Annotated in this window: 87 protein-coding genes, 1 tRNA gene, 1 other RNA gene, 1 pseudogene and 1 other annotated feature (2 of these 91 only partly in view); of the genes and pseudogenes, 40 read left to right on the forward strand and 50 right to left on the reverse strand. The window is 54.4% G+C overall.

Translation table 11 applies throughout. The features are described from left to right. Positions 1-1,635, reverse strand: a sequence feature (most likely nonfunctional fraction of RNA operon) (it extends 2,224 nt beyond the left edge of the window). Positions 1,636-2,960: 1,325 nt separating this feature from the next. From C8275_RS13075 to mazG, 14 genes are all read right to left on the reverse strand, one after another. Continuing rightward, on the reverse strand, positions 2,961-4,244 hold the full coding sequence (locus tag C8275_RS13075) for a hypothetical protein (protein WP_157948276.1): 1,284 nt from the start codon (positions 4,242-4,244) through the stop codon (positions 2,961-2,963). 35 nt (positions 4,245-4,279) lie between these two features. Further along, positions 4,280-5,467: a BF2992 family fimbrillin-A clan protein gene (locus tag C8275_RS13080; RefSeq protein WP_157948277.1), complete on the reverse strand. Its 1,188-nt coding sequence runs from the start codon at positions 5,465-5,467 to the stop codon at positions 4,280-4,282. A 111-nt stretch (positions 5,468-5,578) separates the two neighbouring features. Then, positions 5,579-8,416, reverse strand: a complete 2,838-nt coding sequence (locus tag C8275_RS13085; RefSeq protein WP_106625484.1) for a fimbrillin family protein — start codon at positions 8,414-8,416, stop codon at positions 5,579-5,581. Between the two features lie 54 nt (positions 8,417-8,470). After that, on the reverse strand, positions 8,471-9,760 hold the full coding sequence (locus tag C8275_RS13090; protein ID WP_157948278.1) for a hypothetical protein: 1,290 nt from the start codon (positions 9,758-9,760) through the stop codon (positions 8,471-8,473). 6 nt (positions 9,761-9,766) lie between these two features. Further along, positions 9,767-11,863, reverse strand: coding sequence for a hypothetical protein (locus C8275_RS13095; RefSeq protein WP_157948279.1), 2,097 nt, complete (start codon positions 11,861-11,863; stop codon positions 9,767-9,769). 13 nt (positions 11,864-11,876) lie between these two features. Continuing rightward, on the reverse strand, positions 11,877-14,186 hold the full coding sequence (locus tag C8275_RS13100; protein WP_106625487.1) for an Mfa1 fimbrilin C-terminal domain-containing protein: 2,310 nt from the start codon (positions 14,184-14,186) through the stop codon (positions 11,877-11,879). A gap of 54 nt (positions 14,187-14,240) precedes the next feature. Continuing rightward, positions 14,241-14,840 carry a DUF3575 domain-containing protein gene (locus C8275_RS13105; protein ID WP_157948280.1) on the reverse strand — a complete coding sequence of 200 codons (600 nt, stop codon included), beginning with the start codon at positions 14,838-14,840 and terminating at the stop codon, positions 14,241-14,243. Further along, the gene (locus tag C8275_RS13110; protein ID WP_106625489.1) at positions 14,827-15,966 is read right to left on the reverse strand and encodes a FimB/Mfa2 family fimbrial subunit; all 1,140 of its coding nucleotides are present in this window, start codon (positions 15,964-15,966) and stop codon (positions 14,827-14,829) included. The genes C8275_RS13105 and C8275_RS13110 overlap by 14 nt, the downstream gene beginning before the upstream one ends. 163 nt (positions 15,967-16,129) lie before the next feature. Then, positions 16,130-18,052 carry an Mfa1 family fimbria major subunit gene (locus C8275_RS13115; protein ID WP_157948281.1) on the reverse strand — a complete coding sequence of 641 codons (1,923 nt, stop codon included), beginning with the start codon at positions 18,050-18,052 and terminating at the stop codon, positions 16,130-16,132. A gap of 38 nt (positions 18,053-18,090) precedes the next feature. Beyond that, on the reverse strand, positions 18,091-19,494 hold the full coding sequence (locus tag C8275_RS13120) for a DUF3868 domain-containing protein (RefSeq protein ID WP_157948282.1): 1,404 nt from the start codon (positions 19,492-19,494) through the stop codon (positions 18,091-18,093). Positions 19,495-19,513: 19 nt separating this feature from the next. After that, complete coding sequence (locus C8275_RS13125) at positions 19,514-20,110, reverse strand: DUF3575 domain-containing protein (protein WP_234395776.1); 597 nt, start codon at positions 20,108-20,110, stop codon at positions 19,514-19,516. A gap of 1,234 nt (positions 20,111-21,344) precedes the next feature. Next, entirely contained in the window at positions 21,345-23,000 is a 1,656-nt protein-coding gene (locus tag C8275_RS13130; RefSeq protein ID WP_106484780.1) for an IS1182 family transposase, read from the reverse strand. A gap of 685 nt (positions 23,001-23,685) precedes the next feature. Continuing rightward, the gene (locus C8275_RS13135) at positions 23,686-24,690 is read right to left on the reverse strand and encodes a class II fructose-bisphosphate aldolase (RefSeq protein WP_106625493.1); all 1,005 of its coding nucleotides are present in this window, start codon (positions 24,688-24,690) and stop codon (positions 23,686-23,688) included. Between the two features lie 230 nt (positions 24,691-24,920). After that, positions 24,921-25,706, reverse strand: coding sequence for a nucleoside triphosphate pyrophosphohydrolase (mazG, locus tag C8275_RS13140; protein ID WP_022383996.1), 786 nt, complete (start codon positions 25,704-25,706; stop codon positions 24,921-24,923). A gap of 394 nt (positions 25,707-26,100) precedes the next feature. On the opposite strand from mazG, the gene C8275_RS13145 reads away from it, so the two are divergent. From C8275_RS13145 to C8275_RS13155, 3 genes are all read left to right on the forward strand, one after another. Then, positions 26,101-26,757: a porin family protein gene (locus tag C8275_RS13145; protein WP_106625494.1), complete on the forward strand. Its 657-nt coding sequence runs from the start codon at positions 26,101-26,103 to the stop codon at positions 26,755-26,757. A gap of 77 nt (positions 26,758-26,834) precedes the next feature. Further along, positions 26,835-27,497, forward strand: coding sequence for a porin family protein (locus tag C8275_RS13150; protein ID WP_106625495.1), 663 nt, complete (start codon positions 26,835-26,837; stop codon positions 27,495-27,497). Positions 27,498-27,838: 341 nt separating this feature from the next. Further along, entirely contained in the window at positions 27,839-30,481 is a 2,643-nt protein-coding gene (locus C8275_RS13155; RefSeq protein WP_106625496.1) for a valine--tRNA ligase, read from the forward strand. Between the two features lie 117 nt (positions 30,482-30,598). On the opposite strand, the gene zupT is transcribed toward C8275_RS13155, so the two are convergent. Further along, entirely contained in the window at positions 30,599-31,387 is a 789-nt protein-coding gene (gene zupT / locus C8275_RS13160) for a zinc transporter ZupT (RefSeq protein ID WP_106625497.1), read from the reverse strand. Between the two features lie 131 nt (positions 31,388-31,518). Continuing rightward, on the reverse strand, positions 31,519-32,481 hold the full coding sequence (locus C8275_RS13165) for a bile acid:sodium symporter family protein (RefSeq protein WP_106625498.1): 963 nt from the start codon (positions 32,479-32,481) through the stop codon (positions 31,519-31,521). A gap of 294 nt (positions 32,482-32,775) precedes the next feature. Between C8275_RS13165 and C8275_RS13170 the strand changes: the two genes are divergently transcribed. Together C8275_RS13170 and C8275_RS13175 are read left to right on the forward strand one after the other, a co-directional pair. After that, on the forward strand, positions 32,776-33,477 hold the full coding sequence (locus C8275_RS13170; protein ID WP_022384002.1) for an iron-sulfur cluster assembly scaffold protein: 702 nt from the start codon (positions 32,776-32,778) through the stop codon (positions 33,475-33,477). 15 nt (positions 33,478-33,492) lie between these two features. Further along, entirely contained in the window at positions 33,493-34,503 is a 1,011-nt protein-coding gene (locus C8275_RS13175) for a GGGtGRT protein (RefSeq protein WP_022384003.1), read from the forward strand. A 176-nt stretch (positions 34,504-34,679) separates the two neighbouring features. Here C8275_RS13175 and C8275_RS13180 read toward each other — a convergent pair whose 3' ends face one another. From C8275_RS13180 to C8275_RS13195, 4 genes are all read right to left on the reverse strand, one after another. Then, positions 34,680-36,629 carry a RagB/SusD family nutrient uptake outer membrane protein gene (locus C8275_RS13180; protein WP_106625499.1) on the reverse strand — a complete coding sequence of 650 codons (1,950 nt, stop codon included), beginning with the start codon at positions 36,627-36,629 and terminating at the stop codon, positions 34,680-34,682. Positions 36,630-36,752: 123 nt separating this feature from the next. After that, positions 36,753-39,956 (reverse strand): TonB-dependent receptor, encoded by a 3,204-nt coding sequence (locus tag C8275_RS13185; protein ID WP_106625500.1) that lies wholly within the window; start codon positions 39,954-39,956, stop codon positions 36,753-36,755. Positions 39,957-40,237: 281 nt separating this feature from the next. After that, the gene (locus tag C8275_RS13190) at positions 40,238-43,327 is read right to left on the reverse strand and encodes a DUF6298 domain-containing protein (RefSeq protein ID WP_106625501.1); all 3,090 of its coding nucleotides are present in this window, start codon (positions 43,325-43,327) and stop codon (positions 40,238-40,240) included. A gap of 46 nt (positions 43,328-43,373) precedes the next feature. Next, the gene (locus tag C8275_RS13195; RefSeq protein WP_106625502.1) at positions 43,374-45,059 is read right to left on the reverse strand and encodes a polysaccharide lyase; all 1,686 of its coding nucleotides are present in this window, start codon (positions 45,057-45,059) and stop codon (positions 43,374-43,376) included. A 143-nt stretch (positions 45,060-45,202) separates the two neighbouring features. Between C8275_RS13195 and C8275_RS13200 the strand changes: the two genes are divergently transcribed. Then, entirely contained in the window at positions 45,203-45,829 is a 627-nt protein-coding gene (locus C8275_RS13200) for a DUF4923 family protein (protein WP_157948283.1), read from the forward strand. A gap of 190 nt (positions 45,830-46,019) precedes the next feature. Beyond that, positions 46,020-47,204 (forward strand): FecR family protein, encoded by a 1,185-nt coding sequence (locus tag C8275_RS13205; protein ID WP_106625504.1) that lies wholly within the window; start codon positions 46,020-46,022, stop codon positions 47,202-47,204. Between the two features lie 980 nt (positions 47,205-48,184). Here the strand turns inward: C8275_RS13205 and C8275_RS13210 are convergent. Genes C8275_RS13210 through C8275_RS13220 form a run of 3 tightly spaced genes read right to left on the reverse strand, consistent with a single transcriptional unit; the run spans position 48,185 to position 50,956 of the window. Continuing rightward, complete coding sequence (locus tag C8275_RS13210) at positions 48,185-49,063, reverse strand: AraC family transcriptional regulator (protein WP_022384010.1); 879 nt, start codon at positions 49,061-49,063, stop codon at positions 48,185-48,187. A 30-nt stretch (positions 49,064-49,093) separates the two neighbouring features. Beyond that, complete coding sequence (locus C8275_RS13215) at positions 49,094-50,095, reverse strand: DUF4435 domain-containing protein (RefSeq protein WP_106625505.1); 1,002 nt, start codon at positions 50,093-50,095, stop codon at positions 49,094-49,096. A gap of 33 nt (positions 50,096-50,128) precedes the next feature. After that, positions 50,129-50,956: an AAA family ATPase gene (locus tag C8275_RS13220; RefSeq protein ID WP_022384012.1), complete on the reverse strand. Its 828-nt coding sequence runs from the start codon at positions 50,954-50,956 to the stop codon at positions 50,129-50,131. A gap of 185 nt (positions 50,957-51,141) precedes the next feature. On the opposite strand from C8275_RS13220, the gene C8275_RS13225 reads away from it, so the two are divergent. The 5 genes from C8275_RS13225 (at position 51,142) to C8275_RS13245 (ending at position 57,836) form a co-directional block, all read left to right on the forward strand. After that, entirely contained in the window at positions 51,142-52,068 is a 927-nt protein-coding gene (locus C8275_RS13225; RefSeq protein ID WP_106625506.1) for a DMT family transporter, read from the forward strand. A 48-nt stretch (positions 52,069-52,116) separates the two neighbouring features. Then, the gene (locus tag C8275_RS13230; RefSeq protein ID WP_234395777.1) at positions 52,117-53,991 is read left to right on the forward strand and encodes an AAA domain-containing protein; all 1,875 of its coding nucleotides are present in this window, start codon (positions 52,117-52,119) and stop codon (positions 53,989-53,991) included. 194 nt (positions 53,992-54,185) lie between these two features. Further along, the gene (locus C8275_RS13235) at positions 54,186-55,064 is read left to right on the forward strand and encodes an electron transfer flavoprotein subunit beta/FixA family protein (protein WP_106625507.1); all 879 of its coding nucleotides are present in this window, start codon (positions 54,186-54,188) and stop codon (positions 55,062-55,064) included. Positions 55,065-55,075: 11 nt separating this feature from the next. After that, positions 55,076-56,095, forward strand: a complete 1,020-nt coding sequence (locus C8275_RS13240) for an electron transfer flavoprotein subunit alpha/FixB family protein (protein WP_022384016.1) — start codon at positions 55,076-55,078, stop codon at positions 56,093-56,095. Between the two features lie 34 nt (positions 56,096-56,129). Next, positions 56,130-57,836, forward strand: a complete 1,707-nt coding sequence (locus tag C8275_RS13245; RefSeq protein ID WP_106625508.1) for an acyl-CoA dehydrogenase family protein — start codon at positions 56,130-56,132, stop codon at positions 57,834-57,836. Between the two features lie 160 nt (positions 57,837-57,996). Here the strand turns inward: C8275_RS13245 and C8275_RS13250 are convergent, their stop codons facing one another. From C8275_RS13250 to C8275_RS13280, 7 genes are read right to left on the reverse strand one after another with little or no spacing between them, the layout of a single operon-like run. After that, positions 57,997-58,578 (reverse strand): Maf-like protein, encoded by a 582-nt coding sequence (locus tag C8275_RS13250; protein ID WP_106625509.1) that lies wholly within the window; start codon positions 58,576-58,578, stop codon positions 57,997-57,999. Between the two features lie 18 nt (positions 58,579-58,596). Beyond that, positions 58,597-59,115 (reverse strand): HAD family hydrolase, encoded by a 519-nt coding sequence (locus C8275_RS13255; RefSeq protein WP_022384019.1) that lies wholly within the window; start codon positions 59,113-59,115, stop codon positions 58,597-58,599. Continuing rightward, entirely contained in the window at positions 59,087-59,872 is a 786-nt protein-coding gene (locus tag C8275_RS13260) for a Rossmann-like and DUF2520 domain-containing protein (protein WP_106625510.1), read from the reverse strand. Before C8275_RS13260 ends, C8275_RS13255 begins: the two co-directional genes overlap by 29 nt. Beyond that, positions 59,869-60,201 (reverse strand): hypothetical protein, encoded by a 333-nt coding sequence (locus tag C8275_RS13265; protein ID WP_199881966.1) that lies wholly within the window; start codon positions 60,199-60,201, stop codon positions 59,869-59,871. The genes C8275_RS13260 and C8275_RS13265 overlap by 4 nt, the downstream gene beginning before the upstream one ends. Beyond that, positions 60,198-60,734, reverse strand: coding sequence for a nitroreductase family protein (locus C8275_RS13270; RefSeq protein ID WP_022384022.1), 537 nt, complete (start codon positions 60,732-60,734; stop codon positions 60,198-60,200). Before C8275_RS13270 ends, C8275_RS13265 begins: the two co-directional genes overlap by 4 nt. Before the next feature lie 14 nt (positions 60,735-60,748). Continuing rightward, positions 60,749-61,063, reverse strand: a complete 315-nt coding sequence (locus C8275_RS13275; RefSeq protein WP_022384023.1) for a nucleotidyltransferase domain-containing protein — start codon at positions 61,061-61,063, stop codon at positions 60,749-60,751. A gap of 3 nt (positions 61,064-61,066) precedes the next feature. Beyond that, entirely contained in the window at positions 61,067-61,504 is a 438-nt protein-coding gene (locus tag C8275_RS13280; protein WP_022384024.1) for an HI0074 family nucleotidyltransferase substrate-binding subunit, read from the reverse strand. Between the two features lie 237 nt (positions 61,505-61,741). Between C8275_RS13280 and C8275_RS13285 the strand changes: the two genes are divergently transcribed. The 7 genes from C8275_RS13285 to C8275_RS13315 all read left to right on the forward strand — a co-directional run bounded on the left by C8275_RS13285 (position 61,742) and on the right by C8275_RS13315 (position 69,194). Continuing rightward, the gene (locus C8275_RS13285) at positions 61,742-62,461 is read left to right on the forward strand and encodes a hypothetical protein (protein ID WP_106625511.1); all 720 of its coding nucleotides are present in this window, start codon (positions 61,742-61,744) and stop codon (positions 62,459-62,461) included. 79 nt (positions 62,462-62,540) lie between these two features. Beyond that, entirely contained in the window at positions 62,541-63,521 is a 981-nt protein-coding gene (locus C8275_RS13290) for a GNAT family N-acetyltransferase (protein WP_106625512.1), read from the forward strand. A 984-nt stretch (positions 63,522-64,505) separates the two neighbouring features. Then, the gene (gene mce / locus C8275_RS13295; RefSeq protein WP_022384027.1) at positions 64,506-64,910 is read left to right on the forward strand and encodes a methylmalonyl-CoA epimerase; all 405 of its coding nucleotides are present in this window, start codon (positions 64,506-64,508) and stop codon (positions 64,908-64,910) included. A gap of 118 nt (positions 64,911-65,028) precedes the next feature. Continuing rightward, a complete protein-coding gene (locus tag C8275_RS13300) occupies positions 65,029-66,582 on the forward strand; it encodes an acyl-CoA carboxylase subunit beta (RefSeq protein ID WP_106625513.1) in 1,554 nt (517 codons plus the stop codon). Positions 66,583-66,620: 38 nt separating this feature from the next. After that, the gene (locus tag C8275_RS13305) at positions 66,621-67,523 is read left to right on the forward strand and encodes an OadG family transporter subunit (protein ID WP_106625514.1); all 903 of its coding nucleotides are present in this window, start codon (positions 66,621-66,623) and stop codon (positions 67,521-67,523) included. Positions 67,524-67,567: 44 nt separating this feature from the next. Next, the gene (locus C8275_RS13310; protein WP_022384030.1) at positions 67,568-68,011 is read left to right on the forward strand and encodes a biotin/lipoyl-containing protein; all 444 of its coding nucleotides are present in this window, start codon (positions 67,568-67,570) and stop codon (positions 68,009-68,011) included. Positions 68,012-68,030: 19 nt separating this feature from the next. Beyond that, complete coding sequence (locus tag C8275_RS13315; RefSeq protein WP_106625515.1) at positions 68,031-69,194, forward strand: sodium ion-translocating decarboxylase subunit beta; 1,164 nt, start codon at positions 68,031-68,033, stop codon at positions 69,192-69,194. Positions 69,195-69,334: 140 nt separating this feature from the next. Here the strand turns inward: C8275_RS13315 and panD are convergent, their stop codons facing one another. Both panD and panC read right to left on the reverse strand, forming a co-directional pair. Next, a complete protein-coding gene (gene panD, locus C8275_RS13320) occupies positions 69,335-69,685 on the reverse strand; it encodes an aspartate 1-decarboxylase (protein ID WP_106625516.1) in 351 nt (116 codons plus the stop codon). A 5-nt stretch (positions 69,686-69,690) separates the two neighbouring features. Then, complete coding sequence (gene panC / locus C8275_RS13325; RefSeq protein ID WP_106625517.1) at positions 69,691-70,545, reverse strand: pantoate--beta-alanine ligase; 855 nt, start codon at positions 70,543-70,545, stop codon at positions 69,691-69,693. A gap of 409 nt (positions 70,546-70,954) precedes the next feature. Here panC and C8275_RS13330 point away from each other — a divergent pair, with 409 nt between their 5' ends. From C8275_RS13330 to C8275_RS13340, 3 genes are all read left to right on the forward strand, one after another. Further along, positions 70,955-71,779, forward strand: coding sequence for a glycogen/starch synthase (locus tag C8275_RS13330; protein WP_106625518.1), 825 nt, complete (start codon positions 70,955-70,957; stop codon positions 71,777-71,779). 40 nt (positions 71,780-71,819) lie between these two features. Further along, the gene (locus C8275_RS13335; protein WP_157948284.1) at positions 71,820-73,211 is read left to right on the forward strand and encodes a DUF4270 domain-containing protein; all 1,392 of its coding nucleotides are present in this window, start codon (positions 71,820-71,822) and stop codon (positions 73,209-73,211) included. Between the two features lie 160 nt (positions 73,212-73,371). Continuing rightward, positions 73,372-75,492, forward strand: a complete 2,121-nt coding sequence (locus C8275_RS13340; RefSeq protein ID WP_106625520.1) for a S9 family peptidase — start codon at positions 73,372-73,374, stop codon at positions 75,490-75,492. A 140-nt stretch (positions 75,493-75,632) separates the two neighbouring features. On the opposite strand, the gene C8275_RS13345 is transcribed toward C8275_RS13340, so the two are convergent. Continuing rightward, on the reverse strand, positions 75,633-76,016 hold the full coding sequence (locus C8275_RS13345; protein WP_022384039.1) for a DUF3127 domain-containing protein: 384 nt from the start codon (positions 76,014-76,016) through the stop codon (positions 75,633-75,635). A 144-nt stretch (positions 76,017-76,160) separates the two neighbouring features. Between C8275_RS13345 and dnaN the strand changes: the two genes are divergently transcribed. The 7 genes from dnaN (at position 76,161) to C8275_RS13380 (ending at position 84,215) form a co-directional block, all read left to right on the forward strand. Continuing rightward, positions 76,161-77,285, forward strand: coding sequence for a DNA polymerase III subunit beta (dnaN, locus tag C8275_RS13350; RefSeq protein WP_022384040.1), 1,125 nt, complete (start codon positions 76,161-76,163; stop codon positions 77,283-77,285). Between the two features lie 174 nt (positions 77,286-77,459). After that, a complete protein-coding gene (locus C8275_RS13355; RefSeq protein ID WP_022384041.1) occupies positions 77,460-78,230 on the forward strand; it encodes a 3'-5' exonuclease in 771 nt (256 codons plus the stop codon). An 8-nt stretch (positions 78,231-78,238) separates the two neighbouring features. Next, positions 78,239-79,438 (forward strand): bifunctional phosphopantothenoylcysteine decarboxylase/phosphopantothenate--cysteine ligase CoaBC, encoded by a 1,200-nt coding sequence (gene coaBC, locus C8275_RS13360; RefSeq protein ID WP_106625521.1) that lies wholly within the window; start codon positions 78,239-78,241, stop codon positions 79,436-79,438. Positions 79,439-79,449: 11 nt separating this feature from the next. Further along, on the forward strand, positions 79,450-81,108 hold the full coding sequence (recN, locus tag C8275_RS13365; RefSeq protein WP_106625522.1) for a DNA repair protein RecN: 1,659 nt from the start codon (positions 79,450-79,452) through the stop codon (positions 81,106-81,108). A gap of 44 nt (positions 81,109-81,152) precedes the next feature. Continuing rightward, complete coding sequence (gene rlmB / locus C8275_RS13370; RefSeq protein ID WP_106625523.1) at positions 81,153-81,905, forward strand: 23S rRNA (guanosine(2251)-2'-O)-methyltransferase RlmB; 753 nt, start codon at positions 81,153-81,155, stop codon at positions 81,903-81,905. Positions 81,906-81,930: 25 nt separating this feature from the next. Then, positions 81,931-83,613, forward strand: coding sequence for a serine protease (locus C8275_RS13375; protein ID WP_106625524.1), 1,683 nt, complete (start codon positions 81,931-81,933; stop codon positions 83,611-83,613). A 98-nt stretch (positions 83,614-83,711) separates the two neighbouring features. Next, positions 83,712-84,215 carry a GAF domain-containing protein gene (locus C8275_RS13380; protein ID WP_106625525.1) on the forward strand — a complete coding sequence of 168 codons (504 nt, stop codon included), beginning with the start codon at positions 83,712-83,714 and terminating at the stop codon, positions 84,213-84,215. 876 nt (positions 84,216-85,091) lie between these two features. Here the strand turns inward: C8275_RS13380 and ltrA are convergent. Beyond that, positions 85,092-86,486 (reverse strand): annotated as a pseudogene (gene ltrA, locus C8275_RS13390) (group II intron reverse transcriptase/maturase). A gap of 484 nt (positions 86,487-86,970) precedes the next feature. Beyond that, a tRNA-Gln gene (locus C8275_RS13395) sits at positions 86,971-87,041 on the reverse strand. Positions 87,042-87,339: 298 nt separating this feature from the next. On the opposite strand from C8275_RS13395, the gene rsfS reads away from it, so the two are divergent. From rsfS to C8275_RS13420, 5 genes are all read left to right on the forward strand, one after another. After that, complete coding sequence (rsfS, locus tag C8275_RS13400; RefSeq protein WP_022384367.1) at positions 87,340-87,690, forward strand: ribosome silencing factor; 351 nt, start codon at positions 87,340-87,342, stop codon at positions 87,688-87,690. Between the two features lie 7 nt (positions 87,691-87,697). Next, positions 87,698-89,755: an ATP-dependent zinc metalloprotease FtsH gene (gene ftsH, locus C8275_RS13405; RefSeq protein WP_022384366.1), complete on the forward strand. Its 2,058-nt coding sequence runs from the start codon at positions 87,698-87,700 to the stop codon at positions 89,753-89,755. Between the two features lie 16 nt (positions 89,756-89,771). Further along, entirely contained in the window at positions 89,772-90,617 is an 846-nt protein-coding gene (locus C8275_RS13410; RefSeq protein ID WP_106625528.1) for a phosphatidate cytidylyltransferase, read from the forward strand. A gap of 251 nt (positions 90,618-90,868) precedes the next feature. Continuing rightward, entirely contained in the window at positions 90,869-91,936 is a 1,068-nt protein-coding gene (locus C8275_RS13415) for a hypothetical protein (protein ID WP_106625529.1), read from the forward strand. Beyond that, a complete protein-coding gene (locus tag C8275_RS13420) occupies positions 91,936-93,078 on the forward strand; it encodes a uroporphyrinogen decarboxylase family protein (RefSeq protein WP_106625530.1) in 1,143 nt (380 codons plus the stop codon). Before C8275_RS13415 ends, C8275_RS13420 begins: the two co-directional genes overlap by 1 nt. Before the next feature lie 110 nt (positions 93,079-93,188). Here the strand turns inward: C8275_RS13420 and uxuA are convergent, their stop codons facing one another. After that, positions 93,189-94,379 (reverse strand): mannonate dehydratase, encoded by a 1,191-nt coding sequence (gene uxuA / locus C8275_RS13425; RefSeq protein ID WP_199881938.1) that lies wholly within the window; start codon positions 94,377-94,379, stop codon positions 93,189-93,191. 220 nt (positions 94,380-94,599) lie between these two features. After that, positions 94,600-95,088, reverse strand: a complete 489-nt coding sequence (locus C8275_RS13430) for a DUF4890 domain-containing protein (RefSeq protein WP_106625531.1) — start codon at positions 95,086-95,088, stop codon at positions 94,600-94,602. A gap of 217 nt (positions 95,089-95,305) precedes the next feature. Between C8275_RS13430 and C8275_RS13435 the strand changes: the two genes are divergently transcribed. The 5 genes from C8275_RS13435 (at position 95,306) to ssrA (ending at position 98,762) form a co-directional block, all read left to right on the forward strand. Further along, a complete protein-coding gene (locus tag C8275_RS13435) occupies positions 95,306-95,929 on the forward strand; it encodes a hypothetical protein (protein WP_106625843.1) in 624 nt (207 codons plus the stop codon). 83 nt (positions 95,930-96,012) lie between these two features. After that, positions 96,013-96,306 (forward strand): hypothetical protein, encoded by a 294-nt coding sequence (locus tag C8275_RS13440; protein ID WP_106625532.1) that lies wholly within the window; start codon positions 96,013-96,015, stop codon positions 96,304-96,306. Positions 96,307-96,335: 29 nt separating this feature from the next. Continuing rightward, complete coding sequence (locus C8275_RS13445; protein WP_157948285.1) at positions 96,336-96,635, forward strand: cell division protein ZapA; 300 nt, start codon at positions 96,336-96,338, stop codon at positions 96,633-96,635. 106 nt (positions 96,636-96,741) lie between these two features. Further along, on the forward strand, positions 96,742-98,277 hold the full coding sequence (gene rny, locus C8275_RS13450) for a ribonuclease Y (protein ID WP_022384357.1): 1,536 nt from the start codon (positions 96,742-96,744) through the stop codon (positions 98,275-98,277). Between the two features lie 86 nt (positions 98,278-98,363). Further along, positions 98,364-98,762, forward strand: a transfer-messenger RNA (tmRNA) gene (gene ssrA, locus C8275_RS13455). A 101-nt stretch (positions 98,763-98,863) separates the two neighbouring features. Here the strand turns inward: ssrA and C8275_RS13460 are convergent. From C8275_RS13460 to C8275_RS13510, 11 genes are all read right to left on the reverse strand, one after another. Next, entirely contained in the window at positions 98,864-100,042 is a 1,179-nt protein-coding gene (locus C8275_RS13460) for a TolC family protein (protein ID WP_106625534.1), read from the reverse strand. Beyond that, positions 100,039-103,149: an efflux RND transporter permease subunit gene (locus tag C8275_RS13465; RefSeq protein ID WP_022384355.1), complete on the reverse strand. Its 3,111-nt coding sequence runs from the start codon at positions 103,147-103,149 to the stop codon at positions 100,039-100,041. The genes C8275_RS13460 and C8275_RS13465 overlap by 4 nt, the downstream gene beginning before the upstream one ends. A 15-nt stretch (positions 103,150-103,164) precedes the next feature. After that, entirely contained in the window at positions 103,165-104,409 is a 1,245-nt protein-coding gene (locus C8275_RS13470; protein WP_106625535.1) for an efflux RND transporter periplasmic adaptor subunit, read from the reverse strand. A 135-nt stretch (positions 104,410-104,544) separates the two neighbouring features. Beyond that, on the reverse strand, positions 104,545-104,946 hold the full coding sequence (locus tag C8275_RS14675; RefSeq protein WP_157948286.1) for a DUF6769 family protein: 402 nt from the start codon (positions 104,944-104,946) through the stop codon (positions 104,545-104,547). 49 nt (positions 104,947-104,995) lie between these two features. Beyond that, positions 104,996-106,384 carry a phosphoglucosamine mutase gene (gene glmM, locus C8275_RS13480; protein ID WP_106625537.1) on the reverse strand — a complete coding sequence of 463 codons (1,389 nt, stop codon included), beginning with the start codon at positions 106,382-106,384 and terminating at the stop codon, positions 104,996-104,998. Continuing rightward, a complete protein-coding gene (locus C8275_RS13485; RefSeq protein WP_106625538.1) occupies positions 106,381-107,007 on the reverse strand; it encodes a DUF4827 domain-containing protein in 627 nt (208 codons plus the stop codon). The genes glmM and C8275_RS13485 overlap by 4 nt, the downstream gene beginning before the upstream one ends. Positions 107,008-107,094: 87 nt before the next feature. Continuing rightward, positions 107,095-108,132, reverse strand: coding sequence for a bifunctional oligoribonuclease/PAP phosphatase NrnA (locus tag C8275_RS13490; RefSeq protein ID WP_106625539.1), 1,038 nt, complete (start codon positions 108,130-108,132; stop codon positions 107,095-107,097). An 81-nt stretch (positions 108,133-108,213) separates the two neighbouring features. Further along, entirely contained in the window at positions 108,214-109,779 is a 1,566-nt protein-coding gene (locus C8275_RS13495; protein ID WP_106625540.1) for a ComEC/Rec2 family competence protein, read from the reverse strand. 1 nt (position 109,780) lies between these two features. Next, complete coding sequence (rpe, locus tag C8275_RS13500) at positions 109,781-110,434, reverse strand: ribulose-phosphate 3-epimerase (RefSeq protein ID WP_106625541.1); 654 nt, start codon at positions 110,432-110,434, stop codon at positions 109,781-109,783. A gap of 440 nt (positions 110,435-110,874) precedes the next feature. Then, on the reverse strand, positions 110,875-112,122 hold the full coding sequence (locus tag C8275_RS13505; protein WP_106625542.1) for a porin family protein: 1,248 nt from the start codon (positions 112,120-112,122) through the stop codon (positions 110,875-110,877). After that, a complete protein-coding gene (locus C8275_RS13510) occupies positions 112,119-112,646 on the reverse strand; it encodes an RNA polymerase sigma factor (RefSeq protein ID WP_106625844.1) in 528 nt (175 codons plus the stop codon). Before C8275_RS13510 ends, C8275_RS13505 begins: the two co-directional genes overlap by 4 nt. A gap of 209 nt (positions 112,647-112,855) precedes the next feature. Between C8275_RS13510 and C8275_RS13515 the strand changes: the two genes are divergently transcribed. Beyond that, complete coding sequence (locus tag C8275_RS13515; protein ID WP_106625543.1) at positions 112,856-113,620, forward strand: NigD-like protein; 765 nt, start codon at positions 112,856-112,858, stop codon at positions 113,618-113,620. Between the two features lie 126 nt (positions 113,621-113,746). Here the strand turns inward: C8275_RS13515 and fmt are convergent, their stop codons facing one another. Together fmt and C8275_RS13525 are read right to left on the reverse strand one after the other, a co-directional pair. Further along, positions 113,747-114,721: a methionyl-tRNA formyltransferase gene (gene fmt / locus C8275_RS13520; protein WP_106625544.1), complete on the reverse strand. Its 975-nt coding sequence runs from the start codon at positions 114,719-114,721 to the stop codon at positions 113,747-113,749. Positions 114,722-114,801: 80 nt separating this feature from the next. After that, positions 114,802-115,343, reverse strand: the 3' portion of a protein-coding gene (locus C8275_RS13525; RefSeq protein ID WP_106625545.1) for a chloride channel protein. The gene runs 1,255 nt beyond the window's last position; the window shows 542 of its 1,797 coding nt (coding positions 1,256-1,797); its start codon lies off the right edge, out of view; the stop codon is at positions 114,802-114,804.

Genomic DNA, 115,343 nt, shown 5'->3' on the forward strand with positions numbered 1-115,343 from the left:
GCCCGGCTTCTCTGGTTCTCCTTCATATCTTTACAAACAAACATCAGCAGTACAAGACCGGATAGAAAAGCCTACATCCTATCGGAATCTCAAAGCTCCAGAAAGGAGGTGTTCCAGCCGCACCTTCCGGTACGGCTACCTTGTTACGACTTAGCCCCAGTCACCGGTTTTACCCTAGGACGACCCTCGCGGTTACGTACTTCAGGTACCCCCGGCTCCCATGGCTTGACGGGCGGTGTGTACAAGGCCCGGGAACGTATTCACCGCGCCATGGCTGATGCGCGATTACTAGCGAATCCAGCTTCGTGGAGCCGGGTTGCAGGCTCCAGTCCGAACTGGGAGGGGTTTTCGGGATTGGCATCCTGTCGCCAGGTAGCGGCCTTCTGTACCCCCCATTGTAACACGTGTGTAGCCCCGGACGTAAGGGCCGTGCTGATTTGACGTCATCCCCACCTTCCTCGCATCTTACGATGGCAGTCCCGGCAGAGTCCCCAGCATTACCTGATGGCAACTGCCGGCAAGGGTTGCGCTCGTTATGGCACTTAAGCCGACACCTCACGGCACGAGCTGACGACAACCATGCAGCACCTCCACAACCGCTATTGCTAGCTGTCGCGTTTCCGCGACATTCGGTTGCAGTTCAAGCCCGGGTAAGGTTCCTCGCGTATCATCGAATTAAACCACATGTTCCTCCGCTTGTGCGGGCCCCCGTCAATTCCTTTGAGTTTCACCGTTGCCGGCGTACTCCCCAGGTGGAATACTTAATGCTTTCGCTTGGCCGCTGACATTGTATCGCCAACAGCGAGTATTCATCGTTTACCGTGTGGACTACCAGGGTATCTAATCCTGTTTGATACCCACACTTTCGAGCATCAATGTCAGTTACAGCTTGGTGCACTGCCTTCGCAATCGGAGTTCTTCGTGATATCTAAGCATTTCACCGCTACACCACGAATTCCATGCACCTCAACTGCACTCAAGGCTCCCAGTTTCAACTGCAGTCCTACGGTTGAGCCGCAGAATTTCACAACTGACTTAAAAGCCCATCTACGCTCCCTTTAAACCCAATAAATCCGGATAACGCTCGCATCCTCCGTATTACCGCGGCTGCTGGCACGGAGTTAGCCGATGCTTATTCATAAGGTACATACAAACGCCTACACGTAAGCGACTTTCTTCCCTCATAAATGAAGTTTACAACCCATAGGGCAGTCATCCTTCACGCTACTTGGCTGGTTCAGGCTCGCGCCCATTGACCAATATTCCTCACTGCTGCCTCCCGTAGGAGTTTGGACCGTGTCTCAGTTCCAATGTGGGGGACCTTCCTCTCAGAACCCCTATCCATCGTCGGTTAGGTGGGCCGTTACCCCGCCTACTGCCTAATGGAACGCATCCCCATCCTTTACCGGTTCGCACCTTTAATTGAATCCCCATGCGGAAATCCAATGCCATCGGGTATTAATCTTACTTTCGCAAGGCTATCCCCGAGTAAAGGGCAGGTTGGATACGTGTTACTCACCCGTGCGCCGGTCGCCATCCGAATTTCATTGCTGAAACCCTATGCTGCCCCGCGACTTGCATGTGTTAAGCCTGTAGCTAGCGTTCATCCTGAGCCAGGATCAAACTCTTCATTGTAATGAATTTCTTTAATCTCTTTTGCCCGGATTTCCGATTTCCTTTTGACTTATTGTCCAGGTTTTGACGTTGACCTTTCATACCCATTCCGCTGATTACCAATCATCAGCAGAGCTCTTGTACTACTTGTCTGTTTGTTGCATTCTTTTCAAGTATCTAACGCTTTTCAGCGGCTTTCCTTATCGAAAGCGGATGCAAAGGTAGAGCTTTTGCATATACACTCCAAACATTCTTCGCACTTTTTTTGAATATTTTTTGAGGCTTTCTCCTAAGGGTTTCATTCACAGATATGTTTTACAACATGTTTTTCAGGGATTGTTTCGTGGATGTGACGGGGAAACGGGTGAGAAATGGCGGATTGGTATGGAGAGAATAGGGTGCTTATTTGCGTTTGTTTACATTTTAAAAGGGAATTACAGAAATGACGGGTCTGGGAGATACATATAATAATGTAGGGGCGACCGGTCTGGTCGCCCGGTCCAATCATCATTGCCCCGTTATTATGGGCGACCAGACCGGTCGCCCCTACATTCGTGGGGTGGACGTTCCGGAATTACGTTTTGACAAAATGTCAAACGAAGGGGGCTATAATGTCTTTCCTCGCACCAAAATACGATTTGGTGGGTTCGGAGGGCCTTCTCGGGCGATTTGCAAAATACAGATTGATGCAGGCAGGGGTGCTGGAACAACATTCCGGAGGGTGTTGGGAACGGATGGGTGTCCTTTTTCTGTTTTCGGTTCCTAATGGTTCCCTTTTTATTACCTTCCGATTTGTTGACACGGCACACCTTCTGGAGAAGGAAACCCGGTGTTTTTGTGTTTCAATTTCCAAAGATTTGACTTCCGGGCGCGAAACAATTGTGTTTGGCAGGTGAAACTATATTGTTTGACGCGGCAAACTATATTGTTTGGCGCGCGAAACAATATTGTTCCGGGCACGTTTTGTCTGTTTTTCNGTTTCAATTTCCAAAGATTTGACTTCCGGGCGCGAAACAATTGTGTTTGGCAGGTGAAACTATATTGTTTGACGCGGCAAACTATATTGTTTGGCGCGCGAAACAATATTGTTCCGGGCACGTTTTGTCTGTTTTTCGAAAACAGAATGTATAGTTTTCTAAAATGAAGGGCTTTTTCCCAGCATTCCGTTTGCAGTCATTCACCTTTCGTCTCCAGATTATCGGATATTCGAAAAGAACGGGTTAGCAGAAAAGGATGTTTCAGGCAAATCTGTCAAGGGAAAACAAATAAATGATTGCAGAATGAAAATGTAGGGGCGACCGGTCGGGTCGCCCGATACACATGCCGCAGGGGACAATTGTCAATTATCAATTGGAACGATGATCCATTGAAGAAATTCCCACATCATACACCAACGTACCGTCGGGGGTTACGGCGTCAGGTTCTCCCAACGCGAGGGTACGTGTAGGGAGGACGGCACGGGTCGTCGATCCGTCTTCAAAGATGATGGGGGGCACGTCGCGGTCTTTCAGTTCCGAAGGGTTGTCCGTCAGCGTCAGGTTCAGACGGATGCGGTAGATGGTGTTCGCATCGAGCTGGTACGGGTTGTCGATACCCGGAGTGCTCAGGAGGTTGGCAGTCAGGAAGACACGGGCATTGGGGATGACATACTGGTCGCGAGGAACAGCCTGCACGGGCGGGTTCGCCAATGGATTGCCGAAACGTTGCTCGCATGCCTTGCCGTAGAACAGGTCGGCATAGACGGCTGTCTTCCAGTCGGTGGCTGCCGTGGCAGGAATGTAGAGATACCGTTGTACGGACTCTCCGGGCTTATAGCTCTCCCGGGGACCCCAATAGGCATTGCCTTCGCGAGGCAGGATGTCGACAATCTGGAAACGGGGCGGCCAGTTGCGGTCGACCTCCACCCGTTCACCGGGGAAGAGGTGAATCTGCGACGCGACGTTGTAGAACTCCGTACCGAAGGGCTTGTTCAGCTCGCTCTTGAAGTACAGGGTGAAGTTGAGCAACGTCAGCAGACGGCCCATGTAGAAGGTGATGCCCCTGTTCTGGAAGTCACTGGGGACGCCCTCGAAGACGGCAGACATCGGCATGGAGACGGGCAATCCCTCGTAGACGCTGGAGTAGAAGGCCTTCTCATAGGCGGTCTCGGCATCGTACTGCTGATATTCCACGTCAATCATCCACTTCTTGAAGTCAGCGAGCGTGATGTGCCCCTCCTCCTGTTCGGTTCCTTCACCGGAATAGGTGTTGTAGAGGTCCTCCACGTTGCGCGGCGTGACGTTTGCCACACAGACGATGGTCCGCGAAAGCTCATGAAACTGGATGGTGATGTTCGGGTACGAGGTATGCCCCTGCGAGAGCAGGATTTCGTGGTAGTCCTCGTCGCGGTTGTGGAACCCTTCCTGGTCGAACTCAAAGAAGCGCAGGGAGTTCATGTAGTTCTCCGTAGCCGGGTCCAGCGGATTCTCTGCCCGGGTAGTGACGGCATTGACCATCGGACGCAACCCGATGTGGACGGGCACTTCCACCAGCCCGTCGCCTTCCTTCTTCGGCAGAACATCGTCCCGTCCGGAATCATCGCAAGCCGTAAACGCCAACAGGGCGAACAGCAGTATAAATAAATTCTTCATATCCAAAAAAATTGTCCATTGTCAATTGTCAATTGTCAATTATCCTCGTATTGTGATTCATTATAATTCAGGTCCACATCCGCCTCCCAGCTGTTGAACCCCCAGTCGACGACGACGACACCCTCCTTGATGTCAATCTTTCCCAGGTAGTGGTAGTAGTAGCCGGGGCGGAAGACCTTCTCGTTGAGGTTGTAGGAGAAGTTTGCGGGGACGCCGTTCACCACGCCGCTGAAGAGGATGTTCAGGGGGTGCGAGGTGGCATCCGTCGGCAGGATGTCCGCCATGACGTTGAAGGCGTGGTAGGTGACGATGCTGTCGCTGCCATCCTGTGCCTGATGACGGATTCTGACGGGGGTGATGTACTTGTTCAGCAGGATAAGGCTCTCGTCCTTCTTGCCCCAGGTGGTCTGCAGCGTGTCGGTGTAGTTCATGCTGTATTCATCGCTGTTGTAGTAGACCGGAGGCTGGAGTCCGTTGACCTGGATACCGGCGTTGAGCAGGTCGACCGAACTGATGAACTCGTTCTCGGAGTAGAGCGAGAGGACGAGCCGCGCATTCTGATGGATGACGGGGTTCAGGGTCATCTGCACCACGTCCTCATCCGTCGGTTCCAGGTGGAAATAGGTGGGATAGGTCTCCACGTAACGCCAGTCGCTGCTCATGTACTCCTGCCCGTTGGTGAGCTTCAGCCCCGCATTGTCGTCCAGCGGAAGGGCAGGCGACGCGGCATAGATAATCCAGTCGCCATCCCGCAGGATGAGGGGCGTACCCACCTCCTTGTCAAAGCTCCCGTCCGCCTTGACCGAGCAGGGACGGAGGTAGTAGAAGTGGGTGTCGGCATCACCACGCACCACGAAGGTGCAGTTCAGCGGAGCGGTATTCGGCCTGCGCTGCCACTTGTCGTCCGTCGAATTCTTTACGGCAGGCCAGACCAGCAGACGGACGGTGCTGCCGATTGCCATGTCGTCGAGGTAAGGGTTGAGTATCTGTTGCACTCTGCGCGGGTTCTCCAGTTCGGGATGGACCTTTTCCGGATTTCCCGTCACGTCCAGGGCACGTGTGCCGGTGCCGACAGTGCGTCCTGCAGCAGGGCTGCCCGAGAGAACAATGTCCACACGGTGTCCTTCCTCCTTGCCGGGTTGCGGCACCTCGTTGTCGGAGGAGCAGGCACCCAGAAGTGCCAGCACCAGACTGCCAAGGCAGACTGTCAATGTATGTTTCATGTAAGTCATTGCGTTTATTCGTTGTTTTCGGGTTTATTGGGTTAGCCGCCATCTATCCGCCACATAGACGGCATCCAGGTGGCGGATAGATGAGGTCAAAGTGGCACTTACTTACCGCTTGATAAGGCGGAGCTCGCCGGTGAAGTTGTTGATACCTGTGGGCGATGAAGCTGTGAACGGCAGGCGCGGAGAAAGTCCGAGGCGGACATTCAACTTGCCGGAGTTACCCCAAGGCGCCTTGAACCATACACAGAAATAACCGGCATCACTCATCGTACTGGTCAGGTAAACCGACTCGATGCCGTAATAATACATTCCAGCTCTATCTTCCTTCAGATTCGCCATTCCGGTAATGGGCAGGAACATGGTTGCCGAGGGATTGCTCCAGTCCACGAGGTGCTCGTAGTTCAGTGCATCCAGTGTGGCATTCACGGGGTCCGACAACTTGTAGCGGTCGATGCGCAGGTAGAAGACAGGTGCTTTCTTCCCGTTCAGCAGGGTCTGCACCTTCGGGCTGACTTCGAGTCTCCAGCGCATGGCATACGCCTCCGGCGTGTGGAGTGCCTTGATGGCGTATACGGTTCCCCACTTCGTGATGCTATTCAACTCCAGGTTCCCTGCCGGTCTTCTAGCAATCTCCTGCCGAAGCGCCTCCGGTTCGATGCAGGAACCGATGGCATCGTGTTTCCGCACGATGAGGTAGACCGATACCTGCCCCGGAGCCGGGTCATAAGCGGGACAAAAACGTCCCCCGTTTGTGGAATTCGTCTCATAGTCTCTATCCGGAGCATCCCATGTAGCCCTGGAGGGATAATTACCCGGCTCGCCGTACTGCTCATGAAACTTCTCCCAAAGCGCATATCCCTCCATAAAACTCTTGCCCTGTGTATCCTTCATGTCTGCGGTAGGCGCCTTCATGCCCGGTCGGTAAAAGGGAATGCAGACACGCAGGATAGAATCATTCCGCAGTTTGGTCTGATAACCTCCATCACTCCACTGACCGTTACCGCTTGAAGGACCGGGCATAAAGGCATAGTTTCCGGCAGCGGAACAGGAAGGATAGATTTGCAGGTATTCGTCCATGGTGGGAACCCGCCATCCGGGAGGCACAGGCTGCTCCGAGGGACCATCCTCCCAACGTTTCCGGGGATACTTGGTGGCACGCATGTAGGTCTGGCTATTGGCTCCTCCCGGCGTCCACCGGTCGTACACTTCCTTCTCCACAACCTCGTTAGCGGCATGCTGGTAATTGGCCAAGATATCACCCGCTCCCCATTGCCACATAGCCTCAGTGCCGGATTCAATGAGCTTATACCACTTGGTCCGTGCGGTCTCAACCATGTAATCAGGCAAGATGGGGAAAAAGCGCATCTGGCCATTACCATATCCGCTGCCCTCGCTGTTCACCAACGGCACTTTCCAGCGATCCCGCCACGTGGGCAGGGGGGTTGAAGAGTTGTAGTAATTCTTGTAGAACGGCCAGTAAGGAACATTCCGTCCCGGCTGGTAGTAATAGCCTTGCAGGCGGTCGGGGTCTGTCTCCGGGTCGGAGGCGTCCCACTCTTCCGCACCGAGGTTGCGGTCCATCCACATGGAGCCGCCGAAGTAAACCGGGTTACCGGTGGCAAGCTGCTGGTAGTCGAACACACCGTCCGAGCCGTCGCCCACGCCGTTCTCCTTGCCTTCGCCGTGAATCCAACGCACCTTCTGCGGGATTTGCGTCACGATGAACACGCCGTATTCGAGGAAGGAGATGCGCACGGTGTAGCTGTAACCTGCGCGGAGATAGAGCTTGGTCTCGCCCGGTTCATCCGCGCTCTGCACAGTGCGCGGCAACTCAAAAGGCGGCAGCACGAGGGTGGCGGTATCCTCGTTATTGGGAACGGGCACCACCTTGTCGATGTTTCCGTATGCCTTCATCGCAAAGCGGTTGAGCACAAATTTGTCACCTCTCAGCGTCACCTGCGCCTGAAGGGCATAAGTCTTGTCGTCGCCGGGGGCAGTGACACCGCTTGCCAGGTCGTAGGAATCCCCGTGTGTGGGGAAGACCAGCGAGGTGGAGAAGCGCGACGAGGTCACGGGGATGGGTTCCGTCAGCAGCTCCGGCACGTCGGGGTGTATCCGGGTCGTGCAGGGAGCACCTGTCACGGTGAGTCTGCCGGTCTTGAGGTTGACCTGTCCCTTGCTGTAGATATTCGTCAGGCTGATGTCGGCAATACTGATGTCATACAGTCCCTTCCCTTTCTTATCCGGATGCTCCTGCTGCATCACCTCGAAGGTGAGCTGCGAGAAGACGTGCTGGAAGGGGATGTGGCAGTGAGGCAGGGCGGTCTTGACATTCTGGTTGAGCAGACGTCCCCACATGAGGTCGCGCAGGCTGTCCTTCGGGAAGCCGTCGTCCTGCACACTCAGGTCCGGCGTCTCATAGTACCAGGTGTCAGGGTCGTCGCCGTACGCCGAGGCACCTGCCGTCCGCTTCAGGGGCACGAAGTTCTCCTTCGTATCCTTGGCGGGATAGTGGTTCTCCCCGTCGTAGGTGAAGCCGTAGAAGTCGATGGTGCGTTTGGCGGAAGGGTCGTCCGCCTTCTCCCGGTCATTGGACGGGTTGAAGCTGAAGTCGGTGTTGACGTTTGCCACCTTGATGTATTTGTGGTTCGCCTCTCCCGTCTCCTGTTCCGAGGCAAGCTGGTCAAAGCGGAGCATCGTGGCAGGTTCATAGGTATCCGGTGCCGCCTCGTCATACGTCTGTGTGAAGGCAAAGAGGCGGTAGAGCGAGCCGGTGGGGAAGAGCGAGTCGCCGTCATCCTCCACGGCACGTGTGGCGACAAGGTCGCCCACCCGGTCATCGGGGCGCATGCCGTCCAGCCCCTCCTCATGGAAGAGGTCGGAGCAGCCGGCTGCCAGCAGCAGACCGAGTGCTAAGAGTGGTAATCTGGTATATCTGTTCATACAATGGACTATTCAATTGACAATTGACAATGGACAATTGACAATTCTATTTTATTATGAGTCTCCTTCATTGGTTCCCGGACGGAAGACGTAGTCATGCACTCCGCCGTCCTTCCATTCCATGAGCACGGCATCGAGGTAGAGGTTGTGGCGTCCGAAGACGAGGGTTATCTTGTACCGCTTGCCGGTCTCGATGGACTTCACGGGATTGGTCGTGCCCACCTCATGCACGGGGACGATGACATCCTTCCACTGCATGGTGTGGGTCAGTCCGTTCTCTTCGTTCGTACGCTGCGTGTCCATGGGGAATTTGTCGAGGTGCGAGAGCAGGGCGCTGACGTCCATCTTCAGGAAGACCCCTTTCCCGGCAGGCGTGTTCAGGATGTCTGTCGCTGCAGTGCGGCTGGTGCGCACGTTGACGAAGAGGGAGTCCACAGCCACGTCGCGTCCCACGGTGAGCTGGGTGTGTCCCGTCGTGCGGATGGAGAAGTCATCGGGGAGGTCCTGCATCTCCGTCACCTTGTAGCCGTGGATGGAGGCTTGGTTCTGCGCCTGTGCCTGGTCCGGCAGCCAGTTGAGCTTCTGCGGAACACTGAAGGGCATCCAGCCGGCATCCGTGGCAGTCGGAGCAGCACCAGTCCCGTCGTAGTAGCACACCCGGATATTGCTCAGCACGACGTCGCGCACATACTGCATGTCGACCATCGACTGGTCGCGCTGTGCCACGAAGAGCACCTGCGCCGTCAGGTGGCGGAAGTAGAGGCGGTTCCTTTCCTGTCCGAACTTGTCCTCCTTGTTTCCCCAGTAAGCCGGGTCGGCATCGAGAGAGAGGAAGTCCATCCGTCCCAGGGGCAGCTTGCCTCCCGACACCGCCTCGCTGCTCAACGTCAGTTCGCGGTAGTCGAACGCACCACGGTCTGTCGCCTTGGGCGCAAGCACCACTGCCGGCGCATAGCCTCGCGCAACGTACGTTTCGCCGTTGGAGGCATACTCCACGCCGGTGTTGTAGGTCATCTTGTAGTAGTCGTTGATTTTGCCCAGCACCTCCACGAGGTGGGTGTAGGCGTCGTCCGTGCTCAGGTAGTCCGCAGGCGGATTGTCGAAGTTGTCAGCCTGCTGCTGCGTCATGAGCAGGATGTTCGGGGTCATGCGTACGCCGTCAATCTGTTGCAGTCCGGCGCGGCTCACCACGAAGTTCATCTGGATTTCGTTCGTCGGCGCATCCTTTCGCATCATCCGGTCTTCCTCCGAGACGACGCACGAGGCGAGCAGCCCCATCGCTCCTGCCAGAAGGGGGAGCAGCGGACGGAAGCGCCGGGTTGTCAAGTGGGAGTTTATCTTCATGTCTCGTCAGTCTAAAAAGGTTTTACCTTCACCGGCGTCCACCCAGGGGATGCTGAAGGTGTTCACTTCGATGTACGTACCTCCGTCGTCGCCGTTGCCGGGGACGGTGATGCGATGCAGCTGCGGCAGGTAGTAGGTGTTGCGCAGCAGCTGGGAGTTGACATAACCCATGTTCAGGTCTTTATAGTTGGTGATGTCCTCAGAGTTCTTCACGTTGTAGTCCTGGATGTAGGAGAAGAAGTAGCACCAGCCGCCCACGTGGGGAACAATCTTGTTGCGCACCCCGGTGAGTGTGCCGGGGGTACGTGCCATGCGTTCGGTGATGAAGTAGTATTTCGTCTCTTGCTTTCCCGTCACCGGGTCGGTGTACGGCAGGGGAACGGTCCAGTAGGTGCCGGGCGTGAAGAAGTTCGCCTGCCACTCCGTTCCGGGGTTGCGGTAGGCACCCTGCACCTTGAGGCAGAGGGCAAGGAAGCGCTCGATTTTCTGATACAGGTCTACCTCGGTATCGGTGGTGTTCGGCACCACGGTGGTCTCTCCCGCTACCTGAAAGCGTTGTCCGAAGTCGATGTGCACGCAGTCCAGCTCGAAGTTTGCCTTGGCACTGCCTGCCGCCAAACGCACCCCACGGTCGGACATGAAGACAGCCTCATAGAAGTAGCCGTCCTTCGTCGTCGACTGGCGGAAAAGCTCCTCCACGAAGTCACGCTCCTCGTCGGTCAGGTTGGTATTCTTGTGGTCTGTCACGGACGTCCACGTCGCGCGGTCCACATAGAGTTCGCGAGGCATGAGTCGGGCAGCCACCTGCAGGTGGGTGATGGAGCGGACGGGGTTAATGCGGTTGTTCGCCAGCAGGTTGTTGCCGTCTGTCTGGTCAGGCGTCGGCTTGGCATAGCCGTTGGGCAGGGCATAGACACCCTTCACGTAGCCGCCACCCTGACGGCTTTTCGTACGTTTGAGCTTGGCATCATCGAGCTTCTCCGCCCGTTCGAAATGCTGGTAGAACTGCGCATTGGTCAGCTTGCTGTAGTCCTGCGGCGGTGTATAGACGAACTCGGCATCAAGCTTGCCCTGGTCGTAACGGTAGGTCTTGGCGTCGACCTGCTGCATCACCGACGTGAGGTCCATGTTGGGGTCCTCGTACCACAGCTTGGAATACTTGCTCGGCTCCGCCTCCTTGGGGATGAGGTAAATCTCGCGGTTCAGGCTGTTGACGGTGTAGTAGACCGAGTCGGCACGGATGAAGCCGATGCCGCCGTTGATGTTGGTCACCCCGGTCTCGTCCGCCTTCTTGTACGTCTTGAGGAAGTCCACTCCCCCACTCGTCTCCGTGTCGGCGTAGAGCAGATGCACCTTCGCCACGCTGCGGGTCAGCTCGAAGTGGACGTCGAGCGGATTGTCCTTGGAATGCACTTCACTGAGGTCGAACGAGGAGGAGCTGGCGTTGTCCGTCCCGATTGCCTGCATCTGGATACATCCGTCGGGAGCTTCCTCCAGGAAGGTCTGCCGTCCGTAGGAATCGCGCGCAAAATAGTTGATAACGTCGTAGAAACGCGACATCCCCATAACCGACGGTCCGGAGCCTATGATCATCCACATGTACTTGTAGCTATCCAGCTCTTCGGGAGGAAGAGTGGAAAAGCCCTTTCCCATCGCCTTCACCTTCTCGTACTGTTCCGGTGTAAGGTTGGCAAACGCCACCATGTAGTGTGTACCGGACTTCAGGGTGAGGTTATCGGCAGAATACAGATACTCCGTGTTGTTCTCCACCTTTCCGGTGAGGTTGATGTCTGCCACATAGCCGTAGTTCCCGTCGAAGATGAAGACGTAGAACGAGCGGATGGCGTTCTCGTGGTCCGAACCGACGGACTCGCCCGTCTCCTCTGCACGGGTAGTGGGAGCACCCGGCTCCGCCAGCGAGATGTGGAAGCGGAAACAAGTCTGCCCCACCGCTACGGGTTGTGGCTCAGGCAGCGGACCGATGTCGTCCTTCATGTCGGAGCAGGCACCCAGCAGCACGGCAAAGAGCAGGAGGCACAGCGGCAACATCCGTCGGCTAAGCACCCCTGCGAGGCGGTCTGTCTGTATATTCAGTCTGTTCATGGTCAATGGCAGTTTAGTTGGCATCTATGTGTGTAAAGTCAATATTCTGGCCGCTCTTGACGCGCCACGGCAGGATTTCGATGTAGAAGCGCAGGTAGCTCACCATCGAGTCGTCCTCGCGGTCGGCATCAAAGGGTTGCGGCTCCGGTGTGCCGGGCTTGTCCACGCCGGTGATACGCAATTCATACCAGTTGTTGCGCACCACGCCGTAACGTCCCAGGTAGTTCTGTCCCTGTGTGGCGACGGTTGCTCCGGATGCGTCGGCGTTGGTCTTGGGATAAACCACCTGCGAAGGTGTCGGCGTCTCGCCGGCATGCCACGGTGTCTCGTTGTCGTCGAAGTGGCGGAGAGGCACGACGTAGTACATCTTCCCGCCCCGGTAGAAGCCGAAGCGCGAGGTGTAGTTGTCCGCCAGCCAGGAGAGCGCGGAAGTCAGGAAGTCATGCAGCACCTGTGCCACCTCGGTGTGGGTGGCATCCGTACCGTCCGGGTTATTGGTCCACGTCACGGGCGTTCCCTTCACGCGGACGAGTCCTTCCAGTCCGGTGACGGAGGTCAGCTCGGCATCGCTCTTGAAGTGGGAAGCTGCCGCAGCGAAGGCTGCACCGAAGTCGCCCGTCGCCGTCCCTGCCGGGTTGGCTTTGGGAGCCAGCAACGGCGTCGTGCCGTTCATGCCGTAGAGGTCGGCAAAGTGCACGGTCTGGTCCTCCGCCATAAACGAGGTCCGGAAGCGGTCGGTGTTGGCAGCATGGAACAGCTGTGCCGTCGGCTGGCTGAGCAGGCTGCGGAAGAGCGTCAGCCAGTTGGCACGCCACGCCGTCAGCTGCGCCTGGGTCACGGAGTAGCCTGCAGGATATTGGTAGGTCTCGTCCTTCGCAAAGAGGTCGGCGAGCAGTTTCAGGTTCTGGTCGGCAAGCAACTTCTGCGTCACCAGGTTGTTCAGCCCCTGCACGGTGAAGACCTTGTCGGGCAGTTCGCTGGAGGTCAGCACGCCGTAGTCCCGTATCTCCTGCCCGTTCTTCGACGAACCGAGGGTCACCTCCAGTTCGACAGCGGTCGTGGTGCGCTGACGCATGCGGTCCACGTCGGTGGTGTTCTCCATCGGGTAGTCGGCATCCGCCAGCGAGTTGTGCCATACGGCACGGTCGGGAACGGTCGTGTTGAGGTAGTTCGCAGTATTGTAGTCAGCTTTGTAATGGGGAGACACTGCCCAGTTGATGAGGTAGAGCGGCGTCCCCGTCCCCAACGGAGAAGCACCCAGGAAACGGTAATTGTCCGTTGCGCCGGAAGAGGCATAACGGGCATAGGTCGTGAAAGTCCCCTGCGGTGAACCGTCACCGGTGTTGATGTGCTTCGTCAGGTATGCCGTGCGGGCGGCATTGAGCAGGGTCCAGCCGGTAATATCATAGGTAAAGGCGGCGTTGCCGTCGTCCTTGCCGATTGCCGTTGCTCCCGTCTTGCTCACGTTCACCTTCGCCACGGCACGCTCCACGTAGATGGTCGCAGCAGGCTCTCCACTCGCCGCATCCGACGCCTTGCCGTAGAGACGGTCGAGGGCGATGGGCGCAAGGACCTGTGTCGAGGAGTTTGACACGGACGGAGCGGACTTCAAGCTTCCTCCCTGCACGGTGGAGAGGACGGCGTTGGTCATCAGCAGGTAGTTCACGCCGTAGAAGTCAGCAAAGGGATGGGACGTCTCTCCATTTCCGCCGGGCGTGAGCCGAGGCAACGTGTTCACCGACGAGTCAAAGCCAGCCTTGAGCCGGAGGAAGTCGGGGAAGCTGATGTTGCCGCTCCCCCCTGCATCGGTGTTGCCCACGATGTAGGTGTCCGGACCGAAGCGCAGTGTGTTGCCTGCCGCACCGGCACCCGCCGTGAAGTGGAACAGCTGCTCGGGAGCGTTGAGGAGGACAAAGGCATAGAGCTTGTCCGTGTCCCCGATGTTGTTGCGCACGATGGGCGTCACGAACGAAGACCCCGATGTGATGTTCGGGTCGCTCTCCTTCGTGAACGAGCGGTCGAGCCGGTAGACGGAGCGTGCCACGGCACTGTTCTCGTTCGCCCCGGAGAAGAGTATCAGGTAGGAATGGGAGAGATTGACGGCATATTCAGCCTCGGACCCGTCCTGCGGAGTGGCAGCACGGGTACGCCCCTCCGTCGGTACTTGCAGACGGAGCAACATGTAGGCTTCGCCGTCGGCGTTGAACACCTGCTCGATGCCGACAGGACGCGGCTCTTCGCGCAACGTCTCGTCGGAGCAGGCGGTCAGCATCCCCAGGCAGAGGAGCGCCATCTCTATCGTATGTATTGTTTTCAGTTTCATCTGCGTTGTCAGGTTGTTGTTGGGAGGATGGAGCGTCGTCCATCCATCGTCATCCTAGAACTCATACACCACGCTGAGTGCCGCCTTCTGCGGCCCGATGTAGTGTTTCGTCTTGTCGCGGGTCCGTTCGCCGCACGTGGGACAGGCATACTCCCGGTAGTCCACGTATTCATAGCCGAGTCCTACCGAAGCCTCCATGCCCCAGTGGTCACCAAGGGACCATACATAGCCGTAGGTCAGTCCGCCACCGGCGAACTTCGCCTCATAGCGTCGGTCGGCAAGGCTCTTCCAGATGCGGAAGGGCAGCTTGACCCCTCCCAGGTTGGCTTGCCCGGCATTGAGCGCGACGCCGAAGAAGTGTCCTTTGAACCACGGACGGAGGTAGTGGCGCACTTCGGGTGCGAGGCACCAGTTGCGCAACTTCTTCCCCTCTCCCAGGCTGAACGGGCTGAACCCGTATGCCGCCTGCACCGTGGTGTGCCATCCCAGCTCCATCTCGACCGTCGCGTTGGGTGTCAGCGTGGCATCCCACAGCAAGTTGTTCTTCAACCGCACGGTCTGTGCGGAGAGTGCTGCCGGGAGCACGGCGAGGAGGAACGGGAGGAGGAGGCGGGGCATGGGGAAGGTTTTTATCTGTTCATTAAATGTCTTCAAACTGAATGCGCTTCTGCCACTTCAGGATTCCGATGCGGATGGTGATGGCACGAAGGCGGTTTCCGGCAATGAGAAGGTCAATGTCATACTGGTTCTCACGGTCGAGGTATTCCTGGGGCGAATAGCGTCGTGCATAGGCATCCCGTCCGTAACTGAGGAACTCCGGCAGGTTGAGCACAGCCACCAGTCGCTTGTTGTCTTTCTTGTTCACGATGTAGAGCTTTGCCGCACGGTCGGCTTCCGCCTCGGGATAGACCATCAGACGGGAAACCGAGAAGTCGTAATGCAACGAGTTGGCATGCACGATGACCCCGTCATCGGGAGTCGTGACCGCCGACGAAGCCTCGTCGATAGTCCACTGGGCAAAGGGAGTATAGAGCAGGGGCTCTTCAGCCACCACCTCGTTCCTCTCATTCAGGTGGCCGTTGTCTGCCATGATGAAGACCCCATAATCGGTATCTTTCAGTTCGGCAGCATCCTCGGTCTGACGGATGGTGAGGTTGATAAGCTTGGTGTCGCGTATCAGGGGCACCGTGGCATACGTCGGCTTCATGAAGCGTACCTCACACGTCTGCACCTCCAGGGTGTGCCAGAGTGTGTCGAGTGCCACCCCTCCGTTGTCGACAGCACGGGCTGCCAGTGTTTTCCCGTCATACTCGCCGAGGGAGACCGTCCGCGGGTCTTTGCTGCGTTCCAGCTCAATCTGCAACTTGTCGAGCGCATCTCCGGTTTGCAGGCGGGGAATGACAAACTTCGCTCCCGGTCGCTTTTGGCGTTGAGCCTCTCCGGCTTGCATGGCCACAGCCATCAGGCGATAGTTCCCCGGTTCGAGTCCTTCGACGTGCATCCGGTAGCCGGGGTCAGCCAAGGGGGCGTTGTCAGCATAGTTTTCAGCAGTCTCCACGCGCACCACCTTGTTGTTGGTGTCGAGCACATAGAGCGTGACAGCTCCCACCTGGTCGTTGAAAAGGTCGCCGTGCATGTTGTAGTCGTAGCGGAAGCTTACGTAGAGGCCTTCCTCACAGTCGCTGCGGTCTTCGTCCATCAAAGTGCAGGAAGAAGGCAAGAGCAACATCAGCAGGCATGCCAGCAGGCCGATAGATGGATAGTTGATCATTCGTTTCATAAATAACTGTTAGGTGAAGGGTTCAGTGTGTCTGAAAAAAGGAGTAGGACACAGAGTCACAGAGACACAAAGGTCGTTCTGTCAACGGAAGTCGCTCTGCGCTATTTGTGTCTCTGCGTCCACTCTTAAGATTCCTTCCTCCTGCGAGGAAAAGTATTAATCATTACAGGTCCGTGTTCTGTGTACGTTTCTGCCACTTCACGGTGTGGATCTTCACGCTGAGGTAACGCTCAACGGAGTCATCCCAGTGTCCCTTATCGCCACCATTGGGAAGTTCAGGAATACCGGCAGTACCGATTTTGCTGATGCTGTTCACATTGATTTCATACCAAGTGTTACGAACAACGCCATAACGACCCAGGTAGTCTTTGGCTGCATCATGCGCTCCTTGTACATCATAAGGTTTGCCATTCAACGGTGCCCACTCGCTCTTCCAGGGAGTCTCGTTGTCGTTGAAGTGACGGATCATGACCGGATAGTAAGCCACACCACCCGTATACTTGCTTATCGTGATCTTGGCAAGACGGTTATTAATTTCTGTCTGCACAGCATCGCGGCCTTCTGCATTGACAGTACCCTGAGGAGCTTCCCAGCCGGTTTTTACCAATTCCAGTTCAGGAACGAGCTTGCCATTGACATAGCTAAATGCTTTGAACTTTGCAAAGTTTTCAGCGGTCAACGGAGTGGCTGCCTGGTTGTGCTTCTCCATCCAGTCTTTTACGAAATCCCAGCTGGTAACCTCAGCCAAGAGCTCTTTCTGTACAGTAGCTTCATCTGCATAGATGTTGTTACCCTTGTCGCTACGCAGATAGAAATCGGCAGGTGAATATGAACCATCTCCCTGTTTCTTCTGCAATTCTGCTTTCACGATGACACGGGTAGTCTGGTAATCCAACATGTGCGCTACATCAAATGTATTCTCGAAGCAGTAAGCCACATTTTCACTGCCTACATCATTCCAGTTGCCGACAGCTTCAGGATTAGCCAAACGATTGAAGTAATCCCCTGCTTTGCCGTCAGCAATAGCCAATGCATAAGTCGGAGCTTCTGCAAAGTTGATACGATACAAATCAGCTGCACCGTCCATCTTGCGGTTCTCAATGAAACGAGAGGTTTCAGGTACATTGTAACCCTGCTCTCCCTTACGTGTAGACACATAGTCGCGATAAGTTCCAAAGTTGCCTACATTGCGGGTAATGTATTCCTGCTTAGCCGTATTGTCAAGCGTCCAACCAAGAATTTTGTATTTGAACTCAGCATCACCAACCTTGAAAGACTCCTTACCAGACTGAAGGTTCGCAGTTACATCAACCTTTGCTACGGCACGCTCTACGTACACTTCGGTGCTTTTACTACCTTGCTCGGCAGCTTGGCGGGAAGGATAAATACTGTTGGCATCAATCTTTACCAAAGTGGTAGCTACAGCATCCGCCGCGTTAGCAGCAGCATCATCCTTGTTGCTCAACGGAGAGTTACCCATGAAGAAGCCATTGGAAGTGAAGATTTTCTCATCAGTCTGCGCAGCTGCAACCAACTTCACAAATTCCTCATAGGTCATTGCCTCGTTTGTAGCTGACACTTCGTTGCTTCCACTATTGTATTTCTGCACAGCATCTGTCAGCTTGATGGTGTTCTTGTCAAAAGTAATGGCTTCCGGCTTGTTCAGCATCACGTATGCCATCAAATTCATTTTCGTAGGATCGCTTGAATCCGCAATACCTGCACCGTTAATCTCCTGAATGATTTGGGCGGTAGAAGTGATTTCATCGTGATTCACCAGCGCAAAGTTTCCAGTCATGTCATAAGCAGCACTGAATGTTGCATTGGATTCAGAATCACCCGTAAAGAGCAACAGCCAAGCATTGTTCACCTTATATTCATCAAGCACACCGTTATCATTGGGTGTGGTTGCACGAGTTCCCGCCACAGGCACATCCAACGACAAACGGATGTAGCCCTTACCCTCTTCGTTGAAAAGATAGGTGTTGTCTCCACCTACCTCCGGCTTGAGGACCTCGTTGTCACTACATGCTGTAAACGCAGTCAGGCAAAGGGCTGCGGCAGCAACAAAAAATTTAGTTCTCATAAACATAGTTGGTTTGATTATTAATACTCGATTTCAATTCATTGTTTCAGCAAGTTCAGGTTGTCGGCAGCCAACTGCAATCCACCTTGTGCCGCACGGGCGAAGTGAACAATCGCGGCTTCCGTCTCTCCACGCAGCACGCACAGGATGCCCCGGGCATTCTCGGCTTCAGCGGAATCTCCTGCACGGGAGAGGAAACGCTCTGCAGCCTTGTCATCGCGGCTTCTCAACGACACATTTGCCGCATTGAGGTTGGCGATGGCATCGCCCGGATACATATAGGCTGCTGTCAGGAACACCTTATTATATTCCTCACTTCCGGCAGGATAAGTCTGTGCCAGGAGGTAAAGCTCTTCCAAAGACAGCTGGTTGGGTTTCGTCCGGAATATCTCCGCAGCCTCCTCCGGAGTGAACGGACGGACCACATACTGCACCGTGTAATCGGCATGACGCAGGAGCGGATAGATGGCGGTGAGCAACGTCCGGTAATCATCCGGGTAAGTAGCACGGATGCGGTGCTCCTTCTCGTCGGGAGTCCCTTCGCCGTCGATGAGTTCCAGAATCCCGTCGCGGTGTGCCAGCGATGATTCGGAAACCCGGCGACGGAAGCCTTCCCAGTCCTCCGGTGTAGAGGAAACATCGAAACGGACGCCGTCAAAGCGGTGCAACCCTTTCACATAATCCAAGAGTGACTGCATACGCTCACGCGCCAGACGTTCGTTGTTGGCATATGAACCTTCCGGCGAAGCATAACCGTGGATGGAAATGGCAGTGATGCTCACATTGGGGTCTTCCTTTACCTTATTAATCGTACCGCGGATCTTGTCCAGTTCCGCCGTATTCTCCATGTAGGATGCATCGATGGCAGTCGCATTGACCCGGTAATTGAGCAATGCACTTCCGCTGACCTCACGCAGCTTGCGAGGTTCGGCAGGCGGCGTCACAAACGCATACTGCACCTCGTCGAACGGGTCATAGTCGATGCGGACTGTCCGGGCAGTCGCCTGCTCCAGCTTGTCGCCGCAGGCACAGAGGTCCTGCATCACGGCGAGCGTGGCACCTTTCATCCAAGGCTGGTAGACAGCCACATCGGTGTAGGCATACGTCTGTGCCGTGCCGTTCCGCCGACGCATCTCGACCGCATCGGGATAGGCATCACTTCCTGCCCGTTCGTGGTAGATGTGGGCGCGGCGTCCCGTGACGAGGAAAGGCGTCAGGGGCATCTCCCGTCTTCCGTCGGCAGAGGTGATGACCGGCTGGAAAGCCATGAGCTGGTCAGCCTTCAAATCCAGTTCGTCCAGCACAAACTCCATCGACACGACCAGCTTTCCGGAGTTGGAGCGTGCGGTGAGCTTGCGTATATCCACACGAGGTGTGCCTGCCGCAAGGGGCAGGCATACCATCGCAAGGATGAAAGTGAGAAAAACATTCTTCGTTTTCATAATGGTTCAGGGTATGGGGTTAGAAAACATACACCAGGTTGATAGCGGCCTTCGTCGGGCCTACATAATTCTTGTGGTCGCGTCCGAGGAGTGCGCCACAACGTTCACACTCATACTTCTTGTACTGCGTATAGACATAGCCCACTCCGATGGCAGCCTCCACGTTCCAGTGCTTGCTCAGCGGAAACGCATAACCATAGGCGATGCCGCCTCCGGCATACCAGCCCACGTAGCGGTTGTCCTTCAGTGAAGGGAACATGCCGAAGGGGAGGTGGATGCCCTGCACACGGTATTCTCCGCCCAGTGCGTCGACACCGACGAAGTGTCCCATCATGGGACGGCAGAACCAGTAACGGAATTCGGGATTGACTACCCAGTGGCGCATCAGCCGTTCGCTATCGGTCGATTTCCAGGGGTTGAGTCCATAGATTACCTGCAACGAGGTGTGCCTCCCCGTCTGCAACTCCGCCCCGATGTTGGGAGTCGTCGTTGCATCATAGAGCAAGTTGGTCTTTACAGCCACTTTCTGTGCACGGATGGCGGGGGTCATACACAGCAACAGTATCATACACGCGAGTACGCGATAGATGAGAAGTGTTGAAGATCTCTTTATCATACGGTGCATTGTTATTTTATAAATGCTAGTTGTCTTACGTATCACTTTTAAATCCCGTCCCTGTTGCGTATATTTAGGGACGCACGAGTACGGAATTTGTTTTCGTTGCAAAATTAGAGAGAATAGCGCGTACCAGCGACGAATATCAATGTACATCTGAAAACTTCATTACACTGTTTACTAGTAAATTACGAAATACATCCATGTACAAATGCATCCAAACGCATGATTTTTCCTCCTTCCAGCACACGGACGGCTTCCTAGTGACATTCCCAAGCTGTTCCCACCACCGGGCATCCATGAGGAAGGGAGGATTCCGCCCCACGCCTGGGGGGTCTTGTCCATTATCCGTCGTCCATTGTCAAGAGAGACGGCTGCCATTGACCGCCGAAGAGGTGTTTTGACAAAATGTCAAACGAAGGTCTCCACAGTGCCCTTCCTCGCACCAAAATACGATTGGGTGGATTCCGAGGCCCTTCTCAGGCAATTCGCAAAATACACATTGACACAGATTCGTTCCAAGCGTTATCATCCCGACACAACCTAAGAGCAGCATCCTTCCCATGCGACAGCAGGATTCCCACACAGCACACATGATGATACCTTCTGATTTATTGACACGCCTCACCTTCCAGCGAACGAAACCCGGAGTTTTTGCCTTTCATTCTCCGAACATTTGACTTCCACGGATGAAACAATATTGTTTGGGAAGTGAAACTATATTGTTTGATTCGTCAAACACTTGTGTTTCGCACGTGAAACAATATTGTTTGAGCCTCAAAATGTAAGTATTTCGAAAATGAAATGTATAGTTTTCTAAAATAAGAGTCCTTTTCCGGCTTTTTCATTAACCTTCCTTTGCAATTGCACGCTATTTGTTCCGAAATTCATCAAATATGCGTTAGAAGAAAACGGCATTTCTCGTGCATTTGTAAAGGAAAAAACGGTGTTTTGATTGACAAATGATAATTTTCGGCGGTGTGATGTCCAATCATCCCTGAAATGTAGGGGCGACCGGTCGGATCGCCCGATACACATGCCGAAGGGCAGTTGTTCTTGATGGGTGGGAATATTGGAAGGGAGGAAATGGTGGAACGGACGAAATGAGAACGGGCGTGATTGGGAGGGATTTGGACGGGTGTGATTGGGATGGACGTAATTGGACCGAGGGTGTGTCGTAATAAGCGATGCACCTTCTTTCTTTCGTCAATTACAAAAGAAAAGTTCGCTATCTTCAAGCAGCGATATGTTGAAGATTTCTTTGATTTATGTGTTCCCTGCATCTGAAGAAAGCGGCTGTAAGCTCACAAAACAGTTTAATCAGCCAGTCTATGCCTTCTTTTCTCATCTTTGCACATAACTTTTTTATATTAAAGGCAATGGCAAGGAAGGAGAAGTCCATAAAGACCTTGTCCTTTCCAAAATGGCGGAAACGTTTGTAGTTCATGTTATATTTTATCTGCCCGAATACGGCTTCCGGTTCTATGCATCTTCGTCCCCTGTGTTTCAGCCCTTCCTCGGAGCAGAGCAACTCTTTGGCTTTTTGCTTGTATTTCCTGAGCCTGTGGTTCAGTTCTATTGTCCTGTCCCCTTTTGCTTTAAAACATAGACACCTTAGCGGGCAGCCTTCGCACCTGACAGCCCTGTATCTGGCACTTTCGCTCACATATCCGGATGCGGTTTTCACATGCCTGTTTCCTATCCTCCGCATCTTTTGTCCCATGGGGCATACGCAATAGTCATGTTCTTCATTGTAGTAGAAGTTTTCAGCCTTGAACGGGTCGGGTCTGAATCTCGGCCGTTGCTCCATGTGGAAGTAATTGTATTTGACGTAAGCTTCCATGCCGTTTTCTGCCATGAAGCGGTAATTTTCCTCGGAGCCGTAGCCCGAATCAGCCACTACTGTATGGGCCAGCCTGTCGTATCTGTTTGAGAAGGATTGCAGGAAAGGTATCATAGTCAGCGTGTCCGTAGGGTTGGGAAAAAGTGCAAAATCGGTAATGAACTGGTTCTCGGTGGCAATCTGAAGGTTGTAACCGGGTTTGGTCTGTCCGTTACGCATGGCATCCTCCTTCATCCTCATGAAAGTGGCATCCTTGTCCGTCTTGGAATAGGAGTTGCGCTCCTGCAGCGTGTCCAGATGATTGTCGTATTCCTGCAGCTTGTCCCTGTGCGCTTCCAGTTCTTTCAGCTGCCTGCGTTTCTTTCTTTGTGCGGCCTTCTCCTCTTTTGTGGAAGGCTCGGGAACCTGTTCAAGCGCATTGCGCAGTTCGCCCGCCATTTCGGTCAGCATGGCTGGGGTAAACTCAACTTCCTCATTGTTTTCCGGTGATTTCTCCTGGGCGATGGCATCGTCTATCTGACCCAACAGGACATGGATTTTCTTCATCAGGCGTTCACGGTTCCGCTCGACGGTCTTTTTCCACACGAAAGTATACTTGTTGGCCTTGGATTCAATCTTCGTTCCGTCAATATATTCCACGTTCAGGCTGATGAACCCTTTGGCGGAAAGCAGAAGGACGATTTGGGTGAATACTTCGTTGATTTCCTTCTTCACGCGGTTGCGGAAGCGGTTGATGGTAATGAAGTCCGGTTTCTCGTGCCCGGCCAGCCATATATAATGGATGTCGCGGTGGAGGAGTTTTTCTATCTTGCGGCAGGAGTAGATGTTGTTCATATAGGCGTACAGGATGACCTTGAGCATCATTCGGGGATGGTAAGGGCTACGGCCGCATTCCTTATATAACTTCCTGAAACCTTCCAGATTCAGGCTCTCAACAAGGGCGTCAACCATGCGTACCGGATCGTTCTTTGCAATATCCTCATCGATTCTTTGAGGAAACAGCACTGTTTGGTTGGGAATGTAAGGACGAAAATGTATCTTTGTCATAAGATTATTTTTGTTATAATGCTTAAAGATACAAAATCTTTAGGTAATAGCAAAGCCTCGGCTTGTGAAAGTCGGGGCTTTGTGCATAAAAAAAGAAGGTGCGCTTTTTGACACACCTTCCTACATTGTTTATTATTGGACGCTATGGCAGGATTCCTCCACAAATAACCGAACGGAATCGTCACAAATAACCGAACGGAATCGTCACAAATAACCGAACGGAATCGTCACAAATGACCGAACGGAATCGTCACAAATAACCGAACGGAATCGTCACAAACAACCGAATTTATAAATAAAACATTGGATATTAAAATCATAAGATATACCTTCGCAAAAAGGCATAAAAAAACCCGGATTCATCACCAGTAACTGAAAGCTGGGAGAGGAACGCCCGGGACTGCATTGCAAAAGTACATATAATATGGAACATAACAAAGATTTTTTAGTCTTCTCCACCAAACGTATGGAGCGGTATTAATGCATTCCGCCGACTAATCCAAAGACTGTCGTTTAACCCGAAATCATTCTCTTTTTTCGCATCCACTCCTTACCATTGGCAGAAGACAATAGAAAACAAAGGCGCGAACCGCGCAGACCGTTCACGGTTCTGCCTGATTCGCGCCCTTATTCTATCTATACACGTTCCTCCACAAGGGAGGAATCGGGAGAGGCTTGGAAATTGTTACTTCGCCAATTTGCCGTTAGAGCCCAGCACATTCACAATCTTGTGCATGTAGAGCTTCTTCATCTCGTCACGAGCCGGACCGAGGTACTTGCGCGGGTCAAACTCGGCAGGTTTCTCAGCCAATACCTTGCGGATGGCAGCAGTCATCGCCAGACGGCTGTCGGAGTCGATGTTGATCTTGCAAACTGCGGACTTGGCTGCCTTGCGGAGCTCGTCTTCGGGGATACCGATGGCTGCTTCGAGCTTGCCACCGAACTGGTTGATCATGTCAACATATTCCTGGGGAACGGAAGAAGAACCGTGGAGCACGATGGGGAAGCCCGGCAACTCCTTCATGACACCGTCGAGTACGTCAAATGCCAAGGGAGGAGGAACGAGACGTCCGGTAGCGGGGTCAACGTGGCACTGCTCGGGTTTGAACTTGTATGCACCGTGTGAGGTACCGATGGAGATAGCCAAGCTGTCGCAACCGGTCTTCGTGGTGAAGTCAACCACTTCTTCAGGACGGGTGTAAGTGTGATGCTCGGCAACCACCTCGTCTTCCACACCGGCAAGCACGCCCAGCTCACCTTCTACGGTGACATCATACTTGTGTGCATATTCTACCACGCGACGGGTCAGTTCCACATTCTCGTCATACGGCAGGTGTGAGCCGTCAATCATGACGGAAGAGAAGCCCAGGTCCACGCAGCTCTTGCAGAGTTCGAACGAATCTCCGTGGTCGAGGTGGAGCACGATTTCAGGATGTTCACATCCCAGTTCCTTGGCATATTGAACGGCACCTTCAGCCATGTAGCGGAGCAAGGTCTGGTTGGCGTAGTTACGTGCACCTTTTGACACTTGCAGGATGACCGGTGACTTGGTTTCTACTGAAGCTTGGATGATGGCCTGCATCTGCTCCATGTTGTTGAAGTTGAAAGCAGGGATTGCATAACCACCTTTGATGGCACGTGCAAACATGTCTCTTGTGTTCACAAGGCCCAATTCTTTATAACTTACCATAGTGTGATTGTTATTAAAATTGATGAATGATTGATTCTCGTTTGTTTATCGTCGGCACAAAAGTAGCAAAGAATGTGAAAGGAAGGACCACAAAAGTTGCAAATATTCCGTTCTTTTCTTGAAAATTCCTTCAGTTTGATGCCTCCTGCAACCTTTCTGACAAATGTTTGCTACCTTGAGTTTGCAAGCACAGAAGGGAAGGAAACGGCTGTCCCTCCCCTCTCCTGCCCTCACTTTTCGTTCTTTTTCGCCTCCTCCCAGATGGCATCCATCTCGGCAAGGGTCATGTCGGTGAGCTTCCGTCCTGCCTTCAGGGTATGTTCCTCCAGGTAGTTGAAACGGCGAATGAACTTCTGGTTCGTACGTTCCAGGGCGTTGTCCGGATTGATCTTGTACAGCCGCGCGGCATTAATAAGGCTGAAGAGGACGTCGCCGAACTCCGCTTCCGCCTTCTCCTTGTCCATGTCAGCCACTTCGGCTTCAAACTCGCTGATTTCCTCCTTCACCTTGCCCCACACCTGTTCGCGCTCTTCCCAGTCAAAGCCGACGTTGCGTGCCTTGTCCTGGATGCGGTAAGCCTTGATGAGCGAAGGCAGCGCGTCGGGCACTCCGCTGAGGACACTCTTGTTGCCGTCCTTCTCCTTCAGCTTGATCTGTTCCCAGTTCTCCGACACCTGTTCGGCCGTGTCCGCCTTCACCTCTCCGAACACGTGGGGATGGCGGAAGACCAGCTTGTCACTCAGACGGTCGCAAACATCCTTGATGTCAAACTGTCCCTTTTCAGAGCCTATCTTGGCATAGAATGCCACGTGCAGCAGGACATCGCCCAGCTCCTTGCAGATGTTCTTGGGGTCGTCCTTCATCAGGGCATCACAGAGTTCATAGACTTCTTCAATGGTATTGGGACGCAGACTTTCGTTGGTCTGTTTCTTGTCCCACGGACACTTCACACGCAGTTCGTCGAGTATGTCCAGGAAGCGTCCGAATGCTTCCAATTGTTCTTGTCGTGTATGCATCGTTGTTGTTTTTGTTGACGAGGGTTTAACTGAATCCTTGCAAAGGTAATGATATTACCGCTTTACCGGTTCCATCCGGAAGGGGAAAAGTCGTTTTGGGGATGAAGGGAATGTTCCTTTCCCCTTTTACGTTTTTTTAATACTTCATTTTACTGCCAAAGGAAACGAACGCCATACAGCGAAAAACTATTACTTTCACATCAGCCCACAGGCGGGACATTGGCGATATATCCATTTTACCCCCCCCCACCAGCTTTTTTACATAAGTTTTACATCACTGATTCAAAAAAGGATAACAGAAAACCGAAAGAGTCAGGAAGGCACCGTCAAGGAGTGTTGCAGTCTATTAAATAATTCATAGCTTTGCGAACTGACAAACCAAAACCTTTAAACAATGAAAAAGATCCTGGCCTTCACTTTATTTGTCCTTATGGGAGTGGTCACAAGCTTTTCCCAGGACATCAATTTTCACGCGAAAGCCGGTGTGGGCTTTGCCAATTTCACCGGAGATGCCAACGGCGACCCCCTCTTCTCTTACAAAGTCGGTGTGGGTATGAATATCGGTCTGGGAGGACACTGGGAACTGCATCCGGACCTCTTCTTCGTCCGCAAAGGAATGAGCAACAGCGCCGAGGTCCGTTCCGATGACATCGGTATGAAAGGTGACCTGACGCTCAATGCCTGTTATCTGGAACTGCCCGTCATGGCTGCTTACCGCATCCCCCTCGAACGGATGGATGTCGTGCTGTACGCCGGTCCCTATCTTGCCTACGGAGTAGGAGGCAAGGGCAAGTCAACCGTCACCGGCAGGGAGGACTCGGATGAACCTGTACGAACAATAACTGAAAGCCAGAGTGTCTTCGGCAACGGCGGACTCAAACGTTTCGATTCCGGTCTGGGACTGGGTATGGACCTTGAATTCGGACGTTTCATTGCCGGCATCAATGTCAACATCGGACTGGTCAACCTGGCTAGAACTAAAGATTTCGATGAGGATGACATCGCAGTCCGCAACCTGGCGGCACACATCTCCTTCGGCTACAAGTTTTAAAAGCGAATCAATAAAAAGGAGTCAACCGACATCCCGTTGGATCCACCATACTACTAACCCCAAAATAACAAGTAACAATGAAAAAGATTTTCTTTCTTGCCTTGTTTGCCATTCTGGGAATGACAGCAAGCTATGCACAAAGTGTAAGTTTTAACGTGAAAGCCGGTGCCGGTATTGCCAACATGAACAGCGATGCAGATAGTGACCCCCTCTTCTCCTACAAAGTCGGTGTCGGTGCTGAAATCGGCTTGGGAGGCAACTGGGCACTCCAACCGACCCTCTTCTTCGTCCGTAAAGGAACGACCAGCAGCGTCGGTGAGAATATAGAAGGAACGCTATTCACATTAAAGTCGACCATAAATGCCAACTACCTGGAGTTGCCCATCATGGCTGCCTATCGCATCTCACTGCCTTCAACCAACGTGGTACTCAATGCCGGTCCTTACCTCGCCTACGGGTTAAACGGAAAATACAAGTTTGAAGCAGGTGAAGAAGAGATGAAAACAAACATCTTCGGTAAAGACGCTTTCAAACGCTTCGACTGCGGTCTGGGCGTAGGCGTTGCCTTCGAATTTGGCAAGTTCATTGCAGGCATCGACGCCAACTTCGGTTTGGCCAACATTGCTCCCTCTGGTAAGAACAACGACCAGCCTAACATGGAAGTTGCTGACATGGAATTTGATAAGGATACCAAAATCCACAACATGGCTGCCCACATCACTATCGGCTACAAGTTCTAAAAAAACATCTTACATCGTTTCGTAACTATGGGAGGCTGGCTCTTTGCCTGATGGCAAGGGTCAGCCTCCTCTTTTTGAGTGTCCGGTAATTCTGCCCCGGTCGGACGGTCCACTAAGAAGAGCATCACAAGTAAAACGTACCGATTTTGCCTTTCCGGTGGATTTTCGACCTAATGATTAACACGATACGTGGCTTTTTTGCTACTTTTGCACCCATTAAAGACAAAATCCGATTCAATTCAATTTCCGCAAGCTCCGATTTCCGGTCTGACTTCGCTGTCCAGTGCCCGGTCGGGCAGCTGCGGAACTTCAATTATTAAAAAACTACGAACATAACAACAATGGAATTAGCAAGTAAGTACAATCCCGCTGACGTGGAAGGGAAATGGTACCAGTATTGGCTGGACAACAAGCTTTTCAGTTCGAAACCTGACGGTCGTGAGCCTTACACCGTCGTCATCCCGCCGCCCAACGTCACCGGCGTGCTCCACATGGGACACATGCTTAACAATACCATTCAAGATATTCTGGTTCGCCGTGCCCGCATGATGGGCAAGAATGCCTGCTGGGTGCCGGGAACGGACCACGCCTCCATCGCTACCGAAGCCAAGGTGGTGAACAAACTTGCCCAGGAGGGTATCAAGAAGACGGACCTCACCCGCGAAGAGTTCCTCAAACATGCCTGGGCATGGACCGAGGAGCACGGAGGCATCATCCTGAAACAGCTCCGCAAGCTGGGTGCGTCCTGCGACTGGGACCGCACCGCCTTCACCATGGATGAAGAGCGCAGCCGGAGTGTCATCAAGGTCTTTGTCGACCTCTACAACAAGGGACTTATCTACCGAGGCGTCCGCATGGTCAACTGGGACCCGAAAGCCCTCACGGCCCTGAGCGATGAAGAGGTGGTCTACAAGGAAGAACACAGCAAGCTGTACTACCTCCGCTACAAAGTGGACGGGGACGCAGAAGGACGCTATGCCATCGTTGCCACCACCCGCCCCGAGACTATCATGGGCGACACCGCCATGTGTATCAACCCGAACGACCCGAAGAATGCCTGGCTGAAGGGCAAGAAGGTGATTGTACCCCTCGTGGGACGTGTCATCCCGGTGATTGAGGATGAATACGTGGACATCGAATTCGGTACGGGCTGTCTGAAGGTGACTCCGGCGCACGATGTGAACGACTACATGCTCGGCGAGAAACACAACCTGCCCAGCATCGACATCTTCAATGACAATGGTACGCTGAGCGAGGCTGCAGGACTCTACGTCGGCATGGACCGCTTCGACGTACGCAAGCAGATTGAAAAGGACCTCGCCGACGCCGGTCTGCTGGAGAAGGTGGAAGCCTACACCAACAAGGTAGGCTGCTCTGAACGCACCGGTGTGCCCATCGAACCGAAGCTCTCCATGCAGTGGTTCCTGAAGATGGAACATCTCGCCAAGCCGGCTCTCGAAGCGGTGATGAACGACGACATCAAGTTCTATCCTGCCAAATACAAGAATACCTATAAATACTGGATGGAGAACATCAAGGACTGGTGCATCAGCCGCCAGCTGTGGTGGGGACACCGCATCCCTGCCTATTTCCTGCCTCAGGGAGGCTTCGTCGTGGCTGAGACTGCCGAAGAGGCACTTGCCCTCGCCAAGGAGAAGACCGGCAATGCCGGACTGACCCTTGCCGACCTCCGTCAGGATGAAGACTGCCTCGACACCTGGTTCTCCTCTTGGCTGTGGCCCATCTCGCTGTTCGATGGCATCAACCATCCGGGCAATGAGGAAATCAACTACTACTACCCCACTTCGGACCTGGTGACGGGACCGGACATCATCTTCTTCTGGGTGGCACGCATGATTATGGCGGGCTATGAGTACGAAGGCAAGATGCCGTTCAAGAATGTCTACTTCACCGGTATCGTGCGCGACAAGCTGGGACGCAAGATGTCCAAGTCGCTCGGCAACTCGCCCGACCCGTTGGAACTCATCGAACGTTACGGTGCCGACGGTGTACGTATGGGTATGATGCTCTCGGCTCCTGCGGGCAACGATATCCTCTTCGATGACTCGCTCTGCGAACAGGGACGCAACTTCAACAACAAGATATGGAATGCCTTCCGCCTCGTGAAAGGCTGGCAGGTAGCCGACAAGGAACAGCCTGAATCTGCCGCCATCGCGACCCGCTGGTTTGACAGTCTGCTGGCAAAGACGGGTGCCGAGGTGGATGACCTGTTCGGCAAATACCGCCTGAGCGAAGCACTGATGGCTGTCTACAAGCTGTTCTGGGACGAATTCTCCAGCTGGTACCTGGAGCTGGTGAAGCCTGCCTACGGAGAACCCATTGACCGCCGGACCTACGAGCAGACCCTCGCCTTCTTCGAGGAGTTGCTGACGTTGCTCCACCCCTTCATGCCGTTCATCACCGAGGAGCTGTGGCAACACCTGGCTGAACGCAAACCGGGAGAAAGCATCATGACGGCACAAATCAACCGCCACGAACAAACCGACCGGGCAGAAGCCCAATCCATCATCGACGGCATGGAACACATGAAAGAGGTGGTGACGAATGTACGCAACGTCCGTGCGCAAAAGAACATCTCCCCCAAGCAGCAGCTCGGTCTGCTCGTCATGGGTGAAGACAACCTCGTGGACCAATTCAAGGCTGCGCTCATCAAGCTGGGCAACCTGACCGGAATCAGCGTCCCCAACGAGAAACCGGACAATGCCGCTTCCTTCCTCGTGGGAACCACGGAATACTTTGTCCCGTTGCTTGGCATGATTGATGTGGAAGAAGAGCTGAAGAAGCTGGAGGCAGACCTGACCTATCAGGAGGGCTTCCTGCAGAGTGTCCTCAAAAAGCTGGGCAACGAGAAGTTCGTCAACAATGCCCCGGCAAAGGTCATCGAGATGGAACGCAAGAAACAGGCTGACGCTGAAAGCAAGATTGCCGCACTCAAGGAAAGCATCGAAAAGCTGAAGGGATAACAACCACCGTTCCCTGAAGAACCGCAATAAGACTGAGGCGCAGAGATACCGGGAGTCCTCATCCTCCCGCATCTCTGCGCCTCTTTTGTATTCCAATGGCGGTCATCAACCGCAAGTTCAGAGCAGCAATAAGCTCATCGCCATGATGGCCATGCCTGCTACGATGCCGCCGACACCCAGATGGTGGTGACCGTATTTCTCGGTACCGGGCAAGAGCTCGTCAAACGAGATATAGACCATGATGCCCGAGACGAAGGACAGCAGCAACGCATTGAGCGTCGGAGTCCAGAACGGTTGCAGGAACAGGAAGCCGACCAGGGCGCCAATAGGCTCTGCCATGCCGGAAAGGAACGAGTACCAGAATGCCTTCTTCCGACTTCCGGTGGAATGAAAGATGGGGACTGACACGGCAATGCCCTCCGGGATGTTGTGGATGGCAATGGCAAACACGATGGGCAGGGCGATGTCAATGTTCGTCAGTGCCGACGCAAAGGTCGCCAGTCCCTCCGGAAAGTTATGGATGCCGATGGCAAGCGCCATCAGGATACCCGTACGTTTCAACCGGCGGGTCTGTCCGTAATCGGAGTCCGTGTGTATCTCGTGGGGGTTCTCGTCGGCAGGTACCAGACGGTCGATGAGGGCAATCAGCCCGATGCCGGCAAAGAAAGCCAGCAACATGTAGACTTGCGGCAGCTTCCCGGGATAGATGCCGCTCAATGCGAGCACCGACTGCGGCATCAGCTCCATGAAGGAAACATAAATCATCACACCGGCAGAAAGTCCCAGTGCGGCTGAAAGAAATCGGGTATTGGTCCGTTTGGCAAAGAAGGCTATCAGGCTGCCTATGCCGGTGGAAAGGCCCGCAATCAGGGTCATTCCCAGTGCGAGTGCAACATTATCGTTCATTTTGTCAGTATTTTCGGTCAGGTTATTACTCGGTGAATATCATGGGCGCAAAAGTACAGAAAGGTGACATACGAACCAATACCCACATCCATATATTTGCAGCAGGCGTCCGCCGGCAGCTTTTCTCCCGACTAACGGAGCCGGGCAGCCTCATCGCGCCGGCGCTTCTTCCACAACTGCCAGGAGTTGATGATGTTCTGCCACAGTACATATCCGCCGGGGGCAACCGAAGAGAGCGGATTCAGGTAGGTATATGCCATCCAGATGGCAAGCACGGTGTTCTTCTGCCCGAGTGCCTGACCGCCACTGATGCGTTCGCCGTAACAGGCTCCGATACGCTTGCCCAGGAAGAACTGCAGGCAGCAGGCGACCAACGCAGCCAGAGCCACCAGCCACTCGACAAAGACCGGTGCGTCGCTGTTGACCAGTGAGCGTGCGGTCTGTCCACAGACGATGGCCAACGAGATGCCCCAGATATAGAAAGCCGCATTGCTGACCGTGGCAAGCCAGTGATGTACCCTCGGCAGCCACCAGCGAAGCAGCACCGCCAGGATGAACGGACAAAGCAACAAGGGGAACACCTTGCTCAGAATCTTCAGGAAAGCCACAAAGAACGACAACCCCTCGTGGGGTTCCACTAACGGAAAGACCAACGGGACCACAATGGCGGCAAGCAGATTGGACAGCAGTGTATAGGTCGTCAGACTCGCCGCATTACCACCCAGCTTGCCGGTGATGACAGCCGCTGCCGTAGCCGTCGGACAAATGAAGCACACCATGGCTCCCTCGAACACCTCCCGATAGGTCTCACTCATGGAACAGAACAACAGGATGGCAGCAAGCCCCAGACAGGCAAACAGCTGGAACAGCAACAGCCACAGGTGCCACTTCACAGGCATCAGGTCGCGCAGGTCAATCTTACAGAACGTCAGCAACAGCTGGGCGAAAATAAGCAGCGGCGTAAGCACGTCGACCGAGACCAGAATGAAAGGCTTGAGCGGAGCTACCAGGGGGACATTCGCAAAAAAGAAATAACACAGGACACCTGCCAGCATAGCCACAGGCAAAGTCCAGTTCTTGAGAAATTGAAGCATAGTCCTATCGTTTTTCAGCCTGCAAAGATAGGCTGTTTCTTCCAAACACGGCTCCATTCCGAAGCGATAAGTTCGGTCGTGACACCCTCCTGCCCCAACCGGGAATCAACTTGTTCTCAGATTGCCCCTTCCGCCGGACAAATCCTAATAAAATTCGTGAAAACAACGACGTTCCTTATTGCAGGAGATGAATATAAACCGTAATTTTGCAGACGGAAAAAATGGGAGGTTAAGCAGCCTTTCGACAAAGAATTGTGGTTACAACTATTTTCTATTCTATAAAACGTAATTGATATGACTTATTCACACGAAGTAGAACACATGTGTGTTGTAAAGAAAGGTCCCAACCACGGACCGGCTCCTATTCCTGAAGAAGGAAAATGGGTAAAAGCGAAAGAAATCGTTGATATTTCCGGTTTGACACACGGTGTGGGTTGGTGCGCTCCCCAGCAAGGTGCATGTAAACTGACTCTGAATGTTAAGAACGGCGTTATCGAAGAGTGTCTGGTAGAGACCATCGGCTGCTCCGGTATGACCCACTCGGCTGCCATGGCTTCTGAAATCCTGCCGGGCAAAACCATCCTCGAAGCCTTGAACACCGACCTCGTATGCGATGCCATCAATACAGCTATGCGTGAATTGTTCCTCCAAATCGTTTATGGACGTACCCAGTCAGCTTTCTCTGAAGGCGGTCTGATGATTGGTGCCGGTCTGGAAGACCTCGGTAAAGGTCTCCGCAGCCAGGTAGGTACGCTCTATGGTACGAAAGTGAAAGGAACCCGTTACCTGGAACTGACCGAAGGCTATATCACCCGTATGGCACTCGACAAGGACGACCAGGTGATCGGCTATGAATTTGTACACATGGGCAAATTCATGGAACAAGTGAAGAAAGGCGTTGACGCCAACGAAGCACTGAAAGCTGTGACAGGCACTTACGGACGCTTCAAGCCCGAACAAGGCGCAGTTAAATATATTGACCCACGTAAAGAATAAAGGAGGACACAGATTATGATTAGACCAGTACAATTTGAAAGCCAAGATCGCCGTATGAAGCAAATTCTGGCTGCTTTGAACGAAAACGGCATCAAAGACATCGAAGAAGCTAACGCAATCTGTGACGCTGCCGGTCTCGACCCGTACCTGACTTGCCAAGAGACACAAGGTATCTGCTTCGAAAACGCAAAATGGGCTTACGTGGTAGGTTGTGCCATCGCCCTGAAGAAAGGCTGCAAGAACGCTGCCGACGCTGCTGAAGCCATCGGTATCGGTTTGCAGGCATTCTGCATCCCCGGTTCTGTTGCCGACGACCGTAAGGTGGGTCTGGGTCACGGAAACCTGGCTGCCCGTCTGCTCCGCGAAGAGACCCAATGCTTTGCGTTCCTCGCAGGCCACGAGTCATTCGCCGCTGCCGAAGGTGCCATCAAGATTGCCGAAATGGCAAACAAGGTTCGCAAGAACCCCTTGCGCTGCATCTTGAACGGTTTGGGTAAGGATGCTGCCATGATTATCTCACGCATCAACGGCTTCACCTATGTTCAGACTCAATTCGACTATTATACCGGCGAACTGAAGGTGGTAAACGAAATCGCTTACTCCGACGGTCCGCGTGCCAAGGTGAAATGCTATGGCGCTGACGACGTGCGCGAAGGTGTTGCCATCATGTGGAAGGAGAACGTAGACGTTTCCATCACCGGTAACTCTACCAACCCGACCCGCTTCCAGCACCCGGTTGCCGGTACCTACAAGAAAGAGCGTGTCCTCGCCGGCAAACCCTACTTCTCTGTAGCTTCCGGTGGTGGTACGGGACGTACCTTGCACCCGGACAACATGGCTGCCGGTCCTGCTTCTTACGGTATGACTGATACACTCGGCCGTATGCACTCCGACGCTCAGTTCGCAGGTTCTTCATCCGTTCCTGCTCACGTAGAAATGATGGGCTTCCTCGGCATCGGCAACAACCCGATGGTAGGATGTACTGTAGCTTGTGCCGTAAACGTGGCTCTGGCTTTGAACAAGTAATCCCTGCACACATTCACCATATCCGGACGCTCCTGTTTCCGCAAAGGACAGGGGCGTCCTTTTTTATGCCTCTTCGGGACAGATACAACTGAAAAGGTCAGGACCGCATCATACAGTCCTGACCTTTTCATGTATCTGTAGCAGCTAACCGGAAAGCGGATAGCCGGTCAGTTCAATCAATAGCCGTTGTTGCCATACTCGGCAGAGTTCTCAATCTGGTTCAAGAAGTCGTAAGAGATGGGACGCAGGTAGTTCTTCTCGGTGAACGAACGGGCGGCACGGGGATTGCCTTTGGCAAGCTGGGACTCGAAGGCGTGGTGACGCTTGAGCAATGCCCAACGGTTGAACTCACCGCACAACTCACGGGCATACTCGTCGAGCACATCCTGCTCGGTTGCGGTCGTCAGACGCATGTGTGCCTCGAAGTCTTCGGCATTGCGGCAGGCACGCTGACGGAGCGGATTCAGGTACTGGGCTGCACGGGCACCGTCACCCAACATGGCATTTGCCTCGGCGGCAATGAGGTAAACCTCAGCCAGACGCATGATGAAGGTGTCACCCACCTTACGTTGCAGGTTGCTCGTGTAGGCACCGTCAAAGCACCAGTTGAGCTTGTTGAAACCCGGATAGAGCTGGTATGTATTGGTCCCATCAAACGCAACCTCCACGTATTTGCCTTCCTCATCGAACAGGTCGTCGATATTCACACAGACGTAGGCACGTTCAGCCTTCTCTTCGGCTGTCAACGGGTCTTTCGACAGGTAAATCACGAAGCGGTCTTCGTCCACATCCAACGGATAGGGCGTATAGTACACGTTGTCTACATCCTGCAGCACGGTGATGTCACCGGAGTGGTCGCCACGCGGCCAGATCTTGTGCGGCCATTGGTTCCAGGTGCCGGTAGTCATGTTACCGTCGGCATACGGGTAAATCTTCTTGCCCACATGACGTTGGTCGATGCCGTACTTCTCGCACAATCCCTCGTCCAGGGTTACGGTCTTGTCCTCATAATCGGACGGGTACCAGGTAGTCTGCTTCAGTGTCGGGTTACCGTAGGCAGTCATGAAGGTCACCTCCCAACGCTTGTCATAGTCGGCGTCGAACAGGTCGATAAGATACTTGGACGGAGCGAGGATGTTGTTGTTCACACGGCCCAGGTAGTAGTTCGCATTGTCCTTCACCAGGTAGATATCGTTGAGGTTGTTGGGCTTGGGATACATGTAGGAGAAGATGTTCGACTGCGCATAGTTGGCAGAAGTAGCCACCTTCGTACTCGGAGCGGAAGCGATGAAGAGTGCCTCATCGTTGGACTTGTTGTTGGCTGCTGCCCAAACCTCGGCTACATCGTCATAGAGACGGGCACCATAAGTGGAGGCGTTGGCAATCAGGTCTTCCGCTACCTCCTTGGCACGTTGCCAGTAGGACACGCCGTCTTCGCTCAACCCCTCGCCTGCTCCCTGTGCATAGACACGGGCCAGAAGACCGAGAGCCGTTTTCTTGGTGCAACGGGCATAGTCACCGTTCAGCGGTTCCACGTCAAGGTATTCGGCTGCCAGCTTCAGGTCTGCGACCATCTGTCCGTACAGTTCCTCATAGGTGTTGCGCTGCGGACGCATCTCGGCACCGTCCTGCGAGCTGTTCAGCTTCAGCGTCACATTGCCGTAGTTGGAGACGAGGATATAATAGTAGTAGGCACGCAGACAGCGGGCTTCGCCTTCGAGCACCCGGATGGCATGTTCGTCACCGCCCACCACTTCGGGAGCCACCTCGATGGCAGTGTTACAGGTATTGATGAGCGAATAAGCCTGGTTGAACAGCTTGTTCGTGTAGTTGGTATTCGTGGTCAGACCCTCGTAGTAGAACACCTGCTGTCCCCACGTACGATTGTTGGAAGTCAGCCAGAGGTCCGTTCCGCCCTCGGCAACGGCAAAGTAGTCGAAGGCCGAGAAGAGCTGTCCATAGAGAGGTTCGTAGCAATAGGTCACCATGCCCTGCCACTTTGTGAAGTTGCGGGTCTCGTCACCGCCGCTTCCGGCACCGGGATTGTATTCATCCAGACTGCAAGCGCCGAGTGCAAAGGCTGCGAACGCCACAGTCAATGCGTTGGAAAATATGTTTCGTTTCATTGTTTTAGATGTTAGTGTATTCAACTTCCGCAAGCCCAAGTGGACAAATTGAACTTATCCCCTTGTCAACGTCACCCCTTGAGCATACACGGAACTTAAGTTAGTGATGTTTATGGATGGGGGTTAGAAGGAGAGGTTCACACCGAAGACCATCTGCTTGGTCAGCGGGTAGTTCAATCCTCCGTTCATTTCCGGGTCATAGTCTTCAAGCAAGTGGCTCTTGGCTACCACCAGCGGGTTGGTGATGGTGGCGTAGAAACGGCACTTGCCGATGCCTGCCTTCTTCAAGAGATTCTCGGGAAGGGTATAACCCAGGGTGATGTTGCGGATCTTGAAGAACGAACCGTCGACATACTCCAGTGCTGAATAGCCTACGTAGGAAACACGCTCCCTGTTGGCGTTGATTGCCGGGAAGTCGTTCGAGGGATTGTCCTCCGTCCAGTAGTTGAAGTAGGTCGGGAAGTTCTCGATACCTCTCGGGTCGTAGGAGCTGAGCATGCCGTACTTGATCATCTGTCCCCAGCGCATGTACATGAAGATACTCAGGTCGAAATTCTTGTATTTGAAGGTGTTCTGGAAGCCCAGTGTCCAGTCGGGCGAGTTGTGTCCCAGCACCTGGTAGTCGGCGTCACTGTAGGCGTACTTGTTCTCGGAGTTGTAGTAGATGCGGTCACCGGTCTCTTCGTCGATTTTGTAGAACACACCATCGGACTCCTTGTACAGGCCGGGCACGTTGATCTTGATGTCACCGGGAGCGCAGTTGAAGACAGCGGCGTCCGCCTCTTCACCCTTCTGCCACATGCCGTCGATCTTGTAGTTATAGAACGAGTTTACCGGCTCGCCGATGGTGAGGGAGTAGTCGCCGTTGGTGATGTTGTTGGCAGCGCCGTCAATGAGTGCCTTGATTTCCTCCTTGTTGTAGTTGAAAGTCACGGTGGAGTTCCATGAGAAGTCCTTCGTCTCGATGTTTCGGGTGTTCAATGCCATCTCGAAACCGCGGTTCTCGGTCTCACAGATGTTCATGTTCATCTTGTAACGGGTAGACGAGTTGTAACCACCGTTGGTGATGGGCAGCTGACGTTCCCAGATGACGCCCTTGGTCTTGGTGAAATAGTAATCCATCGACACGTCGATGCGGTTGTTCAGGAAGGCAGCATCAAGACCGATGTTGGTGTTGTAGGACTTCTCCCAGCCCAGTGCACGGTTGGTGTACATCTCCGAGAAGCGGTAGATGGTATGGTTGGCGCCACTGAAGCTCAGGGTAGACTCTTCCAGGTTGGAAGCCGACGAATAGGGGTCGATGGAGGCAGTACCGGTAATACCCCAGCCGACACGCCACTTCAGGTTGTCGAGCCAGCTGCGTGTGCCCTCCATGAATTTCTCGTCAGACATACGCCATCCGGCAGATACGGCGGGGAAGGTATCCCAGCGGTTACCCGGAGCCAGGCGTGAAGAACCGTCGTGACGGACGGAAGCCGAGAAGAGGTACTTGCCCTTGTAAGAGTAGTTGATACGTCCCACCAGACCGAAGCCCTTCGACATGGTGTAGTCCGAGGCGGCTGTAACGTAGTCGTTGTTGAGACCCATGTTGTGCCACAGGTAGGCGTTGTCGGAGATGTTGGTCTCCTGCTGCCACGTCTCATCCTGCTGGTTGTGGTTCCAGGAGGTTACGGCAGTCAGCGTGAAGTCGTGGTCGTTCTTGATCTGGAAGTTGTAGGTGATGACGTTCTCCCACTTGTAGTCGTAGTCGCGCGACTGCGTGATGCGGGCGTAGACGTTGGCATTCGTGCCCACGGCATCGGCACCGCTCGTATTATAATATTGGTAAGAACCGATGCCCTGGAAGTAGTTCGTGCGCGAATAGTTCAGGTTGGCACCGATACGCGAGAGGATGGTCAGTCCCTTGACCGGACGCAGCTCGATGTAGGGGTTGAAATAGAGCTTGTAGTTCTGGTTCTGGTTGCGGTAGTTGCTCTTGTTGTTCAGCAACAGGTTGGTCAGTGTTCCAGCGGACGGGTTGACTTTGTAGCTGCCGTCCTCGTTATACAGCTCACCGAGCGGCTCACTTCTCAACGCACGGTCGAGGCTGGCGTATGCCCGGTTGCGGTGTACGTAGGACATCTGTGCGTTCACACCGACGCTCATCCACTCCCTCACCTTGTGGTCGATACGCATGTTGGAGGAGTACACCTTATATTCATCGTCGCTGTACTGGCCGTTCTCGTTGGAGAAGTTCAGGGAGAAGTAAGCCTTGGTCTTCTCCGTTCCGCCCGACACGGCGACACTGTAGTTCTGTGTGATACCGGTCTTGAGCAGTTCGTCCGCCCAGTCGATATACTTGCCCTGCTGGTGCAGCGCGTAGGAGCCTGTACCGAGCACGGCGTCCAGCACACGTTCGTCATCGGCGGTACTGGTCCAGTTGCCGGTTGCGCGGTTGGCATCGCGGATGCCCTGGAGGTAGCTCTCTCCCGTACGCATCTCAGGCACCTGGGACCATCCGTTCACACCGACGTAAGCATTGAAGTCTACATTGATTTTACCTTCCTTGCCGCTCTTGGTCGTAATCAATACCACACCGTTGGCACCGCTCGCACCATAAACGGCTGTCGAGGAAGCATCCTTCAGGACTTCGATGGATTCGATGTCGTTCGGGTTCAACGTAGCGTAGTCACCGGGCATGCCGTCGATGATGAACGTCGGGTTACCGCTCGCAGTGAACGAACGCGTACCACGCAACTGCATGTTGACGCCTTCACCGGCCTGACCCGACGTACGGGTGATGTCCAGACCTGCCACCTTTCCCTGCAAGGCCTCCATCGGGTTCGAACCCGGATTGAGGGTAATGTCTTCGCTCTTGACAGAGACGATGGAACCGGTCAGGTCGCGTTTCTTCATCGTACCGTAACCGATGACCACCACTTCGTCAAGCAGTTGGTTGTCAGGCTCCATCGTCACACGCATCGGTCCGGAAGTAATCTTCACGGTCTGTGACTTGTAGCCCATGTAAGTCAGTTGGAGTTCGGTGGCTCCGGCAGGAGCGCTGATTTTGAAATTGCCATCGAAGTCGGTGATGGCACCCGCCTGCGTACCTTTTACCAGTACGGAAACACCAATCATCGGCTCGCCATTCTCGTCAATGACTTGACCGGTGACGGTCTTTGTTTGCAAAACTTCCTGAGGATTAGCGCCTTCTACCCCCCCCCACGACGCTTTTGCGGACAAAGGCAGAGAGAACAATGCTGCGGACAATCCCCACACAAAAAGTGAACGGCCACAAAAGGCCTGTGTGGCACCCGACGGATGCACAGATCTTTTCTTGTTTTCCATTTTTACAAGGTTAACGGATGAATAATTGGTTAGTTTTTCCAAACGGCAAAGATAATGTTTCTCCCTGATATCGCATGCTATCTGAAAGAAATTTATTTACTTCCGAGAGCGTTTTTAACATACTAGGGCACAGCGGACGTATGTTCTTTTCAACGAGCTGCCGTCCGCCCTGCCGGCAGGCAACAAAAAAGACGAGTGAACAGGAGCCTGCACAACAAAGAGAATGATTCTCCTTGCGCTCCTGTTCACTCGTCCCTTGTGGACGGACCGTGGTCCGCCCTTTACTTTCTCTGCAACCAGTAGACGCCCTCCTTCTTGACAGTGAGACGGAAGGAATCCTTCACCTTCACGTTGTCCACGAGGACGGATACTTCGCACGTCTGCGGGTCAATGTACTTCACGGCGTATTTGCCGGATGAGAGGGGGACGGTGATGTCCGTCAGACGGTGCACATTGAGCACGGCACCCTGCTTCTTCCCGGCAATCATCTCATAGTCTTCCGTGTCAACCGGCACCACGTCCATCAGGGGGACGGCAGCCAGGAAGGCCTCATCGGCTACCTGAAGCACGGGACACGAGCCGCCGCCCATCAGCACTGCCCAACCGTGGTCGGGATAGTTCTGGGCATAGAGCACGACAGCCTTGTCGGGATACTTCGTACGGTATTCGCTCACCGCCTTGTATGCCTCGCGGTATCCCATCTTGCCGATCTTCATCTTGCGGGCATGCTGACGGGGTGCAAGGTTCTTGCCACCCTCGGGAGCATAGACCGTGCCGTCAGTGCGGTAGTGCCAGTAGCGGATGTCGATGATGTCGACCACGGCAGCACGTTTGGGGTCGCTCAGGATGGCATCCTGCACATCCTTGGTCGCACTCAGGGCGACAGTGGCGTGCTTGCCCGTCTCCTGCTCCCACTCGGCAATGCAGTCGAGCCAGAACTCCATGAAGTGGAGCGGTCCGGTGTACTCGGCACTGATCAGCTGCACGACATTCCGGTTGTCCGCGAAGTTGTCGAGGCACTGACGGATGTACTGCCGGTGAAGCTCGCGGCGCACGGGGTGAGTCGTGTCATAGAACTTGTCGGCGACGAAGATGCGCTTGTCTCCGGCAAAGTTGACCGGTTCGCCCATGTCGGTGTGGTTGATGTTGTTGGCATCGCGCCAGGGGCAGTCCACCCAGTGGGCGCCGGCTTCAAGGATATTGTGCTGGAAGTAGTTCTGGTGGAAGAGCAACATGCCCGCCGCTTCCGCCTTGTCGGCAAACGACTTCAGGCGGAACCAGTACCAAGCGTTGGGACGCGTCAGGTCGTACTTCGTCAGTCCGTCCCAAGCCTTTCCCTCGCCCGAACGGCCGAAAGGTTGTTCATAGAGGGGCGCCCACACATCGCCGTCGCGACGGCGGATGCGTTCGTGGTCGGTGCGGCGCAGGTCGTACCAGAGTCCGTAGTTATGGTCGAACACCACGTTGCCACGACGTTTCATCATGACCAGTGCGGAGTCAATGCGGTCGGTCAGTCCCAGTCCTTCCTGGTCGGGGACGAAACGGGTGACGTGAGGCTTGGCGGTCTTGATGAAGTTGTACTTCGTCCGTCCGTTCCACCACACGACCTCCTGACGGTTGCCTTCGAGCAGCTTGCCGTCAGCCACGAGGTGTCCGTTGAGCAGGGCGAACTGCATCTTGGCAGGCGCCTTCCGCGGGGTTGCCTTGAGGTCATCGACCGACTTCAGCCCCGTGGGGTCCACGGACGCGGCAAAGGTGCCCTGGCTGATCCAGTCTTCCAGGGTCAGGCGGGGCTCCAGGCTCTGCTTCGCCATCTCGGCAGCCTGTTCAACGGTAGGGCTGCTCGTGGCGTCGGTCCATCGCGGCAGGAGGCGGGCACGTGCACTCACGTCCGTCTTCAGGCGGTCAGCAAGCTGGGCATAGAAACAGCTGCGCGGATTGACATGGTTGTTCGACTGTGCCCATTCGCCGTCGCCGGAGAAAGAGCCCCAGCACCCGAAGGCACGGTTGGGAGCGTCCTTCACGGGAGTATAGCAGAAGAGTTCGTTGGCGGTACATTGCCAGAAGAGGCTGTTGCCGGTGTTCCAGCCGGCACCGACCTTGTCCTGTCCCAGGTTCTCGAACTTCAGGTCGTGCCCGTCGATGTTGACCACATCGAAGAGCAAGCCTGCCGCCCACGAACCGATGGAGCCGCTGAAGCTGTTCGACTCCCAGGAGTCACACTGCACGAAGGCGTTCGGACCGGCAGCGCTGTAACCGGCGACAAAGTCGTTCATGGCATGCTCGGAGTAGCAGCGTTGGAAGAGCACCTGCTGTCCGAGGGTGAAGAAGGCACGGCGACGCATGCCTGCCAGTTCGGACACGGGCTCGAGCGAGCGGCAGTCCTCCACGGTGACACGTGCCCCGGTGCGCTGCACGACGACGGCACTGCCTGCAAAATGCTTGAAGTCCACCCGACGCACCCAGCAGTTCTCGGCGTTCTCGATGGAGATGCCGCTCCAGCAGTGGTCTTCGTCCAAGGGGTACTTGCGGTTGTAGTCGGACATCAGCGTGAGGTTCTCCACACCGGAGTCTGCCACACGTTGCGTCCATGCGTAGGTCATCAGGCGGCACTGTCCGTAGCTCTTGTCAAGTGCCATCGACACAGGTGCATCGATGGTGACGCGGTTTCCTTCAACGGAAGTGACCGTACGGTCCCAGTAGAGGTCCACGTCACCGGGTTTCCAGCCCAGTGCACTGATGCCTCCGCCGAAGATGCTGCACCCGAGCGAGGCAATCCACTCCTGGGTACACGGACGGTAGAGCATCACGCGGTCTCCCGCCTTCAGCCCGTCCGCCGAAGCTACTTCAAAGGTGAGGGCATTCACCGGGACGTAGTCGGACGTAATGTCGGTCGAGGAGGTCTCGCGGTAGTCGTTCTGCCCCTCGATGTAGAGCAGGGCACAGCGGTCCACGCCTTTCTTGAGGAGAACGGTCTCCTCTTTCGACTGTCCTCTCAGCACGACTCCGGAAGCGGAGATACGCAAGGGCTCGGACAGTTCGAAGGTGCCCTTGCCGAGCAGGACGGCACCACGCAGTCCGTTGGCACCGGGAGTCAGCGTAGCCACATGGTCCAGTGCACGCTGGATGCGCTCGCTGTTGTCGCCGGGCTGACAGGAAACAAACACGACATTGTCCGCATTGGGAATGTCAACATTGGAATTGCGGTAGCCGCAGGTGGAATAGTCCAGCAGGCGGTTGCCCCGTGCGTCCGCCACATACGTCAGGTGTGTGCCGTCAGTCTGCACGGTGAAGTCCTGTGCCTGCATCGGAGCCGTTATCCCCGCAGCGAGCAGTCCCAAGGCTAGAATCTTTAAATGAATGGCATGCATAGTTGTTCTGATTGAGTTGACTGATGGAGGCATCTGCCTTCACTTCTTAGAGCAGGCTCTTGCGTCCTGCCAGGGTATCATGATTGTTCTTTACATCGGTCCAGTCGACCTTCTTTGTCGGGTCGATGCCGTTGATGTATTTCTCGATGTTGGTGTAGCCGTCACCGTTGCAGTCTTTCACGGCGTCGGTCGGGTCGTTCGGGTCCAGTCCGTACTTGATTTCCCAGGCATCGGGCATACCGTCGTTGTCGCTGTCGACCACGGGCGTACCTTTATATTCAGGCAGACCACCGACCTGGCTCGGATGGGTGATGATGCCCTGCTTGTAGGAGTCGGCAGGCAGACGGCGTTTGACGTAGGGACTTGTGAACTCCTTGGCATCGGGGGCATAGATGGCCTTGCCGGTCTTCACGCTCTCCACGACACGGGCGTCGACGGCATCGCGCTTGGGGAAGGTAGCTCCCACGTTGGAGAGTACGAAGTCATACGCCTCCCTGGCAGGCATAATGGTCACGTGGGGCATGGGGAAAGGCTTGTCCACGCGCACCTCGGGGATGCGTTCCGCCGGCACGGGACCATTGCCTATCTGTACGCCTCCTGCCCAGTTGTCCTTGGTGACCTGCTCGTTGCCCCACACGACATTGCCGCTCACGTAGGCTTTGCCGAAGGTGTTCTTGGATTCAGGGGAACGTCCGGAGTCCAGCTTCACGATGCGGTAGCTGATGGGCTTGCCTTCGGGAGTGATGGGACCCGGCTTGAAGTTGTTGTTGATGAGATTCAGTCGGCTGGTGTGGTCGCCTCCATCGACGGAGCGGTTCCACCAGTTGAAGGTGACGTTGTTGACAAAGTTGAAGTCCTCGTTCATGCCGATGGAGCAGTTGCGGCTGATGTTCGAGGCGAAGAGGTTGCGGGCGAACATGCAGTTATGTCCCCCGATGGTAGCACCGAAGGCGTGGTTGTACATGTCAAGAGCCTCCGAGAAGATGGAGTTCTGGATGGTGATGTTCACCGTGGGCAGTTTCTCACCCTTCTTGGTCTTCGGGTCGCGGTTGTACACGTGGCGGTACATGGACATGTTCTCGTCGAGCCCCCACGATGCCGACACATGGTCGATCATGATGTTGCCCACACCGTTGCCGCCCACTGCGTCGTCACGGAAGCCGACGTCGGTTGCCCCGCGACGGAAGCGCATGTGGCGGATGACCACGTCGTGCGTATCAATCAGGAAGGAAGCTCCGGTGACGCAGATGCCGTCGCCCGGTGCGGTCTGTCCGGCAATGGTCACATAGGGAGCGCGTACGTTGATGGGGCTCTTCAGCTCGATGACGCCGGAGACATTGAACACGATGATGCGTGCACCTCCCGTCTCGCAGGCTTCACGGAAGGAGCCGGGACCGCGGTCGTTGAGGTTGGTCACCACCAGCACCTTGCCGCCACGTCCGCCGGGCGTATAGGCTCCTCCCCCTTCAGCTCCCGGGAAGGCGGGAATCTCTGCCTTGAGCAGGTCTCCGGGACGGGAAGCCCAGGGTTTATAGGGACGGCCGTTGATGGCCTCTTGTTCGACAATGGGTAATGCCTTGTTCCAAGCCGCGTCGGACAGCCGGTCGATTTCTGCCTGCTGACGCTCGATGCGTGCCTGAATGGAGTCGGGGATAGTGGGATACTGTGCTGCCGCAGGCAGTACGCATGCCGACAGGAGGAGTGCCGACATGAGTTTCTCGAAGTTTTTCATAGACTCTTGTACTTTACAGATTGGTTTGTAACTTTAGACGGCAAATATACAGAAAGTTTAATAGGAGAAGTGTTAAATTACATTGCCTCCTACCGCTCTGTGTCGTATCTTTGCGGCGATAAACCATAAAACAGCAAATGACTATGAAAAGAAGTAACTTATGGAAGTGCGTATGCCTGCTGCTCCTGTTCAGCCTCACGCTTCCGACGCAAGCACAGAGCTTGAAAGACCTGTTCGGCAGCCTCAAGGAAGGAGTGAAGGAAGGGGTGGACAAGGTGGTCAACAAGGTGACGGTCAACGACAGCACCATCGTCGGCACATGGCACTACGTGAAACCTTCCTGCAAATTCAAGAGTGACAACCTGCTGGCACAGGCAGGCGGAGCGGTTGCCTCGACCAAGGTGGAGAGCGAACTGGCAAGCGCCTGCAAGAAGCTGAAGATAACCAACAGCAATACCACGTTCACCTTCAAGAGCGACAAGACGTACACCCAGACCATCGCCGGCAAGTCGACCAGCGGCACCTACACGTTCGACCGCGACAAGATGACCGTCGTCATGACGGGCACGCTGGGATTCAGCACCACGGCACACGTCAAGTTCCAGAAAGACAAGATGACCCTGGTCTATGATGCCGACCGTGTGTGGGAACTGGGCAAGAGCCTTGCCAACGTCGCCGGAAAGTTCATGAACAGCAACATGCTGACCATCTTCAACTCGGTGTCTGACAGCTATGAGGGCATGCAGCTGGGCTTCGAGCTGCAGAAGTAAGTACGGACGGGACTGACCCTCCACGCAACGACACGACGCGGATGGACGGTTTTCTTCGGCAGACGACGGAGGAAGCGTTCATCCGCGTCTCTGTTTCTAAAAATATCCTAAAAAAGAGGCTGCAAGGTGTCCGTTTCCATCCCTATCGCGTATTACATATAAAACACAGTTTGTTAAACGACATATCCTTATGACACCGACTCCCATGCACGAGCGGCACATCGCCCGACTCATCTATAAACGCATCATCGGCACCATCACCCCGGAAGAGACCGACGAACTGGAGGCATGGCGCAAGGCAGACCCGCGCAACGAAGCGACCTACCGGCGTCTGCTCGACACCCACTTCCTGGAGCGTGAGTACCGACGGGCGAAACACATCGATGCCCGCCGTCCGCTGGAGGACATGAAAGCACGCATCCGCCGGGAATCGCGCCCGTCGCGGTTGCGCAGACGCTGGGCAGTGTCACTGGTGGCTGCCGCCTCGCTGGCCGCCGTGATTTGCATCAGCTACTTCGGCCACTCCCCCGTGAACGATGAACTCACCCCCATCGCCCGGCAGCTGGAGCAGGCACAAATCCGGCACGGGAAGACGCAGGCGATGCTGACCCTCGCCGACGGGTCGGAAATCTCCCTGGGCGAAGACTCGGCACGCAACTCCCGCCTCATCGCCCGTCAGCGGACCGACGAACCGGAGGCTTCCCGCAAGGCACGCATCAACAAGCTGACCACTCCCCGCGGAGGAGAGTTCAAGATTATCCTGGAAGACAGCACCGAAGTGTGGCTCAACGCCGAGTCGCAGCTCATCTACCCCGAGAACTTCACCGGCTCTGAACGTCGGGTCACCGTGAAGGGGGAAGCCTACTTCAAGGTGGCAAAGGACAGCCTGCGTCCGTTCTACGTGGAGTCGGACAACATGCAGGTGCGCGTCTACGGAACGGAGTTCAACATCAACGCCTACAACGAGGAGAACTGCATCTACACCACCCTCGTGTCGGGCAGCATTGCGCTGCGTCCCCTCAACGACACCCACGCCGAGCTGGTGCTCACACCCGGACATCAGGCGGTATTCCTGAAGAGCGACCGCTCCACCCGCGTCCGTCCGGTCGACACACGTGCCGTGACGAGCTGGCATGACGGACGGTTCTCCTTCGAGGAACTCACCTTGCAGCAAATCATGACGACCCTCTCCCGCTGGTACAACTTCGACTTCCGGTTTGCCGACGAACGGCTCGCCTCCACCGTGTTCAAGGGGAGCGCCCCCCGCTACGCCGAACTGGCGGAAGTGCTGTCGATACTGGAAAAGAGCGGCGGCATCACCTTCCGCGTCGAAGGCAAGACCATCGTCGTGGAGCATGCGGAAGACTCCCTGTAAAAACCGACTTTCATCCGACAGTTGCATCGTCCAACCCTATCCGACTCAGGGACTTGCAGACAAGACTGACAGTACCCTCCTGCGGGACTGTTGGTTCCATGCGCTTGGGACTTCGAGTTCCACGGCTTGGGACTCCGAGTTCCACGGCTTGGGACTTCGAGTTCCAAAGCCTGGAACTCCGAGTTCCAGAGCCTGGGACTGTCAGTTCCACGCCGTGGAACTCAGAGCGTCTTGCCCGTCAGGCAAAAACGAGATAAGCAGGGAGCGGTCAGCGGCAGCGCATCCGCACGAAGACAAAAGAAAGAAGGGAAACCAACATCTCCTCCCGGAGTGATGGCTTCCCTTCTTCATGAACAGGACATGAACCCTTTCCTTTTTAAGCTATTATTAACACAAAGTCCCTTTCAACATCTCTTCAAGAGAGATTCGAAATCGCATTCTCGCTCTCTATACATTCACCTTTTTCGCCTCTTCTACATATTCCTTAACTGTCAAGCTGTGCTTTGGAAAAATGGAAGAGGGCAATCACGCCTGACTTCCCTCTCTCTAGAAAAACAACCCTAAAACTAAATAAAACCTATCGAAAAACTCTAGGCATTGGTATCAAACTATCATATCTGTTCATTATATATATATATCATCTTTCCCTTTCTACAGCTGCAAAGGTAGGCGGGTTTCCCGGGAAATAATAATACAATCTTATCCAATTCTAATACTTTCTTATCAAAGTTTAACCCAAATCGGTCATTAGACTTTGAGTAGATTGTCCGCATCTGTCCCGCAGCTTGTTTCTCGTTTGGGTGAAGACGTAGCGGGCTACGTCGAGACAAAACGAGGAAGAAGATGCCGACAGAGGGGAACAAGATGCTCAAAGAGCTTGCCTTTTGAAACGGAGAGAACTTGGAGCGGTCTAATGACCGATTTGGGTTTAAACCTTAGTGGGGCAAGAAGACTGTTCCGGACGGTCCTTCTGGAGGCGTCTAGACGATCACTTTCTGCTTGCGGTAGTTCTCCCGGTACTCCTTGGGCGAACAGTGTTTGTTCTTCTTGAAGATGCGATTGAAGTTTGACAGATTGTTAAATCCGCATTGGAAGCAGACTTCGGCGACAGGAAGTCGCGAGTCGACCAGCAGACGGGAGGCATGGTCCAGGCGCAACGTTATCAAATAGTCAGAAAAGGTCTGTCCGGTAATCTGGCGGAAGAAGCGGCTGAAAGAGACTTCGGTCATGCCCACCATGTCTGCCAGCGTCGACAGACGGATTTCGTCCTTATAATGCTCTTCCACATAGTCTTGTACTTTATTGATGCGCACCGAGTCGACCACGTGACGGATGCGGGCGAACGATTCGCTCGACAAAACTTTCGCCTGATGGTCCTGTGACAGTTCGTAGAGGATGACCATGAAACGGACGACGGCATAGAAACCCGGGGTCGCAGCCGCCAGCTCATAGAGCATGGGACGCACTTTGGCAACGATGTCCGCCGAGAACGACAGGCCGCACCGGGCACGTTCGAGCATGGAAAGGATGGAGCGGAAATGGGTCTTGCGCGTGAACGCACCGTCAAAGAGGTCGGAGGAGAAATGGATGGTTATCTCGCGCACATCGGTCGACGTACACTGATAGCGTTCCCAGACGTGCTCCAGGTCCTGCCCGGTGATGAGCACCAGGTCATAGTCGCCCAGGGTCTCCATCGAGTCGCCCACGATGCGCCGCGCACCGGCACCGTGCTCCGTGAAGTTCAGTTCGTAGTCGGCATGGCAGTGGATGGGGTACGGAAGGAGCTTGTTGTAGCGGTCGGAGATGTAGAAACAGTCTTCCGCCGAGAGTTGGGTGTCAACTTGTGAGTTCAGTTTCATGATACATCGGTTAAGGTCAACGACGACGGCTCAGCGCTCCATGTGTTCCAGGAAAGTGGCAATCCGCCGGCGTATCCGTTCGTAGAACGGGGAGTCTTTGTAGTAGGTATGCTTCCGAATCACCTGGTCCACCCCGCTCTGGCTGCGCTGGTAACAGGTCAGCTCGTTCTGGAACTGGATGTCATGTTCGGCAAGGTCCCTGATTTCATTCTCACGCTCCCGTCTCAGGATGACACAGAGCGGGGCGAGTATCTTCAGCACCACATTGTCCATGATGTGGTGTCCCTGGATGAAGAGGTAGGTGTTGTCGGGAGTCACTCCCAGTCCGCGCATCTCCTTCTTCAGGGCTTCGATTTCGCGCAGCGCCTTCGGGTAGTCGTGCTCCAGCCGGTGCAGCTTCTGGTTCACCCGACGCTCCATCCGTTGCAGGGCGACTTCCAGGTGGTAGACACTCACCTTGTCGAGGCGCACCACCTCGCAGAAGTCCAGCAGGGAGAACACGCCGGGACGGTGTTTGCGATAGAACCACACGGACCACACGAAGAGCGGATAGGCGATGCGCGAGTACATCCGCATGAACTCTTCGAGGTCGATAATCTCGCGGTCGTTGAGCGTCGCCATGACACACACCTCATGCAGCGCACCGGCATAGCAGAGGTAGTTCTCGATGGCGTAGGTATAGGTCTGGAAGACGAAGCGGTTCTGGTTTATCATGCGCGACGTGGAGGTGGCACCCTGCAGCAGGTAGTCGTAGTCGCTGTCGACGCAGGCTATCATGTTCTGTCCCAGTTGCTCGCCCAGATTGTTCATCAGCACCGACTTCTTGCCTTTCGCCAGGGAGGTGGATGAGGGGAGCATCACTTGGAAATAGAGGCGGTCGTTCTCAAACTCATTGAGCAACGTACGCCAGAAGAACACATCGTCGTAACTCTCCACGTAGGCGACAATCTTCCGCCGTGCCTGTTTCGGGCGCAGACGGTTGGCAGCCTCCACGTAGAGGGAGTTGAGATTTTGGGCAAGACGTTTACTCATGGTACATATATAATAAGGTATAGGGATAAAGTGTCACTGTTGGGTGATGTCGCTCACCTCCGTCACGGCATCCATCCATCCGTCCATGATGACGGCAGGCGAATGGGTGGTCAGGATAATCTGCACGTTCGGGTTCAGCTCGCGGATGAGCTTGATGAGCTGCTGCTGCCATTCGATGTGGAGGGAGATTTCCGGCTCGTCCATGAAGAGGGCGAAGGGCTGCCCGTCCTGTACGAGCACCGTCAGCAGAATGACCAGAATCTGTTTCTCTCCCGACGAGAGCTGGTAGGGATGCAGCTCGTCGCCATCCTGCTCGATGAGTATCTCGTTGCTCTTGCGGTTGATTTTCTTGCCGGTCTCGCTGAAGAGGGAGTCAATCATGTCCTGGAACTTCCGTTTGGGGACGGACGCCTCCGTCGCCTTCCGCTGGCTCTCGGGCGTCCCCTCGGTCAGCAGCTCGATGATGCGGTTGCCGATGTTCACCTGATAGTCGAGGTAGCGGCGTTGCAGCCGGTAGAGCTGCCAGTCAAGCTCCGTGCGCACATTCACGTCCGTCACCTTCTGCATCAGCCCGGCATTGAGCAGCGGACGGTCAAAACTACGGATGACATCAAAACGGATGTAGGACGCGTCTTCGGGGGAAAAGACGAAACGGACGTTCTCCGGCAGAATCTGTTTGTCAAGTTCTCCGCCGGAGAGCAGGTGAAGCACATGGACAGCCTGGTTGACGATGGTGCTCTTCCCGATGCCGTTGATGCCGCTCAGGATATTCACGTCGGGACGCAAGTCCCAGGCAATGTTCTTCCATCCCCAGATGCCCTTGATTTCAATACGCTTGATGTAATCGGCTTGTTTGCTCATGGTATGCTCCTTTCGAATGATAAAGTTTGTTGTCAAAGCAAAGATAAGGAAATCTCACTAAAGCGGTTGCCTGTCGCTTTATTATTTTTCAAGAAAACAGACGAGAAAAAAAGAGCGGCAATCCTGCCTGCCCGAACGGGGATTAACCGTACCTTTGCACGTCAAACCAATATCTGATTCATCGTATGAAAAGTAAAAACTACACCGGACATATCTGCATGCTGATTGCCAGCACAGCCTGGGGACTGATGTCGCCCATCGGGAAAGACGTCATGAGTACTGAAATCACAGCCTTGTCGCTTGCCACCTTCCGCATGGTGGGTGCAGCGCTCTGCTTCTGGATTGCTTCCCTCTTCACGAAGCGCGAGGAAGTGAAGCCGCACGACCTGATGCTGCTGTTCTTTGCCGCCCTGTTCGCCATCGTGTTCAACCAGGGCATGTACATCTTCGGACTGTCGCTCACCTCGCCCATCGACGCTTCCATCATCACCACCACGGCACCCATCGCCACGCTGATTCTTGCCGCCATCTTCCTGCACGAGCCCATCACCGGCAAAAAGCTGGGCGGCGTGTTCCTCGGTGCCATCGGTGCGCTCATCATGATTATCGGAAGCAACTCCACCAACGGCACCCACAACAGCAACGCGTTGGGCGACTTCCTCTGCTTCATTGCCCAGGTGAGCTTTGCCGCCTACCTGACCTTCTTCAAGGGGCTCGCCTCGAAATATCACCCCATCACGTGCATGAAGTGGATGTTCACCTATGCCGCCATCTGCTTCATCCCCTTCTCCTACAGCGAGGTGTCGGCAATCCCCTTTACCGAGATTTCCGCCCGGACGTGGGGTGAGACCGCCTTCGTCGTCGTGGGTGCCACGTTCATGACCTTCCTGCTGCTGATGAACGCACAGAAGGTGTTGCGCCCGACGGTACTCAGCATGTACAACTACACACAGCCCATTGTGGCATCCATCGTGTCCGTCCTCATCGGCATCGGCACCTTCGGCTGGACCAAAGGCGTGGCTGTGGTGCTGGTCTTTGCCGGCGTATACCTGGTGACCCAGAGCAAGTCCCGCGCACAGATGCTGAAAGAGATGGAGGAAAAGGGCTCCTGAGGCCCCGTCCGCTCCCTCCTGCCTGTCAACTTAACACCCTGAAGCCTTATGCCCTCCTCCCCCATTCTGGAACTGCAACGGCAGTATGAACTGCTGGAAATGGAATACAACCACGAGAAAGAGCTCTTTCTCCAGCAAGCCGACCGCACGGACCTCGACAAGAAGGTGCGCCGCGGCATCTGCTGGTTCCCCCTGTCGGCGGGAAGGAGCTACTACAACTCGCTCAACCAATATGTCGTCGAGGTGTTCCGCACGGAGAACACCGACGTCGACCACCACTTCGAGTTCGGGCGTCCCGTGATGTTCTTTGACGCCGACACCGTCAACGGACAGACCCGCAACCTCCCCTTCACCGGCACGGTAAACTATGTCGATGAAGACCGCATGGTCGTCATCCTGCCGGGTCCCGAGGCGCTGGCTTCCCTGCAAGGCGCCCTCCGCCTCGGCGTACAGCTCAGCTTCGACGAGAACATCTTCAAGCTGATGTTCGCCTCGCTGCGTGCCGTGATGAATGACAAGAACGGACGGCTCGCCGAACTGCGCGACATCTTCCACGGGACACGTCCGGCGGGTGAGCTGACGTTCACTCCCCTGCGCTTCCCCTGGCTGAACAGTACACAGGAGAGTGCGGTGAACAAGGTGCTCCGCGCCAAGGACGTCGCCATCGTCCACGGTCCTCCCGGAACAGGAAAGACCACGACCCTGGTCGAAGCCATCTACGAAACCCTCCACCGCGAGAATCAGGTGCTCGTGTGCGCCCAAAGCAACATGGCTGTCGACTGGATTTCGGAGAAGCTGGTCGACCGCGGTATCCCCGTGCTCCGCATCGGCAATCCCGTCCGCGTGAATGACAAGATGCTGTCATTCACCTACGAACGACGCTTCGAGGCACATCCCGACTACCCCCTGCTGCACAGCATCCGCCGCGCCATCCGTCAGCTTTACGACACCTCGCGCAAGGGACGGTCGGAGAGCGTCCGCCAGAAAATCAACTCCCTGCGCGACCGTGCCGACGAGCTGGAAGTGCGCATCCAGGAATCACTCTTCAACGAGGCACGCGTCATAGCCTGTACGCTGACGGGGGCTGCCAGCAAGCTACTCTTCCGCCACCGTTTTGCCACCCTCTTCATCGACGAAGCGGCACAAGCACTGGAAGCCGCCTGCTGGATTGCCATCCGCAAAGCCAACCGCGTCATCCTTGCAGGCGACCACTGCCAGCTTCCGCCCGTAGTGACCTGCTACGAAGCCATGAAGGGAGGACTGGCACAGACGCTGATGCAGAAGATTGTGCGCAACAAGCCCGACTGTGTCTCCCTGCTGAAGGTGCAATACCGGATGAACGACGCCATCATGCGCTTCTCTTCCGACTGGTTCTACCACGGCGAGGTGCGTTCCGCCCCTGAAGTGAAGTACCGCGGCATCCTCGACTACGACACGCCGATGGTGTGGGTCAACACCGAGATGGAAGATGCGGCGGAGGAGTTCGTGGAACGCAGCTTCGGACGCATCAACAAGGCGGAAGCCGAACTGACCCTCAGCTCCCTGGAAGCCTACCTCACGAAAATCGGCAAGCAACGCATCCTCGACGAACGCATAGACATCGGCGTCATCTCTCCCTACCAGGCACAGGTACACTACCTGCGGCAACAGCTGAAGAAGCGTGCCTTCTTCGCCCCCTACAAGCATCTCATCACGGTGAACACCGTCGACGGCTTCCAGGGACAGGAGCGCGACGTGATTGTCATCAGCCTGGTGCGCGCCAACGAGAAAGGCGAGATAGGCTTCCTGAACGACCTGCGCCGCATGAACGTTGCCATCACCCGCGCACGGATGAAGCTCATCATCCTGGGCAACGCCGACACGCTGACACGACATCCGTTCTACAAGCGGCTTTATGAGTATATTTCAACATTGGAAGCGTAAGATTTTACAACGTTTCTTTGGGAGACGCGATTCAATTCGCTATTTTTGCCGCTGTCTATAAGTGTAATAAGGCACCCAAAACTAAGAAGGAACATCCTCCGGACCTCCACACCGCAGACCGGCCGTCGGGCTGGCATTGCCGGCGGAGCTCCGTGAACAAGCTATTAATTCACTAATACCAAAAATAAACGAACATGAGTTTAAGAATCGTTGTACTGGCAAAACAAGTACCCGACACACGTAACGTCGGCAAAGATGCCATGACCGCAGAAGGCACAGTGAACCGCAGCGCCTTGCCTGCCATCTTCAACCCTGAAGACTTGAACGCACTGGAACAGGCATTGCGTCTGAAAGACCAACATCCGGGTTCCACCGTCACCCTCCTCACCATGGGACCGGGACGCGCTGCCTCCATCATCCGCGAAGGGCTCTTCCGCGGTGCCGACAATGGCTATCTGCTGACCGACAGGGCTTTTGCCGGAGCAGACACACTGGCTACGTCATACGCCCTCTCCATGGCAATCCGCAAAATCAAAGACTATGACATCATCATCGGCGGCCGCCAGGCCATAGACGGCGACACTGCCCAGGTAGGACCGCAAGTTGCCGAGAAGCTGGGACTGACCCAGATCACCTACGCTGAGGAAATCCTGCATGTCGACGAGGCTGCACGCACCATCACCGTGAAGCGACACATCGACGGCGGCGTGGAGACCGTAGAGGGTCCGCTGCCCATTGTCATCACCGTCAACGGTTCGGCTGCTCCCTGCCGTCCGCGCAACGCCAAGCTGGTGCAGAAATACAAACATGCCCTCACCCCGACCGAGAAGGCACAGCAGGCTCCTGCCTATCCCGAACTCTACGAACAACGCCCCTACCTGAACCTTGTGGAATGGAGCGTTGCCGATGTGGACGGAGACCTGGCACAGTGTGGCTTGTCCGGCTCGCCCACCAAGGTGAAGACCATCCAGAACATCGTGTTCCAGGCCAAAGAGAGCAAGACGCTCACCAGCTCGGACGCAGATGTCGAGGGACTGATTGTAGAACTGTTAGCTAACCACACCATCGGGTAAAAGAAAGAACTATGAACAACGTATTCGTATACTGTGAGCTTGAAGGCACAACCGTTGCCGACGTAAGTCTCGAACTCCTTACCAAAGGACGCAAACTGGCGAACCAACTGGGTTGCCAACTGGAAGCCGTCGTTGCCGGTGCCGGCCTTGATGGCGTTGAAAAGCAAATCCTTCCCTACGGGGCAGACAAAGTGCATGTGTTCGATGCCCCGGGACTCTTCCCCTATACTTCCCTCCCCCACACTTCCATCCTCGTGAACCTCTTCAAGGCAGAGAAACCGCAAATCTGCCTGATGGGAGCGACCGTCATCGGACGTGACCTCGGTCCGCGCGTGTCGTCGGCACTGACCAGCGGTCTGACAGCCGACTGTACGTCTCTCGAAATCGGCAACCACGAGGACAAGAAGAACGGTGTTACTTACGAAAACCTGCTCTACCAGATTCGTCCGGCATTCGGCGGCAACATTGTGGCTACCATCATCAACCCCGAACACCGTCCGCAGATGGCGACCGTGCGCGAAGGTGTGATGAAGAAAGAGGTGCTTGACCCGAACTACCAAGGCGAAGTCATCCGCCACGACGTGGCAAAGTTCGTGCCTGAGACCGACTACGTGGTGAAGGTCATCGACCGCCACGTGGAGAAAGCCAAACACAACCTGAAAGGCTCGCCCATCGTGGTTGCCGGAGGCTACGGCATGGGCTCGAAGGAAGGCTTCGACATGCTGTTCGACCTTGCCAAGGAACTGCATGCTGAGGTAGGCGCTAGCCGTGCTGCCGTGGATGCAGGCTTCTGCGAACACGACCGCCAGATCGGTCAGACGGGAGTCACCATCCGTCCGAAACTCTACATCGCATGCGGCATCAGCGGACAAATCCAGCACATCGCCGGCATGCAGGAGAGCGGCATCATCATCTCGGTCAACAACGACCCGAACGCCCCCATCAACAGCATCGCCGACTATGTCATCGTCGGTCCGGTGGAGGAAGTCATCCCGAAGATGATCAAGTACTACAAGCAAAACAGTAAGTAACCCCGTCTGATACAGACACAACAAGTTAGCAACAATGGCAAACTTTTATACCGATACCCCCGAACTGAAGCATCACCTGAACCACCCGTTGATGCAACGCATCGTGAAACTCAAAGAGCGAAACTATGCGGACAAAGATAAATATGACTACGCCCCGATGGACTTTCAGGACGCCATGGACAGCTACGACCGTGTGCTCGAAATCGTCGGCGAACTGTGCGGCGACATCATCGCTCCCAACGCCGAGGACGTGGACCACGAAGGTCCGACCGTAGCCAAGGGACGTGTGACCTATGCTGCCGGCACGCAAATCAATCTCGATGCAGCCCGCAAGGCAGGACTGATGGGCATGTCGATGCCGCGCCGTTTTGGCGGACTGAACTTCCCCATCGTGCCTTACATCATGGCTGCCGACATCGTGTCGCGCGCCGATGCAGGCTTCGAGAATCTCTGGGGCTTGCAGGACTGTGCCGAGACGCTCTATGAATTCGGCAACGAAGACCAGCACCAGCGTTTCCTGACCCGTGTCTGCCAGGGCGAGACCATGTCGATGGACCTGACGGAACCGGATGCCGGCTCCGACCTGCAATCGGTCATGCTGAAGGCTACCTTCGACGAGAAGGAGAACTGCTGGCGGCTGAACGGCGTGAAGCGTTTCATCACCAACGGTGACTCGGACATACACCTCGTCCTGGCACGTTCGGAAGAGGGCACACGTGACGGTCGCGGACTGTCGATGTTCATCTACGACAAGCGCAACGGTGGCGTCGACGTACGCCGCATCGAGAACAAGATGGGTATCAAGGGCTCCCCGACCTGTGAACTGGTCTACAAGAACGCCAAGGCAGAACTCTGCGGTGACCGCAAGCTGGGCTTGATCAAATACGTCATGGCGCTGATGAACGGTGCCCGCCTGGGCATCGCCGCACAGAGCGTCGGCCTCTCGCAGGCAGCCTACAACGAGGCACTGGCATACGCCAAGGACCGCAAGCAGTTTGGCAAAGCCATCATCGAGTTCCCGGCTGTCTACGACATGCTGTCGGTCATGAAGGCCAAGCTCGACGCCTCCCGTGCATTGCTCTATGAGACGGCACGCTTCGTCGATGTCTACAAGGCTCTCGACGACATCGCCCGCGAACGCAAGCTGACTTCCGAGGAACGTCAGGAACAGAAGAAATACGCCAAGCTCGCCGACAGCTTCACGCCCCTCGCCAAAGGCATGGGCAGTGAATATGCCAACCAGAACGCCTACGACTGCATCCAGATTCACGGAGGCTCGGGCTTCATGAAGGACTATACCTGCGAACGGCTCTACCGCGATGCCCGCATCACGTCCATCTACGAAGGCACGACCCAGCTGCAGACCGTCGCCGCCATCCGCTATGTGACTACCGGCGCTTACCTGAACCAGATCCGCGCCTACGAGGCACAGCCTTGTGCTCCTGAACTGGAAGGCCTCAAAGCCCGTCTGAAGGAGATGGCAGACCGCTTCGCCGCCGTTACCAACGAAGTGAACGAGCTGAAGAACCAGGAATTCCAGGACTTCGTGGCACGTCGCCTGGTGGAAATGGCAGCCTTCACCATCATGGGACACCTGCTGGTACAAGAGGCTACCACCGCTCCGGAACTGTTCGCCAAGTCTGCCAACGTCTACGTGCGCCATGCGGAAGCTGAGGTTGAGAAGCACTTCAACTTCATCCGCAAGTTCCAGCCGGAAGACCTCGACAACTACCGCAAGTAATACGCTCCGCCTTTCCCATCCCCGGCTTGCATGTAGTCGGGAAAGGGTAAGGAACGGACGCAAAGGATACAAAACATCGTGAGGGTGTATCGGACACATTGAATCCGATACACCCTCGCTTCTTTTCTACCGCTTCCGTCCTGCCGACAGGAATGCGGCATCACAGTTCCTTCAACTCCTGGTACAGGCGCTGGATGGGAAGTCCCATCACGTTGAAGTACGAGCCCGACAACCGACGGACCCCGATGAAGCCAATCCACTCCTGCACCCCGTAGGCACCCGCCTTGTCCAGCGGACGGTAGTGGTCGACATAGTACGTGATTTCTTCTTCCGTCAGCGGAGCAAACTCCACCTCGGAGGTCACGGCAAAGCTCTTTTGGAAGGCAGCAGTCGAGAGCGTCACTCCCGTAATAACCCGGTGCGTACGTCCGGAGAGCTCCCGCAGCATCCGGCAGGCATCCGCCTCATCGGCAGGCTTTCCCAGCACCCGTCCGTCCAGCCAGACGATGGTGTCGGCTGTGATAATCAGCTCGTCGGAAGCGATGGACGGCAGATAGGCAGCCGCCTTCTCACGGGATATGTAGACGGGGATGTCCTCCCCACTCAGTGTGTCAGGATACGACTCGTCCACTCCGGGAAGAGTCCGGACCTCATAGTCCACTCCCAGCCCGCTCAACAGCTCACGCCGACGCGGAGAGTTGGAGGCAAGGATGATGTGATATTTCTTCAGATTGTCTAACATGTGTCTTTGTTTAACCGATTACCACCCGAAGGCCTTTTCGTGTGCCATCCACTTGCCCTGGGCTTTCAATACCTGTTCAATGACGTCGCGTCCGCAGCCGTAACCGCCGTTGCGATGGGAGATGTAAGTCGATATGGACTTGATTTCAGGCGCGGCATCTGCCGGACAGCAGGGCAGTCCGCACCGGGTCATGACCTCGTAGTCGGGGATGTCGTCCCCCATGTAGAGCACCTCCTCGGGTTGCAGTCCGTATTTCTCCAGCAGGAGGGAGAACTCACGGGTCTTGACCGCCGCACGCATGTAGATGTCCCGGATACCGAGCCCTTCGTAACGCAGACGGATGGCTTCCGAGTGTCCCCCGGTGATGATGGCGACGTGAAGCCCCATCTTCACAGCCAGCTGCAGGGCATAACCGTCCTTGATGTTCACCGTACGCATGGGAAGCCCGTCCGCTCCCACCTGGATGGTCTCGGCACTCAGCACACCGTCGATGTCGAACACCAGTGCCTTAATTCGTTTCAGATCGTAGTTTATCATTGTGTATGCTTTTACTGATTCGTTCGTATAGGTCCTGCCACTCCGGGTGGGATGCCAGTGCGTCCAGGTGCTTGCCGATGACATTCTCGTCGTAGCGGATTGCCGGACCGGTCTGTGCCTGCGAGGGGGACAGCACGTGGACTTTCGCCGCCGTCTCGTCAATCAGCGGAAGCATGCTGTCGAAAGGCAGTCCCGCCTCAGCCAGCAGATGGGCGCTGAGCGCATACATGTGGTTCGTGAAGTTGCAGGCAAAGACTGCCGCCAGGTGCAGGGCACGGCGTTGTGCCGAGTCTGCTTCACGGACGTTCGACGACAGGAAGGAGGCGAGTGCCTTCAGGCGACGGCAGTCGTCGGCATTGTTCGCCTCGATGAACACGGGTATCCGACTGAAGTCCACCTCGCGCTGCTTGCTGAACGTCTGCATCGGATAGAACACCCCGTGACGCGGTGCGATGCCTTCCCACACGGACATGGGCAGGCTGCCTGCGGTGTGGACGAACAGTGCCTGCTCCCGTCCCTTCACGATGGAGGCTGCCAAGGCAGAGAGTGCCGAATCCTTCAGCGCAACGATGTAGAGTTCCGCATCCCGGCAGACCGCATCCAGGTCAGTGACCGCCTCACACCTCAACTTCCCGGCCAACGCCGATGCGGAAGCTTCCGTCCGGCTGAACACCTGCACCACGTCCTCGCCTCTCCGAACCAATGCCGTACCCAGCTGTGTCGCCAGGTTCCCGGCTCCTATCAACACAATCCTCATCGGCGTGACATGAAGAACAGGATGACACCGACAACCAGCAGTCCCAACGGCAGCAGATAGCCGGACAGGTGACCGAGCAGGTTGATAATCAGTCCCAGGTTGAGAATCGCCCAGATGAAGAGCAGGAGCAGACCGACGGTCTTTTCACTTTTGACCAGCAGGAAAATGATGGCGGCAAAGAGCAACAGGTTGCTTTTGTCGACCAACCAGCCGTATCCGTGAGCGGCGAAGTGGAAATACTTGTCGAGCATGAACAGGGCACCCGCCACCATCAGGGTGATAGACGATGCGAGATAGGTCTCTTTGTGATTTGCTTGTGCCATCGTTATTGTGCTCCGTATTTGTTGATGTGTACTTTCTCCCACAGGAGGTTGTCTTCATTGAACGGTTTCCGCTCTGCTGCCTTGTGTCCGACAGCAACGATGGAGAGCACCTGCATCTGCAGGGGGATGTCCAGCAACTCGCGCACCACCTCGTCAGCCGGAGTCTCGTCCTCCGTATAGCGTTCGCGTACCTGAATCCAGCAGCTGCCCAGTCCCAGGTCTTCCGCCTGCAACTGAATCATCAGCGAAGCGATAGCCGTATCCTCAATCCACACGTCGCTCACCAGCGGGTCGCCTAGCACCACAATGGCGAGCGGCGCACCTCCCAGGAACTCTGCCCCGTGTGCCTTGCAATGGGACAGACGTTCCAGCATCTCCTTGTCATCCACCACGACAAACTGCCAGCAGTTCGTCCGTTTGGAAGAGGGGGACATCAGGGCGGCTTTCAGCAGTGCCACCACTTCGTCCTGCGACAGTTCTTCGTCCGTAAACTTCCGCGTACTGCGACGCTTCTTTATCAATTCACTAAAGTTTTCCATATTCCTTTTCCTTTTTATCTGTTAGCTGTTTCCTTCTCGTAAATAGGTATTCCTACCCGACGTATATGTTCACCGATAGGCTTGGTTTCATTCTTACCATAATCAACCAGGTCCACCTTGTAGAGTAAGCCCAAGTTCTCTATTTGGGCTCCCATGTCCAACAACTGACGGAAGGTAATCCCCTCCCCCACTATAGCCAAGTCTATGTCAGAGCCTTCATGATAAGTTCCTTTGGCTCTAGAACCAAAAAGCAAGACTTGAGTTATATTAGGGAAACATCGGAACACATTACAAATACTACGAAGTACATTCTCACTTAATCCATACATCGTTCAAAACATTATGTCCATATCTGCCCTCAACCGCTCTTCATTCAACCGGACGTCCAGCTGTTGCAAAAGAGCGGCAAATTCATCGTAAATCTGCCGTGCAATATCCATCGCATCCCCTTCATTGTAAGTATGCGAAGTCGTCACCCGAGCCTGAGCCATGCGACGCCAACCGTCATGATTGACGACCAAACCATCTTCAAATGCTTGACGTAAGGTCCCGTTGGGACCTTGCATAAACTCATAGCCTTTATATTTGAGCAGGTCTTGAAGGGTCTTCCAAGCCAACTCATACGTATATTCGAAACGCTGTATCAGTCCTTCTCTTTCAAGTTCCGATAAGCTCTCCGGAGATGAGAAAGTCTCCATCACCTCCTGAATCCTTTTGTTTGCCCGATGAAAGCTATCATATCGCTGCAACCAACGAACGTCTTGTACCATGGTTTACTATCTTGTTTTCAGTTCTGCAAAAATAAAGCTTTATGCCGGAACCGTCAAACCTTATCGGCGGAAGACGGCAGACGTCAGCACTTCCTTTTTTCCCATTTCTTATGTTCTAGAACATAAACGCAGCAAATTCCCTCCATGAAAGCATCTCCCTTTGGCAGAGTTCACCTATCTTTAGTCCCTACAGAACATCATTTCAAATCACAGAACCTAATAACAAACACCTTAACCATGGGATGGGACATTAGCTATCACCCCATATCCGAGCAACAAATGCAGGAATGGTATTTCGACGTACTGGACAATCCGGAACGCATCGAGCAAGTGATCAGACGAAGCGGCATGGAGGAGTTCTATGCCGCCAAATACCGACAGACAATGGACGTGGCACGCTCCACCGGACCGGAAGACACCTTCGACAAAACACATGGATTCTACATCGCTGTCGTACAGGGCTTCTTCGGCGACTATTTCTACACACGGGGCAGTGCACTCTCATCCATCGAGCACCCGGTCTTCAGGAACTACTGCCGCCCGTGGACAGACTTCGCCCCCGAACGGTATCTCACACAGACAGTCCACAACCGGCTCGTCGAGAACTATTGCGGCGGCGTATACCTGCCCTACGAATCGGCTGCCCGTCTGCTGACGGACTATGCAGACGGCGGTCCCGTCCGCGAAGAGCTCGACCGGATGTTCTCTCACGGACGCATCGAGGTCCTGCTGAAGGCCTTACGTTTTGCCTGTGCACAGCGGACCGGACTGCTGGAAGCTGCCGAAGTGGTCACCCCGGACCCGTTCGACCTGAACAACTCATCGAGCTACTCCAACCTTTTCCACTGCGACATCGACGGTCCCCTGCTCTATCACGAAACTGCGAAAGCACAGCTGGAGCAACTGGACAGGCTGCCTGCCAACGAACTCCAACCCGACAGAAAGACGAATTACTGACCTATATTGTAGCCTAGATTCAAGCGTATGATGTAAATTTGCAGGACAGGGCATCCACCTTGCCCGCACACGGAAAACCATGAAACCAACAGTCCGCATCTATCGCAACAGCCAGGACATACCCGAACAGGTGAAGGGGAACAACCTCTTTCACTCGCGGGAGCTCTTCACCATCTGCGAGCGTACCCCCGGCTATACCCCTCTCCTCTTTGTCGCCTGGAGAGGTGAGAAGCCTGTGGGCAAACTGTTGTGCATCATCCGCAAGAGCGACCGGCTCTTCCCACCCTCGTTCATCCGGCGCGGGGAGGTCTACGGCACAGGCGAATATGCCAAGGGGGAGTCTGAGGAAGGCATCTTCCGCCTCCTGCTTGACACACTGACGCAAACGGCTCTCAGCCAATGCTTCCTCATCGAATTCCGTAACCTCTCCAACCCGCTCTTTGCCTACGGGCACTTCCGCAAGAACCGCTACTTCCCGGTCAACTGGCTGCGCATCCACAACTCCCTGCACGGGAAGTCTCCCCTGAAACGCATGAGCGCCTCACGCCGCCGGCAAATCAGACGCGGACTGAACAACGGTGCATCCATCCACATCGCCCGGACAACCGACGAGATACGTGCCTTCTTCCGGATGCTGAAGAAATACTACGCCTCCAAGATACGCCAACATTTTCCCGGCATGGACTTCTTCCTGAAACTAGTCCATGCATACCCTGACAAGGAAATCGGGCGCATCTATATAATAAGGTATAAGGAGCGCATCATCGGCGGCTCCGTTTCCGTCTTCTCCGACGGGACCGCCTACTTGTGGTTCTCCGCCGGACTGCGCAAGAGCTACTCCCGGCAGTATCCCGGCGTACTCGCCGTCTGGGCAGCCATCGACGACGCCCGGCAGCAAGGATACGAACACATTGAGTTCATGGACGTGGGGCTTCCCTTCAAACATTACGGCTACCGCAACTTCATCCTCCGCTTCGGCGGCATCCAATACGGCACCCGGCGCTGGTTCCGCTTCCGCTGGAACTGGCTCAACCGTCTGCTGACCAAACTCTACATCTGACCCGCTTCACCAATTCCCTATCCGGACTTGAGAGAACAGGATGACAGTTTGCAATCCAATCGCCCGCTTTGCTTGACAAAAACAACAAAATCCCACATTCCGACTAACACCACTTTTTACAAAATCACTCAACGTAGGTTATTTTAAGAATATTCATGCAGACGAAGCTGCATAAACTTTCCATCCAAGGGACAAAATAAATATTTATGCTACTCAAACAATATTGTTTGATGCATGAAACACTTGTGTTTGACTCGCCAAACAATATTGTTTGAGACGTGAAACAATATTGTTTCGTCCGGCAAACAGCATTGTCGGTGCAGTAAAACGTTACAGTTGGCTATCCGATACATTAATTTGCATTCATTCACCTCCAGTTCATCGCGGAAGGCAACAATTGCAACAGTATTATTCTGCACAGTCATCCGGTCAGGCAACATCCGAAACAACACTCTACCGGACGATTCGATGTCCAAAAGGAAACACATTCCGTCCGAACGGCATCAAAGTGGATTTGGCGAATTGCCCGAGAAGGGGCTTCCCGGTCACCACCTCGCATTTTGGCGCAAAGACGGGCACTGTGGAGCGATTCGTTTGACAGAATGTCATTTTGTTACTTCCGACTCCGGGGAATCCCCCTCGATGCTTCCTTCTCCTCCCCTTCCTTTTCATCCGACGGGACTTGGACACAGACAGAGCATACAAAGACATCCGTACAAACAGAAAGCCCCCGTCCGTCCCTTCCGCAACAGGGAGCACCGCTCCACAGGGCATCCTCTGATAGACAAATAGAAAGGAGGAAGCCCGACAATCAGTAATAAATATGTATAAAAAGTATCATTTTGCAGGCAAATCCGCAGAGTTGGCAACAAACAAGGGCGACTTGTTTGCAAAATAATTGCGGAAAAATTTCCTCATTAAGTTCAAAAGCACTACTTTTATGCCAATTTATGAACCTCTAGTATTTAACTAAAAAGAAAAATCATGAAAATCTCACACATCGAGCACTTAGGAATTGCCGTGAAAAGCATTGAAGAAGCCCTTCCGTACTATGAAAATGTATTGGGTCTGAAATGCTATAACATTGAAACCGTAGAAGACCAAAAGGTGAGAACTGCCTTCCTGATGGTGGGCAACACGAAAATAGAACTGTTGGAACCGACGGGTCCTGACAGCACCATTGCCAAGTTCATCGAAAACCGCGGCATGGGTGTGCACCACGTGGCTTTTGCCATCGAGGATGGCGTCGCCAACGCACTGGCTGAAGCGGAAGGCAAAGGCATCCGCCTCATCGACAAAGCCCCGCGTAAGGGTGCTGAAGGCCTGCACATCGCATTCCTCCACCCGAAATCAACCTTGGGCGTACTGACCGAACTTTGTGAGAACTAATCAAAAATAACTCATTTCCGTTTCGCACCAACCCGACGCACAGCAGCTGACAAGCCGGAGGGGTGCGAAACAATAAAGACCTTATTATTCATATAATCCGGACAGAATCTATACTGTTATGACTAAACAATTGGACAGAATCAAGGAGCTTGTGGAACTCCGTGCACAAGCCCGTATGGGTGGCGGTGAAAAAGCCATCGGCAAACAACACGACAAAGGAAAGTACACGGCGCGTGAACGCATTGCCATGCTGCTGGATGAAGGCAGTTTCGAAGAACTGGACATGTTCGTGCGCCACAGATGTACGAACTTCGGACAAGAGAAGAAGTCATTCCCGGGCGACGGTGTGGTAACCGGCTACGGAACAATCGACGGACGTCTGGTCTATGTGTTTGCACAAGACTTCACCGTTTTCGGTGGTTCATTGTCTGAAACCATGGCACAGAAGATTTGCAAAGTGATGGATTTGGCCATGAAAATGGGTGCACCGGTCATCGGTATCAACGACTCGGGTGGTGCACGTATCCAGGAAGGTATCAATGCACTGGCAGGATATGCGGAGATTTTCCAACGCAACATCCTGGCTTCGGGTGTCATCCCGCAGATTTCCGGTATCTTCGGTCCCTGCGCCGGCGGTGCTGTATATTCTCCGGCATTGACCGACTTCACCCTGATGATGGAAGGCACTTCCTACATGTTCCTCACCGGACCGAAAGTGGTGAAGACCGTGACGGGTGAAGACGTTTCACAGGAAGACCTCGGCGGAGCCAGCGTACACTCCACCAAGTCGGGTGTAACCCACTTCACAGCCTCAACCGAAGAGGAAGGTCTTGCCCTCATCCGCAAACTGCTCAGCTACATGCCGCAGAACAACATGGAAGAGGCTCCCTACGTGGAATGCACCGACCCCATCGACCGCATGGAGGACTCCCTCAACGAAATCATCCCTGACAACCCCAACAAGGCATACGACATGTACGAGGTCATCAGCGCCATTGTCGACAACGGCGAATTCCTCGAAGTACAGAAGAACTATGCCACCAACATCATCATCGGTTTTGCTCGCTTCAACGGACAATCGGTAGGTATCGTTGCCAACCAGCCCTGCCGCTATGCCGGTGTGCTCGACTGCAACGCTTCACGCAAGGGCGCACGTTTCGTCCGTTTCTGTGACGCCTTCAATATTCCCATCGTTTCACTGGTCGACGTACCGGGCTTCCTGCCGGGTACAGGTCAGGAGTACAACGCCGTCATCCTCCACGGTGCCAAGTTGCTGTATGCCTACGGCGAGGCAACCGTACCCAAGGTGACCGTCACCCTGCGCAAGTCTTACGGTGGTTCGCACATCGTGATGAGCTGCAAGCAACTCCGTGGCGACATGAACTACGCATGGCCGTCGGCTGAAATCGCCGTTATGGGTGGTGCCGGTGCCGTGGAAGTGCTCTACGCCAAGGAAGCCAAAGAAGCTGCCGACCCGAAAGCCTTCATGGCAGAGAAAGAGGCAGAATACACCAAACTGTTTGCCAACCCGTATAATGCAGCGAAGTACGGCTACATCGACGATGTCATCGAGCCGCGCAACACCCGCTTCCGCATCATCCGTGCCCTGGCACAGTTGCAGACCAAGAAGGTAGTAAACCCTGCCAAGAAGCACGGCAACATACCTTTGTAACCTAACCTTACTCGCTAATTCTTAAGAACATGCAGATTATGAATAAATTGAAAGGAATCCTTTGGGGATTATTGCTGACCGTCGGACTGGTTTCATGCAACCACTATGACGGTACTTCCAAACTGCTCATCAACGAAGTGCTGACAGACAACGAAGCCAACTTCCAAGACGATTATGGTATTCATAGTGCATGGATTGAGGTATTTAACAAGTCGTATGGCAGTGTGGACCTGGCAGGTTGCTACCTGAAAGTGAGCAACAGTCCGGGTGACACACTCACCTATACCATCCCGAAAGGTGACGTGCTGACTGTTGTCAAACCCCGTCAGCACGCCCTTTTCTGGGCTGACGCCAAACCTAACCGTGGAACTTTCCATACCAACTTTATCCTCCACGCAGAACGTCCCAACTGGATTGGTCTCTATGACTCCGGCGAGAAGTTGCTCGACGAGATTGTCGTCCCCGTACTGGGTGCCGACCAATCCTACGCCCGTGTACAGGACGCCTCGAAGCAGTGGGAAGTGAAAGGCGGAAGCCCTGACAAATACGTCACCCCGAGCACCAATAATCAGACCATTGAGAAAAACGAGAAAATGGAGAAGTTCGAGCTGCATGACAGTGCCGGCGTCGGAATGTCGCTCACAGCCATGCTGGTCGTGTTTGTAGGACTGATCCTTCTTTATGTCATTTTCCGCACTCTTGGGAAAGCGATCTTTAAAGAAAAACAAACAGCAAAACCATCTGTAGATATGAAGCAAGAAGACACTGCCAACAAGGCTGCCAACTGTCCCGACGAAGTTTATGCAGCCATCGCCATGGCCCTTCACGAGGAACTGGGAGGTGTGCACGACATCGAATCGAATGTCCTGACCATCCACCGTGTCCACTCACCCTGGAGTGCCAAGTATGACGCTCTCCGTGTCATCCCGAGAAAGAAATAACCAACGAACACTGTAATCAACCTTTTTCAAAGAAACGATCCGATATGAAAGAATATAAATATACCATCAATGGCAAAGAGTACAAAGTAACCATTGGCGAAATCGAAGGCAATATTGCCAACGTGGAAGTAAACGGCCAGTCCTATAAAGTGGAAATGGAGAAGAAAGCCGAAGAACCCAAACCCGTGGTACGTCCGGTAGTCAAACCGGCAGCTCCGGCAGCCAAACCCGCAGCACAGCCTGCCGCACAGCCTGCACCCGCAGCCGGTGGAAGTGGCAGAGGCGTGAAGTCTCCGCTTCCCGGTGTCATCCTCGACGTGAAGGTTAAAGTGGGAGACGCCGTGAAGAAAGGACAGACAGTCGTCATCCTCGAAGCCATGAAGATGGAGAACAACATCAACGCCGACCAAGACGGTACAATCACAGCAATCAACGTCAAACAAGGCGACTCAGTCCTCGAAGGTACTGACCTCGTCATGATTGGCTAATCAAGAAAAAAAGAGCATTATGGGAGAATTTGCTACATTTATCGCTAACAACCTGGCAGACTTCTGGACCTACACCGGCTTCTGCAACGCCACGCCGGGACATCTGGTCATGATTCTGGTAGGACTCTTCTTCATCTACCTCGCCATCGCGAAGGAGTTTGAACCGATGTTGCTGATTCCAATCGGTTTCGGTATCCTCATCGGAAACATCCCCTTCAACATCGAGGCAGGTCTGAAGGTGGGTATTTATGAAGAAGGCTCGGTGCTGAACATCCTTTACCAGGGTGTGACCTCCGGCTGGTATCCGCCGCTCATCTTCCTGGGCATCGGTGCCATGACCGACTTCTCGGCACTGATATCCAACCCGAAGTTGCTGCTCATCGGAGCTGCTGCACAATTTGGTATCTTCGGTGCCTACATGATCGCACTGGAGATGGGTTTCAACCCGATGCAGGCCGGCGCCATCGGCATCATCGGCGGTGCAGACGGACCGACCGCCATCTTCCTGTCATCCAAGTTAGCCCCAAATCTGATGGGAGCCATTGCTGTCTCTGCCTACTCATACATGGCATTGGTGCCTGTCATACAACCTCCCATCATGCGTCTGCTCACAACGAAAAAGGAACGGGTGATGCGTATGGCTCCTCCCCGCAAGGTTTCCCATACCGAGAAGGTGATGTTCCCCATCATCGGTCTGTTGCTCACCTGCTTCCTCGTGCCGTCCGGTCTTCCCTTGCTGGGTATGCTCTTCTTCGGTAACCTGCTGAAGGAAAGTGGTGTCACCCGCCGCTTGGCGGAGACAGCCCGCGGTCCGCTGATTGACACCATCACCATCCTGCTGGGTCTGACCGTCGGCGCATCCACACAGGCATCTGAATTCCTTACGTGGGATTCCATCAAGATTTTCCTGCTGGGAGCCCTGTCGTTCATCATCGCCACTGCATCCGGCGTGTTGTTTGTGAAAATCTTCAACCTCATCCTGCCGAAGCACAAACGCATCAATCCGCTCATCGGCAATGCCGGTGTATCTGCAGTGCCCGACTCGGCACGCATCTCACAAATTGTCGGTCTGGAATATGACCCGACCAACTACCTGCTGATGCATGCCATGGGTCCGAATGTGGCAGGTGTCATCGGTTCGGCAGTTGCTGCCGGTATCCTGCTTGGATTCCTCTCCATGTAACGGATAGCACCCTGAATAAAACAGACGCTCCATCCGAACGGTTATCTCGTCACGGATGGAGCGTCTGTTTTATCATTGTCAGGAAACAGGTCACGAAGTCCGCATGCCGCGGACCGGCCGGTCCGTTTCCTGCTCCGGAATCATTTCACGATGCGGTTGTCTGCATCCGGGAAAGCTACCTTCGGCTTGAAGGTCTTTGCTTCCTCGAAGTCCATCAGGGCATACGACATGATGATGACCACATCCCCCACCTGCACCTTGCGGGCAGCGGCGCCATTCAGACAGATGCAGCCCGAACCACGTTCGCCCTTGATGACATAGGTCTCAAAACGTTCGCCGTTGTTGTTGTCCACAATAGCCACCTTCTCACCGGCAATGAGGTTGACTCCATCCATCAGGTCCTCGTCGATGGTGATGCTGCCCATATAGTTCAGGTTCGCCTCGGTGACATGCACACAATGAAGTTTTGACTTCAATACTTCTATCATCATAACTCTTACTTGGTTTCCTCTTTATATTTGATGTTATCAATCAGACGGACTTCACCACAATAGACCGTGATGCAGCCTACGATGTAGCCGGTATCCTCCCAGGCACGAACCGTCTGCAAGGTGTTGCCGTCCACAATCTCGAAATATTCCAGTTCCAGCCCTTCTACGGCAGCAATGGCATCCTCCACAAAACGTTTGGTCTCTGCCAGGGTATGCGTCTTCGCATACTCCACACTGCTGAACAGCGTGCGGGAGATATTCAGCGCTGTCTCCCGTTCGGCAGCAGACAACCGCGCATTCCGACTGCTCAACGCCAGACCGTCCGCTTCACGCACGATGGGACATCCCACGATTTGCAACGGATAGTGCATCTGCCGCACCATCTCGCGGATGATTGCCAGCTGCTGGAAATCCTTCTCGCCGAAATAAGCACGGTCCGGCCTTACCGCTTCAAACAGCTTGCTCACAATCTGGCAGACACCGTTGAAATGTCCCGGACGATGGACACCTTCCATCACCGTATCCAGCGGAGCATAGCTGAAGTGACGGGTATCCGGCTCAGGATACATCTCATCGACCGAGGGCGCAAAAACATACGTCGCACCGATGCCCTCCAACAGTTTGCAGTCAGCCTCCAACGTACGGGGGTACTTCAGCAAATCATTCTTATCATTAAACTGGGTCGGGTTCACAAAGACACTCACCACAGCCACATCATTCTCAGTCACGCAACGTTTCACCAATGAGGCATGTCCCGCATGCAATGCACCCATTGTCGGGACCAGACCAATCGTTTTGCCCTGTGCACGGCATTCACCGAGCGCAGCCTGTAGTTCTTTAATTGTTTGTATCAGTTTCATTTCTATACAATTAGCTTTATAGGCCTTCACGTTTGAAAGTCGGTGCAAAATTACACGGATTTGATTAACTGACAATAAAAAATGATTTCTATTTTCAAGAATCTCACAAAGAAGCGTCCTATCCGCCAACCCGATAGAAGCAGCATCCACCTCCATATCCTCGCGCAAGGCACCCTGCCATTCCCGTTTCCTGCCACGAATAACTCTTGACAAAAACTTCCCGTTTTCCTCGTCCGGGGACTACTTTCCGTCTGTTTCTCCAACAGCATAATGCACACAATCTGACGCCGACAACTACAGAAATGTCAGCTTTTTGACTTAAAAAAGAATAATAATAGCCACGCTCCGGGCTCTTTAAGCCATATTTTTACTATCTTTGCGAAATGATTTATGACAAAGAGAAATAACAATGAAGGCTAAAAAAGTTTTATTTATCACTCAAGAAATTACCCCCTATGTATCCGAATCACCGTTGTCCGTCATGGGCAGAGAACTTCCACAGTACATTCAGGAAAAAGGCCGTGAGATTCGCACCTTTATGCCCAAGTGGGGAAATATCAATGAGCGAAGAAACCAGCTTCACGAAGTTATCCGCCTTTCGGGCATGAATCTGATCATCGATGACACCGATCATCCGTTGATTATCAAAGTCGCTTCCATCCAATCGGCACGCATGCAGGTGTACTTCATCGACAACGATGACTATTTCCTTCACCGCCAAATGGTAGCCGATGAGGAAGGGAACGAATATGCCGACAATGACGAACGTGCCATTTTCTATGCCCGCGGTGTGCTGGAGACAGTGAAGAAGCTTCGCTGGTGTCCTGAAATCATACATTGCCACGGCTGGATGAGCGCATTTGCCGGCATGTACATCAAAAAGGCATACAACGACGAACCTTCCTTCCGCGACTCCAAAGTGGTTTACTCCACCTACGGAGACGACTTCCAACACCCCATCGAACCGGGACTGGGCGCACGCGCCATGCTGAAGGGGCTTGAACAGAAAGACCTCGATGTGCTCAATGGCATCAAGTCATGCCTTGACATGGAGAAAATGGCTGTTGCCTACTCCGACGGCCTGATTTTGAACAGCGAGAACTGCAAACCCGAGCTTGCCGAATATGCCAAAGAACTGAACACCCCCATCCTGCCTTTCCAGGCTGACGATGCCGCATTCAAGGAGGCATGCAGCGACTTCTACGACGAAGTCTGGAGTGCAGGCAAAGAATAAGAACAAGAATCCTAACAAAAACTGCTGGAGAATAACGACGATGAGAATCTGTAGCATCCTGCGCGGGGCATTGGTTTCCTCCCTGCTTGTGTTCGCCGCATGCGACGACAACACTTCAAACCTGGGTGTGGAAGTAATGCCCGATGGCGACTTCACCATCAGCACACAGACTGACTACCCCGTGAACATAACATCGTTTGCGGTAGACAGCATACTCGCCCGCACAACCACAGCCTACCTGGGCAAGTTCACGGACCCGTATACGAACACCGTGTTTGAATCGGACTTCCTGACGGAGTTCTATTGCCCCGAAGACTTCAAGTTCCCCGACAAGAGCCTGCTCGCAGACCCGGAAAACCCGGAAGCACGCTCCGTGGAGCTCAACCTGTACTACTCTTCTTACTTCGGCGATTCGCTGGCAGCACAGAAGCTGGCGGTCCATGAGCTGACAAGGGTGCTTGAAGCGGATGAAAGCTACTACACCAACCTGGATCCGACCCAGTATTACGACGTTAACCAGGCTCCTGTACAGGAACAGGCCTATACCGCCATCGACATGATACATGGCGACTCGCTGTTCGCAAGCAATGGAGTGCACATGCTCACCATTCCTCTGCCCAAGAGCTTCGGCGACCGCCTGTTCAAGGCTTACTACGAACACCCCGAATATTATAAGAACTCCGAGGAGTTCATCCGCAATGTGTTCAAGGGATTCTATCTGAAGCATACACAGGGCGACGGTTCCGTGCTGAACATCAACTATGTCTACCTTGATGTCTACTTCGACTACAAGGTGAAAAGCTCCACCGGTCAGGTCGATTCATTGGTAACGGCCTTCTCCCAGTTCCGTGCGACACCGGAAATCGTACAGGAGAACCGCTTCTCCATGAAGAACATAGACCAGCTGATTGCGCAGAACAATGATGTAGCATACATCATGACGCCGGCAGGCGTGTTCCCCGAAGTGGAACTGCCGATTGATGAGATTTCTCTCAATGACACCATCAATGCCGCCTCGCTGACCATCTACCGCAAGAACAACCTCAATGCTTCCAAGTACCAGATGGGAACCCCGCAGGAACTGCTGATGATACCGAAGTCGGAATTAGGTTCGTTCTTTGAAGAGCAAAAGGTGCCTGACAACATCACTTCGTACTACACGACGCTCTCCAACAACCAGTACACCTATTCCAACATCACCAACCTGGTGAATACATTACGCCGTCAGCGTCGCGACAACCCGGACTATGACAAGGATCCCGACTGGAACAAGGTCGTGCTTGTCCCCATCACGCGCGTGACACAGACGACCAGCAGCAACACGGTCATCACCGTCCGTGTGCTGCATGACCTGAGCCTCAACTTTGCCAAGCTGAAGAAAGAGGACATCAAACTCAGCATCATCTACAGCAAATACCAAGATTCAAAATAGGCTTTTCAACCCTCTACATGCGCCATGCGGGCATAACGGGCACTGTACCGTTGTGTCCGCATGGTCTTTTTATCAAGGCGTAAGAAATGCCGGTCCTCATACCTGCTATCCCAAAGGCTTTTCTTACATTTGCACATCAACAAAAACATACATCCGTATCATGAACAAGACTCACGTTGCAATGATGTCTGCCGCGATGCTATTGGCTTCGTGCGCAACACCCGGTGGTAATCCGGAAGCCACCGACGACGGTCCCGTCATCGGCCGTCAGGAAATCACTGTCAAAGACGGACGTCTCAGCCCCGAGGCACTTTGGGCAATGGGACGTATCGGAAGCATGTCCGTCTCACCCGACGCACAGAAAGTGGCCTATACGGTCGCATACTACAGCGTACCGGAAAACAAGAGCCACAACGTCATCTACCTGATGAATGCCGACGGCACAGGAAACACACTCCTCACCCAGGGAGCAGGCAATGAAGGTGAACCGCGCTGGATCAAAGGGGGGACCAAGCTGGCCTATCTGAGTGCAGCCAACGGAAAGAATGAGGTTTGGGAAATGAATCCCGACGGCAGCGGACGTACGATGATTGCCTCTTATGACAAGGACATCGAGGGATTCTCATTTTCACCTGACGGCAAGAAACTGCTCTTCATCGCTCAGGTAAAATATGGCGAGACAACCGCCGACCGCTATCCGGACCTGCCGAAAGCTTCAGGCCGTGTCATCACCGACCTGATGTACAAGCACTGGGATGAGTGGGTAACCTCCGTACCCCATCCGTTTGTGGCTGACTTCGACGGCAAATCCATCAGCAATGTGACCGACCTGCTGGAAGGCGAGCCTTACGAATCGCCCATGAAACCTTTTGGCGGCATGGAACAGTTGGCATGGAGCCCCGACTCCAAATACATCGCCTACACCAGCCGGAAGAAGACAGGCAAGGCGTATGCCCTGTCGACTGACTCGGACATCTATCTCTACGAAGTGGCCAGCAAACAAACTACCAACCTATGCAAGCAGGAAGGTGATGCCGACCAGAACATGGGATATGACACCAACCCGCAGTTCTCACCCGACGGACATTATGTAGCCTGGCAAAGCATGGCCCGCGACGGCTATGAGAGCGACCGCAACCGCCTCTGTGTGTATAACCTGACAGACAAGAGCAAGACTTATGTCACTGAGAGCTTCGACTCCGGAGTAGACTCCTACTGCTGGAACCACGACTCACAATCGCTCTACTTCACCGGCGTATGGCATGCCACGAAAATGGTCTACCGCACCACGCTGGAAGGGAATGTGGAGAAGCTCACCGACGGTGTGTTCGACTATGACGGCGTAGACCTGCTGGGCGACCGTGTCATCTGCAAACGACACTCCATGAGCAGTCCCGACGAACTGTACGCACTCAATCCGGCAGACGGACAAGTGGCACAGCTCACCACGGAGAACAAACATATCCTCGACCAGATTGAAATGGGCAAGGTGGAAGAACGTTGGATGAAGACCACCGACGGCAAAGACATGCTCGTCTGGATCATTTACCCGCCCCACTTCGACCCGGCAAAGAAATACCCCACCCTGCTTTATTGCGAAGGCGGACCGCAAAGCCCCGTCAGCCAGTTCTGGTCCTTCCGCTGGAATTTCCAGATTATGGCTGCCAATGACTACATCATCGTAGCTCCCAACCGACGTGGACTGCCGGGCTTCGGCAGCGAATGGCTGGAAGCAATCAGCGGCGATTACGGAGGCCAGTGCATGAAAGACTACCTGACAGCCATCGACACCTTCTCCAAAGAGCCGTTTGTAGACACGGACCACCTGGGCTGTGTGGGAGCCAGCTTCGGCGGATTCTCCGTATACTGGTTGGCAGGACATCACAACAAACGCTTCAAGGCGTTCATCGCCCACGACGGCATCTTCAACATGGAACAGCAATACCTGGAAACAGAAGAGATGTGGTTTGCCAATTGGGACATGGGCGGTGCTTACTGGGACCGCAACAACGCCACAGCCCAACGCACCTTTGCCAACTCACCGCACAAGTTCGTAGACAAATGGGACACCCCCATCCTGTGCATACATGGTGAAAAGGATTACCGCATCCTGGCTTCACAAGGCATGTCCGCCTTCAATGCAGCCGTACTGCGCGGTATCCCGGCGGAATTGCTCATTTATCCGGACGAGAACCACTGGGTGCTCAAACCTCAAAACGGCATCCTCTGGCAACGCACCTTCTTCGAATGGCTTGACAAATGGCTGAAACCTGCCCAATGATAAACCTTCATCACACGGCAAGACAAGCCCTGTAAAAATGACGCGGACGACACCGAGCTGAATGACAGCCGTGTCGTCCGCGTTATCTGTTTATCCAGGCCGGAAAGCCTGTTGCGAACAGTCTCAGAAACTGAAAAGGGTCAGAAAGGCAGGTCGTCCTTCTCGTCGGTTGCAGCAAAGTCTGCCGGAGCAGCCGATGCAGGCGGGAACGGAGCTTCAGGAGCCGGTTCCGGAGCACCCATCTGCGGGGCAGCCACACGTTCAACCTTCCATGCACGGATACTGTTAAACCAGCGGTCTTGCCACTGACGAGCGTCAATATCGAACGAAACGGTCAACTCTTCACCCATCTGGATATTGAATTGCGCAATCTTGTCTGCTCCGAACACATCGAAACACATCTTGCGGGGATATTGGTCATGATTCTCGATGACATACTCTTGGGCCTTCCATTCGTTGCCCGTTGACTTGGAAACACCACCTCTTGGGGGAAGTATAGCAATGACTTTTCCTGTAAATTCCATTTGTTTAAGTGTATTAATTCAGCTGCGAATGTACACCATTCTTGGTAATTAAACGAATTTTCGACACTTTTTTTAGGGGCATTACATATAAAATTAGTAGTTTTGTGCACGCATAATAACCAATAAACATAAATAGAAAGACGTATGAAATTTATCGTTTCCAGCACTTCTCTTTTAAGTCATTTGCAAGCGATTAGCCGCGTTATCAACTCCAAAAATACTCTCCCCATCATGGACTGTTTCCTCTTCAATCTGCAAGACGGAACACTCTCCATCACTGCATCCGACACCGAGACCACCATGGTAACCTCCATCGAGGTGACCGAGAGCGACAGTGACGGACGCTTTGCCATTGTGGCCCGCACGTTGCTGGACGCGATGAAGGAAATACCGGAACAACCCCTGACTTTCAATCTCAACCCCAATACCCTCGAAATTACCGTGCAGTACATGAACGGACAATACACCGTCATGGGACAGAACGCCGATGAATATCCGCAACCTGCCACCCTGGGCGACAATGCCGTACATGCCAACATCCCCGCTGACGTACTGCTGAACGGCATCAACCGCGCACTCTTTGCCACGGCTGACGACGAGTTGCGTCCGGTGATGAACGGTATCTATTTCGACATTACTCCCGACGACATCACCATGGTTGCTTCCGACGGACACAAGCTGGTACGCAACAAGAACCTCTCGGTCAAAGGCAGTGAGAAGGCCGCCTTTATCCTCCCCAAGAAACCGGCAAACCTGCTGAAAAACGTGTTGACCAAAGAGGAGAACTCGGTAAGCATCGACTTTGACGACCGCAACGCTGTCATCACGCTGGAGAAATACCGCATGGTATGCCGACTGATTGAAGGACGCTATCCGAACTACAACTCCGTCATTCCTCAAAACAACCCCTATAAGATTACCATTGACCGTGCCGTGCTCCTGAGCGCCTTGCGCCGCGTGTCGGTCTTCTCCTCGCAATCAAGCAGCCTTGTGAAGCTCCGCATGGGTGACAACAAGCTGGTCATCTCCACACAGGACCTCGACTTCTCCACTTCGGCAGAAGAGACGCTTGTCTGCCAATACGAGGGCAACCCGATGAGCATCGGCTTCAAGGCTCCGTTCCTTATCGACATCCTGAACAACCTTCCGGGACAGGATGTCATCATCGAACTGGCTGACCCGTCGCGTGCCGGCGTAATCGTTCCTGCTGAACAGGAAGAGAACTGCGACCTGCTCATGCTGCTCATGCCCATGATGCTCAACGATTGATGCATCCTGTTTTTATTCTGACTGACTTTTACAAGCTCCGGCACTCTACCGCTCCCTCAATGGACCTGCGTCCCGTTACGTTACGGTTTGGAACGGAAGTCTGTCTGACCACCGTCAACCCAATCAGGAGGTGAGGCAGCGACCGGATGCTTGCGACATTTGAAATACCGACTTATGAAACTGAACTTAAAGAATCCCATCGTGTTCTTTGACCTGGAAACGACGGGAACCAACATAAACTCCGACCGCATCGTCGAAATCTGCTACCTGAAGGTGTACCCCAACGGAAACGAAGAGAGCAAGACCATGCGTATCAACCCGGAGATGCACATCCCCGAAGCTTCCACCGCCGTACATGGCATCCATGATGAAGACGTGGCAGACTGTCCGCGCTTCAAGGATGTGGCTGCGTCCATCGCCCGCGACATCGAGGGCTGCGACCTCGGCGGCTTCAATTCCAACCGATTTGATATTCCCGTGCTGGCGGAAGAGTTCCTGCGTGCAGGGGTAGACATCGACCTGAACCGCCGCAAGTTCGTCGACGTACAGGTCATCTACCACAAGCTGGAACAGCGCACCCTGTCTGCCGCCTACAAGTTCTACTGCCACAAGAACCTGGAAGATGCACACACGGCTGAAGCCGATACCCGTGCGACCTACGAGGTGCTGCAAGCACAGCTCGACCGCTATCCCGATGTATTGAAAAACGACATTTCCTTCCTGGCAGACTACTCAAGCTTCAACCGCAACGTGGACTTTGCCGGACGGATGGTCTACGACGACAAAGGAGTGGAAGTATTCAACTTCGGCAAGTACAAGGGAGTACCCGTAGCAGAGGTGTTGCGCAAGGACCCGGGTTACTACAGCTGGATCCTGCAGGGCGACTTCACGCTCAACACCAAGCAGATGTTGACCAGAATCAGAATCCGCGAAGCCTCGAAATAAACAGAACCATGCTTGAAGGAAAGAAGTTCGTACTAGGCATCACGGGAAGCATCGCCGCTTACAAGGCAGCTTACCTCATCCGTGCCTTGATCAAGAAGGGAGCCGAAGTGCAGGTCGTCATTACTCCTGCCGGCAAGGAGTTCATCACCCCCATCACCCTCTCGGCATTGACCAGCAAGCCCGTCATCAGCGAGTTTTTCTCGCAACGCGACGGCACGTGGCACAGCCATGTGGACCTGGGACTGTGGGCCGACGCCATGATTGTAGCTCCGGCTACCGCCTCTACCATCGGCAAGATGGCACACGGCATTGCCGACAACATGCTCATCACAACTTATTTGTCCATGAAGGCTCCGGTCTTCATCGCACCAGCCATGGACCTGGACATGTTCGCTCATCCTGCGACCCAGCACAACCTTGACATCCTCCGCTCCTACGGCAACCACATCATCGAACCGGGAGAAGGAGAGCTGGCAAGCCATCTCGTGGGCAAGGGACGCATGGAAGAGCCGGACAACATCGTCCGGATACTGGAAGACTACTTCACCAAGGGCGCAGAGCTGGCAAAAAAAAAAGTAGTCATCACGGCAGGACCGACCTATGAGAAGATTGACCCCGTGCGCTTCATCGGCAACTACTCCTCCGGGAAGATGGGATATGCACTGGCTGAAGAATGTGCCGCGAGAGGAGCCGAAGTCATCCTGGTAAGCGGACCGGTACAGCTGACGACATCACACCCCGGCATACGCCGTATCGATGTGGAGAGTGCTGCGGAAATGCACGAAGCCACGCTCCGCGAGTTTGCCGACGCCGATGCTGCCATCCTCTGTGCTGCCGTAGCAGACTTTACACCGGAAGAAGTGGCTGACCATAAAATCAAGCGCGAACACGATGACCTGATGTTGCGTCTGAAACCGACGCACGACATTGCCGCCGCCCTCGGACAACGGAAGCAGGCACACCAATGCCTTGTCGGATTTGCCCTGGAGACTGACCACGAGGCGGAACATGCCCAGGAGAAGCTCCGGCGCAAGAACCTCAACTTCATCGTGCTGAACTCCTTGCGGGATGCAGGGGCAGGCTTCCGCCACGACACCAACAAGATAACCATCCTCGATGCCGAAGGGAGCACCGCCTATCCGCTGAAAAGCAAGAAGGAAGTGGCAGCCGACATCGTCGACCGCCTGTGCCGGGAATTTGTTTCATAACCGTAGAAGATATGCTACAATCTCTATTCATACAGAACTACGCACTGATTGACACGCTCGACATCCGCTTCGACACCGGATTCTCCGTAATTACCGGCGAGACCGGTGCGGGAAAGTCCATCATCCTGGGAGCCATCGGCCTGTTGCTCGGACAGCGTGCGGACACCAAAGCCATCAAGAAAGGAGCTTCACGATGCACCATCGAGGCACATTTCCAGATTGGCAACTACCACATGGAGGACTTCTTCGAGCGCAACGACCTGACCTATGACCCGGAATGCATCTTACGCCGGGAAGTGATGGCGTCGGGCAAGAGCCGTGCGTTCATCAATGACACCCCTGCACCGCTCAGCCTGATGAAAGAACTGGGCGAGATGCTCATCGACGTACATTCACAGCACCAGAACCTGCTGCTCAACACCGAAGGCTTCCAGCTGAATGTGGTCGACATCATCGCGCAGGATGCAGCCTTGCTGACGGAGTACGGCAAGTGCTTTGCCCAATACCGGTCCAGCAGCAAGGCTTTGGCGGAAGCCATTGCCACGGCGGAGAAGAACCGGGCAGACGAAGACTACATCCGTTTCCAACTGGAACAGTTTGCAGAAATCGGGCTGAAGGAAGGCGAACAGGAGGAACTGGAACAGGAGGCCGAGACTCTGAGCCATGCAGAGGACATCAAGTCGGGACTGTACCACGTCGACGCCCTGCTGGCCGGTGATGAAGGCGGCATCCTCGTCAACCTGAAGGAAGCGCAGAACCGCCTGCACGACCTGAACTCCATCTATCCCCCGACAGAAGAACTGTCCGAACGTCTGGAGAGCTGCTACATCGAGCTGAAAGACATCGAACACGAAATCAGCAACCAGAGTGAAGAGGTGGAGTTCAATCCGCAACGGCTGGACTATGTCAACGAACGCCTCAACCAGCTCTATACCCTGCAACAGAAACATCATGTCGACACCGTTGCCGAACTGATGAGCATCGAGCAGTCGTTTCAGGAAAAGCTCCATGCCATCACTTCCGCCGACGACCGGATAGCGGAACTGACCGCACAGAAAGAGAAAGACTATGCCCGCGTCATGGAGGTGGCAGGCAGGCTCACGAACGTACGCACCGAGGCTGCCCGAAGGATTGAGAAGGGCATGAAGGAGTACCTGGTGCCCCTGGGAATCCCCAACGTGCAGTTCGTCGTGGAGCTGACTCCGCGCAAGGAACCGGATGCTTACGGAGCGGATTGCGTCAACTTCCTCTTCTCCGCCAACAAGAACGGAGTCCTGCAAAATGTAGCATCCGTCGCATCCGGTGGAGAGATTGCCCGCGTCATGCTCTCCATCAAGGCCATGATTGCCGGAGCCGTCAAGCTGCCGACCATCATCTTCGACGAGATTGATACCGGTGTCTCGGGACAAATCGCCGAACGCATGGCACACATCATGCAGGAGATGGGCAACCGCGAACGGCAGGTCATCAGCATCACCCACCTGCCGCAAATCGCAGCCTTGGGAAGCAACCACTACAAGGTCTACAAGCAGGACGATGAGCAGGGCACGACCAGCCACATCCGTCAGCTGACACCCGACGAACGTGTGGAGGAGATTGCCCACATGCTGAGCGGAGCCACTCTGACCGAAGCTGCCATCAACAATGCCAAGGCCCTGCTGAAGCACTGAAACCCTACCCCTATTCCATTGACATTACCGATTTGAAAAAGACAATGAACGAAGAAAGAAGCGAAATGATATTCGGCGTAAGAGCCGTCATCGAAGCCATAGAAGCCGGAAAAGAGATTGACAAGATACTCGTGAAACGGGACATACAGAGCGACCTGTCCAAGGAGCTGTTCGCCGCACTCAAGGACCGGTTCATCCCCGTACAGCGCGTCCCCGTGGAGAAACTCAACCGCATCACCCGCAAGAACCACCAGGGCGTGGTGGCATTCATCGCGGCGGTGACCTACCAGAAGAGTGAAGACCTCGTGCCCACCCTCTTTGAAGAAGGGAAGGTACCCCTGTTCGTCATGCTCGACGGCGTGACCGACGTACGCAACTTCGGCGCCATCGCCCGTACGTGTGAATGTGCCGGAGTGGATGCCATCATCATCCCTGCAAAAAACAGTGTGAGCGTCAACGCTGACGCCGTAAAAACCTCCGCAGGCGCCCTGCACACCCTGCCCGTCTGCCGTGAACAAAGCCTGACCGCCACCATCAAGCAACTGAAAGACTGTGGCTTCAGAATCATCGCAGCCACCGAGAAGGGCGACTATGACTATACCCGTGCCAACTATACCGACCCCGTTTGCATCATCATGGGAGCCGAGGACACCGGCATCCCCTACGAGCACTTGGCACTGTGCGACGAGTGGGTGAAAATCCCTCTCTTCGGACACATCGGCTCGCTCAACGTGTCTGTGGCAGCAGGCATCCTGATGTATGAAGCCGTCAGACAACGGGGACTCGGACAATCCTGATTGATAACTCAAATTCTTCCTATCCATGAAAAGATTCTTATACCTCATCCTTGCCCTGCTGACGTCCTGGACAACCGTGTCCGCGCAGACTCCCAAATGGGTCGGCAAGGCCCGCAAGGCAATCATCTCCATCGTGACCTACGACAAAGACAATAAAATCATGAACACCGGCAACGGCTTTTTCGTGAAGACTGACGGAACAGCCGTAGCCGACTACAGCCTGTTCGAAGGTGCCCAGCGTGCCGTCATCATCAACTCCGACGGCAAAGAGTTCCCCGTGGACTGCATCCTCGGCGCCAACTCGATGTACGACCTCGTGAAGTTCCGCGTACAGACCGACAAGGAAGTGGACGCCGTCACGTTGGCAAAGACACCGGCAGCCGTTGGCAGCACCGTCTTCCTGCTGCCGTATGCCTCACAGAAGGAGAACACCCTCGGACGCGGAACGGTGGACGCCGTCACCCAGGTGGAGAGCAAATATTCCTACTACACACTCCACCTGCAGACCGGCGACAAGTCGGTGAGCTGTCCCATCACCAATGCCGAAGGCGAAGTGCTGGGCATGATTCAGAAGTCCGCTGACAGCCAGTCCGCCGACAGCTATGCCGTGGATGCTGCCTTTGCCGCCGAACTGAGCCTCAACGCCCTCTCTCGCATGGACTATGCCCTCAACAACATCGGCATCCGTAAAGGACTCCCCGAGAAGCAGGACGAGGCACAGGTCTACCTCATGATGTCGAGCAGCCTGCCTGCCGACGACTACCTGGCACTCATCAACGACTACATCCGCCAGTTCCCCGCCAGCCACGAAGGCTACCTGCGCCGTGCCACCTTCTACCTCGACCAGAAAGGGGAAGACAACTACAAGCGGGCGGACGAAGATATCCGGCAGGCGCTGGAGGTATCGGAACAGAAGGACGACGCCTACTACAGTGCCGCCAAAATGCTGCTCCAGATTGTTGCCAACGGCATCACCTATCCGGAATGGACCCTGGACAAGGCGTTGCAATACATCGAGGAGGCCATCAAGCTCAACCCGATGCCGCTCTATGTACAGACCCAGGGAGACATCTACTTCGGCAAGCAGGACTATGAACACGCCTACGCCTGCTACGACCGCGTCAACCACTCCGAGCTCCGTTCCGCTGAAAGCCTGTTCAGCGCCGCACGCACCAAGCAGCTGATGGGCTCTCAGGACGAGGCGCTGGTACTGATGGACAGCACCGTTGCCTTCTTCGGTGACCTGCTGACGGAAAAGGCAGCCCCCTACGTCTTCCAACGTGCCCAGATGAAAGTGGAGGCAGGCAAATTCCGTGAGGCAGTGGCTGACTACAACGAATACGAAAAACTCGTGCTGGGAAAAGCCAGTGCCGAGTTCTTCTACGTCCGCGAACAGGCAGAGATGCAATGCAGACTCTACCAGCAGGCACTCGACGACATCGAAAAAGCAGTGGAGATGGACCCGAAACAGGTGCTCTATGTCGTGGAGCAGGTGGCTCTCTACACCCGTTTCAGCCAATTCGACAAAGCCGTCGAAGCCGCCCGGAAAGGCATCGCACTCGCACCGGACAATGCCGACCTCTACCGCATGCTGGGCTTCGGACAAATCCAGCTGAAGCAGAAGGAGGAAGGTAAAAAGAACTTGCTGAAGGCCAAAGAACTGGGTGATCCCAATGCCCAGACCCTGCTGGACAAATACGCCAAATAAACCATTCAACTTATCCTGCACAGGGGCACCGGCTGTTGACAGCCGACCCGGTGTCTCTGTGCTCGTTTTTCCCCACTACGGGGACAATTCGACTCCACATGGCAGAAGAACTCCTATTGACAGCTTCCGATAAAAAAGGACGGTACGAAGAAGTGCTACCCCAGCTTGTATCCGTCCTCGAAGGCGAGACCGACCGCACCGCCAACCTTGCCAACACCGCCGCCATCCTGAAAGAGGCGTTCGACTTCTTCTGGGTGGGCTTCTATGAAGTGAAAAGCCGCGAAGGCGAAGCTCCCCAACTGGTGCTGGCACCTTTTCAAGGTCCGCTGGCATGCACCCGCATCCACTACGGACGGGGAGTATGTGGCACCGCCTGGGCAGAAAGACGCACCCTGGTTGTACCGGACGTTGACCGCTTCCCGGGACATATCGCGTGCAGCTCCCTGTCACGCTCGGAGATTGTTGTACCGGTCTTCCATCCCGGCACCGGCGAAGTGGTTGCCGTGCTCGACATCGACAGCCGCGAACTCTCCACCTTCGACGAGACCGACCGTCATTACCTGGAAATCCTCTCCTCCCACCTCTCCCACCTGTGGGCATAACCGACGGAAGCAGCCTGCCGGGAAATCAAAAAGAAAGCACCTCCCGGCTTTTGCTTGACATAGTTGGCAAATATCCCGTTTCCGGCTAACTCATCCTTTTCGAAAATTCGATAATCTGGGAACGAAACGTGAATGATTGCAAACGGAATGCCCGAAAAAAGCCCTTCATTTTAGAAAACTATACATTTCATTTCCAGAAAACAGACAAAACGTGCCCGGAACAATATTGTTTCGCGAGCCAAACAATATAGTTTGCCGCGTCAAACAATATAGTTTCACCTCCCAAACACGATTGTTTCGTGCCCGGAAGTCAAATCTTTGGAAGATGGAAGTAAAAAGAAGTGAGTTTCACTCTCCAGAAGGTGTGCCGTGTCAACAAATCGGAAGGTAATAAAAAGAGGGGGATTCAGGAAGGAGGAACAACAAGGAACGGCACTTCCGCTGGCAACCTTCGCAAAAAGGAAGAAAAGTTTCCCATACAGCAACAATGTGCATTTTGCAAATCGCCTGAGAATGCCACGAAATCCACCAGACTGTATTTTGGTACGAGGAACGGCACTCTCAGAGCCTTCGTTTGACATTTTGTCAAATCGTAATCCAACCTGTAAACGAACACCGACAGTAGACGCCCCGTCGTCCCTGAATGCAGGGGCGACCGGTCTGGTCGCCCGAACCCCACGCCGCATGGTCATCAATTTCGGACTGACCCGCAATCGGAGTCGACTTACAGAAATAGCACAAGCTGAGCCACCTTGGCGCGCCCCTGTTTGAAAGCACCCATTAAATCGAGTAGGAGGAAAACGACGTAGTTTTCTTCCTACTTTCGTTTTCCGTCCTCTCACACCACCGTACATGCGGTTCCGCATACGGCGGTTCCTATTTTGGGTACCATTCGAGATATTCACCCATTAAAGTAGCATACCCTGCTTTGCGCAAGTTCTCATTTGTGATTGCCCTGTGCATTATGTGGCTGTCTGCTATGCGCCAGCAGCCCTTGCGAGTATTACCCCATTCATATGCCTTGTACTTATCGATACCGCATCTAATGAGGTTTGCCACTTTTGTCTTGACTTTCTTCCATGCTTTCCATATACACATACGTATTCTACGCCTTAACCATTCGTCAGTGGTAAGTAGAAGACGTTTCATATTGGCAAGATGATAATAGCCGACCCATCCTCTTATGTATTCTTTGAGCTTTTGCTTTCTCTTGGAATAGCCCCATCCATTGCTGCGACTTGTCAGTTCTTTTAGTCTTGACTTCATCTTGGCTTTGGATGTCGGGTGTACCGTAAGTTGGCATTTACCTTTCATTACATTAAAGGAATAGCCGAGATATTTCACTCCGCGCACATACGACACTACGGTCTTCTCCTGGTTGACTTTGAGATATAGATTGTTCTCTATAAATCGGGTTATGCTCTCCTTCACTCGCATTGCTGCCCTTCGGGACCTGCAGAATATCATCGAGTCATCCGCATAGCGCACAAAAGGGAGGCCTCTGAGTTCCAGCTCTTTGTCCAGTTCATTGAGCATAATGTTGCTCAACAAGGGACTTAGCGGACCTCCTTGGGGAGTTCCTTCCTCGCTCGCTTCAAACAAGCCTTTATTCATTACACCGCTACGGAGATACTTATGTATAAGACTGACCACTCTGCCGTCTTTTATGGTACGGCTGAGGATTTCTATGAGCTTGCTGTGGCACACCGTGTCGAAGAAGAGTTCAAGGTCAAGGTCTACAACATATACGTAGCCTTCATTGATTATCCTCTGCGCTTCACGTAGTGCGTCATGGCATCCTCTTCTCGGACGGAAGCCGTAGCTTGTCTTGGAGAATTGGTTCTCATAGATGGGAGTCAACACTTGGTTTATGGCTTGTTGCACCAATCGGTCTATCACGGTGGGGATACCTAAAAGGCGCATCTTGCCATTGTCTTTGGGGATTTCTACCCTTCTTACCGGGTTCGGACGGTAAGAGCCGTCCATCAAGGAACTAAGGAGCATTTCCCTATTGGTCAGGAGCCATGGGAGCAATTGCTCGCACGACATCTTGTCGATACCACCACATCCCTTGTTTCTCACCACTGTTTTGTAGGCTCTGTTGAGATTTGACGGACTGAGAATTTGCTCGAAAAGGTGTTCCTTGTCGAATGGTACTTCCACGATGTTGTCTTCACACATCCACATAAAGGCCTGCACTCCCCCATATCTCTCGGTTTCCTACCTAATCCTTTGAGGGCAGCCATTAAAACGTGATAATGCTTTCTGCATTCTGTCCTTCCTATGGTATGTTTCAATTACTATCGTTTATTTGTTAGGTTCTGCCCTTCATGCAACTCTATCTACAGCTGCACTACTATGGCGTCTGCTGACTTCTCACGACAAGCTTTACTCCACTTCTTTCGTAAACAAAAAAAAATATTCGAAGTGTCCGTGAGACCTCCTCGGATAAGGGCGTTGTCTTTCCATCTTATACCTACTTCATCTACACCGACCGTTCCGAATAGCTATAGGGCTTCGATTTGTTTAGCAATCTTACCCACGGTCATATGCCTTGTATGAAGTTTCTGTTCGTTAGGCCAGATGTTTGCCGACGGCTTCCTTCAGATTTCACCTCGCGATGAACACCCTTGCCTGGGGCTATGTAATTCCCGCTATTAGGGCTTACTCGGGACTTGCACCCGTTAGACAACACTCATGCCGAGCGTACTACTAAAAAAAGGAACACATCTGTTGATGTATTCCTTTTTTATCGCTGGGCTACCTGGATTCGAACCAAGAATGACAGGACCAGAATCTGTAGTGTTACCATTACACCATAGCCCATTGTTTTTGTTTTGACGCTGCAAAGATACAACATTTTTGATACATGCAAATACTCTGGGGAGATTTTTTTCAAAAAAATTTTTGTCCATCCCCATTTCCATATAATAAGGTGTATAAGCGGGAGGCAATCCGGCAGCCTTCCGGAGAAGATGGACAAAATGACAAGATTCATTCTCAAAAAATACAAAAAACAAGGCACATTTATGGGTTGCATCTTTAGCTATTTCACAAATCCATGTATCTTTGTAATCCGTATTTCAGCACGGATTAAAATATTAAATAGTAACCATTTTTTAGAATGAACGAACTGCTAGAGAACATAACCAAAGGTATTCAAGAAAAAAAAGGAAAAGGCATCGTCATTGCCAACCTCACCGATATCGAAGATTCCATCTGTGATTATTTCGTGATTTGCCAAGGAAACTCCCCCAGTCAGATACAAGCCATCACCGAATCCATCTATGAGACCGTCAGACAGGCGACCCATGAAAAGCCGCTCAACGTCTGCGGACTGGAGAACTGCCAATGGGTGGCACTCGACTATGCCAACGTCATGGTACACATCTTCCTGCCTGCCCCACGCGCATTCTATGACTTGGAACATCTCTGGGAAGATGCCCAACTAATCACTATTCCGGACATTGACTAAGACAACTATGAGCAACAATACGAATCCGAAAGCCAACAACGGGGGCCCCAAATTCAACTTGAATTGGTTCTACGCCCTCATCATCGTGATTCTCGGTATCCTCTACCTCACAAACCAGGATGGAGGAATCAAGAAGAGCATCACGTACACCGAGTTCCAGAACTATGTAGAAAAAGGATACGTCAACAAGATTGTCGCCTACAACGACAACTCGCTCGACGTATACATCAAACCCGAACATGCACCCGAAGTGCTGAAAATCCCGGTTGAGAAAATCGGCAGAAGCCCGATGGTCAATACACGCATCGGCTCGACCGACAGCCTGGAAGAGTTCCTGAAAGAGGAAAAGGCCAACCACCCCGACCGGGCAGACATCACCATCGACTATCAGGAGAAGAGCAACTACATGATGTCCATCCTCATCAACCTGCTCCCCTTCATCCTCATCATTGCCATCTGGATGTTCTTCATGCGACGCATGGGAACCGGCTCAGGCGGTGGGTCCGGCGTGTTCAACGTCGGCAAGTCCAAAGCACAGCTCTTTGAGAAGGGAAGCGCCAACCGCGTGACCTTTAAGGATGTTGCCGGACAGGCGGAAGCCAAGCAAGAGGTACAGGAAATCGTGGACTTCCTGAAGAAGCCCCAGAAATACACCGAGCTGGGAGGTAAAATTCCCAAGGGTGCCTTGCTGGTAGGTCCTCCGGGAACAGGTAAGACCCTGCTCGCCAAGGCTGTGGCGGGTGAAGCCGACGTTCCGTTCTTCTCCATCTCCGGTTCGGACTTCGTGGAGATGTTTGTCGGCGTAGGTGCATCACGTGTGCGTGACCTTTTCCGTCAGGCGAAAGAGAAGTCGCCGTGCATCATCTTCATCGACGAAATCGACGCCGTGGGTCGTGCCCGTGGCAAGAACCCGTCGATGGGTGGGAACGATGAACGTGAGAACACGCTGAACCAGTTGCTGACCGAAATGGACGGCTTCGGGTCAAACAGCGGTGTCATCATCCTGGCAGCGACCAACCGGGTGGACATCCTCGACAAGGCACTGCTGCGTGCCGGCCGCTTCGACCGTCAGATACACGTCGACCTGCCGGACCTGAACGAACGCAAGGAGGTCTTCGGTGTCCACCTCCGTCCCATCAAGATTGACAGCACGGTGGACGTAGACCTGCTGGCACGTCAGACCCCGGGCTTCTCGGGTGCCGACATCGCCAACGTCTGCAACGAAGCAGCCCTGATCGCTGCCCGCCATAACAAGAAGACAGTCAGCAAGGATGACTTCCTCTCTGCCGTCGACCGCATCATCGGCGGTCTGGAGAAAAAGACCAAGGTGATGACACAGAACGAGAAACGCACCATCGCCCTGCACGAGGCAGGACATGCCACCCTCTCGTGGTTCCTCGAACACGCCAACCCGCTCATCAAGGTCACCATCGTGCCTCGCGGACGTGCCCTGGGTGCAGCCTGGTACCTGCCGGAAGAACGTCAGATTACCACCAAGGAGCAGATGCTCGACGAGATGTGTGCCCTCCTGGGCGGACGTGCTGCCGAGCAGCTCTTCGTCGGCCATATCTCCACCGGAGCCATGAACGACCTGGAACGTGTGACCAAACAGGCCTACGGCATGATTGCCTATGCCGGCATGAGCGACCGTCTGCCGAACCTCTGCTACTACAACAACGACGAGTATGCGTTCAACAAGCCTTACAGTGAGAACACGGCGCAACTCATCGACGAGGAAGTGAAGAAGATGGTGGAAGAGCAATACGAACGTGCCAAAGCTATCCTCTCCGAACACAAGGAAGGCCACAACCGGTTGGCAGACCTGCTGATGGAACGTGAAGTCATCTTCGCGGAAGACGTTGAGCACATCTTCGGCAAACGTCCGTGGGCTTCGCGTTCGGAAGAAATCCTTGCCGACTCTGAGCCGCAACCGGAAGAGACAGAGACTCCCGCACAGACGGACGACAAGTCCGCCCAACCGGAACCGTCGGCTGAAAAGAAGCCCGAAGACACAGCCATCGACCGGAAGATAGCCGAGGGCGAAGCTACGGAAGTGAAAGAATAACCAAAACACAAACGCTGTGAACAATCTCATACAAAGAAGCATCACGGGCATACTGTTTGTCGTCCTCCTCATCGGCGGCATCCTCTACAGCCCGTTTACATTCGGACTGCTGTTCGCCCTCATCACGGGTCTCTCTCTGTGGGAGTTTGCCCGGCTGGTGAACAGCAAGGAAGACGTATCGGTCAACCCGTTCATCACCACCATGGGCGGTGTGCTGCTGTTCCTTGCCTTCTTCTGCTACTGCACCGAGGCATCGGACGCCCGCATCTTCATCCCCTACCTGCTGATTCTGATTTACCTGTTTGTGAGCGAACTTTACCGCAAACAGAGCAGTCCCCTCAATAACTGGGCGTACTCGTTCCTGAGTCAGATTTACGTGGCCTTGCCCTTTGCCTTGCTTTGTGTGCTGGCGTTCCAGCGTAATACCGACCTGTCGGAGAGCTCGCCCGTCAGCTTCAATGCCATCCTTCCGCTGTCCGTCTTCATCTTCAACTGGAGCAACGACACGGGAGCCTACTGCACGGGCATGCTGTTCGGCAAGCATCGTCTCTTTGAACGCATCTCGCCCAAGAAGTCGTGGGAAGGTTCGATTGGCGGAGGGGTCATCTCCATCCTTGTCTCACTGGTCATGGCACACTTCTTCCCCTTCCTCACGGCGGCACAATGGGTAGGCTTCGCACTGACCGTCGTGGTCTTCGGCACATGGGGCGACCTGGTGGAGTCGCTCATGAAACGTCAGCTGGGCATCAAGGACTCGGGCAACATCCTTCCGGGTCACGGCGGCATGCTTGACCGTTTCGACAGCACCCTGCTGGCGGTTCCTGCGACAGTGCTCTACCTGCAGGCAATCAGCCTCTCCTGACCCCCATTCCATCTCCATAGATTCATCTTTCCGACGCGGACGATACAGGCTCCGTCTTTCTTGACGCAACAAGAGACGACGCGACCTGCATCGTCCGCGTCCGCTGTTTCCGGAAGGAGATGTCAAGACTTTTATCAATCACTCCTATTTTTATCACCGTCCAACGGAAAGTCAATCAAAAGATTTCCTACATTTGCAGAAGCTACCTTGCTATTTCTGATTACTAACCTTATAATTCACACGAATTGACTATGGAACAACTGTGCACGCATAAACTGCCCGTCGACATCGTGTTTCACCCGTCCTGGTGGAACAAACATACAGGCATCGTTTTCGATGAAGATTTCTTTTACAACCCCCTCCGCCGTGTGGAAGATGAACGCCGCATGGAACAGGAACTGCACGACCGCTTCGGCGAATACGGTCTGGGAGCAGACTATGACAAGGACCTGCCTCAGATAGGTGCCGTCCATCTGGCTGCCGGCTACCTGCTCTCGGAGATGCTGGGGTGCAACATCGAATACACAGCCAACTCGGCACCGCAAGTCATCTGCGCCCATCGGGAAGGCTTCGACGTGGACGAAGAGGCTGCCTTCCAAAGCCCTGCCTTCAAGAAGCTCCAGCATCTCATCGAAGAGCTGAAGGCCAAGTACGGCTATGTCTGCGGCGACATCAACTGGGGAGGCGTCCTCAACCTTGCCATCGATCTCAAGGGCGAGAGCATCCTGATGGACATGATTATGGAACCGGAAAAGACCAAAGCCTACTTTGCTGCCATCGCACGAGTCGTGGAGCGCTTCTTCACCTATATATATAGTGAAACAAAAACGACCTCCATCTCGGTCAACCGGCTCGCACGCCTGCTCGACGCACCGCTCTATCTCCACTCGGAATGCTCGCACACGATGATATCCACCGAGGACTACCACGACTACCTGCTGCCCATCGATGTGGAATGGAGCATGAAGTACCGTCCCTATGGCATCCACTACTGCGGCAAAGACCCGCACCGGCACGCCGAGAACTTCGCCAAGGTGCCTCATCTGGACTTCCTCGACCTGGGCTGGGGAGGTGATGTACACCTCCTGCGTGAGGCGCTGCCCAACACCTTCTTCAACATCCGTCTGAACCCCGTGGAACTGAACAGCTACACCCGCAGCGAACTGGAAGGCATCATCAAGGAACGTGTGATGCAGTCGAAAGATCCCTACCAGACCGGTATCTGCTGCATCAATATGGACGACAAGGTACGCGACGAACAGGTACGTGCCATCTTCGACATTGCCGAGGAGTGCCGGCAAACCTTGTTCAAAGACTGATGGAACGGATGAGAATGGAAGATACATTCGACGCTTCACTCGCCGACTCACAGGCGACCGCCGTCACCCCACTCAGTCCGGCAGCATTTGACTTTGGGGCCTACGCCGACTATGCCGCCCGGCTCGAAGAACGTTGCAAGGCTTTCTGGGAAGCCCCGTCAGGCGTACTGGTCTACCGGCGCATGCGTGTGCAGGAAGTCTTTGCCGGCGACTGCCGGAACATGGAACATTCCCTCCACTGGCAACTCGGTGCCCTGAAACAAAGCATGGCTTTCGATGCCGACGTCCCCAACTTCCTAGAGCCGTGGTATGGACTGGGGACCGTAGCGGCCGCTTACGGATTCGGCTACGTCTGGGAGAAAGACCTGGCTCCGGCAGTAGACGGCAAATTCCCGTCCACTGCCGAGCTGCTGGCTGCCCCCTTCCGTCCGGTGGAAGAGACGGAAACAGGCAGACACACACTCCGCATGATACAGTATTTCCTGGAGGAGACCCAAGGACGCCTGCCCCTGTCCTACTGCGACGTCCAGTCACCCCTCAACACCCTGAGCAACATCATCGACTCCAACCAGTTCTACCTGGACTTCTACCTCGACCCCGACTCGATGCGGCAGGCCATGGAGCGTACGGCAGACCTGCTCATCGATTTCACCCGCACCCAGCAACGCCTCATCGGCGATGCCCTCGTGAAACCGGGACACGGGTTTGCCTCCAGCCGCATGTTCGACGGACTGGGCATGAGCGATGACACCGTCACCATGCTTTCGCCCGACCTGTACACCGGTATGGCTGTCCCCGCCATGGTCAAAGCCGGCAATGCATTCGGCGGTACGGTGTTCCACTCCTGCGGTAACTGGAGTGACAAGAAGGACGACATCGTGTCCATCCCCGGCATCCGCATGGCGGACGGAGCCTTCTCCAAAGCGACTGACCCCGGCGCCAATCCGACCGATGGCTTTGCCGACACCTTCGCCGGTACCGGTGTCATACTGAATGCCCGCATCGTAGGCACGCCGGACCTGATAGAGGCCAAAGTCAGGGAACTCTGGGAGCCGGGCATGAAACTCATCGTCGTCACCTACTGCCCTACCCCCGAGGAACAGGCAGAAGCCTACCGGCGTATCCATGCCGTCTGCCAGTAGACCGGCAACCGCACCCCTACACAAACGACGCGGATTTCCCGCCGCCCCGCAACCGGGGTCCGACGGAAAGTCCGCGTCGTCCGTTTTTTCAGACAGTCACCTGCTCCGGGTCAATCCACCCGGATGCCCCGTGCCATCTCGTCGGCAACCACTGCCATCATGCCTTCGACCTGGGCAAGAGCCAGCATACGCCCGTGGAACGAGTAACCGGCATTGTATCCCTTGTCCTCGTCGCCCAGCATCATGCGTCCGTGGTCCACTCGCATGGGCAGACCGGGATTCTCGCGTTCAAAGATGCGGATGAGGTCAATCAGATGCCCACGTCCGCTCAGGTGAGTACTCTCGATGAAATTGCCTCCGGGCATGGCTTCCGTGCTGCGCAGATGCACGAAATGCGTCCGCCGTGCAAACTGACGCGCCAGCTCACGGGTGTCATTGTGCGTCCCTGCACTCAACGAACCGGCACAGAACGTCAGCCCGTTATGAGGATTGTCCACCGCCTCCAGGAACCAGCGGATGTCCTCTTCGTTGGTCACGATACGCGGAAGACCGAGTATCTGGAACGGAGGGTCATCGGGATGCACGCACATGTTCACCCCATACTCCTCGCACACGGGCATGATGGCTGCCAGGAAATAGCGCATGTTCTCGCGCAACGCAGCACGGTCGATACCCTCATATTGTGCCAGCAACCGACGGAAGATGGCGACAGGATTCTTGTCCCCCTCACGGATGTTCCCGTTGACAAAGCCTTGCGTCTTCACGATGATGGTGTCGACCAGCTCGTCCTTTTCCGCTTCCGTGATGGTCCGGTCAAGCTCCGCCACCCGGCGCAGCTCCTCTTCCGTATAGTCTGCCTCTGCCCCCGGTCGTGCCAATATCTTCGTATCAAAATAAGCGAAACGGATGCGGTCATAATAGAGCGAACTGGTCCCGTCGGGCCATGGATGCTGCAAGTCCGTGCGCACCCAGTCAATCACCGGCATAAAGTTGTAGCAGACGGTTTTCACCCCGCAACGCCCCAGGTTGGCAAGACTCACCTTGTAGTTCTCGATCAGCTGTTCGCGCTCCGGTCCTGCATACTTGATGGCTTCACACACCGGCAGACTCTCCACGACCGACCAGCGCAAACCGTGCGCTTCAATGTACGACTGCAAATCGCGGATAGCCTCTTCGGTCCAAACTTCACCGTTGGGCACATCGTGCAGTGCCGTCACGATACCCTCCACGCCAATCTGGCGCAACATCGAAAGCGTGATGGGATCTTTCTTCCCAAACCAACGCCATGTCTTTTCCATCATAATGTTCTATCTGTATGTAGTAATTAAATCCTCTTGAGAAACATCTCGTCGTAGTACGCACAAAAATACAGCTATTTCCCCACAAACGCACAGGGACGGCAGACGAAATGTGTCCCCGTCCCTGAAACCGGCAAAAAAACAGCAGCGAAAGGAAGAGCCCCTTTCTTACAACCGTCCCAATGACCGTGCTCTTCCTGTTCGCTGCCGGATTTTTCTACTGTCAGAAGTCGTCCTCTTCCTCACCGGGGAAATCACGCGGACGTTCCGGACGCCGCTGGCGGGGAGCCTCCCGACGCTCGCGACGCGCCTGTTCGTCTTTCTCAAATGCCGCAAACTGCTCGGCTGTCAGAATCTCCTTCAATGCTTTCCGGTAAGCCTCTTCCCGCTCTTTCATCTTCTCGAACAGGTTCTTTCCCTGTTCCTTCATTGTCTTCTGATACGCCTTGCGTGCCTCCTTGTCCATCTTCCGGAGTGAGTCTCGGGAGATGCGTGGCGGACGCTGCTGCATCATCTGCTCCATTTGCTGCTTGTTCAGTTCAAAGAGACGGTTGGTCTGCTCCTGATTCAACCCATACTTCTGCACCATGTAAGCTGTACGCTGTTCCGCCATCTCTTCCGGTGACAAACGTTTGCCGCGTTCCGGACGCTGCGCTTCCGCCTGAATGCCCAGACACAGGAGGGCAGTCAGGAATAAAATTAATTTTTTCATACTATCTGTTGTTTTTAATGATACGACAATTCTCGTAACGACGTCCACAAAGTCCCGTCCCCGACATACAGTCACCCCGTACGTCCTTCTATTCAGAAGACCCGTCCACCTTTTGAAAAGTTCAGTCAAATGATAAAGAAAAAGCCGAAGAATTGTCGTTTTAAACAGAATCTGTTAATTTTGCACAGCAAATCATTTGTTTTACATCGTAACTTATATGGGATTACTCGACATATTTAAAAAGAAAACCAACGATACAGAAGAGAAGGTAGGCGGCATGGAAGACTTCATGACCCTCATCCGGGTGTATTACCAGTCGGTCATGGCGTGCAACCTGGGTATCACCAACCTCGCGTTCCTGCCCGATGTTGCCGTGTTCAAACGTACACTGAAAGTACCCACGCAGAACAACAAGCTGGGAATTGCCGAAAAGAGCCGCAGCAAGAAAATGCTCAAGGAGATTTACGGGCTGAGCGACGACTTTTTCAAGGAAATCGATGCCTCCATCAAGAAGAACTGCCGCACGGTGAACGACATCCGCAACTACCTCTTCATGTTCCAGGGATTCAGCCAAGACCTGATGATGTGTGTCGGCACCCTGATGAAGTGGAAGTTCCGCATGCCCAGCATCTTCAAGAAAACCCTTTACCAGCTCACGACCAAAACCGTCAACGACATCCTGACCCGCTATGAGTGGAAGGACGATGCCGTACGGAAAACTTGTGGCAACATCCGCAAATACCAGCACACCCTGGGATATTCCGCCCAATGGATGAGCGAATATGCCTTCAACATCGTCATGCTCGCCAAGAAAGAGCCCAAGCCGAAAAATGACGATTAGCATAGGCAAATCTCACAAATCCGGCAAAATTCTTTTGTAGTTCGCGAAGAAAGCCTATATTTGTGTGACAAATTGGTTTCATCATGACGGAAGAAGATAAAAGACAACTCAACATCTTTGAGGCTCGTTTTCGTCAGTTGCTCTATCAGTATGACCTTTTGAAGCAGCAAAACGAATCCCTCCGCCGGATACTTCTTCAGAAAGAAGAAGAAATCAAGGCTTTGCAAACACGTTGTCAGCAATCGGAAACCGACTATGCCAATTTAAAGGCCGCCCGAATCATCAGTATCAACGACGACGAGTCGCATGATACCAAACAGAGGCTGGCCAAACTAGTGCGTGAAATCGATAAATGCATCGCTTTATTGAACGGATAAAAGGATGTATGATGAACGATAAGGAAAAAATGATAATTCATTTAGACATTGCCGACCGCAAGTACGGAGTGTCCATCAACCGGAAGGATGAGGAACTCTACCGGAAGGCGGCCACAATGATAAATGAACGAGTAAATAAGTATCGGGAGCGGGTCCCCGGCGGCATGCGGGAAGACTACATTGCGATGGTGACTTTTGACCTCGCCTTCCAACTGACGACCATGGAAAGCCTCAACGATACGGAACCCTACCGGCAGAAACTGGCCGAACTGACACGGGAGCTCGAAGGACGCTTCCGCGAAGAACAGACGGAGACAAACGCCGGGTAGACATTTTTTTTTTGAATAAAGATATTCGCGCATGACTTCATGTTCAGGAGGGAAGTGTCCTCCTGAAAGGAGTGATGCGCTTTTTTTATTATAAATTCTTAGTAAAATGGTTTTAACGATAGTAACATCACTTGTGGCGCTCGTCATCGGGTTGGTGATTGGTTATACGATTTTCAGATACGTCATGAAATCAAAGTATAACAGCATCCTGAAAGAGGCACAGACTGAAGCTGAAGTCATCAAAAAGAACAAGCTTCTGGAAGTAAAGGAAAAGTTCTTGAATAAGAAAGCTGACCTGGAGAAAGAGGTGGCACAACGCAACCAACGCATCCAACAGGCGGAAAACAAGCTGAAACAACGCGAACTGGTATTGAGCCAACGCCAGGAGGAGGTACAGCGTAAACGCAACGAAGCGGATGCCATCAAAGCCAACTTGGAGAACCAACTGGTGGTGATCGACAAGAAAAAGGAAGAACTGGAAAGTCTGCAGGCTCAAGAACGTGAGAAACTGGAGGCCATCAGCGGACTGTCTGCCGAGGAAGCAAAAGAAAGACTGGTCGAATCTCTCAAGGAAGAGGCAAAGACCCAGGCACAATCCTATATCAATGACATCATGGACGATGCCAAGATGACCGCCAACAAGGAGGCAAAACGCATCGTGATTCAAACCATCCAACGGGTTGCCACGGAAACTGCCATCGAGAATTCCGTCACCGTATTCCACATTGACTCGGATGAAGTGAAGGGACGCATCATTGGCCGTGAAGGACGTAACATCCGTGCCCTGGAAGCTGCCACCGGTGTGGAAATCGTGGTAGACGACACGCCCGAAGCTATCGTTCTCTCTGCCTTTGACCCCGTGCGCCGTGAGATTGCCCGTCTGGCTCTCCATCAGCTGGTGACCGACGGACGCATCCACCCGGCACGCATCGAAGAGGTCGTAGCCAAAGTACGCAAACAGGTGGAAGATGAAATCATCGAAACCGGAAAACGTACCACCATCGACCTGGGTATCCACGGTCTTCACCCGGAACTGATCCGCCTCATCGGTAAGATGAAATACCGCTCCAGCTATGGACAGAACCTGTTGCAACACGCCCGCGAGACAGCCAATCTTTGTGCTATCATGGCTTCCGAACTGGGACTGAATCCGAAAAAGGCCAAACGTGCCGGTCTGCTGCATGACATCGGTAAGGTGCCTGACGAGGAACCCGAATTGCCACACGCTCTCCTGGGACAGAAGCTCGCAGAGAAATACAAGGAGAAACCGGATATCTGCAACGCCATCGGTGCCCACCACGACGAGGCCGAGATGGAGACCCTCATCGCTCCCATCGTACAGGTGTGTGATGCCATTTCCGGCGCACGTCCCGGCGCACGCCGCGAAATCGTGGAAGCCTACATCAAGCGCCTCAACGATTTGGAACAGCTGGCTCTCTCCTATCCGGGTGTCACCAAGACATACGCCATCCAGGCTGGCCGTGAGCTGCGCGTGATTGTCGGAGCAGACAAGATTGATGACAAGCAGACGGAACAGCTCTCTACTGAAATCGCCAAGAAGATTCAGGATGAGATGACTTATCCGGGTCAGGTAAAGATTACGGTCATCCGCGAAACACGTGCCGTCAGCTTCGCCAAATAAAAATAATATGCAAGAAATTTGGTAGTATAAGAATTAGCTACTATATTTGTAGCCCTCTTCGGTGGAAGAGGGCTACATTTTTTTCTGGGCTTGTTTGGATTTGACAGCGGGCAGAAATGGTATGTAAGCATGCAGTGCGTCGGTGATTAGCACTTAAATCACAGTTACCGAACAATTATCTGGCGAAAACAACTACGCTCTCGCTGCTTAATCGAAGTACAGTAGATTAACTTTATTTCCGCACAAGGTGTGGAAACGAGACATCACTCGGAAGCTGTTGCTCCGAAGCATTCCGGTCCAGTGGTGCAGTCAAATCGGGGATAGTCGCAGTCCGGCCTTGGGGCTACGATGAAACTTTAAAGGCTAAGGCGCAAGTGGGTGGCTCTGGTCTTGCTTACGCACGAAAACCGAAGGCAGAGATAAGCATGTAGAAAGCGTATGGTTTCCTCGTTTGGACGAGGGTTCGACTCCCTCCAGGTCCACAAAAAACGCGAGAGACAGACTGAAATTCAGTCTGTCTCTCGCGTTTTTTGTGGATACTCAAGCCTCCTCAGAGGCTAACTAACCGGGAAGTACATCAGTTTCCTTATAGACTGTTCTTGTATAACCGTGCGACGGCTTTCTGGAAACGGTTCTCCAGGTCTGCCAGGCGTTCCTGATTGGCATAGACGGTCTCAGCCTCGGTGAAATAGTCGATGACGGAGAGTTGGCCCGATTCTACAGCTTGTTTCAGCGCATCAAGGGTACGGGTCATCAGGTCTGTATCATATGCCTGGATGGACTGACGCAGGCTGACTGCCTCATTGAAAAGCGATTGCACATCTGCCTCCAGCTGTTGGGCAGCCTGCTCCTGCTCCAGTTCCGCACTGAGCTGACGGGCGCGGGCAGCCTTCACCTTTCCACGGTTATTGAAGAGAGGAACGGACACACCGACGATGAAGCCATTGAGCATCTCGCCCTTGCCTCCTTCGCGACCATAGCCCACTTCCAACTTCGGCAACCAGCCATGCTTGTTTACCGTGACGAGCTTACGGGCAGCCTCTGAACCGGCCTCCGCCTGGCGTAGTCCGTAATCGGAACCGAACACTTCATCCCTCACCGCATCAAGACTTTTCAGCTCTGGGGCAAGCGGATAGACTGTCTCATTGAATTCCAAGGGCATATTACCGTTCATCGCCAACAGGTTCTGGAGGGCTGTACGGTGATCGGCCCCGTTCTCTGCCATGGCAGCACGCACGTTCATCAACTCCATCTTCACCTTATTTACTTCCAGGATATTGGCGTCTCCTTCCTTCAACCGCTTTTCAAAGAGCACATTCAGCTCTTCGGCATTCTTCAGACGAAGTGCATAAAGGTCCTGCAAGCGGTTGAGACGGATCAGGTCGAGACACAGCTCCTTGGCACGTAACAGGATATCACGACGAAGCACGGCGTGTTGCAAATCCAGTGCACGCCCCTGCAACTTGCCGTAGGCACGACGTTGGGCATAGAGCGTGGGGAAGTCAATGCCTTGCGACACCTCCAACTCCATTTCAGGGCCGATTCCGTCTTCCTCGCCGAACTTGCGGGAATAGCTCACTGACGGGTCTTCCAGGTTGTTCTCGTTTCTCACTTCCAGCTTCTCGGCACGGACAGCTTCTTCGCCTGCCCGGAGTTCACGGTTGTTTTGTTCGATGCTTTTCAGCACGCGCTCGATGCTGCCGGTCTGTGCATACAGCCCGGCAACACCCAAACAGAGCGCAACAGTCAGGAATATCTTTTTCATTGTTCACTTTGCTGTTGAGGGTTCAACGTACGTCGGCGATTCATCATCAGATAGACGATGGGGATGATGAAGCCGTTGAGGAAAGTAGACGTCAGCAGTCCGCCAAGAATGACCTTTGCCATGGGACTTTGAATCTCATTGCCGGGCAGGTCGCCATGAATGGCCAGCGGAATCATTGCCAATGCCGAGCAGAGCGCCGTCATCAGGATGGGATTCAAACGGTCGAGCGAACCGTGAAGGATACTGTCATGGAGCGACATGCCTTCATCCTGCCAATGGTGGTAATTGGAGATGAGCAACATACCGTTACGCGTGGCAATACCGAAAAGAGAGATGAGTCCGATGATGGCAGGGATACTGATTTCCCCGGTGGTAACGACCAGTGCGAACACTCCTCCAATCAATGCCAGCGGCAGGTTGATGAGGATGATGGCACTGTGTGCGGCACTCTTGAACTGCGTATAGAGGATGAGGAAGATGACGACGATGCTCATGAGCGAGGTCAGCAGCAGCGTACGCGATGCCGCCTGTTCGCTCTCGAACTGTCCGCCATACTCGATGTGGTAATCCTCGGGCAACTTGATTTCTTCGTCAATGCGGTGCTGGATGTCATTGACCACGCTGCGCACGTCGCGTCCGGAGGTATTGGCGGAGATGACAATCTTCCGCTTTACGTTCTCACGGCTGATGGTGTTCGGTCCGGATGCGGAACGTACGTCGGCCACATATGTCAGGGGGACTTTCTGTCCGTCGGGGGTATCAATCATGAGGTTACGCACCTTCTCCATCTCGTTCCGGTAGTCTTCCTCCGTACGGACGACAAGGTTGAACGACTTGCCCGACTCGTAAACCTGCGAAACGACCTCTCCTGCCATGTTCACGGAGACGAACTCGCGGAAGTCGGGCAACGTGATGCCATACTTCGCCAACATCTCCCGCTTGGGTTCGATGTTCAGCTCCGGACGTTCGATCTGTTGCTCCACGTTCAAGTCGGCCACCCCGTCCACATCGGCAATGGCGTTCTTGATCTGGTTGCCGAGCATGAACATCTTGTTGAGGTCGGTACCGAAGAGCTTGATGGCGATGCTGGCCTGCGTACCGCTCAACATGGCGTCGATGCGGTGACTGATAGGCTGCCCGATTTCAATGTTCGCCCCGGTGATGGTGCTCAACTTCTGACGTACTTCTTCCAGCACCTCTTCACGCGAGCGGTCACCCAGTTCGAAGGGAGCTTCGATTTCCGACACATTCACACCGAGGGCATGTTCGTCCAGTTCGGCACGACCGGTTTTACGTCCGACGGTCTTTATCTCGGGGATAGAGAGCAGCAACTCCTCTGCCTGCCGTCCGATCTTATCGCTTTCTTCGAGCGATATGCCCGGCAGCGAGCTGACATTGATCGTGAACGAGCCTTCGTTGAAGGATGGCAGGAAGCTGTGGCCCAAGGTAAAGAAGAAGCCCAAGGCTACGAGGAACACGGCAATGGTCGTACCCAGGACCGCCTTGCTGTGGCGCAATGCCCACTCAAGTGCGACGGCATAATACTTGCGCAACCACACGGAAACGAAACTTTCCTTAGGCAATCCCTCCCCCTTCTCGCGTCCGAGCAAATAGCTGCACAGCACCGGGGTCAGCGTCAGTGCCACCACGGTCGAAGCGACCAACGCCACAATAAAGGCGATGCCCAGCGGAACCAGCATGCGCCCTTCCATACCGGAGAGGAAGAACAGGGGAACGAAGCTGACGATGATAATCAGGGTAGAGTTGAGAATCGGCATACGTACCTCCTTCGAGGCGTGGAACACGACGTCCATTACCGACTGACGTTCCGCCAGAGGTTTCATCTTATTCTCGCGCAGACGTTTCCAGACATTCTCCACGTCGACAATGGCATCATCGACCAGCGAACCGATGGCAATCGCCATACCGCCGAGCGACATGGTGTTGATGGTCATGCCCATCCAGTGAAGCACCAGCACAGAGACTACCAGCGAGAGCGGCAGGGTGACCAGTGAAATCAGGGTCGTACGCACATTGGCAAGGAAGAGGAACAGAATCACCACCACGAAGATGGCACCTTCGTAGAGCGAGCGGCGCACATTGCCAATGGAACTCTCGATGAAGTGCGACTGGCGGAAGATGTCGGTCGACACCTTCACGTCGGCAGGCAGGTTCTTCTGCAGGTCCGCAAGCGAGGCATCAATCTTTTCGGTCAGGTCGAGCGTACCGGTGTTGGGCTGCTTGGTGACGGTAATGAGCACGGCAGGTTTGCCCTCGACAGAGGCGCAGCCCAGCTTGGGCTGTTGTGCCCCGACACCGACATGGGCTACATCGCCCAGGGTGACAGGCATATCGCCTACCCGCTTGACGACGGCACGCGACAGCTCGTCCACATCCGTAGATGACAAGGCACCGCGCACGATGTATTCGTTCCCGTATTCATAGATGACTCCTCCATTGGCATTCTGATTCATGTCGCGCGTAGCAGCCATCACCTCGGGCAGGGTAACGCCGTAGTGTTTCATGCGTGCCGGGTCCAGCCGAATCTGGTACTCCTTGATGTCTCCGCCCAACACGGCAACCTGTGCCACACCGCCCATGGAGAGCAGGCGTGGACGGATGGTCCAGTCGGCAAGCGTACGCAGGTCGAGCATCGAGGTGCTGTCGGCTGTCAGTCCGATAATCATCAGCTCGCCCAGGATGGACGACTGTGGTCCGAGTGTCGGATTGCCCACATTGTCGGGCAGCTCCTCGCTGACGATGGCCAACTTCTCCGACACAATCTGGCGAGCCAGGTAGATGTCCGTTCCCCAGTCAAACTCCACCCAGACGACAGAGAAGCCGTTGGTGGACGACGAACGCACGCGACGTACATTGGTCGCCCCGTTGACTGCGGTCTCTACGGGGAAAGTCACGAGTTGCTCCACTTCCTCGGCTGCCATACCGTTGGCTTCGGTCATGACCACCACCGTGGGCGCATTGAGGTCGGGGAACACATCCACTTCGGTGTGGAACGATGTATAGGCACCGCCCACCATCAACAACACGGAAGCAACCAGGATAAGGATGCGGTTGTTGAGTGAGAAATGTATAATCTTGTTCAGCATACGCAGTTCCTCCGATTAATGTTCGTGCGTATGGGCAGGAATGGCATTGCTTGCCGAAGCGAGCTTCACATGATAAGCGCCCTCGACGACAACCTTATCGCCGGGCTTCACACCGGAGAGAATCTGTACCTCGCGTCCGTTGTCAGCTCCCAACTTCACCTCCTGCTTCTTATAGCCTTCGGCATCCACCTGCAGGTAGACGAAATGGATGCCCTGCTCCTCGGTGATGGCACTCTTGGGCAGCGCGATGACATTCTCCATCTCTCCGGACAGGAGGTAAATCTCGACAAACGAACCGGGAATGACGTCGCCCCGGTTGTCAAATTCAAATGTGACCGGCAGGTAGAACTGGGTGGTGTCCGTCGACTTGCCGAACGACAGGACCCGTCCGCGCAGCTCGTCGAGGGCGTAGACACGGTCGTCGTACGGTGTCTTGAAGTTGGCAGACACCACGCCGGGAAGATACTTGTAATACCGTTCCGACACCTCGGCACGAAGGAACAGACGACGGTTCTGCGTGAGGGTCATCAGAGGCTGTCCCACGGTCACGTAGTCCCCCTCCTTGACCAGGCAGGACTTCACATAACCGCTGATGGGAGCCTGGACACGCTGTCCCGCCTTGCCAGCACCCGACAAAAGGGCTTCATATCCCAACCGGGCATTCTCGTAAGTCTCCTTGATGGCAGCAAACTCCTTGCGTGACACGATGCCGCTCTCCACCAGTTTGGAAGCACGGTCGTATTCATCTTTGGCGGCCTCATAAGCGATGCGGGCGCGTTCGGCAGGTTCGCCTTCCGCAAAGTGACGGGCGGAGACCACCAGCAGGGAGGCTCCCTTGCCCACACTCTTACCTTCTACCATGGGAACAGGGAACGAGACCGTTCCGGCCGTTGTTGCCACGACGGTCGCTTCGTCGCCCTGGGCTGCCAGGACCTCTCCGCTTGTGCGGATTACCTGACGGAACGTCCCGACTTCAGCAGGACGCACCACGATGCCGGCAGCCTTTGCCTTCTCGGGAGTCAGAATGATTTCATCGCCGTGTGCTTCACCTTCTCCATGAGCGTGAGGCTCAGCCGCCTCATGGGCATGGTCATGCTCCTCTTCCGCCTCATGGGCATGTGCTTCGGTTTCGGCATCGTGTATGTGTTCGTGTTCATGTTCGTGTTCATGCCCGTCATGGGCGGTTCCACTGCCGCAGGACGACAGCGAAACAAGCAATGCGCCTGCAAAAGCCGCAAGCGACAGATATAGTTTTTTCATAAGATTGGTGCGTATAAAAATGTTTGTATGATAATCCCGGGCATCACAACGGCAAAGATAAACCAGTCCCGTTGCAACCCCGTTGCAAATGATAAACCGCAGGCAACGGGAATTGCCTGTCGTCTTCCAACAAGTTTACACGCAGGGAGGAGCACGCCATCCGCCGACGGCTTGCACGTCCAATGGATGGAGGCGTTCGACATAGGCACAGGTATCCCCGTCGACGACACGTTCCGACAAGGAAAGCCTGTACGCGTCAGCCCGGATACCCAGGTCTACGATGAAATAAAAGAGAGGGGAAATCAGATGGGAAGGATGAGGGGCGTCACAGCAGAACGAGGTGACACAGGCGTTTCCGCAATCACGGCCTCCGTGATGGTGGGGACTGTCGGGGCACTCCGCGTCACAACACGTCTGCAGGTCATAGTGCATGCAGAGTGTCAGGTCATCGTGGTGATGATGCGGGAAGACCGCCGCCACCAGCATGACCAGGCATACTGAAAACAGTATCCATGCGAAGTATCTTTTCTTTTTCATGGCCCCTTGTCGATGGATGCACGCTCGTCTGCCTGCCTCCTTCCTTATTCTATTTGGTCAACGAATAAACGACATCCATCACCTTGCGCCCTATCTCGTCGGCGGCTTCAGGAGTCGCAGCTTCGGAGTAGACACGGATGATGGGCTCGGTATTGCTCTTGCGCAGGTGTACCCACTTGTCGGGGAAGTCAATCTTCACCCCGTCGATATCGTTGATTTCTTCGTTATGATACAACTCTTTCACTTTCTCCAGGATGGCATCCACAGGGGTGCCGGGAGTCAGGTCGATACGGTTCTTGGCGATGAAGTACGGCGGATAGGTGGCACGCAGCTCGCTCATCTTTTTCCCTTCATGTGCCAGGTGGCTCAGGAAGAGGGCGATGCCTACCAGTGCATCCCGGCCGTAGTGGCATTCGGGATAAATCACCCCGCCATTGCCTTCGCCTCCGATAACGGCATTCACCTCTTTCATCTTGGTCACGACGTTCACCTCTCCTACTGCCGCGGCATAGTAGTGCTGTCCGTAGGAACGGGTCACATCGCGCAGGGCACGTGTCGAACTGAGATTTGACACCGTATTGCCCGGAGTGTGCTTGAGTACGTAATCCGCCACAGAGACCAACGTGTACTCTTCGCCGAACATCTCTCCGTTCTCACAAATCATGGCGAGACGGTCCACGTCAGGGTCAACCACAAATGCCACATCGTAGCTGCCTTCACGCATCAGGGACATGATGTCGCCCAGGTTCTTCTCCAACGGCTCGGGATTATGCTGGAAATCGCCGGTCGGTTCGCCATAGAGCGTCTTCACGGTCTCTACACCCAGCGCAGCCAACAGCTTGGGCAGGATGATGCCACCCACCGAGTTGACCGTATCGAGTGCCACACGGAAGCGGGCACGGCGTATGGCATCCACATCCACCAGCTTCAGCGAGAGGACACGGTCGATGTGTTTCTGGTCATAAGTGGAGTCCGTGCGATAGCTGCCCAGCGAATCGACGTCGGCGAAGGTGAAGTCTTCCGCCTCGGCGATGCGGAGCACCTCATTGCCTTCGGCAGCATTGAGGAACTCCCCGTGCTCGTTCAGCAGCTTCAGGGCATTCCACTGACGGGGATTGTGGCTGGCCGTCAGAATGATTCCGCCACAGGCACCTTCCATGGTCACAGCCAGTTCGGTCGTGGGGGTTGAAGCCAGGCCGATGTCGACCACGTCAAATCCCATTCCCATCAGGGTGCCGCACACCACACTCCGCACCATTTCACCGGAGATGCGTGCATCCCTGCCTACCACAATCTTGTTGCTTTCTGTCGCATGGGTCCGACGGACCAGGGTGGCATACGCAGCCGTAAACTTCACGATGTCCAACGGATTCAGCCCGTCACCGGCTTGTCCGCCTATCGTACCCCGTATGCCTGATATGGATTTTATGAGTGTCATCGTTTCTTCTGGTAAGTGATTTCATAATAGTAGGGAGCCACATAAGACGAAGCCGTCTGATGTCCGGCACTGTGGGGAACAATCACTCTCACACGTGCCAGGTCTCCGTTGGGCAATTGGACGGCGGGCTTGATGTAGTTCAACGGGACGAGCCATCCTGTCGGAACGGACTGTCCGTAGTTGGAAGCCATGTTACCTTCGGTGAACGAGGCGGTAAACTCGCCGCTGCTCTTGGAACACATCATCACGTCATAGGAGTTCGTACCGATGAGGTTCGAGGTCGACATCGTGTCGCCTGTCTCCACCAGCACTTCCACAAAACGCAGAAGGAACTCGGCACGTTCGCCGTTGCGCATCAGTTCGCCATCACCGCGCTTGAGAATCTGCATGTAGACACCGCTGTCGTCGAAATAGACATACTCGTTCCGCGACACGTCCGTCGTGGTGTCGTTGGCATAAAATTCATTCTCACTGATGACCTTGATATTGTTGGCAGAGATGTAATTACTAATCCATCTGCGTTCCTTTTCCTTCTTTTCAGCATACGTCTCCGTGTCATCACAGGCCTGGAACACCAGTCCCAACGCGAAGAAGGCAAGCAGCAGGTAACTTAACTTTTTCATCCAGATTCGTTTCTATATTAATGTCGCAAAAGTAATAAAACAGGATATTGACCGTCGTTCTTTTCTATGACTATTATACTTCTATAACTATTTTTTTATCAGCTCATCCTGGTATTTCACCAAGGCACGCTTGAATAAATCAACGGCTTCGCTCATGCTGCCATAGAACTCTCCTCCCGACGCATTCAGGTGCCCACCGCCATTGAAATATTCAGACGCAATCTTGTTGCAGGGGAAATCGCCGACCGAACGGAGGGAGATTTTGATCATGCCGGCATCCCGGTCCTCACGCAGGAAAGCCGAGAAGCGGATGTTCTTCACGGACAGGGGGATGTTGACAAATCCTTCCGAATCGCCTTTCACATAGTTGAAGCGTTGCTGCTCGGCATTGGTCAGGGTAATCAGCGCCGAACAGAACTCGGGATAGACCACCATCTTCTCATACAGGATGAAACCCATGAGGCGCAGACGGCTCTCCGAATAGGTGTTGAACACCTTTCGATAGATGGCATCCTTGTCAATTCCCTTGGCTATCAGTTCGCTGATGATGAAGTAAATCTCACGGTTGTTGGAGTTGTAGGTGAAGCCTCCCGTGTCGGTCATCATGCCCGTGTAGATGCACTCGGCACTCTCCTTGCTCATCTCTTCAAAATCGCCCAACCGGCAAATCAGGCGGAAGATGAGTTCCGACGTGGAGGCAATCTCGGGATGGGAAATCGTGATGCGGCAGAACTCCTCCGGATAGGGATGGTGGTCAATCATCGCCTTGCGTGCCGGCGAGGCAGCCACGGCATCCGCCATCTTGTCCAGCCGCTTCAAGGCGTTAAAGTCCAAGCAGAACAACACATCGGCGCCGGCAATCAGTTCGTCGGCAAACTCCTTGTATTTATCATAACGCAAGATATCCTTGGAGCCGGGCATCCAACGCAGGAAATCCGGGAAGGCGTTGGGCACGATGACAGTCACCGTCTTGCCCTGTTCCTCCAGGTAATGATACAGTCCGAGGGAAGAACCGATGGCATCGCCGTCGGGGGCGACGTGCGCCACGATCACAATCTTCTCTGCACGGTCCAACCACTTCTTCAGATGGTCTATCTTGGCTTGCGGAATAACTTTGGTCAGCATAGTCGTATGTTTCATTCTTTGATTATAGCCTGCAAAGGTACTTTAATTTTCTTCATGACAGGGAACTGTCTCCCGGAATCTTCACCACCGGGCGAAAATCAGTTCCGCAGCCAGGCAGGCACAGAGGCATCCCAACAGCCTGTACACGGTGCGCCATGAGCGGAAGTGGTAGCAGGCCAGGAGTCCGAGCAGCAGGACGTAATAATAAGCCAGGTCATAACCGTTGAAGCTCACGTCGACGGATGCACCGGACAACCGGCTGACCCACGAGACTGCCGCATTCAGTGCCCACAGCATCCCCTGCAGGAGGCTGTCCATCCACTGAAGCGGAAGGCTGAAGCCATACAGCACCCACCACAGCAGGGACAAGCACAATATAATCATCGTCAGGGGGATGACCAGCAGGTTCGTCAGCAGGAAATAGACGGAAAAGTTCCCGAAATGGTAAGCGACCAGCGGGGCGACTCCCAGCTGTGCCGCCAGCGACACGCCGACCAGCTGACCGACCGAGTGAAGCCCCAGCCGTCGGTGCTCCTCCATCCGTGGAAAGAAGACGGGCATGAAGAGCGCAATGCCTGCCACCGCGGCAAACGACAGCTGGAAGCCGACGTCCAACAAATAATACGGTTCGTAGAGCAGCATGACACAGGCGGCAAACGCCAGTGAGTTGAGCGTGGGTGAGCGACGTCTCAGGCATCGGCCCAAAATGAAGACCGTGAACATCACAGCCGAACGGACCACCGAACCGGAGAGTCCGGTGAGGAAGGCGAAGCCCCACAAAAAGGCTATCAGAATCAGTCCCCGCGTCCAGTGATAACGCTTGTCGCGGACGAGCAGCAGGTGACTGACCACCATCATGATGATGTTCAGGTGCAACCCCGAGAGCGCCAAGATATGGCTGGCTCCGGCACGGGAATAGCGGTCCCGCAGCTCCGGGTCGAGGGAACGCTTGTCCCCCAGCGTCAGTGCCGAGACGACAGCCAGTCCATCCCCCGTGAATCCGCAGGAGCGGTAGGCATCAACCAGCTCGTCACGGCGCTGCAACGCCCACTGCTTCCATCCGGGCGTCCGGTGGCGGTCGCCCCTCTTCCACTGGTCCTTGCCGGCATAGGCTGTGCCGCTGACACCCTGACGCTTCAGGTAGGCGGCATAGTCGAACGTGCTGCCTTCCCGGTTCCGAGGCGGACGGATACGGGCGTAAAACCACAGTTCATCCCCACAGGCAACCTGTGCGGAGAGGGAGTCCTTGGGCACATAGAGCAGCACGTTCCTGTCACCAATCTCCATCGGGACAAGCCTGCTTTTCTTCTTCTCCTCCGGGATGCCCGCCACCCATCCGTGCCAGACCTCCTTCCCGTCCGTCCATTTCACGGACGCCTCCTGCACCCGGCAGGTCATGCGCCACGCGCCTCCGCAGAAAATCAGCAAAATCAAGACCGCACCGAACAGCCAGCGGAAACGGTAGGCAGTATAGCTGCCTCTCAAGAACCGCAAAAGGCATAAAGAAAGGACACACCCTGCCGACAAGGCAAGGAGTGTCCCCTCATGTATCTCCCGTCCGGCATTGACCGCTGCAATACCGGCAATAAAAGGAATATCGAATCGTACGAAAGGATATTTCGTCAGCCAACTCTCAACAGCCTGCACCTCAGCTGTTGCGCAAACGATGAATCATGTCCGCCGGGTCGGGCGCACCGAAGACGGCATTTCCGGCGACCAGCATATCCGCTCCCGCCTCCACCAGACGCTTGCCGGTGTCCAGGTTCACTCCGCCATCGACTTCAATCAGGGGGGATGCTCCCGTCCGCTCCATCAGGGCGCGCAGGTCACGCACCTTCTTCAGCGTGTTCTCGATGAACTTCTGTCCGCCGAACCCCGGGTTGACGCTCATGAGCAGCACCATGTCGACCTCGCCGATGATATCTTCCAGGACGGCAACCGGAGTGGCAGGATTGAGCGTCACACCGGCTTTCATGCCCGTCTCCTTGATTTGCTGGATGACACGGTGCAGATGCACGCATGCCTCATAGTGCACATTCATCATGTAGGCTCCGAGTGCCTTCACCTCGGGAATGAACTTCTCGGGATTCACAATCATCAGATGGACGTCAAGCGGCTTCTCACACAGCCGGGCGACATGCTTCAGCACCGGGAAGCCGAAAGAGATGTTGGGCACGAACACACCGTCCATCACATCCAGATGGAGCCAGTCTGCCTCACTGTTGTTTATCATCTCCAGGTCTGCCTGCAAATTGGCAAAGTTGGCAGACAAGAGCGAAGGGGCAATCATACAAGTAGCCATAGGTTCACAGTTTTTCTGCAAATATAGCCATTATATTCTCATACGAATGCCTGTCAACAGGTATTTCAACGGACAAACTGACATCGGTTGACTCCCGTCGGGCACTTGAGGAATCTCTTCTACCCGATAGCTGAAGGCAGTCCGACCGCCTTCAGGAGGAGCCATCACAGTTCCACGCCGTGGGAATCACAGTTCCACGCCGTGGAACCAGCAGTCCCAGGCTGTGGAACTCGAAGTCCCAGGCCGTGGAACTCGAAGTCCCAAGCCGTGGAACCCGGAGTCCCAAGCCGTGGAACTCGGAGTCCCAAAAGCAGGGAACTGGTTGGGACCACTTCTTCTTTGAGAATCAACAACATGAGAATCCCATCGGAACACCTTCAAACAGACGTTCCGATGCGTACGGGAGCATGCTGTGACGCTCTTTTACAAAAAACAGGGAGTTAATAGGAAAGGCGCAGTCCGGTCTGCAGGTTGAAGTTCAGCGGATGTTCCTTCCGGATGGTCTCCACGGCACTGCCGTCCTTGAAATAGTAGTTCACGCCCGGCTCGATGTACAGTCCCAGGTGACGGGTCAGCTTCACCTGAGCTCCTACGGCAGCAGCTACCGACCATTGGAGTTCCTTGACCTTCAGGTCGTTTGTTTCATGATTCTTTGCCATGCCGTTGAGGGTGTAGGTGGTGCTGACTTCTCCCGACACACATTTCTCGACCGCTCCGCCTGCCGAGGCATAGAGGGAGAAACGCTCGTTCTCCCACAGTCTGTAGCTGGCTTTCAAGGGGATGCCTACGTAGTGCAACTTCTGGTTGCTCTCATAGTAATCGTCCTCGGCACCCGCCCAAAGCTCGGAAGCGAGTTTGGTGTATGTCAAACCGCTCTCCAGCGCCCAACGGTCGTTCAGGTGGAAACGCACGGAGATGCCGAACGTGACGGGCATCTTGTGCTTGGTATGCGACTCGACCTGATTGTTCAGGTTAGCTGAGAGCAACTGGCTGTAAGGGCTGTTCGACAAGTAGTTGCCGACAGGCATCAACTCCCGTTCCTCCTGGGACAACAGCCTGTAGCCTGCTCCTTGCGACTCGGAGCCGAAAGAGCCGTTCCCCACGTTCATGCCTACTTCCCAGCGACGTCCGGAGGAGCGTCCGCCTGTCGACCGGCAGGGAGCGGAGGAGCTGAAATCATACGTATAGGTATTCTTGTTCTTGCGGGGGGCTGCGACCTCTTTCCGCTCCTCAACCGGCTGCTCGGCCGACTCCTGCGGCTTCTCGTCCGTGTCGGCGACAGTCGGCTGAACGTCGGCTGACAGGGCACGCGCCGCCATCAGCATCGGCACCGCACGTCCGGCAGCACCGGCGGCAGCCTCCTTTGCCTGCGCCACCATCGGGAGGGGACGTTCCACGGAAGCCGGAGCCGGCAGACCGTCGCTCACCGGAGTGAGAGAGGCAATCTCCCGGGAAATACGGTCGACATCCTCCACCGACGACGAACGCATCCACCACAGGCTGAGTGTGGAGAGCACGACGAGGACGGCAACCGCTGCCACGGCGGCATAACGGCGGTAAAAGGGGATGACACGCGGACGGGACAACTCCTGCTCCAGCTCCGCCCACAGCCCTTCGGGAACAGGCTCGGTGTGATTGTCCAGGCGTTCCTTCCAGCTTTTCGTCCACTTATCTTCATTCTTATTCATAGGCCTTCTTGCTTTAGGTAAGCCGAAACCTTCTGCTGCAGCATCTTCTTGGCACGGAACAGTTGCGAAGACGAAGTATGCTCCGTGATGCCCAGCAGGTCGGCTATTTCTTTGTGACTCTTATCTTCAAACACATACAGGTTGAACACCGTGCGGTAACCGGCAGGAAGCTCTGCGATGAAGCGCATCAGCTCCGCTTCAGGAACCAGCTCCAGGCTTTCCTCGTCCTCGATGTCCTCCGGAAGTTCCTCAATGGGCTGTTCGTTCATCAGGCTCTGCTTGCGCAACTGCTCCAGCGCTCCGTTGACCATGATGCGGGTCAGCCAGGCACGCAGCGAGCCTTCTCCCTTGTACTGAAAGCGGTCGAACGAACGGAACGCCTTCAGAAAGCCGTCGTGAAGGATATCCTGTGCCGTGTCGCGGTCTCCGGAGTAACGGACGCAAACAGCCATCAACAAGCCGGCATATTGCTCGTACAATTGTTTACGGGCAGCATTGTCACCTTGCCGACAGCGTTCGACCATCTCCTTTTCACTTAATTTCTGCAACACGAGTCTACCTGTTTTTTTATCCTATAAATGATGAAAGTGCAAAAATACTGCACGAAGGGAGTAACTTTTTCTCATTAACAAGCTTTAATAGTTTCGGATGCAGTATTCTGCCGCCCCCTGCATTTACCAGACAGAAAACGAGAAATTGAGACCTTACACAAAAACCAAACATTAGAAGCCTTATGAAAACAAAGAATTTACTTCTTGGATTGCTGTGTCTGCTGACACTCCCGACCACATTCATAGCTTGTGATGACGACGAGTTTGTCTACTATACGGACATGGCTACCGTGACGGACCGCGACGGCCGCTGGGTATTGGAAAGCGACAATTGCGGCGAACTGATTCCGCTCAACACCGCCGCCCTGACGATGCACGATGCGGACAAGGACAACCAGCGTGTCATCGCTGCGTTCAACTATGTGGATGAAAAGGACCGCAGCAACAAGGGCATCGAACTGTACGACATCTACCGGGTATTGACGAAGGACGTCTACTGCATGCCTGCCGACGACGCGGAGGCAAACGACAGCATCGGCAACGACCCGATCCATATCCGCCGCATCACCACGAGTGCCAAGCATCTGAACTTCTACTTCTCGGTGATGGGCAACAACTCCACCATCGCACACTTCATCAACCTGATTACCGTCGGCGACAAGAAGGAACCGGACAGCAACGGAGTGCTCCACATGGAGTTCCGTCACAACAACGAGGGTGACCACCCCCGTTTCCTCCAATGGGGCTGGGCAGCCTTCCCGTTGAGCAGCATCCCCGGCTACACGGAAGGGAAGACCAGGAAACTGTCTATTAAGGTGTATGAAGGAAACGACACGGAAACGATTATCTCCTACGACTTGACGGATGCGGAAAAGGCAGACGCATCTCTTGAAAAGAATGCGAAAGAATATGCCATTTCAGACTTTTCCAACACAAAAACTAAATAAATTAATACTCTCTTTCACTTACTAAACTATCCTTTTGCCCCGAAAGGGACGATGGAAGCAAAAAGGCTCTGTTGTGAAACAGGGCCTTTTTCTTTATAGGTAAGGGGACGAATAAACGTCACCCGGTTAATCCATCCGATGTTCGTCCGTCAGCTTGTAGCCACGGAGGAAGTCAGCGACTCCCATACGCTTCTTTCCGGCAAGCTGAAGGGTCCGCAGGTCCAGATAGCCGCCTTCGACCGCTACCTGAAAGTAGGTCTTTCCGTCCGTGTGGACACTTCCTGCCGGCAAGGAATGGGTGGCAGGAACCTTGGCAGCCTCATAGACTTTCAGCACCAGCCGCTTGCCGTCGGGCTGTTCCAGTTCGGTCCAGGCTGCAGGATAGGGCGACAGTCCGCGCACGAAGTCATAAACGGCTTTGAGTGAACGGTTCCAGTCGATGCGACACGTATCCTTGAAGATTTTGGGAGCCGGACGCAACGCTTCACCTCCGCTCGTCAGTTCCTCCTGGGGAATGGTCTTGACCGTCCCTGCCAGGATGGCATCGACCGTCTCCACGACCAGCTTGCCGCCCAGCATCATCAGTTTGTCGTGGACCATGCCTACATTGTCCGTCTCCTCGATGGGAACACGGACCTGCTGGATGATTTCGCCGGTATCGATCTCATGCTTCAGGAAGAAAGTGGTGATGCCGGTCTCCTTGTCCCCGTTGATGACTGCCCAGTTGATGGGAGCCGCTCCCCGGTACTGGGGCAGCAGAGAGGCATGGAGGTTGAACGTGCCCATCGGAGGCATGCTCCACACCACTTCCGGCAACATGCGGAAGGCGACGACAATCTGCAAATCCGCCTTCAACGCGCGCAGTGCCTCCACAAACGCTTCGTCCTTCAACCGCTCCGGCTGCAGGATGTTCAAGCCGTGCTCCTGCGCATAGACTTTCACGGGGCTGGGTTGGAGCACACTGCCGTGACGTCCCATCGGTTTGTCGGGCATGGTCACCACGCCCACTACATTGTATCCGCCTTCCACCAGGCAACGCAGACTCTCCACGGCAAAGTCGGGCGTGCCCATGTAGACGATCCTTAAATCTTTCTTTTCCATCGTATAATGATTGTGTATGCTTGAATGAATGTGACCGGCTTCCACTGCCGGCCGTTGTCCGCGTCTGGAAGTGACGTCCGTCAGTCTGCCGAGAACTCCACCAGCACCTGACGGTAGCTGTTGAATATCTTCGACTTCGAGATGAAGCCGACGTATTTGCCTTCGGCATCCACCACGGGCAGGTTCCAGGCTTGTGTGTTGTCAAACTTGCGCATGACCACGTCCATCGGGTCGGTGAGCAGTACCCGCTCGGGAGGAGACACCATGAACGTCTCCACCTTGAAACGGTGATAAAGCTCCTGCCGGAACATGATGTTGCGTATGTCGTCCAGCAGCACCACACCGAGCAGTCCGCCCTGCCCGTCGACCACGGGGAAGAGGTTGCGGTGTGCCTTCGAGATGACCTGTACCATCTGTCCCAGGTCCATGTCGGGAGTCACTTTCTCGAAGTCGGTCTCCACAACGTTCTCCACGTTCATCAGGGTCAGGACCGCCCGGTCCTTGTGGTGGGTCAGCAGGTCACCCTTCTTGGCAAGACGCATCGAATAGATGCTGTGCGGCTCGAAGACGATGATGGTCAGGTAGGCACTGACGGAGACAATCATCAGGGCCAGGAACAGGT

Origin of the sequence: Bacteroides sp. Marseille-P3684 (genome assembly GCF_900291465.1) — a bacterium.
Classification (GTDB): domain Bacteria; phylum Bacteroidota; class Bacteroidia; order Bacteroidales; family Bacteroidaceae; genus Phocaeicola_A.

Bases quoted from the DNA above. Each gene is read 5' to 3' on its own strand.
- ftsH (WP_022384366.1), top strand. From the start codon at position 87,698: ATGAGCAACAATACGAATCCGAAAGCCAACAACGGGGGCCCCAAATTC.
- C8275_RS13165 (WP_106625498.1), bottom strand. From the start codon at position 32,481: ATGCTTCAATTTCTCAAGAACTGGACTTTGCCTGTGGCTATGCTGGCA.
- C8275_RS13335 (WP_157948284.1), top strand. From the start codon at position 71,820: ATGAGAATCTGTAGCATCCTGCGCGGGGCATTGGTTTCCTCCCTGCTT.
- C8275_RS13135 (WP_106625493.1), bottom strand. From the start codon at position 24,690: ATGGTAAGTTATAAAGAATTGGGCCTTGTGAACACAAGAGACATGTTT.
- C8275_RS13100 (WP_106625487.1), bottom strand. From the start codon at position 14,186: ATGAAACTGAAAACAATACATACGATAGAGATGGCGCTCCTCTGCCTG.
- C8275_RS13380 (WP_106625525.1), top strand. From the start codon at position 83,712: ATGGCAGAAGAACTCCTATTGACAGCTTCCGATAAAAAAGGACGGTAC.
- C8275_RS13215 (WP_106625505.1), bottom strand. From the start codon at position 50,095: ATGAGTAAACGTCTTGCCCAAAATCTCAACTCCCTCTACGTGGAGGCT.
- C8275_RS13120 (WP_157948282.1), bottom strand. From the start codon at position 19,494: ATGAAAACGAAGAATGTTTTTCTCACTTTCATCCTTGCGATGGTATGC.
- C8275_RS13490 (WP_106625539.1), bottom strand. From the start codon at position 108,132: ATGCTGACCAAAGTTATTCCGCAAGCCAAGATAGACCATCTGAAGAAG.
- C8275_RS13245 (WP_106625508.1), top strand. From the start codon at position 56,130: ATGGCAAACTTTTATACCGATACCCCCGAACTGAAGCATCACCTGAAC.
- C8275_RS13465 (WP_022384355.1), bottom strand. From the start codon at position 103,149: ATGCTGAACAAGATTATACATTTCTCACTCAACAACCGCATCCTTATC.
- C8275_RS13300 (WP_106625513.1), top strand. From the start codon at position 65,029: ATGACTAAACAATTGGACAGAATCAAGGAGCTTGTGGAACTCCGTGCA.
- C8275_RS13285 (WP_106625511.1), top strand. From the start codon at position 61,742: ATGGGATGGGACATTAGCTATCACCCCATATCCGAGCAACAAATGCAG.
- C8275_RS13220 (WP_022384012.1), bottom strand. From the start codon at position 50,956: ATGAGCAAACAAGCCGATTACATCAAGCGTATTGAAATCAAGGGCATC.
- C8275_RS13180 (WP_106625499.1), bottom strand. From the start codon at position 36,629: ATGAAACGAAACATATTTTCCAACGCATTGACTGTGGCGTTCGCAGCC.
- C8275_RS13200 (WP_157948283.1), top strand. From the start codon at position 45,203: ATGAAAAGAAGTAACTTATGGAAGTGCGTATGCCTGCTGCTCCTGTTC.
- C8275_RS13505 (WP_106625542.1), bottom strand. From the start codon at position 112,122: ATGAATAAGAATGAAGATAAGTGGACGAAAAGCTGGAAGGAACGCCTG.
- C8275_RS13225 (WP_106625506.1), top strand. From the start codon at position 51,142: ATGAAAAGTAAAAACTACACCGGACATATCTGCATGCTGATTGCCAGC.
- C8275_RS13255 (WP_022384019.1), bottom strand. From the start codon at position 59,115: ATGATAAACTACGATCTGAAACGAATTAAGGCACTGGTGTTCGACATC.
- C8275_RS13430 (WP_106625531.1), bottom strand. From the start codon at position 95,088: ATGAAAAAATTAATTTTATTCCTGACTGCCCTCCTGTGTCTGGGCATT.
- C8275_RS13150 (WP_106625495.1), top strand. From the start codon at position 26,835: ATGAAAAAGATTTTCTTTCTTGCCTTGTTTGCCATTCTGGGAATGACA.
- C8275_RS13460 (WP_106625534.1), bottom strand. From the start codon at position 100,042: ATGAAAAAGATATTCCTGACTGTTGCGCTCTGTTTGGGTGTTGCCGGG.
- C8275_RS13440 (WP_106625532.1), top strand. From the start codon at position 96,013: ATGACGGAAGAAGATAAAAGACAACTCAACATCTTTGAGGCTCGTTTT.
- C8275_RS13075 (WP_157948276.1), bottom strand. From the start codon at position 4,244: ATGAAGAATTTATTTATACTGCTGTTCGCCCTGTTGGCGTTTACGGCT.
- C8275_RS13090 (WP_157948278.1), bottom strand. From the start codon at position 9,760: ATGAAGATAAACTCCCACTTGACAACCCGGCGCTTCCGTCCGCTGCTC.
- rlmB (WP_106625523.1), top strand. From the start codon at position 81,153: ATGAACGAAGAAAGAAGCGAAATGATATTCGGCGTAAGAGCCGTCATC.
- C8275_RS13510 (WP_106625844.1), bottom strand. From the start codon at position 112,646: ATGGTCGAACGCTGTCGGCAAGGTGACAATGCTGCCCGTAAACAATTG.
- C8275_RS13125 (WP_234395776.1), bottom strand. From the start codon at position 20,110: ATGATAAAGAGATCTTCAACACTTCTCATCTATCGCGTACTCGCGTGT.
- C8275_RS13085 (WP_106625484.1), bottom strand. From the start codon at position 8,416: ATGAACAGATATACCAGATTACCACTCTTAGCACTCGGTCTGCTGCTG.
- C8275_RS13185 (WP_106625500.1), bottom strand. From the start codon at position 39,956: ATGGAAAACAAGAAAAGATCTGTGCATCCGTCGGGTGCCACACAGGCC.
- C8275_RS13280 (WP_022384024.1), bottom strand. From the start codon at position 61,504: ATGGTACAAGACGTTCGTTGGTTGCAGCGATATGATAGCTTTCATCGG.
- glmM (WP_106625537.1), bottom strand. From the start codon at position 106,384: ATGACACTCATAAAATCCATATCAGGCATACGGGGTACGATAGGCGGA.
- dnaN (WP_022384040.1), top strand. From the start codon at position 76,161: ATGAAATTTATCGTTTCCAGCACTTCTCTTTTAAGTCATTTGCAAGCG.
- C8275_RS13110 (WP_106625489.1), bottom strand. From the start codon at position 15,966: ATGAAACGAATGATCAACTATCCATCTATCGGCCTGCTGGCATGCCTG.
- C8275_RS13205 (WP_106625504.1), top strand. From the start codon at position 46,020: ATGACACCGACTCCCATGCACGAGCGGCACATCGCCCGACTCATCTAT.
- panD (WP_106625516.1), bottom strand. From the start codon at position 69,685: ATGATGATAGAAGTATTGAAGTCAAAACTTCATTGTGTGCATGTCACC.
- C8275_RS13420 (WP_106625530.1), top strand. From the start codon at position 91,936: ATGGAACGGATGAGAATGGAAGATACATTCGACGCTTCACTCGCCGAC.
- C8275_RS13345 (WP_022384039.1), bottom strand. From the start codon at position 76,016: ATGGAATTTACAGGAAAAGTCATTGCTATACTTCCCCCAAGAGGTGGT.
- C8275_RS13415 (WP_106625529.1), top strand. From the start codon at position 90,869: ATGGAACAACTGTGCACGCATAAACTGCCCGTCGACATCGTGTTTCAC.
- C8275_RS13170 (WP_022384002.1), top strand. From the start codon at position 32,776: ATGACTTATTCACACGAAGTAGAACACATGTGTGTTGTAAAGAAAGGT.
- C8275_RS13080 (WP_157948277.1), bottom strand. From the start codon at position 5,467: ATGAAACATACATTGACAGTCTGCCTTGGCAGTCTGGTGCTGGCACTT.
- C8275_RS13250 (WP_106625509.1), bottom strand. From the start codon at position 58,578: ATGTTAGACAATCTGAAGAAATATCACATCATCCTTGCCTCCAACTCT.
- C8275_RS13330 (WP_106625518.1), top strand. From the start codon at position 70,955: ATGAAGGCTAAAAAAGTTTTATTTATCACTCAAGAAATTACCCCCTAT.
- C8275_RS13485 (WP_106625538.1), bottom strand. From the start codon at position 107,007: ATGAAAAAGTTAAGTTACCTGCTGCTTGCCTTCTTCGCGTTGGGACTG.
- C8275_RS13305 (WP_106625514.1), top strand. From the start codon at position 66,621: ATGAATAAATTGAAAGGAATCCTTTGGGGATTATTGCTGACCGTCGGA.
- fmt (WP_106625544.1), bottom strand. From the start codon at position 114,721: ATGGAAAAGAAAGATTTAAGGATCGTCTACATGGGCACGCCCGACTTT.
- C8275_RS13275 (WP_022384023.1), bottom strand. From the start codon at position 61,063: ATGTATGGATTAAGTGAGAATGTACTTCGTAGTATTTGTAATGTGTTC.
- C8275_RS13435 (WP_106625843.1), top strand. From the start codon at position 95,306: ATGGGATTACTCGACATATTTAAAAAGAAAACCAACGATACAGAAGAG.
- C8275_RS13270 (WP_022384022.1), bottom strand. From the start codon at position 60,734: ATGGAAAACTTTAGTGAATTGATAAAGAAGCGTCGCAGTACGCGGAAG.
- C8275_RS13195 (WP_106625502.1), bottom strand. From the start codon at position 45,059: ATGAAAAACTTCGAGAAACTCATGTCGGCACTCCTCCTGTCGGCATGC.
- C8275_RS13470 (WP_106625535.1), bottom strand. From the start codon at position 104,409: ATGAAAAAACTATATCTGTCGCTTGCGGCTTTTGCAGGCGCATTGCTT.
- coaBC (WP_106625521.1), top strand. From the start codon at position 78,239: ATGCTTGAAGGAAAGAAGTTCGTACTAGGCATCACGGGAAGCATCGCC.
- rpe (WP_106625541.1), bottom strand. From the start codon at position 110,434: ATGGCTACTTGTATGATTGCCCCTTCGCTCTTGTCTGCCAACTTTGCC.
- C8275_RS13260 (WP_106625510.1), bottom strand. From the start codon at position 59,872: ATGAGGATTGTGTTGATAGGAGCCGGGAACCTGGCGACACAGCTGGGT.
- C8275_RS13155 (WP_106625496.1), top strand. From the start codon at position 27,839: ATGGAATTAGCAAGTAAGTACAATCCCGCTGACGTGGAAGGGAAATGG.
- C8275_RS13115 (WP_157948281.1), bottom strand. From the start codon at position 18,052: ATGAGAACTAAATTTTTTGTTGCTGCCGCAGCCCTTTGCCTGACTGCG.
- C8275_RS13340 (WP_106625520.1), top strand. From the start codon at position 73,372: ATGAACAAGACTCACGTTGCAATGATGTCTGCCGCGATGCTATTGGCT.
- C8275_RS13310 (WP_022384030.1), top strand. From the start codon at position 67,568: ATGAAAGAATATAAATATACCATCAATGGCAAAGAGTACAAAGTAACC.
- C8275_RS13515 (WP_106625543.1), top strand. From the start codon at position 112,856: ATGAAAACAAAGAATTTACTTCTTGGATTGCTGTGTCTGCTGACACTC.
- C8275_RS13130 (WP_106484780.1), bottom strand. From the start codon at position 23,000: ATGACAAAGATACATTTTCGTCCTTACATTCCCAACCAAACAGTGCTG.
- zupT (WP_106625497.1), bottom strand. From the start codon at position 31,387: ATGAACGATAATGTTGCACTCGCACTGGGAATGACCCTGATTGCGGGC.
- C8275_RS14675 (WP_157948286.1), bottom strand. From the start codon at position 104,946: ATGAAAAAGAAAAGATACTTCGCATGGATACTGTTTTCAGTATGCCTG.
- C8275_RS13210 (WP_022384010.1), bottom strand. From the start codon at position 49,063: ATGAAACTGAACTCACAAGTTGACACCCAACTCTCGGCGGAAGACTGT.
- C8275_RS13145 (WP_106625494.1), top strand. From the start codon at position 26,101: ATGAAAAAGATCCTGGCCTTCACTTTATTTGTCCTTATGGGAGTGGTC.
- C8275_RS13190 (WP_106625501.1), bottom strand. From the start codon at position 43,327: ATGCATGCCATTCATTTAAAGATTCTAGCCTTGGGACTGCTCGCTGCG.
- uxuA (WP_199881938.1), bottom strand. From the start codon at position 94,379: ATGATGGAAAAGACATGGCGTTGGTTTGGGAAGAAAGATCCCATCACG.
- mazG (WP_022383996.1), bottom strand. From the start codon at position 25,706: ATGCATACACGACAAGAACAATTGGAAGCATTCGGACGCTTCCTGGAC.
- panC (WP_106625517.1), bottom strand. From the start codon at position 70,545: ATGAAACTGATACAAACAATTAAAGAACTACAGGCTGCGCTCGGTGAA.
- mce (WP_022384027.1), top strand. From the start codon at position 64,506: ATGAAAATCTCACACATCGAGCACTTAGGAATTGCCGTGAAAAGCATT.
- rsfS (WP_022384367.1), top strand. From the start codon at position 87,340: ATGAACGAACTGCTAGAGAACATAACCAAAGGTATTCAAGAAAAAAAA.
- recN (WP_106625522.1), top strand. From the start codon at position 79,450: ATGCTACAATCTCTATTCATACAGAACTACGCACTGATTGACACGCTC.
- C8275_RS13175 (WP_022384003.1), top strand. From the start codon at position 33,493: ATGATTAGACCAGTACAATTTGAAAGCCAAGATCGCCGTATGAAGCAA.
- C8275_RS13290 (WP_106625512.1), top strand. From the start codon at position 62,541: ATGAAACCAACAGTCCGCATCTATCGCAACAGCCAGGACATACCCGAA.
- C8275_RS13235 (WP_106625507.1), top strand. From the start codon at position 54,186: ATGAGTTTAAGAATCGTTGTACTGGCAAAACAAGTACCCGACACACGT.
- C8275_RS13315 (WP_106625515.1), top strand. From the start codon at position 68,031: ATGGGAGAATTTGCTACATTTATCGCTAACAACCTGGCAGACTTCTGG.
- C8275_RS13230 (WP_234395777.1), top strand. From the start codon at position 52,117: ATGCCCTCCTCCCCCATTCTGGAACTGCAACGGCAGTATGAACTGCTG.
- C8275_RS13375 (WP_106625524.1), top strand. From the start codon at position 81,931: ATGAAAAGATTCTTATACCTCATCCTTGCCCTGCTGACGTCCTGGACA.
- C8275_RS13095 (WP_157948279.1), bottom strand. From the start codon at position 11,863: ATGAACAGACTGAATATACAGACAGACCGCCTCGCAGGGGTGCTTAGC.
- C8275_RS13240 (WP_022384016.1), top strand. From the start codon at position 55,076: ATGAACAACGTATTCGTATACTGTGAGCTTGAAGGCACAACCGTTGCC.
- C8275_RS13445 (WP_157948285.1), top strand. From the start codon at position 96,336: ATGATAATTCATTTAGACATTGCCGACCGCAAGTACGGAGTGTCCATC.
- rny (WP_022384357.1), top strand. From the start codon at position 96,742: ATGGTTTTAACGATAGTAACATCACTTGTGGCGCTCGTCATCGGGTTG.
- C8275_RS13355 (WP_022384041.1), top strand. From the start codon at position 77,460: ATGAAACTGAACTTAAAGAATCCCATCGTGTTCTTTGACCTGGAAACG.